Source organism: Hamadaea sp. NPDC051192, from assembly GCF_040682475.1.
Lineage (GTDB): Bacteria > Actinomycetota > Actinomycetes > Mycobacteriales > Micromonosporaceae > Hamadaea > Hamadaea flava.
In genome coordinates this window covers 1-108,693 of sequence record NZ_JBFBAZ010000008.1, presented here as the reverse complement: position 1 = coordinate 108,693, position 108,693 = coordinate 1, and the positions used below count along the sequence as shown (strand labels likewise).

Annotated in this window: 120 protein-coding genes and 1 tRNA gene (1 of these 121 only partly in view); 72 read left to right on the top strand and 49 right to left on the bottom strand. The window is 70.7% G+C overall.

Features of this window, described 5'->3' with window-relative positions; genetic code table 11:
* On the bottom strand, positions 1-815 hold the 5' portion of the coding sequence (locus AB0M47_RS05805; protein WP_363408999.1) for a glycoside hydrolase family 3 N-terminal domain-containing protein. It extends 355 nt beyond the left edge of the window; only the first 815 of its 1,170 coding nucleotides appear in the window; the start codon lies at positions 813-815; its stop codon lies beyond the left edge, outside the window.
* Between the two features lie 325 nt (positions 816-1,140).
* Between AB0M47_RS05805 and AB0M47_RS05800 the strand changes: the two genes are divergently transcribed.
* The 3 genes from AB0M47_RS05800 to AB0M47_RS05790 all read left to right on the top strand — a co-directional run bounded on the left by AB0M47_RS05800 (position 1,141) and on the right by AB0M47_RS05790 (position 3,518).
* Positions 1,141-1,389: a hypothetical protein gene (locus AB0M47_RS05800; RefSeq protein ID WP_363408996.1), complete on the top strand. Its 249-nt coding sequence runs from the start codon at positions 1,141-1,143 to the stop codon at positions 1,387-1,389.
* Between the two features lie 191 nt (positions 1,390-1,580).
* Positions 1,581-3,029 carry a methionine--tRNA ligase gene (gene metG, locus AB0M47_RS05795; RefSeq protein WP_363408993.1) on the top strand — a complete coding sequence of 483 codons (1,449 nt, stop codon included), beginning with the start codon at positions 1,581-1,583 and terminating at the stop codon, positions 3,027-3,029.
* Between the two features lie 9 nt (positions 3,030-3,038).
* On the top strand, positions 3,039-3,518 hold the full coding sequence (locus tag AB0M47_RS05790; RefSeq protein ID WP_363408990.1) for a hypothetical protein: 480 nt from the start codon (positions 3,039-3,041) through the stop codon (positions 3,516-3,518).
* A gap of 3 nt (positions 3,519-3,521) precedes the next feature.
* On the opposite strand, the gene AB0M47_RS05785 is transcribed toward AB0M47_RS05790, so the two are convergent.
* Entirely contained in the window at positions 3,522-3,770 is a 249-nt protein-coding gene (locus AB0M47_RS05785; protein ID WP_363408988.1) for a hypothetical protein, read from the bottom strand.
* Complete coding sequence (locus tag AB0M47_RS05780) at positions 3,767-5,671, bottom strand: chorismate-binding protein (protein ID WP_363408985.1); 1,905 nt, start codon at positions 5,669-5,671, stop codon at positions 3,767-3,769. The genes AB0M47_RS05785 and AB0M47_RS05780 overlap by 4 nt, the downstream gene beginning before the upstream one ends.
* A gap of 136 nt (positions 5,672-5,807) precedes the next feature.
* Here AB0M47_RS05780 and AB0M47_RS05775 point away from each other — a divergent pair, with 136 nt between their 5' ends.
* Genes AB0M47_RS05775 through AB0M47_RS05740 form a run of 8 tightly spaced genes read left to right on the top strand, consistent with a single transcriptional unit; the run spans position 5,808 to position 13,601 of the window.
* Complete coding sequence (locus tag AB0M47_RS05775) at positions 5,808-7,040, top strand: aspartate kinase (protein WP_363408982.1); 1,233 nt, start codon at positions 5,808-5,810, stop codon at positions 7,038-7,040.
* Positions 7,037-7,810 carry a 2-amino-3,7-dideoxy-D-threo-hept-6-ulosonate synthase gene (locus tag AB0M47_RS05770; protein WP_363408980.1) on the top strand — a complete coding sequence of 258 codons (774 nt, stop codon included), beginning with the start codon at positions 7,037-7,039 and terminating at the stop codon, positions 7,808-7,810. The genes AB0M47_RS05775 and AB0M47_RS05770 overlap by 4 nt, the downstream gene beginning before the upstream one ends.
* A complete protein-coding gene (locus AB0M47_RS05765) occupies positions 7,807-8,967 on the top strand; it encodes a 3-dehydroquinate synthase II (RefSeq protein WP_363408977.1) in 1,161 nt (386 codons plus the stop codon). Before AB0M47_RS05770 ends, AB0M47_RS05765 begins: the two co-directional genes overlap by 4 nt.
* Positions 8,968-8,969: 2 nt before the next feature.
* Positions 8,970-9,725, top strand: a complete 756-nt coding sequence (locus tag AB0M47_RS05760) for an amidohydrolase family protein (RefSeq protein WP_363408974.1) — start codon at positions 8,970-8,972, stop codon at positions 9,723-9,725.
* Entirely contained in the window at positions 9,718-11,004 is a 1,287-nt protein-coding gene (locus tag AB0M47_RS05755) for an AMP-binding protein (protein ID WP_363408972.1), read from the top strand. The genes AB0M47_RS05760 and AB0M47_RS05755 overlap by 8 nt, the downstream gene beginning before the upstream one ends.
* Positions 10,997-12,223 carry an FAD-dependent monooxygenase gene (locus AB0M47_RS05750; protein ID WP_363408969.1) on the top strand — a complete coding sequence of 409 codons (1,227 nt, stop codon included), beginning with the start codon at positions 10,997-10,999 and terminating at the stop codon, positions 12,221-12,223. The genes AB0M47_RS05755 and AB0M47_RS05750 overlap by 8 nt, the downstream gene beginning before the upstream one ends.
* 2 nt (positions 12,224-12,225) lie before the next feature.
* On the top strand, positions 12,226-12,996 hold the full coding sequence (locus AB0M47_RS05745) for a 2,3-dihydro-2,3-dihydroxybenzoate dehydrogenase (protein ID WP_363408966.1): 771 nt from the start codon (positions 12,226-12,228) through the stop codon (positions 12,994-12,996).
* On the top strand, positions 12,996-13,601 hold the full coding sequence (locus AB0M47_RS05740) for an isochorismatase family protein (RefSeq protein WP_363408963.1): 606 nt from the start codon (positions 12,996-12,998) through the stop codon (positions 13,599-13,601). Before AB0M47_RS05745 ends, AB0M47_RS05740 begins: the two co-directional genes overlap by 1 nt.
* A gap of 88 nt (positions 13,602-13,689) precedes the next feature.
* On the opposite strand, the gene AB0M47_RS05735 is transcribed toward AB0M47_RS05740, so the two are convergent.
* The 3 genes from AB0M47_RS05735 to AB0M47_RS05725 are packed head-to-tail and all read right to left on the bottom strand — an operon-like array spanning position 13,690 to position 16,158.
* Positions 13,690-14,157 carry a helix-turn-helix transcriptional regulator gene (locus AB0M47_RS05735; RefSeq protein ID WP_363408960.1) on the bottom strand — a complete coding sequence of 156 codons (468 nt, stop codon included), beginning with the start codon at positions 14,155-14,157 and terminating at the stop codon, positions 13,690-13,692.
* A gap of 22 nt (positions 14,158-14,179) precedes the next feature.
* Positions 14,180-15,754, bottom strand: a complete 1,575-nt coding sequence (locus AB0M47_RS05730) for an FAD-dependent monooxygenase (protein WP_363408957.1) — start codon at positions 15,752-15,754, stop codon at positions 14,180-14,182.
* Positions 15,751-16,158 (bottom strand): AtaL-like protein, encoded by a 408-nt coding sequence (locus tag AB0M47_RS05725; RefSeq protein ID WP_363408954.1) that lies wholly within the window; start codon positions 16,156-16,158, stop codon positions 15,751-15,753. Before AB0M47_RS05725 ends, AB0M47_RS05730 begins: the two co-directional genes overlap by 4 nt.
* Positions 16,159-16,284: 126 nt before the next feature.
* Between AB0M47_RS05725 and AB0M47_RS05720 the strand changes: the two genes are divergently transcribed.
* From AB0M47_RS05720 to AB0M47_RS05705, 4 genes are all read left to right on the top strand, one after another.
* Positions 16,285-19,059 carry an AAA family ATPase gene (locus tag AB0M47_RS05720; RefSeq protein WP_363408951.1) on the top strand — a complete coding sequence of 925 codons (2,775 nt, stop codon included), beginning with the start codon at positions 16,285-16,287 and terminating at the stop codon, positions 19,057-19,059.
* 181 nt (positions 19,060-19,240) lie between these two features.
* The gene (locus tag AB0M47_RS05715; RefSeq protein WP_363408947.1) at positions 19,241-19,999 is read left to right on the top strand and encodes a DUF1963 domain-containing protein; all 759 of its coding nucleotides are present in this window, start codon (positions 19,241-19,243) and stop codon (positions 19,997-19,999) included.
* A gap of 112 nt (positions 20,000-20,111) precedes the next feature.
* Positions 20,112-20,834, top strand: a complete 723-nt coding sequence (locus AB0M47_RS05710) for a 3-oxoacyl-ACP reductase family protein (protein ID WP_363408944.1) — start codon at positions 20,112-20,114, stop codon at positions 20,832-20,834.
* A gap of 69 nt (positions 20,835-20,903) precedes the next feature.
* Positions 20,904-22,520 (top strand): FAD-binding protein, encoded by a 1,617-nt coding sequence (locus AB0M47_RS05705; RefSeq protein WP_363408941.1) that lies wholly within the window; start codon positions 20,904-20,906, stop codon positions 22,518-22,520.
* Between the two features lie 77 nt (positions 22,521-22,597).
* Here the strand turns inward: AB0M47_RS05705 and AB0M47_RS05700 are convergent, their stop codons facing one another.
* Positions 22,598-23,188, bottom strand: a complete 591-nt coding sequence (locus tag AB0M47_RS05700; RefSeq protein ID WP_363408938.1) for a TetR family transcriptional regulator — start codon at positions 23,186-23,188, stop codon at positions 22,598-22,600.
* Positions 23,189-23,266: 78 nt separating this feature from the next.
* On the opposite strand from AB0M47_RS05700, the gene AB0M47_RS05695 reads away from it, so the two are divergent.
* The gene (locus tag AB0M47_RS05695) at positions 23,267-23,764 is read left to right on the top strand and encodes a DUF2218 domain-containing protein (protein ID WP_363408935.1); all 498 of its coding nucleotides are present in this window, start codon (positions 23,267-23,269) and stop codon (positions 23,762-23,764) included.
* Between the two features lies 1 nt (position 23,765).
* Here the strand turns inward: AB0M47_RS05695 and AB0M47_RS05690 are convergent, their stop codons facing one another.
* Positions 23,766-24,656 (bottom strand): LysR family transcriptional regulator ArgP, encoded by an 891-nt coding sequence (locus AB0M47_RS05690; RefSeq protein WP_363409034.1) that lies wholly within the window; start codon positions 24,654-24,656, stop codon positions 23,766-23,768.
* A gap of 76 nt (positions 24,657-24,732) precedes the next feature.
* Here AB0M47_RS05690 and AB0M47_RS05685 point away from each other — a divergent pair, with 76 nt between their 5' ends.
* Positions 24,733-25,329: a LysE/ArgO family amino acid transporter gene (locus AB0M47_RS05685; RefSeq protein ID WP_253751300.1), complete on the top strand. Its 597-nt coding sequence runs from the start codon at positions 24,733-24,735 to the stop codon at positions 25,327-25,329.
* 22 nt (positions 25,330-25,351) lie between these two features.
* Here the strand turns inward: AB0M47_RS05685 and AB0M47_RS05680 are convergent, their stop codons facing one another.
* Positions 25,352-26,431, bottom strand: a complete 1,080-nt coding sequence (locus AB0M47_RS05680) for a DUF2382 domain-containing protein (protein WP_363408932.1) — start codon at positions 26,429-26,431, stop codon at positions 25,352-25,354.
* A gap of 170 nt (positions 26,432-26,601) precedes the next feature.
* Between AB0M47_RS05680 and AB0M47_RS05675 the strand changes: the two genes are divergently transcribed.
* Positions 26,602-26,868 (top strand): DUF2871 family protein, encoded by a 267-nt coding sequence (locus AB0M47_RS05675; RefSeq protein ID WP_363408929.1) that lies wholly within the window; start codon positions 26,602-26,604, stop codon positions 26,866-26,868.
* A 63-nt stretch (positions 26,869-26,931) separates the two neighbouring features.
* Here the strand turns inward: AB0M47_RS05675 and AB0M47_RS05670 are convergent, their stop codons facing one another.
* Both AB0M47_RS05670 and AB0M47_RS05665 read right to left on the bottom strand, forming a co-directional pair.
* A complete protein-coding gene (locus AB0M47_RS05670) occupies positions 26,932-27,129 on the bottom strand; it encodes a hypothetical protein (protein ID WP_363408926.1) in 198 nt (65 codons plus the stop codon).
* Between the two features lie 210 nt (positions 27,130-27,339).
* Positions 27,340-28,791, bottom strand: a complete 1,452-nt coding sequence (locus AB0M47_RS05665) for an MFS transporter (RefSeq protein ID WP_363408923.1) — start codon at positions 28,789-28,791, stop codon at positions 27,340-27,342.
* A gap of 138 nt (positions 28,792-28,929) precedes the next feature.
* Here AB0M47_RS05665 and AB0M47_RS05660 point away from each other — a divergent pair, with 138 nt between their 5' ends.
* Together AB0M47_RS05660 and AB0M47_RS05655 are read left to right on the top strand one after the other, a co-directional pair.
* Entirely contained in the window at positions 28,930-29,385 is a 456-nt protein-coding gene (locus tag AB0M47_RS05660) for an AtaL-like protein (protein ID WP_363408920.1), read from the top strand.
* Positions 29,386-29,437: 52 nt separating this feature from the next.
* Positions 29,438-29,815 (top strand): VOC family protein, encoded by a 378-nt coding sequence (locus tag AB0M47_RS05655; RefSeq protein WP_363408918.1) that lies wholly within the window; start codon positions 29,438-29,440, stop codon positions 29,813-29,815.
* 121 nt (positions 29,816-29,936) lie between these two features.
* Here AB0M47_RS05655 and AB0M47_RS05650 read toward each other — a convergent pair whose 3' ends face one another.
* Positions 29,937-31,493: an FAD-binding oxidoreductase gene (locus AB0M47_RS05650; protein WP_363408915.1), complete on the bottom strand. Its 1,557-nt coding sequence runs from the start codon at positions 31,491-31,493 to the stop codon at positions 29,937-29,939.
* Positions 31,494-31,612: 119 nt separating this feature from the next.
* Between AB0M47_RS05650 and AB0M47_RS05645 the strand changes: the two genes are divergently transcribed.
* Both AB0M47_RS05645 and AB0M47_RS05640 read left to right on the top strand, forming a co-directional pair.
* Positions 31,613-32,266 carry an HAD family hydrolase gene (locus AB0M47_RS05645; protein ID WP_363408912.1) on the top strand — a complete coding sequence of 218 codons (654 nt, stop codon included), beginning with the start codon at positions 31,613-31,615 and terminating at the stop codon, positions 32,264-32,266.
* 189 nt (positions 32,267-32,455) lie between these two features.
* On the top strand, positions 32,456-32,779 hold the full coding sequence (locus tag AB0M47_RS05640; protein WP_363408909.1) for a plasmid stabilization protein: 324 nt from the start codon (positions 32,456-32,458) through the stop codon (positions 32,777-32,779).
* 35 nt (positions 32,780-32,814) lie between these two features.
* Here AB0M47_RS05640 and AB0M47_RS05635 read toward each other — a convergent pair whose 3' ends face one another.
* Both AB0M47_RS05635 and AB0M47_RS05630 read right to left on the bottom strand, forming a co-directional pair.
* A complete protein-coding gene (locus AB0M47_RS05635) occupies positions 32,815-33,810 on the bottom strand; it encodes a phosphotransferase (RefSeq protein WP_363408906.1) in 996 nt (331 codons plus the stop codon).
* 54 nt (positions 33,811-33,864) lie between these two features.
* On the bottom strand, positions 33,865-34,632 hold the full coding sequence (locus AB0M47_RS05630; RefSeq protein WP_363408903.1) for a hypothetical protein: 768 nt from the start codon (positions 34,630-34,632) through the stop codon (positions 33,865-33,867).
* A 37-nt stretch (positions 34,633-34,669) separates the two neighbouring features.
* On the opposite strand from AB0M47_RS05630, the gene leuS reads away from it, so the two are divergent.
* Genes leuS through AB0M47_RS05610 form a run of 4 tightly spaced genes read left to right on the top strand, consistent with a single transcriptional unit; the run spans position 34,670 to position 39,171 of the window.
* Positions 34,670-37,093, top strand: a complete 2,424-nt coding sequence (gene leuS / locus AB0M47_RS05625) for a leucine--tRNA ligase (RefSeq protein WP_363408900.1) — start codon at positions 34,670-34,672, stop codon at positions 37,091-37,093.
* 33 nt (positions 37,094-37,126) lie between these two features.
* On the top strand, positions 37,127-37,729 hold the full coding sequence (locus tag AB0M47_RS05620) for a TetR family transcriptional regulator (RefSeq protein WP_363408897.1): 603 nt from the start codon (positions 37,127-37,129) through the stop codon (positions 37,727-37,729).
* Complete coding sequence (locus tag AB0M47_RS05615) at positions 37,726-38,310, top strand: DinB family protein (RefSeq protein WP_363408894.1); 585 nt, start codon at positions 37,726-37,728, stop codon at positions 38,308-38,310. Before AB0M47_RS05620 ends, AB0M47_RS05615 begins: the two co-directional genes overlap by 4 nt.
* Positions 38,311-38,349: 39 nt before the next feature.
* Positions 38,350-39,171 carry a hypothetical protein gene (locus AB0M47_RS05610; protein WP_363408891.1) on the top strand — a complete coding sequence of 274 codons (822 nt, stop codon included), beginning with the start codon at positions 38,350-38,352 and terminating at the stop codon, positions 39,169-39,171.
* Positions 39,172-39,230: 59 nt separating this feature from the next.
* Here the strand turns inward: AB0M47_RS05610 and AB0M47_RS05605 are convergent.
* The 6 genes from AB0M47_RS05605 to AB0M47_RS05580 all read right to left on the bottom strand — a co-directional run bounded on the left by AB0M47_RS05605 (position 39,231) and on the right by AB0M47_RS05580 (position 43,468).
* Positions 39,231-39,302, bottom strand: a tRNA-Lys gene (locus AB0M47_RS05605).
* A 336-nt stretch (positions 39,303-39,638) separates the two neighbouring features.
* Positions 39,639-40,370: a hypothetical protein gene (locus AB0M47_RS05600; RefSeq protein WP_363408888.1), complete on the bottom strand. Its 732-nt coding sequence runs from the start codon at positions 40,368-40,370 to the stop codon at positions 39,639-39,641.
* Between the two features lie 81 nt (positions 40,371-40,451).
* Positions 40,452-40,985 (bottom strand): ATP-binding protein, encoded by a 534-nt coding sequence (locus tag AB0M47_RS05595; RefSeq protein ID WP_363408885.1) that lies wholly within the window; start codon positions 40,983-40,985, stop codon positions 40,452-40,454.
* Positions 40,986-40,992: 7 nt separating this feature from the next.
* Complete coding sequence (locus AB0M47_RS05590) at positions 40,993-41,556, bottom strand: hypothetical protein (protein ID WP_363408882.1); 564 nt, start codon at positions 41,554-41,556, stop codon at positions 40,993-40,995.
* 43 nt (positions 41,557-41,599) lie between these two features.
* Positions 41,600-42,904, bottom strand: a complete 1,305-nt coding sequence (locus tag AB0M47_RS05585; RefSeq protein WP_363408880.1) for a serine hydrolase — start codon at positions 42,902-42,904, stop codon at positions 41,600-41,602.
* 69 nt (positions 42,905-42,973) lie between these two features.
* Entirely contained in the window at positions 42,974-43,468 is a 495-nt protein-coding gene (locus AB0M47_RS05580; protein ID WP_363408877.1) for an HAD domain-containing protein, read from the bottom strand.
* A gap of 110 nt (positions 43,469-43,578) precedes the next feature.
* Here AB0M47_RS05580 and AB0M47_RS05575 point away from each other — a divergent pair, with 110 nt between their 5' ends.
* The 6 genes from AB0M47_RS05575 (at position 43,579) to AB0M47_RS05550 (ending at position 47,128) form a co-directional block, all read left to right on the top strand.
* Positions 43,579-44,058: a hypothetical protein gene (locus AB0M47_RS05575; RefSeq protein ID WP_363408874.1), complete on the top strand. Its 480-nt coding sequence runs from the start codon at positions 43,579-43,581 to the stop codon at positions 44,056-44,058.
* Position 44,059: 1 nt separating this feature from the next.
* Positions 44,060-44,671, top strand: coding sequence for a histidine phosphatase family protein (locus tag AB0M47_RS05570; protein ID WP_363408871.1), 612 nt, complete (start codon positions 44,060-44,062; stop codon positions 44,669-44,671).
* Between the two features lie 163 nt (positions 44,672-44,834).
* The gene (locus AB0M47_RS05565) at positions 44,835-45,104 is read left to right on the top strand and encodes a hypothetical protein (RefSeq protein ID WP_363408868.1); all 270 of its coding nucleotides are present in this window, start codon (positions 44,835-44,837) and stop codon (positions 45,102-45,104) included.
* 474 nt (positions 45,105-45,578) lie between these two features.
* On the top strand, positions 45,579-46,133 hold the full coding sequence (locus tag AB0M47_RS05560; RefSeq protein WP_363408865.1) for a YciI family protein: 555 nt from the start codon (positions 45,579-45,581) through the stop codon (positions 46,131-46,133).
* 43 nt (positions 46,134-46,176) lie between these two features.
* On the top strand, positions 46,177-46,611 hold the full coding sequence (locus AB0M47_RS05555; protein ID WP_363408862.1) for a GNAT family N-acetyltransferase: 435 nt from the start codon (positions 46,177-46,179) through the stop codon (positions 46,609-46,611).
* A 49-nt stretch (positions 46,612-46,660) separates the two neighbouring features.
* On the top strand, positions 46,661-47,128 hold the full coding sequence (locus tag AB0M47_RS05550; RefSeq protein ID WP_363408860.1) for a hypothetical protein: 468 nt from the start codon (positions 46,661-46,663) through the stop codon (positions 47,126-47,128).
* A 239-nt stretch (positions 47,129-47,367) separates the two neighbouring features.
* On the opposite strand, the gene AB0M47_RS05545 is transcribed toward AB0M47_RS05550, so the two are convergent.
* Both AB0M47_RS05545 and AB0M47_RS05540 read right to left on the bottom strand, forming a co-directional pair.
* Positions 47,368-47,787 carry a hypothetical protein gene (locus tag AB0M47_RS05545; RefSeq protein WP_363408857.1) on the bottom strand — a complete coding sequence of 140 codons (420 nt, stop codon included), beginning with the start codon at positions 47,785-47,787 and terminating at the stop codon, positions 47,368-47,370.
* Positions 47,788-47,825: 38 nt separating this feature from the next.
* Positions 47,826-48,191: a MerR family transcriptional regulator gene (locus AB0M47_RS05540; protein WP_363408854.1), complete on the bottom strand. Its 366-nt coding sequence runs from the start codon at positions 48,189-48,191 to the stop codon at positions 47,826-47,828.
* Between the two features lie 52 nt (positions 48,192-48,243).
* Here AB0M47_RS05540 and AB0M47_RS05535 point away from each other — a divergent pair, with 52 nt between their 5' ends.
* From AB0M47_RS05535 to AB0M47_RS05525, 3 genes are read left to right on the top strand one after another with little or no spacing between them, the layout of a single operon-like run.
* Entirely contained in the window at positions 48,244-48,672 is a 429-nt protein-coding gene (locus AB0M47_RS05535; protein ID WP_363408851.1) for a hypothetical protein, read from the top strand.
* Positions 48,639-49,154, top strand: coding sequence for a GrpB family protein (locus tag AB0M47_RS05530; protein ID WP_363408848.1), 516 nt, complete (start codon positions 48,639-48,641; stop codon positions 49,152-49,154). The genes AB0M47_RS05535 and AB0M47_RS05530 overlap by 34 nt, the downstream gene beginning before the upstream one ends.
* A 42-nt stretch (positions 49,155-49,196) precedes the next feature.
* Positions 49,197-50,135, top strand: coding sequence for a DUF1152 domain-containing protein (locus AB0M47_RS05525; protein WP_363408845.1), 939 nt, complete (start codon positions 49,197-49,199; stop codon positions 50,133-50,135).
* Between the two features lie 29 nt (positions 50,136-50,164).
* Here the strand turns inward: AB0M47_RS05525 and AB0M47_RS05520 are convergent, their stop codons facing one another.
* The 8 genes from AB0M47_RS05520 to AB0M47_RS05485 are packed head-to-tail and all read right to left on the bottom strand — an operon-like array spanning position 50,165 to position 56,944.
* The gene (locus tag AB0M47_RS05520) at positions 50,165-50,818 is read right to left on the bottom strand and encodes a hypothetical protein (protein ID WP_363408842.1); all 654 of its coding nucleotides are present in this window, start codon (positions 50,816-50,818) and stop codon (positions 50,165-50,167) included.
* Positions 50,819-50,853: 35 nt separating this feature from the next.
* The gene (locus tag AB0M47_RS05515; RefSeq protein ID WP_363408840.1) at positions 50,854-51,894 is read right to left on the bottom strand and encodes a GNAT family N-acetyltransferase; all 1,041 of its coding nucleotides are present in this window, start codon (positions 51,892-51,894) and stop codon (positions 50,854-50,856) included.
* Positions 51,891-52,979 (bottom strand): DUF3419 family protein, encoded by a 1,089-nt coding sequence (locus AB0M47_RS05510; protein WP_363408837.1) that lies wholly within the window; start codon positions 52,977-52,979, stop codon positions 51,891-51,893. Before AB0M47_RS05510 ends, AB0M47_RS05515 begins: the two co-directional genes overlap by 4 nt.
* Positions 52,963-54,018, bottom strand: coding sequence for an SDR family oxidoreductase (locus tag AB0M47_RS05505; RefSeq protein WP_363408834.1), 1,056 nt, complete (start codon positions 54,016-54,018; stop codon positions 52,963-52,965). Before AB0M47_RS05505 ends, AB0M47_RS05510 begins: the two co-directional genes overlap by 17 nt.
* Positions 54,015-54,893, bottom strand: a complete 879-nt coding sequence (locus AB0M47_RS05500; protein WP_363408831.1) for a hypothetical protein — start codon at positions 54,891-54,893, stop codon at positions 54,015-54,017. Before AB0M47_RS05500 ends, AB0M47_RS05505 begins: the two co-directional genes overlap by 4 nt.
* Positions 54,890-55,132 (bottom strand): hypothetical protein, encoded by a 243-nt coding sequence (locus tag AB0M47_RS05495; protein WP_363408828.1) that lies wholly within the window; start codon positions 55,130-55,132, stop codon positions 54,890-54,892. The genes AB0M47_RS05500 and AB0M47_RS05495 overlap by 4 nt, the downstream gene beginning before the upstream one ends.
* On the bottom strand, positions 55,122-56,009 hold the full coding sequence (locus tag AB0M47_RS05490; RefSeq protein WP_363408825.1) for a diiron oxygenase: 888 nt from the start codon (positions 56,007-56,009) through the stop codon (positions 55,122-55,124). The genes AB0M47_RS05495 and AB0M47_RS05490 overlap by 11 nt, the downstream gene beginning before the upstream one ends.
* Complete coding sequence (locus tag AB0M47_RS05485) at positions 56,006-56,944, bottom strand: 3-oxoacyl-[acyl-carrier-protein] synthase III C-terminal domain-containing protein (protein WP_363408822.1); 939 nt, start codon at positions 56,942-56,944, stop codon at positions 56,006-56,008. The genes AB0M47_RS05490 and AB0M47_RS05485 overlap by 4 nt, the downstream gene beginning before the upstream one ends.
* A gap of 210 nt (positions 56,945-57,154) precedes the next feature.
* Here AB0M47_RS05485 and AB0M47_RS05480 point away from each other — a divergent pair, with 210 nt between their 5' ends.
* From AB0M47_RS05480 to AB0M47_RS05460, 5 genes are all read left to right on the top strand, one after another.
* Positions 57,155-58,018, top strand: a complete 864-nt coding sequence (locus tag AB0M47_RS05480) for a glycosyltransferase family A protein (protein ID WP_363408819.1) — start codon at positions 57,155-57,157, stop codon at positions 58,016-58,018.
* Positions 58,015-58,767: a polysaccharide deacetylase family protein gene (locus AB0M47_RS05475; RefSeq protein WP_363408816.1), complete on the top strand. Its 753-nt coding sequence runs from the start codon at positions 58,015-58,017 to the stop codon at positions 58,765-58,767. The genes AB0M47_RS05480 and AB0M47_RS05475 overlap by 4 nt, the downstream gene beginning before the upstream one ends.
* A gap of 50 nt (positions 58,768-58,817) precedes the next feature.
* Positions 58,818-59,960, top strand: a complete 1,143-nt coding sequence (locus AB0M47_RS05470) for an N-acetylmuramoyl-L-alanine amidase (protein ID WP_363408811.1) — start codon at positions 58,818-58,820, stop codon at positions 59,958-59,960.
* A gap of 143 nt (positions 59,961-60,103) precedes the next feature.
* Positions 60,104-60,556, top strand: coding sequence for a RidA family protein (locus tag AB0M47_RS05465; protein WP_363408808.1), 453 nt, complete (start codon positions 60,104-60,106; stop codon positions 60,554-60,556).
* A complete protein-coding gene (locus tag AB0M47_RS05460) occupies positions 60,553-60,936 on the top strand; it encodes a Rid family detoxifying hydrolase (protein WP_253751183.1) in 384 nt (127 codons plus the stop codon). Before AB0M47_RS05465 ends, AB0M47_RS05460 begins: the two co-directional genes overlap by 4 nt.
* Before the next feature lie 49 nt (positions 60,937-60,985).
* Here AB0M47_RS05460 and AB0M47_RS05455 read toward each other — a convergent pair whose 3' ends face one another.
* Positions 60,986-63,013: an AAA family ATPase gene (locus AB0M47_RS05455; protein ID WP_363408803.1), complete on the bottom strand. Its 2,028-nt coding sequence runs from the start codon at positions 63,011-63,013 to the stop codon at positions 60,986-60,988.
* A 163-nt stretch (positions 63,014-63,176) separates the two neighbouring features.
* On the opposite strand from AB0M47_RS05455, the gene AB0M47_RS05450 reads away from it, so the two are divergent.
* Positions 63,177-63,761 (top strand): DUF4291 domain-containing protein, encoded by a 585-nt coding sequence (locus tag AB0M47_RS05450; RefSeq protein WP_363408800.1) that lies wholly within the window; start codon positions 63,177-63,179, stop codon positions 63,759-63,761.
* Here AB0M47_RS05450 and AB0M47_RS05445 read toward each other — a convergent pair.
* Positions 63,748-64,347 (bottom strand): hypothetical protein, encoded by a 600-nt coding sequence (locus AB0M47_RS05445; RefSeq protein ID WP_363408797.1) that lies wholly within the window; start codon positions 64,345-64,347, stop codon positions 63,748-63,750. The two genes, AB0M47_RS05450 and AB0M47_RS05445, sit on opposite strands and share 14 nt — an antisense overlap.
* Positions 64,348-64,457: 110 nt before the next feature.
* Between AB0M47_RS05445 and AB0M47_RS05440 the strand changes: the two genes are divergently transcribed.
* The 5 genes from AB0M47_RS05440 (at position 64,458) to AB0M47_RS05420 (ending at position 71,288) form a co-directional block, all read left to right on the top strand.
* Positions 64,458-66,650: an MMPL family transporter gene (locus tag AB0M47_RS05440; protein ID WP_363408794.1), complete on the top strand. Its 2,193-nt coding sequence runs from the start codon at positions 64,458-64,460 to the stop codon at positions 66,648-66,650.
* 12 nt (positions 66,651-66,662) lie between these two features.
* Entirely contained in the window at positions 66,663-67,112 is a 450-nt protein-coding gene (locus AB0M47_RS05435; protein ID WP_363408791.1) for a MarR family transcriptional regulator, read from the top strand.
* Complete coding sequence (locus tag AB0M47_RS05430; RefSeq protein WP_363408788.1) at positions 67,109-68,854, top strand: MFS transporter; 1,746 nt, start codon at positions 67,109-67,111, stop codon at positions 68,852-68,854. Before AB0M47_RS05435 ends, AB0M47_RS05430 begins: the two co-directional genes overlap by 4 nt.
* A gap of 261 nt (positions 68,855-69,115) precedes the next feature.
* Positions 69,116-69,496: a hydroxyphenylacetyl-CoA thioesterase PaaI gene (gene paaI, locus AB0M47_RS05425; protein WP_363409031.1), complete on the top strand. Its 381-nt coding sequence runs from the start codon at positions 69,116-69,118 to the stop codon at positions 69,494-69,496.
* A gap of 139 nt (positions 69,497-69,635) precedes the next feature.
* Positions 69,636-71,288 carry a cellulose-binding domain-containing protein gene (locus tag AB0M47_RS05420; protein WP_363408785.1) on the top strand — a complete coding sequence of 551 codons (1,653 nt, stop codon included), beginning with the start codon at positions 69,636-69,638 and terminating at the stop codon, positions 71,286-71,288.
* 7 nt (positions 71,289-71,295) lie between these two features.
* Here the strand turns inward: AB0M47_RS05420 and AB0M47_RS05415 are convergent, their stop codons facing one another.
* Positions 71,296-72,396: an FAD-dependent monooxygenase gene (locus AB0M47_RS05415; protein WP_363408782.1), complete on the bottom strand. Its 1,101-nt coding sequence runs from the start codon at positions 72,394-72,396 to the stop codon at positions 71,296-71,298.
* A 62-nt stretch (positions 72,397-72,458) separates the two neighbouring features.
* Between AB0M47_RS05415 and AB0M47_RS05410 the strand changes: the two genes are divergently transcribed.
* From AB0M47_RS05410 to AB0M47_RS05390, 5 genes are all read left to right on the top strand, one after another.
* On the top strand, positions 72,459-73,010 hold the full coding sequence (locus AB0M47_RS05410; protein WP_363408779.1) for a TetR/AcrR family transcriptional regulator: 552 nt from the start codon (positions 72,459-72,461) through the stop codon (positions 73,008-73,010).
* A 10-nt stretch (positions 73,011-73,020) separates the two neighbouring features.
* Entirely contained in the window at positions 73,021-74,037 is a 1,017-nt protein-coding gene (locus tag AB0M47_RS05405) for a methyltransferase (protein WP_363408776.1), read from the top strand.
* 27 nt (positions 74,038-74,064) lie between these two features.
* Complete coding sequence (locus AB0M47_RS05400; RefSeq protein WP_363408773.1) at positions 74,065-74,289, top strand: hypothetical protein; 225 nt, start codon at positions 74,065-74,067, stop codon at positions 74,287-74,289.
* 160 nt (positions 74,290-74,449) lie between these two features.
* Entirely contained in the window at positions 74,450-74,893 is a 444-nt protein-coding gene (locus AB0M47_RS05395; protein ID WP_363408770.1) for a DoxX family protein, read from the top strand.
* A gap of 63 nt (positions 74,894-74,956) precedes the next feature.
* Complete coding sequence (locus tag AB0M47_RS05390) at positions 74,957-75,331, top strand: hypothetical protein (RefSeq protein WP_363408767.1); 375 nt, start codon at positions 74,957-74,959, stop codon at positions 75,329-75,331.
* A 23-nt stretch (positions 75,332-75,354) separates the two neighbouring features.
* On the opposite strand, the gene AB0M47_RS05385 is transcribed toward AB0M47_RS05390, so the two are convergent.
* Positions 75,355-75,879 carry a MauE/DoxX family redox-associated membrane protein gene (locus AB0M47_RS05385; RefSeq protein WP_363408764.1) on the bottom strand — a complete coding sequence of 175 codons (525 nt, stop codon included), beginning with the start codon at positions 75,877-75,879 and terminating at the stop codon, positions 75,355-75,357.
* A gap of 123 nt (positions 75,880-76,002) precedes the next feature.
* On the opposite strand from AB0M47_RS05385, the gene AB0M47_RS05380 reads away from it, so the two are divergent.
* The 6 genes from AB0M47_RS05380 (at position 76,003) to AB0M47_RS05355 (ending at position 82,172) form a co-directional block, all read left to right on the top strand.
* Positions 76,003-76,191 carry a hypothetical protein gene (locus AB0M47_RS05380; RefSeq protein WP_253751156.1) on the top strand — a complete coding sequence of 63 codons (189 nt, stop codon included), beginning with the start codon at positions 76,003-76,005 and terminating at the stop codon, positions 76,189-76,191.
* Positions 76,192-76,260: 69 nt separating this feature from the next.
* Complete coding sequence (locus tag AB0M47_RS05375; protein ID WP_363408761.1) at positions 76,261-76,803, top strand: redoxin domain-containing protein; 543 nt, start codon at positions 76,261-76,263, stop codon at positions 76,801-76,803.
* Positions 76,796-78,592, top strand: coding sequence for an ABC transporter ATP-binding protein (locus tag AB0M47_RS05370; protein ID WP_363408758.1), 1,797 nt, complete (start codon positions 76,796-76,798; stop codon positions 78,590-78,592). The genes AB0M47_RS05375 and AB0M47_RS05370 overlap by 8 nt, the downstream gene beginning before the upstream one ends.
* Positions 78,589-79,059 carry a S26 family signal peptidase gene (locus AB0M47_RS05365; RefSeq protein WP_363408755.1) on the top strand — a complete coding sequence of 157 codons (471 nt, stop codon included), beginning with the start codon at positions 78,589-78,591 and terminating at the stop codon, positions 79,057-79,059. The genes AB0M47_RS05370 and AB0M47_RS05365 overlap by 4 nt, the downstream gene beginning before the upstream one ends.
* A 71-nt stretch (positions 79,060-79,130) precedes the next feature.
* Complete coding sequence (locus AB0M47_RS05360; RefSeq protein ID WP_363408752.1) at positions 79,131-81,863, top strand: BTAD domain-containing putative transcriptional regulator; 2,733 nt, start codon at positions 79,131-79,133, stop codon at positions 81,861-81,863.
* Positions 81,864-81,920: 57 nt separating this feature from the next.
* Entirely contained in the window at positions 81,921-82,172 is a 252-nt protein-coding gene (locus AB0M47_RS05355; protein WP_363408749.1) for a glutaredoxin domain-containing protein, read from the top strand.
* Positions 82,173-82,175: 3 nt separating this feature from the next.
* Here the strand turns inward: AB0M47_RS05355 and AB0M47_RS05350 are convergent, their stop codons facing one another.
* The 4 genes from AB0M47_RS05350 to AB0M47_RS05335 all read right to left on the bottom strand — a co-directional run bounded on the left by AB0M47_RS05350 (position 82,176) and on the right by AB0M47_RS05335 (position 84,848).
* Entirely contained in the window at positions 82,176-82,658 is a 483-nt protein-coding gene (locus AB0M47_RS05350) for a DinB family protein (RefSeq protein ID WP_363408746.1), read from the bottom strand.
* Positions 82,659-82,840: 182 nt separating this feature from the next.
* Positions 82,841-83,596, bottom strand: coding sequence for an FkbM family methyltransferase (locus AB0M47_RS05345; protein WP_363408743.1), 756 nt, complete (start codon positions 83,594-83,596; stop codon positions 82,841-82,843).
* A gap of 5 nt (positions 83,597-83,601) precedes the next feature.
* Positions 83,602-84,090 carry an NUDIX domain-containing protein gene (locus AB0M47_RS05340; protein ID WP_363408740.1) on the bottom strand — a complete coding sequence of 163 codons (489 nt, stop codon included), beginning with the start codon at positions 84,088-84,090 and terminating at the stop codon, positions 83,602-83,604.
* Positions 84,087-84,848 carry a CDP-alcohol phosphatidyltransferase family protein gene (locus AB0M47_RS05335; RefSeq protein WP_363408737.1) on the bottom strand — a complete coding sequence of 254 codons (762 nt, stop codon included), beginning with the start codon at positions 84,846-84,848 and terminating at the stop codon, positions 84,087-84,089. The genes AB0M47_RS05340 and AB0M47_RS05335 overlap by 4 nt, the downstream gene beginning before the upstream one ends.
* Before the next feature lie 17 nt (positions 84,849-84,865).
* On the opposite strand from AB0M47_RS05335, the gene AB0M47_RS05330 reads away from it, so the two are divergent.
* From AB0M47_RS05330 to AB0M47_RS05320, 3 genes are read left to right on the top strand one after another with little or no spacing between them, the layout of a single operon-like run.
* Positions 84,866-85,840 carry a zinc-binding alcohol dehydrogenase gene (locus AB0M47_RS05330; RefSeq protein ID WP_363408734.1) on the top strand — a complete coding sequence of 325 codons (975 nt, stop codon included), beginning with the start codon at positions 84,866-84,868 and terminating at the stop codon, positions 85,838-85,840.
* 49 nt (positions 85,841-85,889) lie between these two features.
* Positions 85,890-86,288 (top strand): 6-carboxytetrahydropterin synthase, encoded by a 399-nt coding sequence (locus AB0M47_RS05325; RefSeq protein WP_363408731.1) that lies wholly within the window; start codon positions 85,890-85,892, stop codon positions 86,286-86,288.
* Complete coding sequence (locus AB0M47_RS05320) at positions 86,285-87,268, top strand: glycosyltransferase family 4 protein (protein ID WP_363408729.1); 984 nt, start codon at positions 86,285-86,287, stop codon at positions 87,266-87,268. Before AB0M47_RS05325 ends, AB0M47_RS05320 begins: the two co-directional genes overlap by 4 nt.
* Positions 87,269-87,338: 70 nt before the next feature.
* Here the strand turns inward: AB0M47_RS05320 and AB0M47_RS05315 are convergent, their stop codons facing one another.
* From AB0M47_RS05315 to AB0M47_RS05300, 4 genes are all read right to left on the bottom strand, one after another.
* Positions 87,339-87,953, bottom strand: a complete 615-nt coding sequence (locus tag AB0M47_RS05315) for a hypothetical protein (RefSeq protein ID WP_363408726.1) — start codon at positions 87,951-87,953, stop codon at positions 87,339-87,341.
* A gap of 2 nt (positions 87,954-87,955) precedes the next feature.
* Complete coding sequence (locus AB0M47_RS05310; protein ID WP_363408723.1) at positions 87,956-88,933, bottom strand: aldo/keto reductase; 978 nt, start codon at positions 88,931-88,933, stop codon at positions 87,956-87,958.
* A 29-nt stretch (positions 88,934-88,962) separates the two neighbouring features.
* The gene (locus AB0M47_RS05305; RefSeq protein WP_363408720.1) at positions 88,963-90,546 is read right to left on the bottom strand and encodes a Na+/H+ antiporter; all 1,584 of its coding nucleotides are present in this window, start codon (positions 90,544-90,546) and stop codon (positions 88,963-88,965) included.
* A gap of 99 nt (positions 90,547-90,645) precedes the next feature.
* Complete coding sequence (locus AB0M47_RS05300; RefSeq protein ID WP_363408717.1) at positions 90,646-91,095, bottom strand: YdeI/OmpD-associated family protein; 450 nt, start codon at positions 91,093-91,095, stop codon at positions 90,646-90,648.
* A gap of 197 nt (positions 91,096-91,292) precedes the next feature.
* On the opposite strand from AB0M47_RS05300, the gene AB0M47_RS05295 reads away from it, so the two are divergent.
* From AB0M47_RS05295 to AB0M47_RS05270, 6 genes are all read left to right on the top strand, one after another.
* Positions 91,293-92,180, top strand: coding sequence for a lysylphosphatidylglycerol synthase transmembrane domain-containing protein (locus AB0M47_RS05295; RefSeq protein ID WP_363408714.1), 888 nt, complete (start codon positions 91,293-91,295; stop codon positions 92,178-92,180).
* Positions 92,173-92,877, top strand: a complete 705-nt coding sequence (locus AB0M47_RS05290; protein WP_363408711.1) for a dihydrofolate reductase family protein — start codon at positions 92,173-92,175, stop codon at positions 92,875-92,877. Before AB0M47_RS05295 ends, AB0M47_RS05290 begins: the two co-directional genes overlap by 8 nt.
* On the top strand, positions 92,874-93,494 hold the full coding sequence (ribA, locus tag AB0M47_RS05285; RefSeq protein ID WP_363408708.1) for a GTP cyclohydrolase II: 621 nt from the start codon (positions 92,874-92,876) through the stop codon (positions 93,492-93,494). Before AB0M47_RS05290 ends, ribA begins: the two co-directional genes overlap by 4 nt.
* Positions 93,495-93,565: 71 nt before the next feature.
* Positions 93,566-95,167, top strand: coding sequence for a sulfatase (locus tag AB0M47_RS05280; RefSeq protein WP_363408705.1), 1,602 nt, complete (start codon positions 93,566-93,568; stop codon positions 95,165-95,167).
* A gap of 49 nt (positions 95,168-95,216) precedes the next feature.
* Positions 95,217-96,200, top strand: coding sequence for a proline racemase family protein (locus AB0M47_RS05275; protein WP_363408703.1), 984 nt, complete (start codon positions 95,217-95,219; stop codon positions 96,198-96,200).
* Complete coding sequence (locus AB0M47_RS05270) at positions 96,197-97,057, top strand: ornithine cyclodeaminase family protein (protein ID WP_363408700.1); 861 nt, start codon at positions 96,197-96,199, stop codon at positions 97,055-97,057. The genes AB0M47_RS05275 and AB0M47_RS05270 overlap by 4 nt, the downstream gene beginning before the upstream one ends.
* 159 nt (positions 97,058-97,216) lie before the next feature.
* Here the strand turns inward: AB0M47_RS05270 and AB0M47_RS05265 are convergent, their stop codons facing one another.
* On the bottom strand, positions 97,217-98,347 hold the full coding sequence (locus tag AB0M47_RS05265) for a winged helix DNA-binding domain-containing protein (protein WP_363408697.1): 1,131 nt from the start codon (positions 98,345-98,347) through the stop codon (positions 97,217-97,219).
* 23 nt (positions 98,348-98,370) lie between these two features.
* Between AB0M47_RS05265 and AB0M47_RS05260 the strand changes: the two genes are divergently transcribed.
* Together AB0M47_RS05260 and AB0M47_RS05255 are read left to right on the top strand one after the other, a co-directional pair.
* Positions 98,371-99,135 carry an aminoglycoside phosphotransferase family protein gene (locus AB0M47_RS05260; RefSeq protein ID WP_363408694.1) on the top strand — a complete coding sequence of 255 codons (765 nt, stop codon included), beginning with the start codon at positions 98,371-98,373 and terminating at the stop codon, positions 99,133-99,135.
* Positions 99,132-99,719 (top strand): hypothetical protein, encoded by a 588-nt coding sequence (locus AB0M47_RS05255; protein ID WP_363408691.1) that lies wholly within the window; start codon positions 99,132-99,134, stop codon positions 99,717-99,719. Before AB0M47_RS05260 ends, AB0M47_RS05255 begins: the two co-directional genes overlap by 4 nt.
* A gap of 114 nt (positions 99,720-99,833) precedes the next feature.
* Here the strand turns inward: AB0M47_RS05255 and AB0M47_RS05250 are convergent, their stop codons facing one another.
* The 6 genes from AB0M47_RS05250 to AB0M47_RS05225 are packed head-to-tail and all read right to left on the bottom strand — an operon-like array spanning position 99,834 to position 105,760.
* On the bottom strand, positions 99,834-101,039 hold the full coding sequence (locus AB0M47_RS05250; protein WP_363408688.1) for an MFS transporter: 1,206 nt from the start codon (positions 101,037-101,039) through the stop codon (positions 99,834-99,836).
* Positions 101,036-101,350, bottom strand: a complete 315-nt coding sequence (locus tag AB0M47_RS05245; RefSeq protein ID WP_363408685.1) for a hypothetical protein — start codon at positions 101,348-101,350, stop codon at positions 101,036-101,038. The genes AB0M47_RS05250 and AB0M47_RS05245 overlap by 4 nt, the downstream gene beginning before the upstream one ends.
* Positions 101,347-101,874: a Rieske (2Fe-2S) protein gene (locus AB0M47_RS05240; RefSeq protein WP_363408682.1), complete on the bottom strand. Its 528-nt coding sequence runs from the start codon at positions 101,872-101,874 to the stop codon at positions 101,347-101,349. Before AB0M47_RS05240 ends, AB0M47_RS05245 begins: the two co-directional genes overlap by 4 nt.
* Positions 101,871-102,458 carry a 4Fe-4S dicluster domain-containing protein gene (locus tag AB0M47_RS05235; protein ID WP_363408679.1) on the bottom strand — a complete coding sequence of 196 codons (588 nt, stop codon included), beginning with the start codon at positions 102,456-102,458 and terminating at the stop codon, positions 101,871-101,873. The genes AB0M47_RS05240 and AB0M47_RS05235 overlap by 4 nt, the downstream gene beginning before the upstream one ends.
* A 9-nt stretch (positions 102,459-102,467) precedes the next feature.
* Positions 102,468-104,738 carry a molybdopterin oxidoreductase family protein gene (locus tag AB0M47_RS05230; RefSeq protein ID WP_363408676.1) on the bottom strand — a complete coding sequence of 757 codons (2,271 nt, stop codon included), beginning with the start codon at positions 104,736-104,738 and terminating at the stop codon, positions 102,468-102,470.
* A 5-nt stretch (positions 104,739-104,743) separates the two neighbouring features.
* Positions 104,744-105,760: a hypothetical protein gene (locus AB0M47_RS05225; RefSeq protein WP_363408673.1), complete on the bottom strand. Its 1,017-nt coding sequence runs from the start codon at positions 105,758-105,760 to the stop codon at positions 104,744-104,746.
* Positions 105,761-105,867: 107 nt separating this feature from the next.
* On the opposite strand from AB0M47_RS05225, the gene AB0M47_RS05220 reads away from it, so the two are divergent.
* The 4 genes from AB0M47_RS05220 to AB0M47_RS05205 all read left to right on the top strand — a co-directional run.
* Positions 105,868-106,020: a hypothetical protein gene (locus tag AB0M47_RS05220; protein ID WP_363408670.1), complete on the top strand. Its 153-nt coding sequence runs from the start codon at positions 105,868-105,870 to the stop codon at positions 106,018-106,020.
* Between the two features lie 11 nt (positions 106,021-106,031).
* On the top strand, positions 106,032-106,874 hold the full coding sequence (locus AB0M47_RS05215; protein WP_363408667.1) for a phosphotransferase: 843 nt from the start codon (positions 106,032-106,034) through the stop codon (positions 106,872-106,874).
* A gap of 13 nt (positions 106,875-106,887) precedes the next feature.
* Positions 106,888-107,763, top strand: coding sequence for an ATP-grasp domain-containing protein (locus tag AB0M47_RS05210; RefSeq protein ID WP_363408665.1), 876 nt, complete (start codon positions 106,888-106,890; stop codon positions 107,761-107,763).
* Positions 107,764-107,929: 166 nt separating this feature from the next.
* Positions 107,930-108,693: DUF222 domain-containing protein (locus AB0M47_RS05205; protein WP_363408662.1), on the top strand; the 764-nt coding region annotated here is incomplete at its 3' end.

The window sequence follows — 108,693 nt, the reverse complement described above, 5'->3', positions numbered from 1 at the left end:
GCGGTGCCGGCGGCGATGAGCCGCTGGAACGGGACCAGGTCGCTGCGTTTCCACGTGCCGGTGACGTCGACGACGTCGAAGTCGGTGTTGCCGGTCGCGCTGCCGAACCCGGGGAAGTGCTTGATCGAGGTCTTGATCTTGCTCGCCCGGTGGACCTTGATCTCCTCGGTGGCGTTGGCGACCACCACGTCGGGGTCGGCGGAGAAACTGCGGCCGAGCTTGGCGATCGCCGGATTGTTCGGGTTCGTGGCCAGGTCGACGACGGGTGCGTAGTTCATCGTCACGCCGACCGACGTCAGGCTGCGTACCATTCCCTGGGCCCAGGCCGTGGTGTGCGCGGCCTGGTTGATCGCGCCGACCTGGGCCTGCGACTGGCTGGCGGGAAAGCCGTTGCCGGGATTGAGGCGGGAGATCCGCCCACCCTCCTGGTCGATCGAGACGATGAGTGGTCCCGGCGCGGCCTCCCGCAGGGTGGTCACGAGCTTCGTGACCTGGTCGGGTGAGGTGATGTTGCGCGGCTGGCCGGTCAGCTGGTCGGTGTCGAACAGGATGACGCCGCCGATGTGCTGCTCCCGGATCGCCTTGACGATCCAGTCGTCGGGGCTGACGCTCTGGCCGCGAAAGCCGACCACCAGCAGGCTGGCGACCTTACGCCGGAGCGCGGCCTCGTCAAGCCCGGTGGCGGTCGGCGTGGGGCTGGCCGGACCGGGTGTGGTGGCCGTGGGGGAGCCCGCGGGCGCGCCGTTCGAGCCGCAGGCGGCGGCGGACAGGCTCAGGCCCGCCGCGGTCAGCAGGTGACGGCGGCTCAGTCCCATCACGCCAAGGTAGCCCAGCCGCGCACCAGGCGTGGCTCGTTCGCGCGGGCTTGGTCGCCTTGCCGTCGAGTCACAGCTTCTCGCCTTCGCCGGCGTCGCGCTCGGCCAGGCCTTCCTCCACGGGTACGCCGTTTCCGGCTGATCGCCGGGTGGCCGCGACGGTACGCGAGCCGCCACCGGCCGTTCAGCCCTTCCCGGCGTACGGTTCCCGCGCCCGCCGAAGGATCTGGCCGTCCAGATCTGCGCCTTCACCGATCCCACCATCTTCAATCTTCGCGACGGCCTGGCGGTCGCCGACACCGAGCAGTTCGCGCCGGGCATGGGCATGGCAGACTCGGACCGCGGCAGCGGCCGCCTCAACCTCGTCGACGTCCGCAACAACTACTTCGTGGACACCCGCATCCAGCCGTACTCGGCCGACCTCGGGCAGATCTACATCTCCACCATCGCCGCGCGGCGGGAAGCGCCAGGTGCGACCGGGGACGTGTATCTGACGGTGTTCGTCGACCAAGATCGGGACAAGGTCGTCGACTTCGGCGAGTACGAGTATCTCGTGCTCGACTATCCGGCCTGAGCGCCTTGGCGCCGAAAACCGGATGACGGCTCTCCGGGCGGCGTGCCACGATGCGGCCATGCAGCCAGCGCCGACCGTACGCATGATGGGCCCCTTCCCGGGGCCATCGGTCGTGCGCTGACACATCCGACGACAGACCCCGCGGCGGCGGGGTAGCTCGGCGTACGCGGGTCAGGGTGAAAGGACCCGCCATGGGACGCCGTTATGTCACCACCGCCATTCCCTACGTCAACGCCGAACCGCATCTCGGGTACGCCCTCGAACTGGTGCAGGCCGACGTCCTGGCCCGGCACGCGCGCCGAGCCGGGCACGAGGCGCGACTGCTGACCGGCACCGACGACAACGCCCTGAAGAACGTGGTCGCCGCCCGCGCAGCCGGGGTGGACACGCGTACGTTCGTCGATGGCAACGCCGCCAGATTCGCCGCGCTCGCCGAACCGTTGCAGGTCGCGTACGACGATTTCGTGCGGACCAGCGCCGACGCACGGCACATCGACGGCGTAGCCCGGTTGTGGGCGGCGTGCGCCGCCCGGGGCGACTTCTACCGCCGTTCGTACTCCGGCCTCTACTGTGGGGGCTGCGAGCAGTTCTACGCCCAGGTGGACCTGGTGGACGGCGTCTGCCCCGAGCATGGAGTCGCGCCGGAGCCGGTGACCGAGTCGAACTGGTTCTTCCGCCTGTCCCGCTATCAGGACGAGGTGCTCGCGGCCATCGAGTCCGGCCGTGTCCGGGTCGAACCAGCGGCCCGGCGCAACGAGGTGCTCGCCTTCCTGCGTGGCGGCCTGTCCGACATCAGCGTCTCGCGACCGGCGGCCCGCTCCGGCGGCTGGGGCATCCCGGTGCCCGGCGATCCCAGCCAGACCGTCTACGTCTGGTGGGACGCGCTCGGCAACTACGTCACCGCGCTCGGCTACGAATCCGAGCGGTACCGGCGTTGGTGGACGGAGTCCGACGAGCGCATCCATGTCATCGGCAAGGGCATCGTGCGGTTCCACGCCGTCTACTGGCTGGCTCTGCTGCTGTCGGCCGGTCAGCCGCTGCCCACCACCATCCTGGTCCACGACTATCTCACTCTGAACGGGGCGAAGATCAGCAAGAGCGCGGGCGCCACTGTGGACCCGCTGCGGCTGATCGGCCGCTACGGCTCCGACGCCGTGCGGTGGTGGCTGCTGCGCGACGTCGCCCGGCTGGGCGACACCGACTTCACGACCACGCGGCTGATCGACCGGGCCGACCGCGACCTCGCCAACGGCCTGGGAAACCTCGTCCATCGCACCACCACACTGGTACGCAAGCACTTCGGCGCGACGCCACCGGGCGGGGCCGGTGGACCGTTGACCGCAGCGCTCGGCGTACTGCCGGACCAGGTGAGCCGGGCGCTCGGTGTCGGCGACTTCCGGTCGGCCACCGGCACCCTCTGCTCGGCCGTCGAGCAGGCCAACCGGCACATCGACGCGACCCGGCCGTGGCAGCTCGGCGACCGGGACTCCGCGGCCAAGAGCGCCGTGCTGGCCGACCTGCTGTCCGCCTGCCGCCTGATCGCCGCGGAACTCACGCCGTTCCTTCCCGACGGGGCTGCCCGCCTGCTCGCCCAGTGCGCGGGAGAGACGGCGGTACCGGCGTTCCCCCGGATCGGATAGGTTCAGCCCATGCCTCTCGCCGCTACCCCTCTCGAGGCCGTGGACCTCGGGTTCTACACCACCTTCGCGAAGATCGACGACGCCGCGCTGCTGGTGCTGGCGTTCCTCGGAGCGGTCGCGGTGCTCCTCCGCGTCCGCAAGAACGGTCTGCTCTCGACGCTCGCGGCGGTCGCCGGCCTCGCCTTCATCGGCCTGGCCGACCTGTACTGGCTGCTGCAGGACTTCGAAGTGATCACCGGGTCGAACGAGTTCGTCTGGGCGGCCAGCCGGATCGTGTTCGACCTCGGCATCGTGCTGCTGATCGCCGCGCTGGTGCTGCCCCGGGTCGGGGCGACCGGGCCGAAGCCGCCGGCTGTGCCGCCGGTCGGCGCCTGGCCGGGCCAGCCCGTCCCGCCGCAGGCTCAGCCACCGGCCTTCGGGGCGTACGCCCCGCCGCCCGCGCCGACGTCGCCGCCGGCCGGTTGGCCGCAGACCCCGCCGCAGCAGTAGGCCTCAGCGCGACCGCCGCAACAGGATCGCGGCCAGCTCGGCTCCGTGCGGGCCGAGCTGGCTGAACCGGCGGGCCACGGCCAGCTCCTCCTCGTGGGCGTACCCGGTCTCGCCTGCGTCCAGCCGTGCCTGGCGTACCTCGTGCGCGATCAGGATCCGCTGCCGCACCAGGGCGATGATCTCCAGATCGATCCGGTCGAGCCGGCCCTGCAACCCTGGCAGCGCCGGTTCGGCCACCGCCTGCGGCGTCATCGGCGTACCAGCAGATCATCGCGGTGCTCGCCGAGCAGCCCGTCGAGCTGTTGCCCCAGGACGCGTACGCCGTCGGCGGACAAGATGGACTCCGGGTGGAACTGCAGCGACCGGAATCGTGGACCACGCATCGCGAAGACCTCCCCGGTCGCCGGATCGCGGCTGACCGTGACAGGGCCGAGCCGATCGGCGTCGGCGCGGGCGACGAAGGTGTTGTAGAAGCCGGCGACAACGGGCACGCCGAACAGGTCGATCGCGCGCTGGCGGCCCTGGTTGGGCTCGGGCAGCCGGGTCAGCGGCAGGCCGAGGTGCCGGCTGAGGATCTGGTGACCCAGGCATACCGCCAGCAGCGGGCGCTCCTGGGCGACGAGCCGGGCAGCGAGCGTACGCAGGTGGGCGATCTTCGGGTCGCCGTCGTCGCGCGGATCACCCGGCCCGGGACCGAGCACCACGAGATCCCAGTCGTCCAGATCGGACACCGTGACGGCGGAGAACCGGCGGACGTCCACGTCGTGCCCGAGGTGACGCAGCTGGACGGCGAGCATCGCGGTGAAGGTGTCCTCGGCGTCGACGACGAGTGTGCGCCACTGCGGCACCCGCAGCCCGGGCCGGTCCCCGAACCAGAAGCGGGCCAGCCCGGCGTTGCGGCGCCGCAGCTCGGCGTCGAGCTCGGGCGGGGGAGTCCACCGGGCCGTCGGGCGTACCGGATCGGTGATGGACCGCAGGGCGGTGAGGAATCCGGCGGCTTTCGCGTGCGTCTCGGCGACCTCGCCGTCCGGATCGGAGTGCCGGACCAGCGTCGCGCCGACGCTGAACGTCAGGTCGCCGTCCGGTCCGAGGTCGGCGGTGCGGATGACGATCGCCGAGTCGAGCCGCCGGCCCGGTTCGGCCAGGGCCAGCACCCCGCTGTAGTAGCCGCGGCCGGTGGCTTCGCGACGCTGGATGACCCGGCAGGCGTTCTCGACGGGGCTGCCGGTGACCGTGGGGGCGAGCAGCGTCTCGCGCAGGATCTGCGGCAGCGGCAGCGAACTGGACCCGGCGATGTGGTACTCGGTGTGGGCCAGCCGGGCCATCGGCTTGAGCCGGGGCCCGAGCACCGTCCCACCGTCCGGGCAGATCCGGGCCATCATCTTCAGTTCCTCGTCGAGCACCATGTACAGCTCGTCGGTCTCCTTGCGATCGGCGAGGAAGCGGCGCAGCCCGGCCGGGTCGGGCCGCTCGCCGGGATAGCGGTAGGTGCCGCTGATCGGGTTCATCGTGACCTGGTCGCCGTCTATCCGGACGTGGCTCTCCGGGCTCGCGCCGACGAGCGTACGCCCGCCGACACAGACCAGGAACGTCCAGTAGACCCCGTTCTCCTGACGCAGCAGCCGCCGGAACAGGCTCAGCGCCGACTCGGCTGAATGGTCTTTCACTTGAGCCCGGTATGAACGCCGGATGACGAAATTCGAGCCTTCTCCCGAACCGATTTCGGTGGCTATTGTGGACCGCACTGAATCGGCGTACGCGCTGTCCGCGACATCGAATTCGCCATCGGTGACTGTCAGTGGCTGATTCGGCAGGGCGGCCAGCATCTCCGGCAGCGGCACCCGCCGGCGGTAGGTCACCCGCACGGCGATCGCCGGGGCGCCGTCATCGTGGCAGGCGTACCCGCGCTCGGCGATCTGCCGGTAGGGCAGCAGCACCAAGCGTGTCTCATCGTCCCTGGTCAAGGCGTCTTCAACGGTGTCCACGACACCGGGTACGCCGACCAGCAGTTCGACGGCGGACGGATCGGTCTCGGGCCGGTAGAGCAACGCGACGGCGTCGTGGTCGCCGGCCAGGACGGTCTCGCCGAGCGCCGCGAGGAACGCCCGCGCCGACAGCCCGGCGGGCGGATCAGCGGGCAGGTGAGTGAGCATTGGCGATCAGCTCCTGTCGAGGAAACACCCTCGACGATGCACTGTCGCAAGTGGAGCAGCAACTACTCGTTCGACGGGATCGGCTACTCGCACGAGTAGTGTCGTACGCATCGCGCCGCTGTTAGCGTCCATTGGCGTGACCATTCTGGTGCAGAAGTTCGGGGGCACCTCGCTCGGCGGCGTCGACGAGGTGAGCCGGGCCGCGCGGACCGTCGAAGCGGCGTACCGGCGGGGGGATCGCGTCGCTGTCGTCGTGTCCGCCCGGGGAGCAGCCACCGACGAACTGCTGAGGCTGGCCGCCCAGATGTCCGCCGAGCGCCCCGCGCGGGAGATCGATCAGCTGCTCGCGACGGGCGAGGTCGCCTCGGCGGCCCTCATGGCGATGGCGTTGGCTGCTCTCGGCGTACCAGCTGTGTCCCTGACCGGAGCCCAGGCCGGCATCTCGGCCGCCGGTCCCCACGGAGCCGGGGTGATCGCCGAGGTGGACCCGCAGCCGGTGACGAGCCTGCTGGACCGCGGCGTCGTGGCGGTGGTCGCGGGCTTCCAGGGAGTGGACGGCCTGGGCAATGTGCTGACGCTGGGCCGCGGCGGCTCGGACACCACCGCGGTCGCCCTGGCCGCGGCCCTGCACGCGCGCTGCGAGATCTACACCGACGTCGACGGCATCTACACCGGCGACCCGCGACTGGTGCCCGAGGCCCGGCTGCTGCCCGTGATCACCGCGCCCGTGATGGCCGAGATGGCCTTCGCCGGAGCGCGGGTGATGCATTCGCGGGCGGTCGAGCTGGCCGCGCTGACCAACGTCGAGCTGCACGTCCGCAACAGCGGCACGGGCGGGCCGGGCACCACCGTCACCAGCGGGCCGCCGGAGCTGATGGAGATCCGCGGCGCGGTCGTCGCCATCACGCACGACGCCAAGGTGGCCCGGGTGCTGGTACGCGCCGACCACGACCTGGCCGCCGAGGTCTTCGACGTGCTCGCGGCGGCCGGGGTCCCGGCCGACCTCGTGGCGCGCTCCGGCAGCGGCGAGGCCGAGTTCCGGATGGGATTCACCGTTCCCGCCGACCGCGTCGAGTTGGTCCACGCAGGACTGGCCGCCGCGGCGAGCCGCCACGGCGGCCAGGTCGACGTCAACGCCGACGTCGGCAAGGTGTCGCTGGTCGGCACCGGCCTGCTCAACCGGCCGGAGCTGGCGGCCCGGATGCTCGGCGCGCTCACCGGCGCCGACATCCCCACCAGCTGGGTCTCCGCGACCCAGCTGCGCACGTCCGTGACCGTGCCGCGGCAGCGGCTGACCGAGGCGGTGATCCTCTTGCACCAGGAGTTCGCGCTCGACCGGGACGACTATTCGCTGGAGCTGCTGCCGTGAGCGGCCGGGAGCTCCGGCTGCGGCGGCTGTTCCGGCACGGCCCCCGGCTGCTCGCCGTGCCGCTCGACCACGCCGTCACCGACGGCCCGATCGTGCCGCGCGGCGACCTCAACGCGCTCGTCGGCGAGCTGACCGGCAACGGCGCCGACGCTATCGTCGTGCACCGGGGCGGTGCCGCGCGTCTCGCGCCCGGCGTCCTGGGCGACGCCGCGCTGATCGTCCACTTGAGCGCCAGCACCCGGCACGCGCCCGACCCCGACGCCAAGTACCTGGTCGCGGGGGTGGACAGTGCGGTGCGGCTGGGCGCGGACGCGGTCAGCGTCCACGTCAACCTCGGCGCCCGCGAAGAACGCCAGCAAGTCGCCGACCTCGCCCGCGTGGCCGACGAGTGCGACCGCTGGCAGCTCCCGCTGCTCGCAATGATCTACCCACGGGGACCGGAGATCGCCAACCCGCGCGACCCGGCTCTGATCGCCCACGCCGCGACGCTCGCGGCCGACCTCGGCGCCGACATCGTCAAGACGCCGTACGCCGGCGAGGTCGACGCCATGGCCGACGTCGTGGCCAGCTGCCCCATCCCGCTGATCGTCGCGGGTGGCGCCCGGCTCAACGCCACCGGCGAGATCCTCGCCTTCGTCGACGACGCCCTGGCCGCCGGCACCGCCGGGCTGGCCATGGGCCGCAACATCTTCCAGGCCCCCGACGCCGGGCACCTCACCCGGCTCATCGCACAGCACGTCCACGGCGTACGAGAGGAAGCTCTGACATGAAGGTTTGCTGGCTGGACATCCGCCAGGTCCCCGAGCCACTGCGGGAGGCGATCGTCGAGGAGGCGATTCACCAGCGGATCGACGCGATCGTCGCGGCCGATCCCGGCCACCTGTCCGCGATTCCCCCGACGGTACGCCGAGTGCTTGCGCCGGCGCCCGCTCGATCCGGCGGTAGCAGGGAGGACGGTGCGCCGGCCCAGACGGCTCAGCCCTTTGACGGTGAGGTGCCGGAGCAGCTGGACGGCGTCGACCTCGTGCTGCTGGACACCACCCACGGCGTACCCGCGCACTACGGCACCCGCGCGGGCGTGCAGTACGGCCAGTTCGTCGAGGTCTCCGACGCGGCGACGCTCGAACGAGCCTGCGTGGCCGCCCGGGAGTCGCAGTGGTCGCTGATCCGGTTCACCGATCCGACCAAGATCCCGCTGGAGATCGTGCTGGCCGCCGCGCACAAGTCGGACGGCGTCATCGTCACCGAGGTCGCCGACCTGCCCGAGGCCGAGATCGTCTACGGCGTCCTCGAACGCGGCTCCGACGGTGTGCTGCTGGCGCCGCAGCGCGTCGGCGACGCCACCAAGCTGCGCTCGGTGGCCGTCGGCGGCGGCGGCGAGCTGAGCCTGGTCGAGCTGCAGGTCGTGGCGACCGAGCACATCGGCATGGGCGAGCGGGCCTGCGTCGACACCTGCTCGCACTTCCGGGAGGACGAGGGCATCCTCGTCGGCTCGCACTCCAAGGGCATGATCCTGTGCTGCAGCGAGACCCATCCGCTGCCCTACATGCCGACCCGGCCGTTCCGGGTCAACGCCGGGGCGATCCACTCCTACACGCTGTCCGGTGCCGGGCGTACGCACTATCTCAGCGAGCTGAAGGCCGGCAGCAAGGTGCGGGCGGTCGACTCGAAGGGGCAGACCCGGCTCGTCACGGTCGGCCGCGTGAAGATCGAGACCCGGCCGCTGCTCGCGATCGACGCGGTGGCCCCGGACGGCCGCCAGGTGAACCTGATCGTGCAGGACGACTGGCACGTGCGCGTGCTGGGGCCGGGCGGAACCGTCCTCAACACCACCGAGCTGAAGCCGGGCGACAAGGTCCTGGGCTATCTGCCGACGGAAGACCGGCACGTGGGCTACCCGATCGACGAGTTCTGCCTGGAGAATTAGGCATGCGTCTATGTGACTTCCATGCCCGGCTCGCTCCAGGGCCGCAGGCGCTCGACCGGCTGACGGCGGCGATGGACCGGCACGGCATCGCCGTGGCCGCCGTCGCCGCCGGCGGCATCCTCCCGCCCGAAGTCCTGTCCCGCCAGCTGATCGACGGCACGTTCGTCACCGCGGACCCCGACAACGACGCGGTCCTCGCGGCCTGCGAAGGGTCGGCGGGACGGCTGGTCCCGATCTACTTCGGCAACCCGCATCAGGGCGCGGAGGAATACCGACGCCGCTCGGCCGAGTTCAGCGGACTCGAACTGTCCCCGGCGGTCCACGGCACGCCGCTCGGCGACGCCGTGATCGACCGGTACGCCGAAGCCGCGGCCGAAGCCCGCCACTCGGTGTACATCGTGTGCATCGTGCGCCCCGGCTGCGGTGTCGCCGACCTGGCCGAGCTGGCCAAACGCCATCCGGACGTCGCCTTCGTGCTCGGGCACGGCGGCGCGACCGCGATCGACTTCCACGGCATCCAGCTCATCGAGCCGCACGCCAACATCCACTTCGAGACGTCCGGCGGCTACTCCAGCGTGCTGGCGTACGCCGTCCGCACGCTCGGGTCGCGCCGGATCCTGTTCGGCTCCGAGCATCCACTGCAGAACCCCGGGCTGGAGCTGGCCAAGTTCGCCGCGCTGGACCTGCCCGACCGGGACTGGCAGCAGATCGCCTGGGACAACGCGGCCGTCCTGCTGGGAGGTGCCCACCGTGAGTGATCTTCCGCAACTGGGTCAGTGGCGCGACTTCGACGAAGTGCGCGCGATCCAGGACAAGCAATTGCCGGCCGTGTTCGCGTGGGCCCGCCGGTCGCCGTTCTACCGAGATCGGCTGCCCGACTCCGAGCGGCTGGCCGATCTGCCGCCCACCACCAAGCAGGACCTGCGGGACGCGTACCCGTTCGGGCTGCTGGCCGTCGATCGCCGGGAGCTGGCGACCTACCACGAGTCCAGTGGCACCGCCGGGGCGGCGACAGCGTCCTACTACACCGAACAGGACTGGGTCGACCTCGCTGAGCGGTACGCCCGCAAGTACATCCCGATCGGCCCCGATGACATGTTCTTCGTGCGTACGCCGTATGCGCTGATGATCACCGGGCACCTGGCACACCGGGCGGCCCGGTCGCACGGCGCGACGGTGGTCCCCGGCGACAACCGGTCGCTGGCCATGCCCTATTCGCGGGTGGTCCGCGTGCTGCACGACCTGGGGGTGACGCTGACCTGGTCGTTGCCGACGGAGACGCTGATCTGGGCGGCCGCCGCCAGACTGGCCGGGTATCGACCGGATCAGGACTTCCCGAACCTACGTGCCTTCTACGTCGGCGGCGAACCCCTGACCGCCGTACGCCGCAAGCGCATCAGCGAAATCTGGGGCGTGCCGGTGGTGGAGGAGTACGGCTCGACCGAGACCGGCAGCCTGGCCGGCGAATGCCCGGAAGGCCACCTGCACTTCTGGGCGGACCGGGCGATCCCGGAGGTCCTCGACCCGGCGAGCGGGCGGATCGGGCCGGACGGCGCGGGCCAGCTCGTCGTCACCCCGTTGTTCCGCGAAGCCATGCCGTTGCTGCGCTACAACCTGGAGGACAACGTCGAACTGTCCTACCGCGACTGTGCCTGCGGCTGGGCACTGCCGACGATCCGGGTCCTCGGCCGCTCCGCGTTCGGCTATCCGGTCGGCAGCGCCCGGGTGAGCCAGCACGATCTGGAAGAGGTGGTGTTCTCGCTGCCCGTCGAGTTCGGCGTGATCTTCTGGCGGGCGCGGGCGTTCCCCGACCGCCTGCACGTCGAGATCGAGGTCGCCCCGGCGGAGCGACCGGCCGCCTGCGCCGCGCTGACCCAGGCGATCCGCGAGCGCTTCGGCGTGGAGCCGCAGGTGGACGGGGTGGCACCGGGGACATTGGTGCCGCATCGGCTGCTGAGCGCACCGCAGGACGTCCTCAAGCCGCGCAGCCTGTTCGGTCCGGACGAGGACTGGGACAAGGCGATCCTCTATGGCTGAGTCATCACTTCCCGCGCCGTCGTCGGCCGGGCTTTCACCGGGCCGGCTGGTCGCGGGCGGGCGGTTCGCGGACGTAGCGGCGGCGCGGACCAGGGCGGTGGGCATCGTCGGCGCGGGCGTCGCCGGTCTCGCACTGGCCGCCGCGCTGCGTCGCCGGGGCATCGGCCATCGGGTGTACGAACAGGCGCCCGCGTTCGGCGAGGTCGGCGCGGGCATCCAGCTCGCCCCCAACGCCACCCGGTTGCTGGACCGGCTCGGGCTCGGCCCCGCCCTCGCGGCGGTGGCCGTACGCCCGGCCGCGATCGAGATGCGGGCCTGGGACAGCGGCGAGGTGCTGGGCCGGACCGAGCTGGGGGAGTCGTGCGTCGCCCAGTACGGTGCGCCGTACCTGACGATGCACCGGGCTGACCTGCATCGGGTGCTGGCGGCGCTGGTGGACCCCCGGTCGATCGTGCTCGGCGCGCGGATCGACAAGATCGCCGAGGACGCCGACGGAGTCGGTCTGGCGTACGCCGACGGCCGGCAGGATCGCGTCGCCGTGCTGGTCGGGGCGGACGGCGTACGCTCGGCCGTCCGCGCCGGGCTGCATCCGGACCAGCCGCGCTACAGCGGTCACACCATCTATCGCGGGCTCGTCCCAGCCGACGCCGCGCCCTGGCTCGCCGAGGCGCCCCGCGTCGTGCTGTGGCTCGGACCGGGCAAGCACGCGGTCGCGTACCCGGTGTCCGGGGGACGGCAGATCAGCTTCGGCGCCACGTTCCCCACCCCGACCCACGACGGTGGCGAATCGTGGTCCGCCCCGGCCGACCCGGCCGCGGTGCTCGCGGCGTACGAGGGCTGGCACCCGGACCTGCGCGACCTGCTCGCCCAGGCCGACCGGGTCAGCCGCTGGGCGCTGCACGACCGCGATCCGATCCCGACCTGGAGCACCGCCCGGATCACGCTGGCCGGCGATGCGGCGCATCCGATGCTGCCGTTCGTGGCCCAGGGCGCGAACCAGGCGATCGAGGACGCGTTCACCCTGGCCAGACAGCTCGCCCACGTACGCGTGAGCACGGCGCTGGCCCGCTACGAGCACGCCCGCAAGACCCGGACCGAACGCGTGCAGAGCATCTCGCGGGGCAACGCGACCGCGTTGCACGACGGCAGCCGGCCCGATCCGGAGCAGCAACGAGCCCAGCAGCAGTGGCTGTACGGCTTCGACGCGGAGGAGGGGTAGACGTGCACGGGAAGGTGGCCCTGGTGACCGGGGCGGCGTCCGGCATCGGCGCGGCGGTGGCGGGGGAGCTGGCGGCGCGGGGAGCCACCGTCGCCGTCGCCGACGTCGACCCGGCCGCCCTGGCCGAGCAGGTCGAGAAACTGGTACGCAACGGGCATCGGGCGACCGGGTACGCCGTCGACGTCCGGGACCGGAGCGCCGTCGCCGAGACGGTCGCGTCGATCGAGGACGCCCTCGGCCCGGTCGACGTGCTCGTCAACGTGGCCGGGATTCTGCGTACCGGGCCGATCCTGGAGCTGTCCGACGAGGACTGGCAGGACGTGTTCGCCGTCAACACCTTCGGCGTGCTGCACGTCTCCCGGGCCGTCGCCACCCGCATGGCGGTACGCCGTCGCGGCGCGATCGTCACGGTCGGCTCGAACGCGGCCGGGGTCCCGCGGATGCACATGGCGGCGTACTGCTCGGCGAAGGCGGCGGCGACGCTGTTCACCAAATGCCTCGGGCTGGAGCTGGCCGCGTACGGGGTTCGCTGCAACGTCGTCGCGCCGGGGTCCACCGACACCCCGATGCTGCGGTCGATGTGGCACGACGACTACGGCCGGCAGTCCGTGCTCGACGGGGACGCCGGGCGCTACCGCATCGGCATCCCGCTGACCAAGCTGGCCGAACCGCAGGACGTCGCGTACGCCGTCGCGTTCCTGGCCTCCGACCGCGCCGGCCACATCACGATGCACGAGCTGTGCGTCGACGGTGGCGCCACCCTGGGAGTCTGATGATCACCGAGAGCTATCCGATGCCCGCCGCGATGCCGGACAACGTTCCCGGCTGGCAGCCCGATCCCCGCCGGGCCGCGCTGCTCGTCCATGATCTGCAGAACTACTTCGTCGGCCTGCTGCCCGATCCCGGCGGCCTGCTGGCGAACGCGGCGACGCTGGTGACGGCCGCCCGGCGGGCGGGGCTGCCCGTCTTCTACACCGCGCAGCCGGGCCGGATGACGCCGGCCGATCGCGGTCTGCTGCTGGACTTCTGGGGCCCCGGTATGCCGCCCGACCCGGCCGCCCGCGCCATCGCCGACGCAGTCGCCCCGTCGGCCGGGGACACCGTGCTCACCAAATGGCGGTACAGCGCGTACCACCGGTCGGACTTCCACGCGCAGCTCGCCGGCCGGGACCAGCTGATCCTCTGCGGCGTGTACGCCCACGTCGGCATCCAGATGACGGCGGCCGACGCGTACTGCCGCGACGTAGAGGTGTTCGTGGCCGGGGACGCCGTCGCCGACTTCACCGAGCGCCACCATCGCCAGGCCCTGGAGTGGATGGCGGCCACCTGCGCCGTCGTGTCCACCACCGCCGACCTCTCGGCCGCCCTCGCGCCCTAGCGACTCCTTGCAGATCACGGTTACGCAGGCCGAAACCCACCGGGATGGCCTGCGTAACCGTGATCCGCAGCAGAAAGCCAGGAAGAAGTCAGGAGGGTAGGCGGCGGGCCAGCTCCACCCGGGACCGGATGTTGAGCTTCCGGAAGATCTGCCGCAAGTGGTAGTTGACGGTGTGGTGCGACAGGAAGACCTTCGTCGACACCTGTTGATTGGTCATGCCCTCGGCGACCAACTGTGCGATGTTCTGCTCGATCGCGCTGAGCCCGTCCCAGCCGTCCGGCTGCGGCGCCGGCCGGGTCACCCGCAGGCTGTGCAGCACCGGTTGCGGGATGCCGGCCAGGATCTCCCGCCAGACGCCGTCGTCGCGGAAGGCGAAGTCGTTGCCGTGCGCGGTGATCGCGCCCCGGTCGAGTGCCTCGTCGATGACCGGCAGCAGCGCCGCCACCGGTTGCTGGAGCAGGTCGGCCACGTCGTGCAGGGCGAACGTCCGGCCGATGGCGGCCGCCACCCGCAGCACATGATGGCAGTCCGTCGAGTATTCGGTTTCCGTGCTCATGAGACCCCTCCCCCGATGGTCGTCAGATGCCGCAGACGATGTCGAGCAGCGCCTCCTCGCCGATGTCGCGCAGGTCCGCGGGTTCGCCGTGCCAGGCCACGTGCTGGTCGGGCCGGATCAGCGTCAAGGACGAGCCGATGATCTTCCGGCAGCCGTCGTCGTCGACGGTCACGTGCCGGATCGGCACGCCGCGCCGCCGGCCCGCCTCGGCCAGGGTCGCGCCGGCCGCACCGGGATCCTGGTCCAGCACCGCGAACCCGGTTCCGAGGTGATCGAACAGCTGCGTGCCGTCGGCGAGGAACAGGGCGGGCAGACGCATCCCGGGCCACAGCGCCGCGGTGATCGAGCGCCAGCGCCACGGCGGTTCCGGTCCGTCGCCCGCCACGACGATCGGGGAGGCGTACCGGGCGCCGAAGTGGATGCCCAGGTTGTCGATCTGGTAGGCGTCCTGCTCCAGATACCCGGCGAGCTGCGCCGGGCTCGCGCCCACCGCCGCCAGCGCCGGGAAACGCCGCCACACCTCCAGCAGATTGAACGACATCTCGCGATTGATCAGGGCAACCGGCCGTCTTTCCAGCTCGTACGCCGAGAGCAGCCCTGCGCCACCCCATCCCTGGATCACTCCGGCGAGCTTCCAGCCGAGGTCGGCGGCGTCGCCGAGCCCGGTGTTCGCCCCGTGCCCGCCGGTCGGGTAGAACTGGTGTGCCGCGTCCCCGGCGAGCAGGACGCGCCCGGCGCGGTAGCGGCGGGCGACACCGAGCCGGCCCTCCCAGTGCGCCACCGCGATGACCTCGTCGAACCGGATCGGCGTACCGAGCCGCAGTCGCACCACCGCGAGCGGATCGGCGGGCGGGTCGCCCTCGTAGGGGAAGGTCGCCGTCCAGGTGACGTCCTCGTCCCGGGAGACGAGCATGACACCGCCCGCGTGAATGCCGAGGAAGTACCGGCCGTGCGGTCGCAACGCCGGGTCGGAGCTGCGGAAGTAGACGTCGCAATGCCGGGAGGTCGGCCCGATCAGGTCCACGTCGATCCCGGCGGCGGCGCGGACCGCGCTGCCCGCGCCGTCACAGCCGACGGCGTACGCCGCGCGCAGGTCGTGCGGCGAACCGTCGGGATCGGACAGCTCGACGGTGACGCCGTCGTCGTCCTGGGTCAGCGACCGGAACGTCCAGCCCTCGCGCAGCTCGACGAGGGGGTGCGCCCGGACGGCGTCACGCAGGATCTCCTCCAGGATCGACCCGGTGAGCCGCTGATACGGCTGGGCGGGCATGGTCCCGTCGTTGGTACGCCGGATGGCGTCGCGCTGGCCGTCGACGGAGGGGTAGTTCCACACCGCCACGGGCGGTTCGGTCGCGTTCGCGTACCAGTGGAAGGTGAAGTCGTAGCCCGGCGGAACCCCGCGCGTGCGCACGGGCTCGCCGACCCCGAGCCGGTGCAGCAGTTCCATGCTGCGGGCGTTGACGAAGTCCATCTTGGGGTAGGGGGTGGCCGCGGTGGCGCGGTCGACGACGATCGACGGCACGCCGAGCTGTGCGAGCTGGAGCGCCAGGGTGGCGCCGACCGGGCCGCAGCCGACGACCAGGATCCGCGCGGTCACGTCGGCGCCCCGGCGCCCGCGTGCAGCGCGGTGACGATCTCCTCCAGGGTGTGCGCGAAGTAGTCGTGCATCTCGGCGAGCCGACCCGGCGTGCCCGTGATCGTCAGGCGCAGATACAGCACGCCGTCCTCCTCCTCGATGGTGTTGACGATCGTGTCCAGTGAGGAGTCCGTTAACTGGTGGAAAACAATGCGATCCGGCGCGTGGAACACGGCGCGTTCGCGGTGGCGGATCGAGCCGTTGACGACGATCTCGCGGACGAGCGCGCCGGGTTCGCGCTCCAGCACGGTGCAGCCGGTGATGGCGGAGATGTAACTGGTCGGGTCGGCCGCCTTGTGCAGCAGCCCGGCCCACACCCGGTCGCGGTCCAGGTGTACGGGCCGCCGGAAACTGATGGAGGACATGCTTGATCCACTCCCGTCCGAAGGTCGTGACAAGCGTCGCCTTCATCGATGCGTAATTGCATCACGTGTTTCCGTGAGGTTGAATGGACGCAGCGTCAAGGGGGGTACGCACGGGGATGATCGTTCGTGGCTGAGCAGGGTCTTGTCGGCCGATCGGAGGAGCTCGCCGAGGTACGGGAGATCGTCCGGCGGACTCGGCAGGGCATCGGCGCATGCTTGACTATCGATGGCCCGGCGGGGATCGGGAAGAGCCGCCTGCTCCGGGAGGGGATCGCCGAGGCCACCGCGTCCGGCGTCACGGTGATCACCGGCCGGGTGACCGAACTGGACGCCGCCGCACCGCTGTCGCCGCTGCTGGCGGCGTTGCGCGGGCACGTCGACCTCGGCGAGCTGAATCCCGTCGCCGACAACCGGTACTGGCTGATCAACCGGCTCACCGAGCTGATCGAGGCGGCCGCCCGCGTACGGCCCGTCCTGATCGTGCTCGACGATCTGCATTGGGCTGACGAGCTGACCGTCCTGGCCTTGCGGGACATGGTGCCCGCGCTGCGGACCAGCCCGGTCGGCTGGCTGCTCGCCCTGCGGCCGCTGCCGCGCCGGTCCGCCGTCCGCGACGCGCTGCGCTGGATCGCCACCGAACACGGCCGCCAGCTGCACCTCGGCCCGCTGAACCGGCGGGAGATGGCCGAGGTCTGCCAGAACCTGCTCGGCGCCGTGCCCAGCCCCGAACTGCTGACCCTGGCCGAACGCAGCGGCGGCAACCCGTTCCTGCTCGAGGAGCTGATCACGAGCCTGCGTATCGGCGACCGGATCCGGGTCGCCGGCGGGCTGGCCACCATCGGCGACGGCAGCCTGCCGCCCGGCTTCGTCGTCGCCGCCCACCGCCGCCTGCTCGAACTCGCCTCCCCCGTACGCCAGCTGCTCGACGCGGCGGCGGTGCTGGGCCGGCCGTTCTCCCTGCATGAGGCGGCTGCCCTGGTCGGCAAGCCGGCCGGGGACATGGTCGAACCGGCCGCCGAGGCGGTGACCGCCGGCATCCTGGTCGAGACCGGCGACGAGCTGATGTTCCGGCACGATCTACTGCGCGAGGCGACCTACCGCTCCCTGGCCGCCCCCGTACGCCAAGCGCTGCACCGCGAGGCGGTCAGCGTCGTGCGGGCGGAAGGCCGCCCGGCGGTGGAAGCCGCTCAGCACCTCATCCGGGTCGCCCGCAAGGGCGACGCCCACGCCGCCGAGGTGCTCCACGAGGCGGCCAGCGACCTGAAGACGTCCGCCCCGAGCGCCGCCGCCGACCTGCTGCTGCACCTGCTGGAGCTGCTCGACGACGCCGACGCCAGCCGCCCGGCGCGCATCGCCGAGGCGGTCGACGCGCTGGCCACCGCCGGCCGGCTCACCGAGGCCCGGCAGGTGGGGGAGAAGGCGCTCGGCGCCTCGCTCGCCCCCACCGTCGAGGCGGGCATCCTGGCCGGGCTGGCCGAGATGTTCAAACACGCCGGTCAGGACCGCCTCGTCGTCGACTACGCCAACCGCGGCCTGGTGCGCGCCGGCGTACCGGACGATCTGCGGGCGCGGCTGCTGGCGGTCAAGTCGCACGCACTGCTCTATCTGGACGACGACGGGTCGCTGGAGGAGGCGGACGAGGTCGCCCGTGAGGCGATCACGGTCGGGGAGCGGACGGGGGAGTCCGCGGCGGTCGTGGTGGCCGCGGTGGCCCGCAGCGTCACCGCCCGCTATCGGGGCGACCTGGGTCAGGCGACCGCCCTGGCCGCACAGGCCGTCGGGGTCGCCGAACAGGCCGGCGGCCAGGCCCGCATCCGGCTGCCCCGGCTGTGGCTCGGCCGGGCCCTGATCAGCGTCGACCAGCTCGACGAGGCGGACACGATGCTCGAACACGGCCAGCGCGAAGCCGAACGGCTCGGCGCGGTCTGGTCGATGCCGCTGTGGCACCACGGGCGTACGCAGTTGCACATCGCGGCCGGCCGGCTGGACGACGCCGTCGCCGAGGCCGAAGCCGGGCTCGCCACCTCCGACCGGATGTCGGCCGGCGCCCTCGACGGCAGTCTGCTGTCCACCCTGGCCTGGCTGGCCATCCGCCGCGGCAAGACCGCGGAAGCGGCCGGCTACTTGCGCCGGATCCCGCGCCGCCGCGACGCCGACAGCCCGCCCAAGGCCAGCGCCCTGCTCTACGACGTACGCGGTCGCGGCGCGGATGCCGTCCAGCTGCTCGCCCCGATCTACCAGCGGCTGGAGGCGTACCCGGGGATTCTGACCTTCGACCCGTGGACCGCGCCCTACCTCGTCCGGCTGGCCAAGTGCACCGGCGCGACGCAGCAGGCGCAGCGGGCGATGCGAGCCGCCCGGCAGCTGGCCGACCTGAACCCGGGCGTCACCTACCTGGCCGGCATGGCCCTGCGCGCCGAGTCGCTGCTGTCCGGTGACACCGACGCCCTCGACGAAGCGATCCTGCTGCTCCGCAAGGGCCCCCGGCGGCTGTCGCTGGCGTCGGCGTTGGAAGACCGCGGCTACCTCGACCAGCTCGCTGGCCGCCGGACCGACGCCGTCGCGATCCTGGACGAGGCCGCCACGCTCTACACCCAGATCCTGGCCGAAGGCGACGCCGCCCGGGCTCATCGCCGGCTGCGCGAACTCGGCGTACGCCGACGGCTGCGCCCGGCAGGCGGCCGCGCCCGGACCGGCTGGGGCAGCCTCACCGAATCGGAGCTGAAGGTCGTCCGCCTCGTCGCCGAGGGCAAGACGAACCGGGCGGTCGCCACCGAGCTGTTCCTGTCGCCGCACACCGTCGACTCGCATCTGCGGCACGCTTTCGTCAAACTCGGCGTGGCCAGCCGGGTCGAGCTGACCCGGGCCTTCCTCGAACGCGAGCCCGGCTCGGCCGGCTGACCCCTCGGTTCGGCCGCTGACTCCTCGCTTCGGCGGGCTGACGCTTCGGTTCGGCCGCTGACCCCTCGGTTCGGCGGGCTGAACACGAGCTGGTTCGGCCGGCTCAACACGGGGCGGCTCGGCCGAATGCGCGCGATGCATTGACGGCGCTGTTGTCGGGGGTTCGTGGTGGAATGCCCGGATGGATCTTCGAGCGAAGCGTGCCGAGCTCTCCCGACTCTGCGCCGAGGTGGTCGGCGAGTCGGTCGGCGCCCAGCTGGCGGCCCTGGCTCGCCCGGCGTTCCAGTTGCGGCCGGCCGCGGCCGGACAGCCGGCGACCGGGCGTAGCGCCCTCGGTGGCCCGGCGCTGCTGGACCCCGGCACCCCCTGGCCGCACCACCGCGACGTCCCGCTCAGCCTCGCCGCCGTCCTGGACACCGATACGCTCGCCGATGTGCTCGGCGAGCCGGTGCCCTGGCAGACCGGTCTGCTGAACTTCTTCGTCTACGACCCGGTCCCCGACCACGAGTGGGACGCCGACCTCACCTCGCCCGGCTGGGCTCGGGTGATCGCGGCGCACTCGGATCGAGCTGTCGAGCGGACCGCGCCCGAACCCGCCGATTCCTACGAGCGGATCGCGATCGACGCCGCCCCGGTGCTCACCCTGCCGGACCAGTGGGACGACGCGGTCAACCGGCTCGATCGCGGTCCGCATCGGCAGAACATCCTCGGCCTGGAGCTGCACCCCCTGTACGAGCAGTGGGGCGAGGTCGACGGCCACGCCGCGTTCGGCTGGCCGGCCTGGGAGCTGGGACCGTCGCCGTCCTGGGCCGACGACCACCTGCACCTGCTCAAGCTCCGCGCCTTCCCGTTCGACGGCACGCTGTACGTCTCCGTCCCGGCGGCGGCGCTGCAGTCAGGCGACCTGAGCGCGGCGGTGGCGACGCTGGAGACCTACTGAGCCAACGAAGCCGACTAAGCGAACTAAGCCAAAAGATGGCGTGATCACGTGAGGTCGGGCGGCCGGCCACCGGGCGACTCTGGGGCTGACCGCGATCTAGAAGGGATCACGCATGAGTCTCAGCGGACGGACCGCGATCGTCACGGGGGCATCCCGGGGCATCGGCCGGGCCATCGCCGAACGCCTCGGCCAGGACGGCGCGAACGTCGTCGTGCACTACCACGTCAACAAGGAGCTGGCCGCCGAGGTCGCCCAGTCGATCGGCACCGCGATCACCGTCGGCGGCGACGTCAGCGACGCCGCCGACGTCCGGCTGCTCTACGAGGCGGCCAGGGCCGAGTTCGGCGGGGTCGACATCGTCGTGAACAACGCCGGCATCGGCATCGGCGGGCCGATCCCGGCGATCCCCGAGGAGGCCTTCGACCGCGTGATCGCGGTCAACCTGCGCGGCGTCTTCCTGTCCTCGCAGGAAGCGGCCAAGCACATCACCGACAACGGCCGGGTGATCAACGTCGCCGCCGGGCTGCCGCGCGACGCCATCGAATTCCTCGGTGCGTACGGGGCGGCGAAGGCGGGCGTGCAGGTGCTGACCCGGTCGCTGGCGCATCACCTCGGCCCGCGCGGCATCACCGTCAACGCCGTCGCGCCCGGCCCGACCGACACCGACATGCTCCCGCCGGACGCCCGGGAGAACCGGGACGCCATCGCAGCGGGCGCTCCGTTGCGCCGGATCGGCGAACCGGCCGACGTCGCCGCGGTGGTGGCGTTCCTCGCCGGCGACGACGGCCGGTTCGTCACCGGGCAGACCATCGCCGTGGACGGGGGCCTCGTCTGACCCTGCCCGGATAACTCCATATCTCGTGCGTTCTGTGGGCGTACTCGCGCCCAAGGGGAGGAACAGCGCATGTCCATGTCACGTCGCGGCGTCCTCGGGGCGGCGGCTCTCACTGCCGCCGCCCCGTTCACTGCCGGCACCGCCGCTCACGCAGCATCCACTACCGCCGCCGTTGATCCTGGAGCGGCCGATTCGGGCCTGGTCACGCGGCCGCCCATCACGGTAGGCCCCGGCGACGTCCAGTACGGCGACCTCGTCCGCGGGGTCAACCTCCGGTTCACCGGAACCCCATCCCAGGTACGCCTGGTGACCAGCCCGGACCAGGTGATCGCCGCCGTCCGGGAAGCCGTCGCGCAGAACAAGCGGATCGCCGTACGTAGCGGCGGCCACTGCTACGAGGACTTCGTGGCCAACCCGGCGATCCAGGTCGTGCTCGACCTCAGCGAGCTGTCCGCCGTCACCTACGACCCGGTACGCCGCGCGTACGTGGTCGAGCCGGGGGCCACGTTGGAGAAGGTCTACAAGACCCTCTACAAAGGATGGGGAGTGACCGTGCCGGGCGGCTCGTGCCCGTCAGTCGGCGCGGGCGGGCATTTCGCCGGCGGCGGCTACGGCCCGCTCTCTCGGTCGCTCGGCCTGACCGTGGATCACCTCTACGGCGTCGAAGTCGTGGTGGTCGGCGCGGACCGGTCCGTCCGTGCGGTCGTGGCGACCCGGGACGACACCGGTCCACTGCGGGACCTGTGGTGGGCGCATACCGGCGGTGGGGGAGGGAACTTCGGGATCGTCACGAAGTACTTCTTCCGTACGCCCGGCGTCACGAGCGCGGACCCGCGGCAGGTGCTGCCGACCGCACCTCGCGAGGTGATCGTCTCCGATCTGGCGATCCCGTGGGACGGACTCACCGAGACCGGCTTCGCGGCGCTGCTGCGCAACTTCGGGGCGTACTTCGCCGCCGGCGGCGAGCGCAGACTGTTCAGCCAGCTCAAGCCGCAGCACCGGATCGCGGGCACCTTCGGCCTGACGACCCAGATCGACGCCGCCGTGCCCGATGCCGACCGAGTGCTCGACGAGTTCCAGGCGTACGTCGCCGCCGGGTCGGGGGTGACGCCGATTCCGCTGGACCGCCGGCGGCTGCCGTGGCTGCGCGCGGTCGAGTGGCCCGGGTTCACCGGCGGCCGCAACCCCACCTACCGCTTCAAAATCAAGTCGGCGTACCTGCGGCAGGGCTTCACCGACGCGCAGATCCAGGCGATCCACCATCACCTGACCCGCACGGACTACCAGCACTACGGAGCGCTGCTGCTGATCACCTCGTACGGCGGGAAGATCAACGAAGTGGCGCCGGACGCCACCGTCGTGCCGCAACGCGACTCGATCCTCAAGCCGCAGTTCCTGGCGTTCTGGACCGATCCCGCCGACGACGCCAAACATCTGAGCTGGGTACGCGAGCTGTACCGGGACGTCTTCGCGGCGACCGGCGGAGTGCCCGTGACCGGTGGCCAGACCGACGGCTGTTACGTGAACTACGCCGACGCCGACCTCGGCGACCCGGCCTGGAACACGTCCGGCTTGACCTGGTCCGACCTGTACTACAAGCAGAACTATCCGCGACTGCGGCAGGTCAAGGCGCGGTGGGATCCGCTGGACACCTTCCGCCACGCCCAGTCCGTCCGGCTCCCCTGAACCGGAGTCGATCAGTCCGGCCGGGGAACGATCAGGGTCCCCGGTACGCGACATGCCGGTAGATCACGACCACGAGTTCATGATCGCGCGGAAAGGTCGGGTGCGAGCCCAGCCGCCGTCACCAGGACGAGACGGTCGACGGCGGCGCGGCTGGGCAGGGCGACGGCGGCGTTGAGCGCCGCGAGGCAGTACGCGGAGAGTTCGGCCGCGCTGACGTCCGTCCGCAGTACGCCCTCGCGTGCACCTTCGGCGATCAGGTCGCGGACGAACCCGCGCAGAGTCTGGTGTGCCTCGTCCACGTGTCGTCCCTCGTGCAGGAACAACGCCGCGTCGCTGTCGTGATGCGCCTGAGCCGAGTGCCGGAGCAGGGCGTACGCCCGAAGCACGGAGTGCAGGCGTGCCGAGATCGGCACGGCTGGGTCGGCTGCGGCCCGCACCTGCTCCAGGTGGCGAGTCACCTGCCGCTCGTGCCAGGCGGTGACGACTGCTTGAGCGTCCGGGAAGTACTTGTACAGCGTCGCCCGGCCGATCCCGGCGCGGTCGGCGATCTGCGACATGGTCAGCCCGACCAGCCCTTGTTCCGCGACCAGCGTCGCGGTGGCGTCGAGGACGGCGTCGCGCAACGCCGTCCGGTGAGCGTCGATCGTCTCCGTCCACAGCTTGGGCACCGGCCAAGAGTACAGCATGGCTACGAGTGAGACAGATCGCACTTGCCGTAGACATATTGTCTCGATAAAACTAGACCCATGCCGACCGACATCGCGCGAATCGAGACCGATCGCGCCGAACGTTTCCTCAAGCAGTTCTGCGACCACGCCCGTGCGATGGGAGTCACCGCCGAACGGGCGGAGTCCCGCGGCGTGGTCACCTTCCCTGACGGCCGCTGCACGCTGACCGCCGAGGCCACGGCGCTCGTCGTCGAGACCGAGGCCGCCGACGATCAGGCCCTGCGCCGCATCCGCGACATCGTCACGCGCGACTTCGAACGCTTCGGTGGGCGTACTCCGCTCGCGGTCGCGTGGTCCCACCGGCCGCGCTCCCGCTGGCTCGTCCCGGCGATGGCGGTCGCGGTCCTGCTCGCGCTCGCCGTCCACGCCGGCCTGATCGCCGCGGCGCTGCGTCGTGGGTGGACGGTGCCGGTGCTCGTCGTGTTCGCCGCCGTGGCGGTCAAGGTGGCCGCGATTCTGGTGGTACGCCGAAAGACCGGACGGTTCGGTCATCACCGTCCCACCGCGCACGGCTGACTCAGCGCAACGCGGTCGCTGCGGCGTCGCGTACGGCCGTCGTCAGGGTGGTCAGCGCCGCCGACTCCAGCTTCCAGTGCTGCCAGTACAACGGAACGTTCACCGGCCGGCCGGGCAACCGCAGCACCCGGCCGACCGCGATCTCGGCCGTCGCCAAGGGCTCCGGCATCAGCGCCCAGCCGAGCCCGAGCCCGATCGCGCGGTTGAACGCGTCCGCCGACGGGATGTAGTGGATCGGCGGATCCAGCGACCGCCGCGTCAGCGTACGCAGAAACCGGTGTTGCAGCTGATCCTTGCGATTCAGCAACAGCATCGGGGCGTACGCGAACTCCTCCGCGCTGCCGCCGCCGGGAAACCACCGCTCCCGTACGCCCGGCGCGACCACCGGCAGGTACCGCATCGTGCCCAGCCGCTGCACCCGGCAGCCCTGCACGGGCACGTTCTGCGTCGTCACCGCGGCCATCACGGTGCCGCTGCGCAGCAGCTCGGCGGTGTAGTCCTCGTCGTCCTGGTGCACGTCGAACAGCAACCGCGCGGACTCCGGAACCGCCGCCAGCGCGGGCAGGAACCAGGTGGCCAGCGAGTCGGCGTTGACCACGATCGGCAGCCGCGTCCACGTCTCGCCGGCCGGCTCCGGCACGCCGCCCCGGGCCGCGTCGAGCGCCTCCCGCTCCAGCAGCGCCACTTGCCCGGCCAGGCGCAGCAACGGCTCGCCTGCTGCCGTGGCCACACAGGGCTTGGCCCGCCGGACCAGCACCTGCCCGGCCGTCTGCTCCAACGCCTTGATCCGCTGGCTCACCGCCGACGCGGTGACGTTCAGCGCCCGCGCCGCCGCGTCGAAGCTGCCCTCACGGATCACCGCCGCGAAGGTCTGCAACTGGGCCGAGTCCAAGGTCACCTAAGCAATACTAATCAAGCCTAAGAAACATTAGTTGGACTGCACACAGCAGCGTTCCTACGGTTGCCGGGTGCTCACCTCACTGCTCGCCGGATTCGGCGCCTCGCTCGGCCTGATCGTCGCCATCGGCAGCCAGAACGCATTCGTCCTGCGGCAAGGGCTGCGCCGTGAGCACGTCCTGCCGGTGGTCCTGGTCTGCGCCGCGTCCGACGCGCTGCTCATCGCGGCCGGGGTGGCGGGTCTGGGCTCCGTGGTCGCCGACCGGCCCGTCGTGCTCGACGCCATCCGGTGGTCCGGCGCCGCGTTCCTGCTCGCCTATGCCGCCTTGGCGGTACGCCGAATGCTGCGACCCGGGCTCCTCGAAGCGGCGGCGGGCAGTGGCGCGGGACTGCGCGCCACCCTGCTGACGTGCCTGGCCTTCACCTATCTCAATCCGCACGTCTACCTGGACACCGTGCTCCTGCTCGGCGGGCTGGCCAGCCAGGAGAACCACCGGTGGTGGTTCGCCGCCGGGGCCGCGCTCGCCAGCGCGGTCTGGTTCGCCGGACTAGGCGGCGCCGCCCGGCGGCTCGCCCCGAAACTGGCTCGCCCGGCGACCTGGCGCGTACTGGACGGCCTGGTCGCCGGGACGATGACCATCGTCGGACTGCGGCTGATCCTCGGGTGAGCCTCAGCCGCAGCCCCGCCGGTTACCTCCGGCGGTCACGCTCGGAGCGGTCGTCCTCCACGTCGATCTGCTCCTTGCGTACGGTGTCCTTCACGTGCCGCTGCTCGGTGTGGGTCTCCGCCACGAGGCCGACCTGCTCCACCGGCACGGTCTCCTTGCTGACGGTCGGCCGCTCCTCGTGCAGGATCACCTCGGCGGTCTCCTCCGCGAACGGCTGCGCGCCCGGACGCTGCGACCCCGGCTGGTCGATCGGGTGCCGTTCGACCCGGACCTCCTCGTGGCTGACCGGGACCGTGATGTCCACGTTCTCGGTCACCACGTGCTTGCGCAGGCGCACCTTGCCGGTCTCGACGTCCTGCTTGCCGGTCCGCAGCTGCTCCTCGTAGCGGGTGATGTTGAGGTTCCTGGACCTCTCGCCCATCCCGGCGCGATCGTCGATTCCGGCACGGTTGTCCATCCCGGCCCGGTTGTCCATCTCGGCGCGATCGTCGATTCCGGCACGGTTGTCCATCCCGGCTCGGTTGTCCATCCCGGCCCGGTCCATCCCGGTGCGGTTGTCCATCGCGGTGCTGCCTGCCATGCCGGTCCGGTCGTCCATGCCGGTCTTGTCGGCCGTCCGGGTCTGGTCGCCCGTCCGCATGTCGCTGCCCAGCCGGGCCTGATCATCGGTCCGCGGCTGGTCCGGCGCCCGATGCTGGCCAGCCGCTCTGGCGTGGTCGGCCGCGCCGGACGCGTCGGCGCGCTCGGTCGTCGCGGCCCCGCCGCGATCGGCGAACTTGCCGGCCGGCAGGTTGTAGTAGTACCGGTCCAACTCGGCCGCCGAGCGTTCGCTCAGGTTCCCGGAGTCGCGCTCCACCTGTGGCGCGTGCTTCACCTCGTCCTTCATCGCCGACACATGGAGCTTGTGACCCTCGATGTGACTCCGGTCGTCCAGCGGCACGAAGTTCTCGTTCGTGCCGAACCATCCGGTACGCACGGCGACCCAAGCCGGGTGCCCGTCGTCACCGTCGAGAAAGACCTGGCCGACCGACCCGATCTTCTCGCCGGCTCCGTCATACACCTTGGCCCCGGCCAAAAGGTTCAGCTCTTGTGTGCTGATCATCAGAAGACCCCCCGTCTTCTGGCCTTGCCATATGGCCTTGCGAAGATCGCGTACCCAGCGGATCAAGGTGGAAACACGAAGATCCGGTTGCTCCCGTTCCAGGAGCAACCGGATCGGGTCGCTCAGGAGGCGTACACCTCGAATTCATCGACCCGCACGTAGCCCTGCTGATGTGTGGGGCCCGAGTAGCCGAGGACCCGGATCAGCCGGGTCGAGCGCTGTTCGCCACCTTCTTCTGGGTCTACAACGCCAGCCTAGCCGTGACGATCGCGACCATGGTGGTCCACGGGACCCTCACGGTCTACGGCAAGGAGAGCAACGAGGCCATCGCGGGCATCGCCGGGCTCGGCCACATCGGGCTGACCGTCGGCCTGGTCCTGCTGTTCATCAACCTCGGCAAGCGCGTGCCGAAGAACCGCGCCGCCGACACCGAATAGCACCCCTCGCCCGTACGCACAGCGCCCGCCCCAGCTCGGGGACGGGCGCTGCGCCGCTTCCACTCAGAAGACCGGCATCGGCTTCTCCCACGGCTTGTCCATCGCCTCCAGTCGCTTGACGCTGTCGCGATGGAACTTCGCCCGCCAGGTCGCGCCCTGCGCCTCGGCCCTCTCGGCCAACCGCGTGGCTTCGGCCACGTCGTCCTCCCAGCTGATCCGCATGAGGTCGCGCAGAGCCTGGATGTGTTCCTCGGCGGTCATCGTGCGCCCTCCAGTCGTTCGTCCAGCATGCCGAGATTAGTCGGGTCGACTACCCCACAATCAAATGCGGTAATGATGCGAGCAAATAGCCGGGGAGCTTGCTACATAACGTATTCGGGCCCCCAAAGAATAGTCACTCGTTCGGCATTAGGTGGACAGCGGACAGCCCCGGCCGGGGGGTGGGCCGGGGCTGTCGTTCGACCGGTCGGGTCAGGCGGCGGACGGCTGCGGCCGGCCGAAGATGAACCGGGTCAGCAGCGCGGCCGCCAGGGCCAGGCCGACGGCCGACCAGATGGCGGCGGCGTACCCGTCGACCAGCGCCTGCATGTCGTCCACTCCAGACGCCAGCTGACGATGGGTGAGCGCGTCGGCCACCACCGCGAGCACCGCGACGCCGATCGCGCCGCCCGCCTGGTAGGTCGTGGTGGCCAGGCCCGCCGCGGCCCCGGCGATCTGCCCGGTCAGACCCATCGTGCAGACGACGAAGGACGAGACGATGCACATCCCCAGCCCGAACGACCAGACCGCAGCCGGGATGTCGAACGCGAGGACGACCGGGCCGTCGACGCTGATCCCCAGCGCCCAGCCGATCAGCGCCACCGCCTGCACGAGCAACCCGATGAGGAGCACGTTCGGCGGGCCGAACCGCATCAGGCGCGGGGCGACCTGCGTACCGGCGAGCATGGCCAGCGGCACCGGCAGGTAGATCAGCGCCGCCTCCAGCGACGACAATCCCCGGACCTGCTGCAGGTAGAGCGTGATGATGAAGAACATCGCGATCAGGATCGCCCCGACGAGGGCGAACGCCACGTTGCCGACCGCCACGTTGCGGATCTTCAGCAAAGCGGTCGGGATCAGGGGATTGGCCGCGGTCAGCTGGCGGAGGACGAAGATGCCGAGCAGGACCGCTGCGGCGGCGTACTCGCTGATCGTGAGGGCGGAGGTCCAGCCTTGATCATGCCCGCGGACCGTGGCCGCGATGAGCAGGATCAGACCCCCGGTGGCCGTGACCGAGCCGATCAGATCGAGCCCGCCGGCGGCCGTGGGGCTGGTGCGGGGCAGCAGGCGCAGGCTGAACGCGAGCACCAACAGCCCGATCGGCAGGTTGATGAGGAAGATCCACTGCCAGGACGCGGTGGTCAGCAGACCGCCGAGGACGAGGCCGACCGGCGCGGCGACGCCCGCCATGCCGGTGAAGATCCCCAGCGCCTTGTTTCGGTCGGGTCCCTCGGGGAAGATGTCGGTGATCAGCGCGAGCGCGGCCGGGGTGACCAGCGCTGCGCCGATGCCCTGGAAGAACCGGCTGCCGCCGAGCTGCCACGGTTCCTGCGACAGCGCGCAGGCCAGCGAGAAGATCGTGAAGACCGCCACGCCCGCGACGTAGAGACGGCGTCGCCCGACGACGTCCGCCGCCCGCCCGGCGAGCAGCATGAAACCCACGAAACCGATGAGGTACGCGTCGACGACCCACGCCAGCGACGTCGGCGTGAATCCCAGCCCTTCCCGAATCGACGGCAGCGCGATGTTGACCGCCGACGCGTCCATCACCGCCATGAACTCGATCAGGGCGAGCAACCAGAACACCCGCCAGGGCGCACCGCTCCCGGGGCCGGGCCCGGCGCTTGCAGCCGGCGCCGTGACTTCGTCGATGTGACTGTCCATGCCGCCATTGTCGGCAGCACCCGGGGCCGCCCGGATCACGTGAACACGTGATCCAGCCGGGGTGACCTCGGCATCGTCGCCGGAGATCACGTGAACACGGGATGTGACCGCTGCGGCCCGGGCGGCAGGGTGAGCGGCATGGTGCTGTTCACGTACACGTTTCAGGTCAACGAAGACGGCTCCGAACGTCCCCCGGTCGACGAGGCCCGGTTGTGGGACCTGCTGACCCACAAGGCCGCGCACCCGGTCGCGTTCGTCCCGTCCATCACCGGGGCCGAGGTCGTGGAGAAGTTCGACGACGGCTTCGTCCGCGAGATCGTCCTGCGGGACGAGGTGACCGTCCGGGAACGGGTCCGGCTCGAGCCACACCGGCGCATCGTGTTCGAGCAGCTCGACAACCCCGATCTCGTCGCCATCACCAACGAGATCGGCCGGGACGAGTCCGACCGGCTGACGTTCACGTTCACCGCCACCCTGTCGGCTCACGGCCTGGCGCGCAGCCGGGTCGAAGCCGGCTTCGTGGCGGAGAACGACCTGCTCTTCTACGACACGGCACGGGCCACGATCAACACCATCCGTCTGCTGACCCGCTGACCCGCTGACCCGCTGACCCGCTAACCCGCTTGCCGCGGACTCTGGAGGTTTCATGTCTGCCCAGGTCTCCCACTTCGAGCTGCCGGTCGACGACCTGGCCCGTGCCTCGGAGTTCTACTCGAAGGTGTTCGGCTGGAACGTCTTCACCATCCCGACCGGCTCGACGCTGGTCGGCACCACACCGTCCGACGCCGACGGCCGGCCCACCGTCCCCGGCGGCATCAACGGCGGCCTCGCCGTTCGCGGCGGCGCGATCACGACCCCGGTCGTCACCGTCACGGTCGAGGACATCGACGCGTCGCTCCAGGCGGTCGAGGAGCACGGCGGCAAGCGCGTACAGGAGAAGGTCTCGGTCGGCGACTTCGGCTTCGTGGCGTACGTGACCGACAGCGAGGGCAGCGTCCTCGGGCTGTGGCAGAACGCGGGCTGACCCTCTTTTATCTGCTCTTTGTTCATGGGTGATGGGGAAAAGGGGCGGGCGGTCGCCGGGGCCGCCCGCCCTCCTTGGTCAGGGTTTCGAAGGTCACGGCTCGACGGTCACGGCTCGACGGTCACGGCTCGACGGACTGGCGATGCCGGAAGACGTTCAACGGGTCGTACGCCGCTTTGACCTGCCGCAGCCGCGCGTAGTTGTCCTTGTAGTACAGCGTCGACCAGGGCACGCCCGAGCGGTTCCACCGCGGGTCGGACAGATCCGTGTCCGGATAGTTCACGTACGCCCCGTCGGCCTGCTGGTTCGGCACCGGCACCCCGCCCGTCGCGGCGAAGACCTCGCCGTAGACGTCGCGTACCCAGCCGACGTGGGTGTCGTCCTCCGCCGGATCCAGCCAGAACGCCTGGAACAGCAGCTTCAGTACGCTGTCGCGCTGCGCCACGGCGGTGGCGGCCGGGTCGACGGCGTTGATCTGCCCGCCGAAGCCGAAGATCACCACCATCGCGTCCCGGTTGGCGTACGCATCTGACGACAGGTGAGCGAACATCGCGTCGACCTGCTCGGCGCGCAACCGCCGCCGCAGGTACGCCGACTTGTGCTCGGCCCGCTGCACCGGGCTGGTCAGCACCGGAGTGTTCGTCGCCAGCAGCTGCGCGGCCGACAGCCACGGCAGGCGCGCCGGCGGCGGGGGAGCGGTGGTGGTGACGCCGTCGAGCACCTCCCGCCAGAACGATCGCAGCACCGGTTCGGCGGCCAGATCCGCTTGGGCCAGCACGAACACCGCGCCCGAACTGCGGTGCCCAAGCGACAGCAGGGCCGACAGCCGGCTCGCCGGTGCGCCTGGCGTGCTGTTGTTCTCGTGCCACCGGCCGAAGTTGTCGACCAGCCGCCGGAAACGGTCGGCGTCCAGAGCGGACCAGTCGATCCCGAGCCCGCCGACGAGCACCTCCCGGGGCGGCCGGGGGAGCACGTCCGCGCCGCTCGGACTGCGCAGCCAGTACTTCGTGATGATGCCGAAATTGCCGCCACCGCCGCCGGTGTGCGCCCACCACAGGTCGCGACGTGGGTCGCCCGGCTCGCGGGTCGCGACCACGCGTCGCGTCCGCCCCTCGCCGTCGACGGTCACCACTTCGACGGCGTACAAATGGTCGACGGTCAGACCGTGCTGCCGCGACAGGAACCCGTACCCACCGCCCACGATGTGCCCGCCCGCGCCCACCGAATAACACGAGCCGCCGGGCAGCGTCACGCCCCAGGTCCGGAAAATCGACTCGTACGCGTGCAGCAGCGTCGCGCCCGGTTGCACGGTGATCGCCCGCATCGCCGGGTCATAGCCGACCCGGTCGAGCACTGAGAGGTCCACGATGGTCTGCGCTTCGGCGTGGAACACGAAGTCCTCGTAGCAGTGCCCGCCACTGCGGACGGACAACCGCCGGCCGCGATCGACCGACTGCTGGACGGCGGTCACCACCTGCTCGGCATCGGTGACGAGAACGACCTGCTCCGGCTGCGCCCGCCAGCGGGCGTTGTTTCCGACTGTCAGTGCGGCGTACCGGGGATCGGCGGGACGGATGCTCTGCGCTGCGGGCGTCCCGGCGGCCTGCGCGGCAGTCGGCAGCAGTACGCCGGCAGCCGCCAACGAGCTGCCGGTGAGAACGGTGCGACGGCGAATCATGAGCTGAAACTAGGGTCGCCGAGTACGCCGCCGCACTACTTGATCAGGTAGTGCGGACTGCTCGGTCAAGCGGTTCTATGATCCGTTGGACGGGTCGGGCGACGCTGGACGGGGTACGGATGATCAAGGCGGTTTTCTTCGACGTCGGCGGCACGATCCTCGACGAATCCCGGGAGTTCGCGACCTGGGCGGACTGGCTCGGCGTACCCCGGCACACGCTGTCGGCGGTCCTCGGCGCGGTGATCGCCCGGGGCCAGGACTTCCAGCAGACGTTCGAGATCATCCGGCCCGGATTCGACCTCGAAGCCGAGCGCGAACGCCGGGCCGCCGCCGGAGACACCGAGACGTTCGGTGAAGAGGATCTCTACCCGGACGCCCGAGCCTGCCTGAGCGCGCTGAAGGACCAAGGCCTGCTCGTAGGCCTGGCCGGCAACCAGCCCACGTTCGCCGAGACGATCCTGCGCTCGCTCGACCTCGCGGTGGACGTGATCGGCACCTCCGAAGGCTGGGGCGCGACGAAACCGTCACCGGCCTTCTTCGACCACGTCATCCGCGAAGGCGGCGGCGACCCGTCCGCGATCCTCTACGTCGGCGACCGCCCCGACAACGACGTACGCCCAGCGCACGCCCTCGGTCTGAAGACCTGCCTGATCCGGCGCGGACCCTGGGGCCACATCCTCGACCTGCCCGATGTGGCCGAGCAGGCGCTGTTCCGCATCGACTCCCTCGACGAACTCCCCGTCCTGGTCGCGCAGCACAACGCAGCGTCCTGACACGTCCATATAGGACAAGCTGCGATCGCGATCCCGAAATGTGTCGCGTACGGGCCGGATCCGGATACAAGACGGGATGTAGATCATCAACGGAACTCGCCGCTACCCGAGCGCTCCCCGCTCTTCGGGCATCCGCGTTTGAGCTGTGCGGACGAAGGGGACGAACAGGGCGGACGAAGGGAGGGCGTCATGCCCGCTGGATCGAGTCCGAAGCGCGAGCGTCAGTACGAGCACATCAAGTCCAGCGCGAAGAAGCGCGGCGTGTCCACCGACCGGGCGGAGGAGATCGCCGCGCGGACGGTCAACAAGGAACGCGCCCGCCACGGTGAGTCGAAGACGGCCAGCAGACTTTCGCTGACCGACATGTCGTCAGGGGAGCGCGGCGGCAAACGGTCGCACAGTGGGCCGAAGGGGCGGACGAAGGCCCAGCTGTACAACGAGGCCAAGGACCGTGACATCGAGGGCCGATCCTCGATGACGAAAACGCAGCTGGAACGCGCGTTGTCGCGGTAGCGAAGACGAACCCCCGGCGGCTGGACCGGACTGGCTCAACCGGATGCGCCGGCGGTGGCCACGACGTCGCCGAGTCGGCCGCCTTCGGCGCTTCGCCAGCCCAGCGTCTCGGCGAGCACGTCCAGCCGGTCGGCGACCTCGGCCAGGCTCGACTGCCCGAGCTGCCACCGCTTCGCCCGCCAGACGGTCGAGGCGACCGCGCGGACGAGCATCAGGTCAGGCAAGGCGGCCAGCTCGGCGGACGTCAGCCGCGTACCCCATGCTCCGCCCCTGGCCAGTGCGGCTGCCCGGCGCTGCCAGCCGGGTCCGTCCGCGGCTCCGGACAGCGCCAGGGCCACCGTCAGCTCGATCGCCCGGATCCAGTAGCCCGTCAGCTCGAAGTCCAGTATGCCGGTCACCGCCCCGGTGTCCGGATCGACCAGCACGTTGGAGCGCGCCAGGTCGGCATGCACCACCTGGTTCGGCAGCCGCCCGGCGATCTCCGACCACGCGCCCAGGGCGCGGTCGGCGCCGTTGCGCAGGACCCCGACCTGGTCGATGTCCAGCCCGGCCGTGACCAGCTCCCGCGCCAAGATCGACAGGTCGGGGAGCGCCTCCAGCGGCCCGCCCTGCCAGTCGTGCGGAGTGTCCTGGGGAGCGACTCCGGCCAGCGCTTCGCTCAGGTCCGCCGCAGCGCGGCCGAACCGCTCCAGGGCAGGTTCCTGGCCGAGGTCCGGCGGCACACCCGGGATCGATTCACACAGAACAGCTGGGCCGAGGTCAGTCTCGACGACCGTGCCGCCGTCCGGCAGCGCAACCGGCGTGGGAACGGCGAACGGCAGCCCTGCCTTCGCGAGCCTGGCCAGCAGGCGATGTTCGGCCCGCACCTGGTCCGCGCTGCGATGCGGGCTGACGCGTAGATACCAGCGCCGGCTCCCGCTGACGATCCGGCGCGTGTGATTGTTCGTGCCGTGCTCGGTGCGGGTCACGGCGGCGTCCGCCGGGACGCCCCATCGGGCCAGCAGCTCACGTACCAGGTCCGGGTCGGCCATACCGGTGATCATGACTGCGGCAGTCGCCGCTGTACATCGGATTACCCGGGCGGGCTAGGCCGGGGCGGGAGCTGCCCCGAGCGCCGTGCGGAGCCGGTCGTGCTCGGCCTGCGTACCGATGGCCGGGCGGTCCTCAGGGTGGTCGGCGTACCAGTGGATCGCGTCGGCCAGGAACGCCGGCTGGACCTCCATCGTGAGCGAGAGGAACGGCCGCTCAGCCGTTCCGCTGCCCAGCCGAGGCCCGCGCTGGGTGACCAGCTCCGGCCGGGTCACGATCAACGGCAGCCTGGAGTCGGACGGACGCGGCCGGCCCGGGCCGCCCGGAGCCAGGGCCTCCCACGGGATGTGCCGACGGAAGATGCGCGCGTTCCAGTAGACGCCGGTCGGGCGCAGTTCGAGGACGGGGCCCGGTCCGACGGCAAGGATCAGCGCGATCAGGATCGCCATGCAGGTCACGAAGGCGATCGCGATGCCCCGTGAGTCGGGCGAGCGCCACATCATCCCGCCCAGCGGTCCGGTGATCAGGATGCCGAGGACGACGTTGAGCCGCAGGTCGGTCCGTGGCGGGATGCGGAACGCTCGGCCCGTCACGATGAAGCCCGCCCTGCGCCGGGACCCGCTCAGCCCGAGCATGATCGCTTCCGCGATCGTGGCGGTCAGACCAGCCAGCACGGCGACCGAGTTGACGGTGATGAGGACAGCGACGAACGTGGTGCGCTCCGGGGCGGCGCCGCTCAGGCGGGCGAGGACCACCCCGCTAACGACCGAGAGCACCATCGCGCCGACGAGCGTCCAGGTGACTGCGCGCGTACGCGAATTCATGTGCATGGTGTATCAGGTCGATGCCAGACTGGGCGGGATGGGCATCGACAGCAGCGAAGACGCGTACGACCCGAACTCCGTCGTCGACAAGTGGACGGCGATCTGGGACGAGCTCGGCGTCTATCAGGCGAGCGACGGCGACGCCGCCCGGTCTTACGTCGTCAGCATGTTCCCGTACCCGTCGGGCGACCTGCACATGGGGCATGCCGAGGTCTACTCGATCAGCGACGCGATCGCCCGCTATCTGCGTATGCGCGGCCAGAACGTGCTCAACGGCATCGGCTGGGACTCGTTCGGGCTGCCGGCCGAGAACGCGGCCCGCAAACGCGGCCTCGATCCCCGCGAGTGGACGTACGCCAACATCGAGACGCAGGCGCGCTCGTTCCGGCGCCTCGGCGTTTCCTTCGACTGGCGTACGCGGCTGCACACCTCGGATCCCGAGTACTACCGGTGGAACCAGTGGCTGTTCCTGCGGCTGTTCGCGGCCGGGTTGGCGTACCGGAAAGAGGCGGCGGTCAACTGGTGCCCGAACGACCAGACCGTGCTGGCCAACGAGCAGGTCATCGGCGGTCGATGCGAGCGATGCGGCGCGGTGGTCGTCCAGCGTCCGTTGACGCAGTGGTTCTTCCACACCACCGGGTACGCCCAGCGGATGCTCGACGACATGGCGCAGTTGGCCGGGCACTGGCCGAACGAGATCCTGGCGATGCAACGCAACTGGATCGGCCGCTCCGTTGGTGCGTACATCTCCTTCGACCTGGACGGCGGTGACGCGGTCCGGGTGTTCACGACGCGACCGGACACCCTGTTCGGCGCGACCTTTCTGGTCGTGGCGGTGGACGCGGCGCCGGCGGCGGAGCTGGTGAGCGACGGGCAGCGCGCGGCGTTCGAGGCCTACCGGGAGCAGGCCGCGACCGCGACGGAGCTGGAGCGGCTGGCGGCGGACCGGCCCAAGACCGGCGTGTTCCTGGGGCGGTACGCGATCCACCCGGCGACCGGCGAGCGCGTGCCGGTGTACGCGGCCGACTACGTCCTGGCGCACTACGGCACGGGCGCGATCATGGCGGTGCCCGCCCACGATCAGCGGGACCTGGACTTCGCGCTGGTCCATGCGTTGCCGGTACGCCCGGTCATCGACACTGGTGATCCTGATCCACGGGAGACCGACGTCGCGACCGAGGGGGAGGGGCGGCTGATCGACTCGGGCGAGTTCACCGGCATGCCGTCCACCGAAGCCGGACGGGCGATCGTCGAGCGGATCGGCGCGGAGCAGGCGGTCACGTACCGCTGGCGGGACTGGCTGATCTCTCGGCAACGGTACTGGGGCACGCCGATCCCGATCATCCACTGTGACCGGTGCGGCCTCGTCCCGGTGCCCGACGACGAGCTGCCGGTCCGGCTGCCGGACAGCGGCTACGAACTGCGGCCCACCGACGGCAAGTCCCCTTTGGCCAGCGCGACCGACTGGGTGAACGTGGACTGTCCTCAGTGCGGCGGCCCAGCGCAGCGCGACACGGACACGATGGACACCTTCGTGGATTCCTCGTGGTACTTCCTGCGCTACCCGAATCCATCCTACGAGGAGGGGCCGTTCGATCCGGCCGGGCTGGCCCGCTGGCTGCCGGTCGACGAATACATCGGCGGGCGTGAGCACGCGACCGGCCACCTCATGTACGCCCGCTGGCTCACCAAGGCCCTGCACGACCTCGGTCTGCTGCCGTTCACCGAGCCGTTCACCCGGCTGACCAACCAGGGCCAGGTCATCATGAACGGCAAGGCGATGAGCAAGACGCTGGGCAACCTCGTCAATCTCCAGGAGCAGATCGCGAGCTACGGCCCGGACGCCGTCCGCGTGACCATGGTGTTCGCCGGGCCGCCCGAGGACGACATCGACTGGGCGGACGTCTCGCCCGCCGGCGCCGTCAAGTGGCTCTCGCGCGTCTGGCGGCTCTCCGGATCGCTCCTGCCGTCCACAGGGGAGTCCGATGGCGACCTTCGGCGTGCGGCGCACCGCCTGATCGCGGAGACGACGTCCGCTATGGACGGCCGCCGGTTCAATGTGGCCGTCGCCCGGCTCATGGAGCTGACGACGGTGCTGCGCAAGGCTTCACCGAGCGATCCGGCCACTCGCGAGGGCGTCGAGGCGCTCGCTGCGATGCTGTCCTGCTTCGCGCCGTTCACCGCGGAGGAGATGTGGGAACGGCTCGGCCACCAGCCGTCCGTCTGCCGGCGACCTTGGCCGGTCGCCGACCCCGCGCTCCTGGTCACCGACTCCGCCACCTGCGTGATCCAGATCAACGGCAAGGTCCGCGACAAGCTCACGGTGCCGGCCGACGTCAGCGAGTCGCGCCTGCGCGAACTCGCTCTCTCCTCCGAGCGGGTACGCACAACGCTCGGCTCGTCCGAGGTGACCCGGGTGGTCGTGCGCCCACCGTCGTTGGTGAACATCGTGGCAGCTTGACGCTTAGTACACCGACCGGTATATGTAATAGGCGTGACTCCGCGAGGGACCGCCCGTAGTTCGCTGATCGCCAGCGCGATCGACCTCATCGCCGTGCGGGGGGTGAACGCCGTCGGCGTGGACGCCATCGCCGACCAGGCCGGCACCACCAAACGCACCCTCTACCTGCACTTTCCGGGCAAGGACGCACTCGTCGCCGAGGCGTTGACCGTCCGCAGCGCCGGCTGGCACGACCAGCTGACCGCGGCCGTCTCCGCCCGCGCCGCGGACCCGGAGGGTCAGCTGCTCGCCGTGTTCGACCTGCTCAGCGAGTCGGCGTCCACGCCGGACTATCGGGGATGCATGTTCGTCAACGCCGCCGCCGACCTGCCCGACCCCGGCCACCCCGCCCGCCCGATCGCCAGCCTCCACAAGCGACGGCTGCTGGACTTCATCACCATGCGGACCGCTGCGCTGGGCGTACGCGATCCCGGCGCGCTCGCCCGGCAGCTGAAGGTCCTCATGGAAGGCGCGGTCGCCACCGCACTGGTCGACCCGGGCCCCCAGCCGGCGCTGGACGCCCGCGCCGCCGCCGTCGTGCTCCTCGCCGCCGCTCGCGAGAACTCCTCCGCTCCCGTCACGAAGGAAACGTCATGACCGACGAGACCGGCCGGGGTTCGGCCGCCGCCGCACCCGACACCGTCGTCGCCCTCTTCGCCATCTGGCTCGACGAGCTGGCCGGGGCCGTGCGCTACCGCTTCAAGGACCTGCCCGACGACGCTGTGGCGTACCGGCCCGACCCGGGCGGCAACAGCGTCGGCGTCACCCTCTGGCATTTCACCCGATGGCTCGACCTGCTCACACATCAGGCGTGGCGAGCCGAACCGGTCAGCGGCGAAGTCTGGCACCGCAACGGCTGGGCCGCCCGCACCGGCTATGACCCGACCGGACTCGGCTTCCAGGGCTACGGCGTGGTCACCGGATTCACCGTCGAGGAGGTCGACGCCGTGCCGTTCCTGACCTCGGCGCAGCTGCTGGCGTACTTCTCCGAGGTGACGGACAGTCTGCGTACGGAGCTGGCCGGGCTGACCACCGAACGGCTGAACGAACCGGCCCCCGGCCTCGGCGGCCTGCGCAGCCGATACAGCTGGCTGGCCCCCGTCATGCAGGGCAGCTTCGGGCACGTCGGCGAGATCGACGCGCTTCTCGCGATGCGTACGCGTCGCATGGTTGACTGACGGTAGCCGCGCGCCGACCTAACATCCGCCTCTGTGGACATGCCTGGACAGCGTGCGCGCACCCGACCGGCCGTACGCCGCAAACGCGCATGGATCGGCGTGCTCGCCACCATCGTCGCGGAGATCCTGGGCAACGCGGGCGGCATCGCGATCACCGTCCTCACCTCGGACAAGCTGGACCCGGTGCCGCTCGTGCTGGCCGTCACCGGCGTCAGCACACTGGTCGGCCTGCTCGTCACGGTGCTGCCCAAGGACGAGCCGGAACCGCTGCCGGTCGCGTACCCGGGACGGCCGGCTCCGCCCGTCAAGCGGTTCCGCTACGTCTCCGTCGCCTGGGTCGTGGTCGTCATGCTCCTCGTCGGCGTGGGGGGCGTCGGCCTCACGTACGCCGTCCAGCGAGGCTTCCCGGTGGTGTGCGAGTCCGTGCTGACCAACGTCTGCGGACGGAACGACCCCATCACCGTCGCCGCCGCCGGCCCGGCGCCCTGGTCCGTCGAAGGCTACGGAGTGCACTTCGAAGTCTTGTCCACCCGGCGTACGTCCAGCACCTGGATGGGGCAGACGAAACCGTCGATCACCGTCACCGCGTACGTGACGCGGACGACGAAGTCCAACCCGGGGCTGATGAGCTACACGATCAAGGACCAAGCCAGTTCCGAGGTCTTGACCGACGTGCCCTTCGGCGGCACCACCGGCGACAGCGGCCTGCCCTACGGTCAGCGGATCAAGCTGGTCTTCGTCGTGTGGGACGCGCCGGTGAAAGCCACCCGGCTCACCTTCATCCTGCACGGCTTCTTCTGGCGAGACGGCCGCAACCTCGTGCTCAGCGACATCCGGGTGCCGTCCTCGTCCGCGCCGTAGAAGTAATGCCGCAGCGAGGAATTAGGCGGGGGCCACGCCTACCCTGGCGTGGCCCCCTATTACGTGAGCCGGATTCGCACCGGCGTCCGTCGGATTAAGAGTCCGATGCGCTACTGCTGCGCTATCACGTGGACGTCCGGCGCTCGTCGCCACATTTAAAGCTCCAGGTCATTCCTATCGGCTGCCGAGTTGCCGCTACTCCACGAGACCACGAAGAGGTCCCGCCCAGATTCGAACTGGGGTCTGCGATTCCACTGCCTGGCGCTGGTCGATGCGAACTGGCCGAACTGCGCTTGATCTTGGAGCAAGAGTCTGGGTGCCACCGGTCGCCTCTGCCAGTTGGGCTACCGGGACATGAGTGCCCCGGGCAGGACTCGAACCTGCACTCTCCCGGCCCGCGTAAGCCTGAACTCGAGCCTCAATCTCAACTTGTGCTCACCCGGCCGAAGCCGGGAGTCGGTGCGGACTCATCGGAAGATGTAGTCCAGAATCTTCTTGCCCATCTTGGCGTCCACCACCTCGGCCAGGTTCGCCTGCTCGCGCGCGGTCTTGACGGCCTCGGTCACCGTGGTGACCTGAGCCAGCCAGGTGTCGCGCTGCGACGGCGAGACCGCGCCGGACAGCTTCGTGGTCGACCAGGTGCCCTCGGGGACGTCCTTGGTCACCTTCTCCACGTGGGCGGGGTGCTTGTCGGTCGGCGGGACGACGACGATGAAGTCCTCGGACTTGCGCGACCGCATCGTCTTCACCGTGGCCGACCGGAACACCTGGTTGTCGCCGTCCCAGGTCCAGTCGTCGGCGACGTCGGTGACCGGCAGCTTCGAGATGAACGTCCGCAGGTTCGTCAGCTGCTTCTCCAGCCACAGCAGCGTCGTCACCGGCACGTCGGCGGCCAGGACGGTGTCGCCCACCTTCACGTCGGCCTTCGCGCCCGCGTTCGCCGTGTCCTTGGTCAGCGTCAGGTCGATCAGCCGCTCCACCGCGGCCTCGATCTCCGACACGAGCGCCGGCACCTTCGCGGTGACCTTCTTCGACTCGGACGGCAGGACGTAACCGTCCTCCTCGAGCGGCTCGTAGGTCCGGATGAGACCGGCGAACAGGTCCGGCTTCTGCGCCTCGTGGTACGCCTTCGTCAAAGTCGTCTCGGCGGTCGCCTTGACGCCCTTCTCCAGCGCGATGATCTGGTTGAGCTTGGTCATCGTGATCCTCCCCGGCCCGGCCTCGATCACCGGACGACTGACGGTAGACCGGATCATCCGCCACGGCAACGGGTTTGGCGCTCAGTCTCGGTCCAGGGCCGCCGTCCACCCGGTCAACCCGAGCACCTCCGTGGCGATCTCCGCGACGGTCCGGCCGTCCGTCGACATTCGCGCGACGGTCGCCGGAACCGTCTCGTCCAGCCGCCGGGCCATCAGGTCGCTGCGCTCCACGTGGTACGCGAGTCCACTGCCGATCTCCCGGCGGGCCAGGCGCTCCCGGGCGGCCGAGTCGCCGGCCGTCAACAGCACGGCGATCACCTTTGGCTCGTCACCCATCGCAGCGGTCAACTCGGCGATGTACTGCACGCTGACGGTATTGGTGTAGACCAGCCGGCGATAGCCGAGCTCCCGATAGTTGCGCCACATCGCCGCGAGGTTGCGCTCCGCCAGCTGGTGCTCCCACGGCGCCGGGTACGCCAGATCGAGGTTGTCGCCCTCGATGACGCAATGGCGCACCCGCAGCCCGGAGAGCTGAGCGTGGATCTCGTTCGCGACCGTCGTCTTGCCCACCCCGGCCCGGCCGCCGATCAGCAGCACCTCGGATCGCCCGGTCATCGGCGGCTCACTTGACCAGCGAGGGCACGATCAACTCCGCCATGCGGACCAGGGTCGCCTCGTCGGCGTACCCGTCGTTCTGGAAGACCGCGATGCTCGCGTACGCGCTGGGATCGCCGGGGTCCCACGCGATCGTGAGCCGCGCGGTGGGCGCGATCAGGTGCTCCTGCTCGTAGATCGCGGGACGCCCGAGCACCGTGAGCTTGTGCCCGCCGGTGGCCGCCTCGGTCATCGCGGCGACGTCGACGCCGCGCCCGACGTCGAGCCGGACGGCCCGCGTGGGCAGCTTGATGTCGCAGCTGAGATAGGACATGCCGTCCGGGTCGTACGACGTGCCCTGCCCGTGCACCTCGGGCGGGGTCTCCACGAGCACCAGCACCTCGGGCCGGTTGATCAGCGGGCAGACCTCGTGGAAGGCGCGCTTGTGCCCGGCCTCCGACGGCTCGGCGAAGGTCGGCGCGACGTACGGCCGCGGACCCTGCTCCCGCGGCCAGTTGGCGTAGAGGGCATAGACCAGCAGGCCGGACATGCCCACCACGCCGAGCCATCCCAGAAACTTCTGTCCCCGCATGGCCGGAGATCTTAAGGCACCCACGAGCGCCGTGAAGTGCCCCTCAGGGTCTCGGCCGGCGCATCCGGCGGACCAGGCCGAAGACGAGGCCCAGCCCGCTCGTGGCGAGGACGCCGACGGCGACCACGGTCGAGGTCTTCCATCCATGCCCAGCCGCGGGTGCGTCGATCTCAGCCACGAGGCCCGCCGAGGACGCGGACGGCTTCGGCACCGGCGTCGCGGGTGCTTCGCCCGGGTTCACGAGGTGGCCGACGGACGCCTTCGTCGGCAGCCCGAACGCCCAGTCGAGCAGGGCGGCGCCCTGTTGCCAGCCGGCCTGCGGCCAGGACTCCGCCCCCAGCAGCGTGACGACGAGCCGCCGTCCGCCACGCTGGGCGGCGCCGACATAGGTGTGGCGAGCAAGGTCGGTGAAGCCGGTCTTACCGCCCAACGCCCCGGGATAGTCGTAGAGGAGCTGGTTCTGGTTCTGGATCTCGAAACGCTTGTGCTTCGGCGGCTGAGCGGGCATGAACGCACTCCGCGTCGCCGCGTACCGGCGGAACGCCTCATCGGCGAAGCACGCCCGGGCGATGAGCGCCAGGTCGTACGCGCTCGTGAACTGACCCGCGCCGTCGTATCCGGAGGGCGTGACAGCGTGGGTCTGATAGGCGCCGAGCCAGGCCGCCTCGCTGTTCATCGCCCGTACGCCGTCGGCCACGCTGCCGCCGCCCAACCGGGCGAGCACGTTGGCGGCGTCGTTGCCGGACTGCAACAGCAGCCCGAGCCACAGCGTCTCGATCCGATAGCGCCCGCCGGGGACCAGCCCGACCATCGAACTGTCGGCCGGGATGTCGAGGTCGCCCGGCGTCACGGTGACGACCCGATGCGGATCGAGTTTGGCCAGGTAGGTGGCGGCCAGCAAGAGCTTCTGGACACTCGCGGGCGGGGAGTACTCGTGTGGGCCGCAGCCGGCCAGCACCTCGCCCGTGGACAAGTCGGCGACGAGCCAGGACGTGGCGGTGATCGCGGGTGGGCGCGCGACGCCGGCCGGCAGGACGAGCCCGGCCGTGTCGAGGCGGCTTCCCCCGATGGCCCGCTGATAGTGATTGGCATGCGGCGGTGACGGCTTCGGCGGATGCGGCACCGTCGCCCCGGTCATCCGGGGGCACGAGATTACGGCGGCCCGGGCTTCTCCGGCTTCTCCGGCGGTCCCGGCGGCTTCGGCCACTTCGGCGGTCGCGGCGGCTGTGGTGGCAGCGGCGGCCGCGGTTCCGGTGGCCGCGGACATGGCGAGGAGCGGCGTCGCCACGGCGGCGGTCACCACCGCCAGGGCGGCTCTTCGTCCTCGGTTCATCCGCGTACTGGCCATCGGCTGCACAATATCGACATATCGCCTGATAGCGGGTCGATATCCTCAGATCTCGTCCGGCCCGCTCAGTCAGCCCGACGACACCCGGTCCAGCCACCGCGCGACGGCGTCGAGATCCGCGCGGGTCAGCCCCACCGCCGATGCCACCTTGTACGCGAGCGCGGGTCGCGTATGCCGAGCCTCGATCCAGTCGCGATCGACGTCGGTGAACTCGTCGTCGAGCCAGGCGAACGGACGATCCCCGGCCCAGGCGACCAGCGCCCGCGTCTTCCAATGCAGATGCGACCCGGGATCGTCGTCCTCGAGGAAGTCCACCACCGGAAGCGGCGGCAGCCCGAGCCGAGGGGCGAGGAGATCGTTCGCGTCCGCCATCCACGTCGTCGCCCAGACCAGGTCGGCGTCGAGCCCGAGCAGGAGCGGCCCAAGACTCCGATCGAGCCGGTGCAGCAGCGGATGGTCGTGCTCGGCCGGGTCGAGGATCGGCGCGGCCGGGCGCGTACCGCCGAAGGGGAGCAGCACGCCGTCGACGTCGAGGAACACCACTGGTCGAACGCGGCTAGGCACGGATGGATCGTAACTCCGGGCGGCCCCGTGGTTCCCTGGCCGACCTGAGGTGATCAAGGGCTGCTACCGTCGGCGGCGCCCACTCTTCTTGACCTCCACAAGGGACGGACATGCAGCCTGCGCCCACGCCGCCATCGCTCCAGCCGCAGCCGCCGGTCAAGACCGGGTTCCAGCTGAAGTGGTACTACTTCGTGATCGCGGGCGTGCTCGCGCTGTGCCTGCTGTGCTCCTGCGGCGGCGCCGTCTACTGGAAGTTCGGGCGGGACGGCGGCGACGCCGCCGCCTGCGAACTGGCGCTGAACGGTGACGGCCGGGGTGCGGCGACCTCCGGCGACGCCGCTTCGTTCCGCCGCCTGGCGTCGGACACACGCGACGCCGCCGACAAGGCCGACAGCTCCGACCTACGCGCGGCCCTACTCACCGCGGCCGCGGCGGAGGAGCGCTTCGCGGACGCGGCCGAGGCGTACGACTCGAAGTCGGGCGCCGCCGCGTTGGCCGCGTTGCAGGCTCGGGTGGCGGCCCTCCAAGACAGCAGCCAAGCGCTGCAACGGGTGATGACGCTCTGCGAGCAGGCTGGATGGGAGTCTTGAGATGGGTGAGCTGATTCTGGTCCGGCACGGCGAGACCGAGTGGAGCCGCACCGGCCAGTACGCCGGACGCACCGACATCCCGATGACGGAGGCAGGCCGGGCCGCCGTACGCCGGCTCGCCCCGGTTTTCGCCGCACGCCCGGTGACAGCGGCGTACGCCAGCCCAGCGGATCGGGCCGTGCAGAGCGCGGCGCTGATCGGACTGCCGGATGTGCGTACCGATGAGGACCTGTGGGAGTGGGACTACGGCGGCTACGAAGGGCTTACCGAACAGCAGATCGAGGCGACGCGGCCGGGCTGGGACCTCTGGCGCGACGGCGTGATCCCCGGCGATTCCGCCTACCACGGTGAGTCGGTCGAGCAGGTCGCGGCGCGAATCGACGCCGTTCTCGGTCGGGTGGAGCCGTTGCTGTCGGGCGGCGACGTCGTACTGGTCCTGCACGGTCACCTGCAACGCGTCCTCGCCGCGCGCTGGCTCGGCCTGCCGCCCGAGGCCGGACGGCTCTTCGCGCATCCGCACACCGCGACGATCAGCATCCTCACCAGGGAACACGACCGGCCGGTGCTCGGTTGCTGGAATGCCCGGGCCGATTCTGTCGTAGGTGGACAGTAATCTCGTTCTCGGGATGAGCCGGATCGGCAGACTCGAACCTCGAGCGCGCCGGCTTGGGCGGCGGGGCGTGGAGTCCGACTCGCATTGACACGCGACGACTGGATGTGTCGCGTAAACCGCCGCCCTCCACCCCCTTTGCCGGCGTCGTCTACCCTCGCGGCGGGTGAACGTCGCGGAACAGGAGGTGGCTGAGCCGATGCAACCGAGGGAGGAGGCCACGCCAGCCGGGGCCATCGCCGGCGGGATCATCTTCATGCTCGTCGGCTTGTTCGTGATCTGGATGTCGTTCGTCCTCGATCCGCGCCAACCTCACGTACGGCAGCTTCGGATCTGGGCCGAGCATCCGAAGTTGCACCGGGCGTTCGGAATCTTCTTCGTTCTCGTCGGCGTGGCGATCTCGATCGCCGGGCTCATCGGCCAGCTCACGTCATGACGCTCATCCGGGCCCACTAGTGCCGATTCTGTCGTAGCCGGGCGTTAGCCTTCGTCTCGGTCACTGGGCCGGATCAGCTGACTCGAACCTCGAGCGCGCGGCCGGGCGGCGGAATGTTTGACCCCGGACACGTCCGGCACGCGATGCTCGTCTGTATCGCATATCCGCCGCCCACCATTGCCCTTCTTCGTACAAACGTGCTAATGTCGTGGCGTTCTTAGCGGGCCGGACGGATGACCCCATCGTGGGCACGCGGCCAAAGGGCGGCGGGAGAGACCCGGCTTGGAAGATGGAGTTGGCCATGACCCCGCCGCCCTCCACCTTCTTCGCCACTGAAAGATCCACATCCCATTGTGTGTCGCATCCGCCCCCGATCCAGACACGAAACGGGATGTGGATCAGAAGCCGCCCGGCCAATGAGGGAAAGCAGCCCCGCCGGACGCCGCCCGCAGTCCGGTGGCAGGGTGCTGCAAGATGATCGGCATGGAGTTCTTCTGCTACCACCGCGACCGGCCTGGTTCGCAGCCATTGCGGGATGCGCTGATCGAGCCGCATTGGGCGTACATGGACGGGTTCGAGGCGGAGCTGATCGCGCGCGGGCCGGTGTTCTCGGTGGACGGCGAGTCGCTGTTGGGCAGCGTGCACATCGTCGATCTGCCGGATGCGCCGGCCGCTCGGCGGTTCGCTTTCGAGGAGCCGAATTACCAGGCGGGGGCGTACCGGGATGTGCTGCTGCGGCGGTGGCGCAATCTGCTGGGGCGGACGATGTGGGAGTTCCCTGGGCTGCGCGAGGAGGCCAACCGCTACCTCGTGCTGGGGCTCGGCGAGGGGGAGCCGGCGGACACCGAGGTCCCCGATCATGACGGGCTGATCGCGTACGGGCCGTTGTTGTCGGACGACGGGACGGCTTGGCTGGGAACTGCGGCGCTCCTGCGTGCGCCGGACGAGCATGCGGCGCGCGACATCCTCACCGCCGACCGGTACGCCGACGTCGAGGTGTACGGCTGGGAGCCCGGCGGCCGACGGTAAGCGCGTAACACGGACGTAATCCGTTCGTCCTACGGTGACCGGCATGTACGTGGAGCAGCGAGAACTCGACGATCCGGAGTTGGACGACCTGCTTGGTGCGGCCTTCGCCGAACTCGTCACCAGATACGGTGCCGAAGGGCGCTCACAGGTCCAGCCGGGCGCGACGTATCTCGTCGCCGTCGTCGAGGGGCAGGCGGTGGGCTGCGCGGCACTGCAGGCGGCGACCGAGGACTCCGGCGAGGTCAAGCGGATGTACGTGCGTCCGGCGTACCGGGGTCGCGGGCTGGCCCGGGCGCTGTTGAAGGCGTTGGAGCAGACCGGGCGGGACCGCGGCTACCGGTCGATCCGGCTCACCACCGGCAACCGGCAGCCCGAGGCGATCGCTCTCTACGAGAGCAGCGGGTACGCCGAGACTCCGCGGTACGGCAAGTACGTCGACCAGCTCTGGACCCACTGTTACTCGAAGGCTCTCTCGTAGGAGCGTAAGAGTCTTCGTGAATCGCGCTCACGCCGGGACCATGAAACGGGTGAGCGACATCCCCGAATTGCGCGGCGCGTGGTGGGAGGTCGGCCTCCAGGCGCGCGTCGACGCCGGTATCGCGGGGGTCGCCAAAGCCTTGCCGCGCCAGATCGCGACCGCGTTCCGGCGCGCGATGGCGGCCGACCGCGCGGGCACGATCGCCACCATCGCCATCACGGTCACCGCCGGGGTCATGGCGACGCTGGGCCTGCTGACCACCCAACGGGTCCTCATCGCCGTGCTCTCCCAAGGGCCGACGGTCGAACGCGTCGAGGCCGCCCTGCCCGCGCTGCTGATGCTGGTCGTCCTCACCGCCGTCCGGGGTGCGCTCGGCATCGCCTCCGGGTGGACTCAGACGCGCCTCGAACCCCGGTTGCGTCAGCAGGCCGAGCGCTCCCTCTTCGAGGCGACGACCGCGGCCAGTGGCAGCGGCTCGCTGCCGCCCGCGGCTTCTTCCGGGACGCCGACCTGCTGATCATGGACGAGCCGTCGTCGGCGCTGGCCGCCCGCGCCGAAGCCGCCCTGGTCGCCTCGGTACGCGCCCGCCACGGCGCGAAGACCACCGTGCTGATCACGCACCGGCTCGCCAACGTACGCCACGCCGACGTGATCTTCGTGCTCCATGAGGGCCGCCTGGTCGACCAGGGTACGCACGCCGAGCTGATCGCCGGGGGGCGGGCTCTACAAAACCTGGTACGACCTGCAGAAGATCGGCTACACCGACGCCTGAACGGTGTCGCGACGCGGAAGGGGCTCGCCGAGCTGATCCTCGACACGCTGTCGCAGCAGCTCGTATTCGTCGTTGCGCCGCTTCAACTGGCCGGGCGGCCGCTGGACGACCCTGGCACCGGAGACGACCTCGCCCGCCTGAAACTGCTCCCGGGTCAGGTCGATCTCCATCCCGCTGCCCAGGCGGTTCCACCAGTGGTACCCCTGCGGCGACCCGCCGGCCGTGTGCACGTCGCCCAGGATCAGGTCGCCGCCGAAGAGGTCGTGCAGGATCAAGGCGGTCACATCGCAGTGGCCGAGGGCCGGATTGGCGTCGTCCCAGCCTGACCGCTCCAGGTCGTCGGGGGAGCACGTGTCGGCGGCCCAGCTGGCGCGCAGCGCGTTCTCCACGGCGGTCAAGGTCATCGGAGGCATGCCAGCGAGACTGCCACAAGCCTCCGACATCATGCGCGGGTGGCCGCGACCTGCAGCGGGCAGGCAGTGTCGACGCGATCGGCCAGCTCGGACCGCAATTGCGCGAGTTCGGCCATCCGCGCATCGATCACGTCGATCTTCGCGGCGAACAGCGCGGACAACGCCGCGGCGCTGTCGGGCGAGTCCTTCAGCTGCTCGCCCGTGCGGACGATCTCGGCCAGCGAGAACCCCAGCCGCTGAGCCGTGCGGACGTAATCCAGCCAGGGCAGCGTCTCCGGCGGGAAGTCGCGGTATCCGTTGCTCAGCCGCCGGCTCGCCACCAGGCCGACCTTCTCGTAGAACCGCACGGTGTCGGTGCTCAGCCCGGCCCGCTCGGCGATTTCCCCGATGCGCATGCTCCTCCTCTACTTGACCTTGGAGCGTACTCCAGGGTTTAGCGTCCCGATCATGACGAAGAACTACCTGCGGACCGTCCGGATCAGCGCCTGGTACGACCTGATCGTGACGGCCGGGTTCGCCACCCCGTGGACGTACGCGCTGCTGCACGCCGCGTTGTCGGACGTGGGAACGGCGGCCGGGCTCGGCGGCTTCCCACCCCTCGACCCCCTCCAATCCCTGTACGCCACCCTGATGGGCTCGGTCGTGCTGATCTGGGCGCTGCTGCGGATCACGCGTACGCTGCCGATCCACGGGCTGTTCGACGGCATCGCCCGGCTGCTGTTCTCCACCTGGTTCGCGTACGCCCTGGGGCACGGGGTCAGCCGAATCCTGTGGGGCTTCCTCGCCGTCGAGGTGACCTTCGGCGTACTCCAGCTCGCACCGTGGGCTCGTAGAGTCACGGCATGTCCCAGCTCGGCCTGCCCTACGGAATCGTGACGGTCGTCGACCACGACCCGTCGTGGCTGCTCACCGGCTCCGCGTACGCGGCCGACGTGGCGGCATTGCTCGGCGAGCTGACTGACGGCGTCGAGCACATCGGATCGACCTCGGTGTCGGGGCTCGCCGCGAAGCCGGTCATCGACCTGGCCATTCGCCAGGGTCCCGCAGTGCCGTTCGATCCAGTGCGGGACGCGCTCACGGGAGCCGGGTACATCTACCGCGGCGACGCCGGCCAGGACGGCGGGCAGGTCTTCGTGGCCGAGCCGGAGCCGTGGGTGCGGACCGTCCACCTGCACGTGGTGGCCGCCGGCGATCCGCAGTGGCCGCGCTACCTCGCCGTACGCGATCGCCTCCGCGCCGATCCGGAGGCGGTCGCCCGCTACGGCGCCCTCAAGCGCGACCTCGCCGTCCAGTACGCCGACGACCGTCGGGCCTACACCCGAGCGAAGACTGACTTCCTGCGGGACCTGCTCCGCTGAAATGCGTCGCGCCCAGCTCGGGAGGCTCGATACCGTGGCCGCGTGACACTGCTGTCCCTGCCCGTCGCCGACCGTCTCCGATCGGCCGGTCATGTGCTGATCGCCGGGGCCGGCGGTGGCTTCGACGTGTACGCCGGACTGCCGCTGGCGTTGGCGCTGCGCGCGGCGGGCGTACGCGTGTCGCTGGCGAGCTTCTCGATCAGCGAGCTGGGCATGCTCAAGCCGGACGCGTGGCTGCGTACCGGGCTGGCCGTGATCCGGCCGGACTCGCCCGGCAACGACCGGTACTTTCCCGAACGTGCGCTTGCCCGCTGGCTGCACACCAAGGGCCACGATCCCGTCGTGTACGCCTTCGAACGTACCGGCGTCCGCCCGCTGCGGGCGGCGTACCGGAAGCTGGTGGAGCTGCTGGCCGTCGACGCGATCGTCCTGGCCGACGGCGGCACCGACATCCTGATGCGCGGCGACGAGGCCGGTATCGGCACGCCGGAGGAGGACATGACCAGTCTGGCGGCGGTCGCGGGCCTCGACGTGCCGCTGAAGCTGGTCGTCAGCCTCGGCTTCGGCATCGACTCACATCACGGCGTCTGCCATGCGCACGTGCTGGAGAACCTGGCCGCGCTGCAACGGACGGGCGGCTATCACGGCGCCTGCACCGTGTCGCCGGAGGGCTATCTGGAGGCGGTCGCGCACGCTGCCCGCGAACACCCGGCGCATGCCAGCATCGTGCATGGGCAGGTCGCGGCCGCGTTGCGGGGCCAGTTCGGCAATGCGCCGGTGACCGTGCGGACTCGTGGCACCGAGCTGTTCGTGAACCCGTTGATGGCGCTGTACTTCGTCGTCGGCCTGGACGCGCTGGCCGCCGAGCTGCGCTACCGCGACCTGATCGAGCACTCCCGTACGCCTCTGGAGGTCGGGCTGGCGATCGAGGCGTACCGGGAGCAGACCGAGATCCGGCCGCGCCGCCCGATCCCGCACTGACACCGGGCGGCCGGGTAACCCGGGTCGGGTCAGGTGAGGTCGGCGACGGGGCCGAGTTGGCGGACGTAGTCGCGTACCGGCGGCGACAGCTCGTCCTCGGCTCGCTTCTGGCCGACCACCTCGTACCAGGCGAGGTTCTCGATCCAGAAGCGGGCGATGAACTCGTCGAAGTCGTCGGCCACCAACATCAGGTCCTCGGCCGCCTCATGCGGCTCGGCTTCTTCGCAGTCGTACGCGATGCCGCCGCAGACCACCTCGTGCGTGCCGGAGGGGAGCAGGTGCAGGTACCAGAAGAGGCAGCCCTGCTGGTCGTTGAGGAAGCGGACGAGGGTGGCGCCTTCGGTGACCGGGCTGGGCGCGGCCGGCAGGGCGCTTTCCCAGTAGCACGACGTGCAGGTGGGAACGGAGTCGCGCAGCGCCGTGTCGGTCACGAAGGCGATGAACGACTCGGGCAGCGCGGCCCGGTGCCCGGCGACGCTGACCGGCCCGCCCAGCGTGGCCATCCCGTAGCGACCCGTGGCGAGCTCGTTCAGCGGGACCAGGTCGGCCATCCAGGCGTGGAGCCCGCCTGGGTAGTCCAGCGGTAGCGCGGGGAGGTCCGTGGCGGGATCGAAGCCGTAGGTCCCGCTCACCGGACGATGGGGTCCCAATCCGGCGGAGACCCAGCCGCGACTCAAAGTCATGCGCGGCACTCTAGCGACGGCCACCGACAGCGCCGTCAGACCGTGGCGATTTCGAAGTGGACGGACGCGTCCCGGTCGCGGGGACCGTTCAGCACGAGCAGGTCGACGTCGGTCGGCTGGGCGCGCAACCCGGTCAGCGCCCTGGCCAGCGGATCGCGGGTGTCCAGGCCGACGGTGAGGAACGAGTACTGCCCGTGGAGCCGGTCGCAGCCGTGGCGCAGCAGCGTACGCAGCGTCTCCGGGGTGTCGGCGCACACGTTGACCGCCGTGCGGTAGCCGAGCGCTCCGCCTGGCTTCGGCAGCCTGGGTGCGCCGAACAGTGGGGCGGCCAGGTTGAACGCGACGCGGACGGCGGCCAGCCGGGGGGAGTAGCCCATCACCCGCATCTGCTTGATGTCGTGCTGGTCCCACAGCCCGACGAACCCGGCCAGCTCGCCATCCGGTCGTCGAGCCAGCAGATACTCCAGACCGGGCTGGCCGAACGGCAAGTCGGCGAGGACGGGCGCGAACTGCCGTCGCGTTGCGAGCCGATGCCAGAGCTTGACCATCTCCGGTTCGTCGGACGGTTCGGCGAGGCGTACGCCGAGATCCGACGGGCGGGGCCGATGCCGAGTCAGCAGGTCGACGCTGGCGGAGCGGATGGTCGCCCAGCGGGTCACGCCCGGGAGGAAGCCCAGGGCCAGCGTCGCGGCGGCGTCGTTGCCCGCCAGCACCGTCGAGATCATCGGCGCGTGCGGACCCACCAGATCTTGTGCGGCGGCGTATGCCCACTGCCCGAGCGCCCGGGCGACGCCGCGCCGCCGGAAGTCCGGATGGACCTTCAGATCGCCGACGTACGCGATCTCGCCCGGTTCGCCGTCCAGGAACGCGGTTCGGCGGGCGACCGCGATGCACCCGAGCGGCCCGGCGTCGCCGTCGACCACGCCGACCCGCCAGGTGTCCCCAGCGAGGCGGTTCAGCGCGAAGTAGTCCGGTGCACGATCGAACCGCAGTGCGAGGTCGCCGTCCATCGTGGACTGCGTGGCCAGGCTCACCAAGGCGTCGTTGTCGGTGGGGCGAGCGTCGCGGACTCTCATGCGGCCACCTCGCAGACGGCGACGCGACGCTGGCACAGGCTGCGGTCGGCGCGGATCATCCGTTCGCCGAGCGGGCGGTCCTCGCGTACGGCGTCGCGCCAGCGCTCGGGCACCTCGGTCCAGCCGACGAAGTTGCGGAACACGAGCCGGGCACCGGGCCGGGCGGTGCGGACGATCTCGGCGAACAGGTCGTCGATCTGTTCGGCGGTCAGCCATTCGCAGATGTTCGACAAGGCGAACCCGGCCATGCTGTGGTCCGGGCGCGTACGCAGATAGTCGGTGAACGCGGCGTCGACGAGGTGGAGCCGGCCGACCGGGACGGCGCCGGCCAGGTAGGGCGGCCGGCTCGTCACCGGATAGCTCCCCGTGAGCAGGTAGTGCAGGAAGTAGTTGTCGGACACCGAGAGGTCGCTCAGCGTGTGCTGGGCGACGGCGTGGAAGTGCGCCGCGTAGGTTCCGTCCTCGACGTGGGCGAAGAACCGCTCGTCGTACGCCCGCCGCAGCACCAGCCGGTTGCACAGCACCCGGAACAGCGCCCGCCAGGCCGGCGAGTCCCACTCGTCGCGATAGAACCGTCGTTGATCGTCGATGGTGGACAGCCGGAGCAGGTCCGGCACCCGGCGGCGGTGCGTCGTGCGTACCACCCGGGCGATCAGGCGCATCAGCCGCTCGGTGACGCCGGACTGGAGCACACCCCGGCCGACGGCGGCGGGACGGCCGTCCCAGTAGCGGCTCGCCGCCGGGCTCAGCACTCCGCGGATGCCCCGGTACGCGTACCGCCGGTCGTCGGCGCTCATCGGGACCGCCCCGAGCAGCCCCAGCGCCGTACGCCGATCCAGCCGGTCGACCGCCGCCGCCTTGAACTCGACCAGATGGTTCTGCGTACGGTTGACGTCTACCCCGGTGACGTCCGGCGCACCTGCGGCGACCAGGGACAACGCGGTGCATCCGGCCGAGCTGACCACCGCGATCGGGCCGTCCCAGCGCCCGGCGAAGGCGTCGATCTCGACCTGCGGGTCCTCCCGGACCTGGGCGAAGAACAGCCGATCGTCCACTGCTCCGGGCAGTTCAACGCGCTGCAGCATGGCGTCTCCTCTCGACCGGCGCCGCGAGCAGGGCACCGGTGGCCGCCGCGATGACGGCGACGGGGTCGGGCTCGCGATATCCGGGCCAGGCGGCGCGCAGCCGGTCGGTCCGGAACGTCTTGGGCAGGTAGAGCTGTTCGGCGAAGGGGAGCATCGAGGTCAGCGCCGGTTGCAGCGGTCCGCCGCGCAGCCGCCGGGCCGCGTCGGCCAGGTCGAGGAACGCGGCCCGGTCGCACGGCAGCGGCCGGGGCAGCATCCGCCGCTGGAACGCCGGATCCCGCTCGAACACGGTGAACGCCGTGTCGATCACCGTGCCGAGCGGCAGCGCCCCGCCGCAGACGTGGTAGATCCCCGGGTCGGCGGCGAGCATCGCCAGCACGGCGTCCACGGTGAACTCGGCGGTGGCCAGGCTCAGCGGCGTCGCCGGGTCGCCGGGCAGCAATGTCAGCAGCCCCTGATGGAACAGCCGCAACGTGTGGTGGAAGACGTTGAACTGGCCGATCGCGCCGCTGTCGTCCTCGGCGATCACCGTCGGCAGGCGTAGCACGGTCAGGGGCAGATCCGAGGCGAGCAGGACCTCCTCGGCCGCCCACTTCGACCACTCGTAATGGTTGGCGAACCCGGCGTCGGTCAGCCGTGTCTCGCGCACTTCGCCGTGGCGTCGGCCGGCGGCGTACAGGGTGGACAGGAACACGAGCCGGTCGAGGTCGCCGCAGCGCTCGGCGAACTCGCGTACGCGGGCCGTGCCGGTCACGTTGACCTGCTCGGCGCGGTCGCGCTCAAGGTCGAACCGGATCAGCGCCGCCGCGTGGACGATCCGGGTGATCCGCCGGGGATCCACGTACGCGAACGGGTCGCCGTCGCGCAGATCGGCTGGGACGACCTCGGCCCCGGGCAGGTGGGCGAGCTTGGCGCGCTTCCGGTTCAGCTCGGCGTCGTCCGCCGCGCGCACGGCCAGCACGAGGTCGTCGTCGGCGGCCAGGGCGGTGGCGATGCGGCGGCCCAGATAGCCGTCCGCGCCGGTGATCAGAGTCGTCATCGGGCCACCGCCTTCTCCGCCGCCGTCACCAGGTCCGGCCAGCCACCCGGGTCGGTGCCGTGCCGGTCGACCAGGGCGTACAGCCAGCGTTCGAGACCGAAGGCGACACACGCCGTCGACGCCGGCACCCCGTCCCGCGAGATGCCGAAGGTGGAGCCGAAGTGCTCGTGGTGCCGGTTGGCCGAGGCGAGCGCCAACGCGCCATAGGCCGCCTCGTGCTTGACCGGCTGTACGCGCTGCAGCAGGAATCCGGGCTGGCGGTGCGGACGGAAGAATGGATCGGTCGCGGGCGACCAGTCCAGGGGCAGATCGATGAACCGGCTGAAGTCGTCGGCCAGCGCCCGGGTCTCGGTGAGGAACGACGCCGCCTCGGCCGGGGTGCCGAGGCAGACGACCTCCCGCATCGCGAAACTCCACTGCCGCTGAAGCGGCTCGTAGTGTTCCTCGCGGCGAAAGCACGTGGACCGCGTCGTCACGTACGCCGCCTCGGCCAGCTGCGCACTCCGGCGTTGTGCGTACACGTGGAAGCAAGCAGCCGGGGTGAGGACGGTCGTGACCGGGCCGGTGCGCGTGAGCACGACGGATCCGGCCGGGTCGACCACCGGGCCGTCGGCGAACTCGCCGAGATTGACGTCGGTGGGTTCGAGCCCGATCGCGAAGGTTGCCTGGTGTGGGAAGGCGCGCAGGTGGCTGGTGACGGCCGCGGCGGGCAGTGTCGCGGGCGGTTGTTCCTCGACGGCGTCCCAGCGCGCGGCCAGCCGGCGCAGCGCCAGATCGAGGTCGTCGGCGAGGCGCAGCAACGGACCGGACAGCCCGGACTGGCCGTACGCGTCCCAGCGCAGCCCGAGGTCGGTGAGGTCGGTGAGCGTGGTCATGCGGGTCCTCCGAAGCGGGTGAGCATCGCGTCGATGCTGTCGAAGTCGCCGATCCGCAGCTGCTCGACGTCGATCGGCGCACCGCGCAGCCGTTCGAGCAGCATGATCAGCTCGGGCAGGTGGATCGACCGCAGTACGCGCACCGAGAACAGCGCGGTCTGGTCGGTGATCGCGACGTCTCCGGCGTGCCTGGCGACGAACGTTCGCAAGGCCTGCCGGATCTCAGTCTCAGAACGCATCGGACGGTTCCTCGGTCAGTACGCCGGCCGCCGTCAGCACGCGCAGGCACTTGGCCGAAACCCGCCGTCGATGCTCCCGTTGCGCGGGCGCGCACCAGGCCAGGTCGGCCAGCTCCCAGGGTTCGGCGAAGCCGGCGTCGGCGTAGACGTCGGGGTGGTAGTAGTCGCGCCAGCTGGCGGCAAGGAATCGATGGAGGTCGGCGCGGATCTCGTCGATCACCGCCGGCTCCCAGCCCGGGGCCGCCGCCGCCCACAGCGCTGCGGTCAGCTGCCGCCCGAATGCCAGATGCCGGGCCTCGTCCCGGTGATGGCTGTCGTTGATGAACCGCGCCAGCGGATGCAACCGCCGATCCCGGGCCTGGACGCGATTGCAGTGGTCCACGATCTCCTCGAAGATCATCGTCTTGGCGAAGAACAGGAAGTCGTCGACGTCGCGCGGGCGCTCGGTGGCGAATGGTAGCTGCCGCGTCCGGTGCACCCGGGCGTACCGGGTGCAGAAGCCTCCGAAGTAGACGCTGTGCTTGTTCTCCTCGTCGAGGAAATGGTGCAGATAGCCGGTGAAGGCGGCCAGGTCACTGCGATACAGCCGGGCGGCGAGGCCCTGCATCAGCGACTTCTCGCCATGGATGTTGAGGCTGTAGAAGCCGGCCGCCTCGTGGAAGGCGAGCCGTTTGCGAGCCTTCTCGTCGAGGCTCGGCCACACGTCGGTGCCGTAGAGGCTGACGTATTCGGGACTCGTGAACCAGTCCGCTTCCGGTTCCACAGTGGAAGGCCAGTCGACTGTCGTGTAGGGATTCTGGAAGGCCCGCTCGGACAACCGGCTCAGCCGCTCGGCCGTCGGCGCCACCTCCGCCAACGCGGTGGCCAACGCGCTCACTTCGTCACCTCCAGCGCCGCGCATTGCCAGTTCAGCCCGAACCCGGCCATCGCCAGCGCGATCCGCTGACCGGGCCGCGCCTGGCCCGAGGCCAGCAACGCGGTCAGGTTCACCACCACGTCGGCGGAGATCACGTGGCCGACATCCGGCAGCGACGGATGCCAGACCCGCCCGTGGTCCACGGCCAGCAGCCGGGCGACGATCCGCCACGCCTGCTCGTGGGTGTTCTGCGGGACGATCCAGTCCAGCTCGGACGGAAAGACGCCGATCCGCGCCGCCGTCTCCCGCACGATCCGGTGCGTGTACGCGAAATAGGTGCCGACGGTCTCGTCATCGCCTGCCCGGCCGAGCCCGCCGTTGGTGATCTGGTGAACGGCGAGCAAGCGGCACACGTCCGGCTCCCGGCCCACGACGCACGCGGCGGCCCCGTCCGAGATCACGTTGTACGCCTGCTCGTACCAGGCGCCGTCGGGAAAGCGGTCGGCGGTCACACACAACACGCGCCGGAACTCCGGCTCGGCAGCCAGCAGCGCTTTCGCGATCCGCAGCGCGCCGAGCATCCCGGTGCACGCCTGCTGATGCAGCCCGATCACGATCGCGTCGCGTAGCCCGAACTCGGCCTGCAACCGGCTCGCCGGGAAGTCCATCAGCACTTTGACGTCGCGGATCGGACCGTCCTGCGGCTCGGGCAGGCAGGTCGCGTAGACGATCGCGTCGATGTCGTGCAGGCCGCCGGTTCCTTCGAGCTCCGCCACCGCCCGGCGTGCCAAGTCGTACGCCGTCTCGTCCGGCGCGCATACGTGATGCCACCGGAAACCGGCCGCCTCCAGGTCGCTCGCGGCCGACCGCAGCAGCCCCGCTTCGGCGGACTCGCGGACGTGCCGCTTCTGGGTTCCCAGCGCGTACGTCAGTGATCCGAGATATACCCCGTCCATGGCCTCCATCGTCGGCAGGACGGGCCGCCCGGTCATGAGCGCCGGTACTCAGGTCGCCCTGAGTCGTTCACCCCACCGGCCGGGTTCTCTCGCCTGGGTAGCGGGGTTGATCTGGGGCTGAGCGCAGCTCCTTACGGGGGATAACCCCACGTCCAACTCGGGGGAGCTCCTGATGGTTCAGGCAGGCCCCGACGCCGAAGACTGAACCGCATGGCAGAGAAGATCAGGTTCAGCGTCGTCATCCCGTGCTTCAACGAGGCCGGCTACGTCGCCGACGCGCTGCTGTCGCTGCAGAAGCAGGACTTCGACGGCGGCTTCGAGGTCATCGTGGTCGATAACAACTGCACGGACGACACCGCGCAGATCGCCCGCGACCTCGGTGCGCGGGTGGTGACCGAGCCCATGCCCGGCGTCTGCAACGCCCGGCAGCGTGGCACGCTCGAAGCGCGGGGCGAGATCGTCGTCTCGGCCGACGCCGACACCGTGTACGGTCGCGACTGGCTCAGCCGCATCGACGCCCAGTTCCGCACCGGGGACGATGTCGTGGCCGTCGTCGGCCCGTGCGAGTACGCCGACGGCCCGCGCTGGGGCCGGGTGTACGGCCGGACGCTGTTCGGCGCGGTCAACGGCGTCTACAAGCTGACCGGCCGGGCCATGTACGCCAGCGCGACCAACATCGCGTTCCGCCGCGACGCCTGGACCGGCTACGACACCAATCTGACCCAGGGCGGCGACGAGCTGGACCAGCTGCGCAGGCTGCGCAAGCAGGGCCGGGTCCTGTACGCCCACGCCAACCCGACGTTCACCTCGGGCCGGCGGTTCACCCGGGGCCTGGCCTACAACGTGTTCGTCAGCCTTCCCGTGCACTACCTGCTCACCTACGGCGTGAACCGGATCGCCGGGCGGCGGGTGCTCGGCTCGGCTCCCGCGTTCCGGCACGAGCACGGCTCCTTCCAGGCGGCACTGCCCGCCCAGCCCGCCGCTCCGGCTGCGCTGCGGCCCGCAGCTCCCGCTGCCGCGATGGCTCCCGTCGTCGCGGCGACGCCGGTGCTGGCCGGGCGGGAGACCCGGTGATCGTCCTCGCCACCGTGCTGTTGGTCGTCGCGTTCGGGGGCGCGGCGTACTGGCTGCTGATGGCACCGTTCGGGCCGACGGCGCGGACCTACCCGCACCGCGCCCCGGCCGGGGACAAGGTGGTCGCGCTGACCTTCGACGACGGGCCGAACGAGCCGTACACCTCGGAGATCCTGGACATCCTCGAAGATCGGGGAGTCAAGGCCACCTTCTTCCATGTTGGACAGTGCGTCGAGCGGCATCCGGACGTCGTCCGGCGGGTGATCGCCGCCGGGCACGTCGTCGGCAACCATTCGCTGAGCCACCGGTTCGGCACCTATCTGCGGCCGGGTGCGTACGAGCGGGAGGTCGAGCGGACCCAGCAGATCCTCACCAACGTCACCGGCCACACTCCGGCGTTGGCGCGTACGCCGTGGCTCTGGCGGCATCCGGGGCTGCTGCGGATGCTGCGCCGGCGCGATCTGCACCCGGTGGCGGGGGAGTTCGGGCACGCGCTGGAGGTGTTCCAGCCCTCCGGCGTACGCATGGGCCGCCGGGCGGTGGCGAAGACGCGTCCGGGATCGATCCTCATCTTCCACGACGGATTCGACGGCCACGGCGGGAACCGCGGCGAGACCGTGCGCGCCGTACGCGAGACCGTCGACGGTCTTCTCCGGCGAGGTTACAAGTTTGTCACCGTCGACAAGCTGCTGGGGGTGTCCGCCTACCAGGGTCTTGCGGGGAGTGCGGAGCGCAAATATTCTTCGTGAGCCTGTGGCAAGAAGAAGAAATCTGCCACCCTCGCCCCCAAGAGGTCCTCATGGCACACGACATCTCCGACGCGATCTCCGAAGTGGATCGGCGTACGCTCCTGCGCGCCAGCCTGGGCCTGGCCGCGGTGGCGGTCGTCGGCACCGAGCTGGCCACGGGTACGCCCGCCGCGGCCGCCCCGAGCAGCGAGTTCCCCTGGATCATCGACTGTGACTCGTGGGGCGCCCGGCCGCCGTCGAGCACGATCCAGCTGACCAACAACACGACCAACAAGATCATCCTGCACCACATGGCGTTCCCGAACGTCACGGACTACTCGCGGGAGCAGGCCGTCAAGCTCGCCCGGGACTGCCAGGACCTGCACATGGACGGCAACGGCTGGGCCGACACCGGTCAGCACTTCACCGTCAGCCGGGGCGGCTACGTCCTCGAAGGCCGCCACCGCAGCCTCGAGCGGCTCGAGGCCGGCGACCACCAGGTCGTCGCCGCGCACTGCCCGGGTGAGAACGGCAACGCGATCGGCATCGAGAACGAGGGCACCTACATCACCGAGGTGCCGCCGGACGCGTTGCTGAACTCGCTGGTGCGGCTCTGCGTAGCCATTTCGCAGCGGTTCGGGCTGCACGCCTGGGACATCTTCGGGCACTGGGACTTCCGGTTCACCGACTGCCCCGGCATCGAGTTCTACAAGCTGTTCCCCTCGGTACGCTCCCGGGTCGCCGAAGCGATGGGCTCCGCCCACGCCGACATCCCGGACCGGCGCTGGCCCGACATCTGGCGGTTCGTCAACAGCCCGATCGTGCAGGTCGGTCAGTATCTGCTCAACCACCACGGGTACGCCGTGCCCACCGACGGCGCGTTCGGCTCCGCCACGGTCGCGGCCGTCGGGGCGTTCCAGGCGGCCAACGGCATCCCGGTCGACGCCGACGCCACCTTCACCTTGGCGACCTGGGAGGCGCTGGTCGTCGAGCTGGAGAAGGACGCCACCGGCCTGCCGGTCAGCGCGGTGCAGTACATGCTCAACCGCAAGGGCTGGCCGGAGGTCCTCGTCACCGGCGAGTACGACCACGTCACGATGAAGGCCGTCCAGGACATGCAGCGCCTGCACGGGCTGCACCCCAACGGCAAGGTCGACCTCTCCACCTGGTGCGCCGTCGTCGGCGGCGCCGTCCGCGAGGCATTCCAGTACTGACATGTGTTGCCGGGCGGTGATCGCGCCGCCCGGCAACCTCGTCACAAGATCCGCAGGACACGCCGCGCTACCTCGCATCCGCGCTGCACAGCGTGGTTCAATGCGTCGGCAGAGCGAAGATTCACCGTACCTAGGGGATGACTGTGTCCTACGAAGAGACGCTGAAGGGCATGGGCTTGATCATCGAGCCCATCGAACTCGACAACGGCAAGTTCGCGCTCGCGACCAGGGTCGGTGATCTGATCTTCACCTCGGGTCAGATCTCCTCGTGGGACGGCAAGGACATCAAAGGCAAGGTCGGCGCCGACGTCTCCGTCGAGGAGGCGTACGAGGCCGCGCGAATGTGCGCGCTGAACAATCTGCGGGCCATCCGCTCGCTCGTCGGCTCGCTCGACGACATCGAGCAGTTCGTGAAGGTTCTCGGCATGGTGAACGTCGCCCCGGACTTCGACAACACGCCCGCGGTCGTCAACGGGTGCAGCGACCTCCTCCGGGAGGTCTTCGGCCCGGCCGGGCAGCACAGCCGCAGCGCGGTCGGGATGACCATCCCGTTCAACTGGGCCGTCGAGGTCGAGATGGTGGTGAAGGTCCGATGAGCCAGGACAAGGTGGCGTACTCCACCGACCAGGCCCCCAGCCCGGCGGCGAGCTACTCGCAGGCCGTCCGCAAGGGCAACACGGTCGCCGTCGCCGGACAGGTCGGCCTGGACCCGGCCACCCGCCAACTGGTCGAAGGCGGCGTCGCCGAACAGACCCGCCAGACGCTCACCAATGTGGTCGCGGTGCTCGCCGCCGCGGGCGCCACGATGGACGACGTCATCATGATGCGGGTCTACCTCACCAGCCACGAGCACTTCGCGGCGATGAACGAGGTCTACCAGGAGTTCGTCCAAGCCCCGTTCCCCAGCCGGACCACGGTCTTCGTCGGGCTCGCCCCGGGCATGCTCGTCGAGATCGACGCACTGGCCGTCCTGTAGCCCAGCCGGCGGCTGAGACACCACCCGGCGCCTCAGCCGCCGCTTCCGCTCACAACCCGGCGGGCAACGGTTCGGCGTGCAGCACCTGAAGCGAGCTGACCGCGCGGGTCAACGCGACGTAGAGCCGCTGCAGCCCGCGCTCCTCGGCCGCGACGATCCGGGCCGGCTCGACGACGATCACCGAGTCGAACTCCAGCCCCTTGGCCAACCCCGCCGGTACGCACACCAGCCGGGCCGACTCCAAGGCGTCCTCGTCGACGCCGACGAGCGCGGTGTCGAGCCCGGCCGCCGTCACCGCCGCGTGCAGGGCGGCGATGTCCGAGTCGGCGGCGATGACGCCGACCGAGCCTTCGGTGGCCAGCCGTGCCTTACCGGCGTCCACGACAGCCGAGGTCAGCTCGCCGGCGGGCACCGGAAGCACCTCCAACGCGCCGGAGGTACGCCGGACCGAGGTCGGCACGCCGAGCCCGGGAGCGATGGCGGGCAGCAGCCGGGCGGCGTACTCGATGATCGCGGCGGGCACCCGGAAGCCGCGGTCGAGCACCGCGACCTCCGCGTCCGGCTTGCCGAGATGGGCCAGCAGCGACGGCCAGTCACCGGCCGCCCACGGGCTCGTGCCCTGCGCGATGTCGCCCAGCACGGTCAGCGATCCGTTGCCGCAGCGGCGGCCGAGCGCCCGGCACTGCATCGGGCTGAGGTCCTGCGCCTCGTCCACCATCAGATAGCTCAGCGACGGCACCCGGTCGATCAGCCCGGCCAGCTCGTCGAGGAGCACCGTGTCGGCCGCCGACCACCGGGCCGATTTCACCGAGCGAGCGGGCTTGGCCCACCGCACGGCCGCCTGCTCCTGCTCGTCGAGCAGATCCGCCGCACACGCGGCGAGGAACTCCGCGTCGGACAGGAGCCGGAAGAGTACCTGCTCGGGAGTCAGCTTCGGCCAGACCGCATCGAGGACCCCCTTCACCGGCTTGGACCGGGCGACCGCCGCCACCTCCCGGTCGTCCGGCGTCGCGCCCCGCCGCTCCATCTGCATCACGACCAGGCCCGCGATCCGCTGCGCCGCGCCGTCCCGCCCGGCGGCATAGCGTACGGACTGCATCTCGCTCACGATCTGCGCCATCCGGCCCTGGCCGACGCGGTACCGAGTCGAGCCGTGCACGTACACCAGATCCTCGCCGGGCAGCGACACATGGCTCCACAACGCCCGCCGCAGCACCTCGGCCATCCGCGCGTCGCCCTTCACGAGCAGGGCGTCCGGGGTGTCCACACCAGACACGGTCCGCTCGATCAGCTCGTCGATCGTCTTCTGGCCCACCGACACCTCGCCCAGCGCCGGCAGGACGTGCCGGATGTAGGACAAGAACGACCGGTTCGGCCCCACCACCAGCACGCCCGCGCCGAGCCGCTGCGGCTCCGCGTACAACAAGTAAGCCAGCCGGTGCAGACCCACCGCGGTCTTGCCGGTCCCCGGCGCGCCCTGCACGCAGATGCTCGGCTGGAGCGGCGCACGGACCAACTCGTCCTGCTCGGGCTGAATGGTCGCGACGATGTCGCGCATGGGCCCAGACCGTGGCCGCTCGATCTCCGCGGCCAGCAACGCGCCCGGTCCGCTGGCCCCGCTCCCCAGAATCTCATCTTCATACGCCGTGAGCAGCGCACCTTCAGCGAAACCATAGCGCCGGCGCCGGACCACGCTCAGCCGGTCCTTCGGCGTCGCCCGATAGAACGGCATCGACACCGGTGCCCGCCAGTCCACCACCAGCGGAGTGCCGTCGTTGTCCCGGACGTGCCGCCGCCCGACATAGACGCGGTCCTCGCCGCCGGCCGAATCCTCGAAGACCGTGCCCGGGTCGTAATCGAGCCGGCCGAAGAACAGCGGGACGTCCGGCAGATCGACGAGATCCCGGCCCCGCTGGGCGCGGGCGATCCGGTACATCGTGTTGAACCACACCTCGTCGGTGCCGGACACGAACTCCGGGGTCTCCGTGTCCAGCACGTCCTGCCGCATCCGGTCCAACGCGCCCCGCGCGTGCGCCAGATACGCCTGCTCCGCCGTGATCTCCGTGCTCTCGTCCATGCTGAAGTCCATCCCTAGTCGTGATGATTCAGCCGGCAGTCACGCCCGTCCTCAGTTCAGCGTGCGTACGCTGCGAGGGGTTCGCCTCGATTGCGGCGGAGGAGCCTATCCCGGCGAAACTCGGAGGCTCAACCGATTTTCCGATCGATACCTTGCCCTCGTTATGAACGAGACTCCCGCCCGGCAGATCCGGGCGCTGCACGACGACGACACGATCACCGTCTACCAGGCGTACAGCCCGGCGATCGCCGAGCCCGCCGCCCTCTCCGGGCGCTTCGGACCGGGCTTCAAGCGAGACCGGATGACCTGGATCAAGCCATCCTTCCTATGGATGATGTACCGCTGCGGCTGGGCCGGCAAGGCCGGTCAGGAACGGGTGCTCGCCATCCGCATCCGCCGCGACGGGTTCGACTGGGCGCTCGCGAACAGCGCGCTGAGCAGCTACGAGCCCGGCATTCATCGCGACCGCGATGAATGGAAGCAGTCGCTGCGCGCGCCGGTCCGCATCCAGTGGGACCCCGAGCGCGACCTGCACCTGCGCCCGCTGCCGCACCGCGCGATCCAGGTCGGCCTCTCCGGCGAAGCCGTACGCCGCTTCACCGACGACTGGATCCTCGGCATCGACGACATCACGACGCAGTGCCAGGCGATCCGGGCGATGATCCGCGGCGGCGGCCTCGACGAGGCCCGCGACATGCTCCCCGCCGAGCGCCCGTACGTCCCGGCCGAGGCGGTCAGAAGCCGCTGATGCGGTCCGGGAGCTGTGCCTCGGCCTCGTCGAGGTCGGCCCACAGGTCGAACCAGACGCGGCTGCGGCCGGCCGGCTCGTCGAGGCCGACGACGGCGACGCTTAACACGCCCCACAGGATCTCGTAGCTGTCGCCGGAGTCGACGCCCAGGCCGAACGACAGCGCGAGCGCCGCCCGGGTGACGATCAGTTTGTCTGGATCGTCGGGCGCGGGCCGGCCCGCCGTGAGGAAGCGCGGCTCGGCGACGATCTTCATCCAGCGCAGCGACGCGTCCGGCACCTGATCCTGCAACACTTCCAGGACCGACTCGCGGATGGCGGCAGCGGGGTCTTCGCCCATCCAGTCGAGCCAGTGATCCGCCTCGGTCAGGTGGCTGAAGTCGTCCTGGGGCGGCCCGTGCTCCTCGTTCGGCTCGTACTCGCCGGTCAGTACGCCGTCCGGCCCGACCTCCCAGGCGCCCAGGATCGCCTCCGGCGGAATGTATCCGTCGGGATCGCCGATCATCTCCCCGTCGATCTCGTAGACGTAGCCGCCCGGATTCTGGGCGGCCTCGGCGATCAGTTCGTCCGGCGGCGTGCGCTGCATCCCTCCAATCTAGACGGCCTGCCGGTCGCGCCCAGGGCGGGGTTTCCGGGATGAGGCCGCGTGGGTACCGGCCGCGCACATCGGAACGGGGCGAGCGGCAGGGGAGCGGAATGAAGGTCTACGCCTGGGTCTTGGTCGCCCTGCGCTGGCTGGTCGTGGCGTTCTGGGTGGTCGCGGCGATCGCGGCGGTGCGGTTGCTGCCGGCGGTCGGGCAGGGCGGGGAGGATCTCAGCCAGCTCGTCTCGGTCGGCAACCCGGCGGTCCAGACCGAGGTGCGGTCCTACGACAAGTTCGGCTTTCCGCTGCTGAGCCGAGTCGCCGTGGTGCAACGGGATCCGCGTGGGCTGCCGCTCGACGTGCAGGCCAAGGCGGTGTCCCGCGCCCGGGCGGTCACGGAGGGCCAGTACGCCGATGTGCAGCCGATTCTCGCGGCGGTGCCGATCACCAACGAGAAGAAGCTGCTGCCCGGATCGCGGGAGGACGGCACGACCATCATCACGTACCTGTTCACCAGGCCCGATGTGAGTCTGGCCGAGCAGGTCGACGCGGCCGACCAGTTCGTGGCGAAGTATTACGGGCCGCAGGATCACGTCGTCGGGGTCACCGGTTCGGTGCCCGCCCGGGTCGAGCAGGGGCGGATCGTGTTGTCCTCGCTGACCTGGCTGGAGGTCGCGACGGTCGCGGCGGTGTTCGTCATCGTGGCGTTCGCCTTCCGTTCCGTGGTCGCGCCGGTGCTAGCACTGGCCGTGGCGGGCCTGGCCATCGTGATCACGCTGCGGGTGGGCGGCGCGCTCGCGGAGCGCTTCGACGTCGCGGTTCCCCAGGAGACACAGCCGTTGCTGGTCGCGTTGCTGCTCGGGGTAGTCACCGACTATGTGGTGTTCTACGTTTCGGCGTTGCGCGTACACCTTGATGACGGCATGGACCGGCTGTCCGCCGCGCGGCTGGCGACGGCGCGGTTCTCGCCGATCATCATGACCGCGGGAGCGACGGCCGCGGCCGGGACGGGCGCGTTGATCGTGGCCGGTACGCCGACCTTCCGAGCGTTCGGGCCGGGCCTGGCGGTCGCGGTGACCATCGGCATGGTGGTGGCGGTGACGCTCGTGCCCGCGCTGCTGGCGATCCTCGGGCGCGCGGTGCTGTGGGCGCCGGGGCGGTCGCGGCGGCGGCCGAAAGCGGTACGCGAGCCGCGCGGCTGGTGGGCCCGCACCCTGACCTGGCCCGGCTTCTCGGTGGTGGTGCTCGTCGCCTGTGTGGGCGGGCTGCTGTGGGCGGCGTTGCCGGTGCGGCACATGACGCTCAGCGTGTCTTTTGTGGACGCTTTGCCCGCGACGCATCCGGCCCGCCAAGCCGCTCAGCAGGCCGAGGCGGGATTCGCCGAGGGCATCCTGTCACCGACCGAAGTGCTGGTGGAGGGCGCGGGCGTCACCGGGAAGACGGCCGAACTGGCCCGGCTGCGCGACGCGCTCGCGCACGAGCCGGGCGTCGCGGCGGTCGTCGGACCGGACGACCGCCTGATCGAGCAGGTACGCCCCTTGTTCGAGGCGAAGGATGGCAGCGCGGCCCGCTATCTGGTGGTGTTGTCCGACGAGCCGCTCGGCGCGCACGCGATCCAGACGGTGACCCAACTGCAGGCAGACCTACCCGCGTTGGCCGACCGTGCCGGACTCGGCGATGCGCGCCTCAGCCTGGGCGGCGACACGGCGGTCGCGGACGTCATCGTGGATCAGACCGTGGCCGACCTCGGCCGCATCGCGCTCGCGGCGCTGGTGGCGAACCTGCTGTTCCTCGCGTTGTATCTGCGGGCGTTGGCGGCTCCGCTGGCGCTGCTGGCGTGCAGCGTGCTGGCCATCCTCGCGACGCTCGGTCTGACGACGCGGGTGTTCGAGGACTGGCTCGGCAACGACGGGATCACCTTCTACGTCCCGTTCGCGGCGGCGGTGCTGCTGGTCGCGCTCGGCTCCGACTACAACATCTTCGGCATCGGGCCCGCCTGGCGTGAGGCCCGCCGCCGCCCGCTACGCGACGCGCTCGCGGTGACGCTGCCGGAGTCCGCGCGGGCGATCCGCGCCGCCGCACTGACCCTCGCGGTCAGCTTCGGCCTGCTCGCGCTCGTGCCGCTGCGGCCCTTCCGCGAGCTGGCCTTCGCGCTGTCCACGGGCATTCTGATCGATGCCTTCGTCGTACGCTCCCTGCTCGCCCCGGCGCTGCTGGCCGTCATCGGGTCGGCCGCCCAGTGGCCCGGACGCTACCTGGAGCGGCGGCGTACGCGCGGTGCATTAGGTACTTCTATAAGATCGTGATAGAAATTCCGTATGCGGTCCACCTCGGTCTCTTCTGACACGGACCTGAGCACCACCATCTCGCGGGTGTTCACCGCGTTGCGGCGGCTCAACCCGCCAGGACTCAGCCTGACCGCGGCGTCGACGCTCGCCACCCTCGAACGGGACGGTCCCCGGCGGCTCACCGAGCTGGCCGGGATCGAGGGCGTCACGCAGCCCGCGATGACGCAGGTCGTGTCCCGGCTCGAACGTGATTCGCTCGCCGCGCGTACCGCTGATCCCGGCGACCGCCGGGTGGTGCTCGTCGAGATCACCACGGCCGGCCTCGACCTGCTGCGTCATCGCCGGTCCGTCCGCAGCGGCAAAGTCGCCGCGCTTCTGGCCCATCTCGCGCCGCCGGAGGCGGCCGCGATCGAGGCCGCTCTCCCTGCTTTGAACGCCCTCGCCGACCTCGTCACCTCTCCGGAGAACGTCGCTCAATGACTGATCGCTATAAGTGGGTCGCGCTGTCGAACACGACCCTCGGCATGCTCATCGCCACGATCAACTCCTCGATCGTGCTCATCTCGCTGCCCGCCATCTTCAACGGCGTCGACCTCGACCCGCTGCTGCCCGGCAACGTCAGCTACCTGCTCTGGATGCTGATGGGCTACATGCTCGTCACCGCCGTGCTCGTGGTGACCCTGGGCCGGCTCGGCGACATCTACGGCCGCGTACGCATCTACAACCTGGGCTTCGCCATCTTCGCCGTGACCTCGGTGATCCTGTCGCTGGACCCGTTCACCGGCGGCAAAGGCGCCCTGTGGCTGATCGGCTGGCGAGTCGTGCAGGCGATCGGCGGCGCGATGCTCATGGCGAACTCCGCCGCGATCATCACCGACGCGTTCCCCGCCGCGCAGCGGGGCATGGCGCTGGGCATCAACATCGTCGCCGCCATCGCCGGATCCTTCATCGGGCTCGTGCTCGGCGGGGTGCTCGCCGAGTGGAACTGGCGCTCGATCTTCTGGGTCAACGTCCCGATCGGCGTCATCGGCACCATCTGGGCCTACAAGTCGTTGCGGGACAACGGCGTACGCCGGCCGGGGAAGATCGACTGGTGGGGCAACCTCACTTTCGCCGCCGGGCTGACCGCGCTGCTGGCCGCGATCACCTACGGCATCCAGCCGTACGGGGGCCACTCGATGGGCTGGACGAACCCGTGGATCATCGCCGGGCTGGCCGGGGGAGTCGTGCTGCTGGCCGCGTTCGCCGTCATCGAGGCCAAGGTGGCCGAGCCGATGTTCCCACTGCGGCTGTTCCGCATCCCGGCGTTCACCGGTGGCAACGCCGCCAGCCTGCTCGGCTCGATCGCGCGAGGCGGCCTGCAGTTCATGCTGATCATCTGGCTGCAGGGCATCTGGCTGCCGCTGCACGGCTACGACTACGAGCAGACCCCGTTGTGGGCCGGCATCTACCTGCTGCCGCTGACCATCGGGTTCCTCGCCGCCGGACCGCTCTCCGGGTACCTGTCCGACCGGTTCGGCCCGCGCCCGTTCGCGGCCGGCGGGCTGCTGCTCATGTCGGCGTCGTTCGCCGCGTTGCTGCTGGTGCCGACCAACTTCCACTACGGCGTCTTCGCCGTGCTGGTGTTCCTCAACGGCTTCGGCGGCGGCCTGTTCTCCGCCCCGAACACGGCGCTGATCATGTCCAGCGTCCCGGCACACCTCCGTGGTGTCGCCTCCGGCATGCGGGCGACCTTCCAGAACGCGGGCATGGTGCTGTCGATCGGCGTGTTCTTCTCGCTGATGGTCGCCGGACTGGCCGGCTCGCTGCCGTCCACCCTGGACTCCGGGCTCACCGCTCAAGGCGTACCGCCGGAGGCGGCGCACACGATCTCCGCGCTCCCGCCCGTCGGTACGCTGTTCGCGGCGTTCCTCGGCTACAACCCGATCCAGGAACTGCTCGGGCCGCAGATCCTCGGCCAGCTCCCGGCGGCGAACGCGGCGACCCTGACCGACCGCCAGTTCTTCCCGACCCTGATCGCCGGGCCGTTCCACGACGGACTGGTCGTCGTCTTCTGGCTGGCCATCGTCATGGGCATCCTCGGCGCGGCCGCCTCCCTGGTCTCCCCGCGTACGCAGGTGGCCACCGACCTGGTGACCCGGGAGAGCGAGCTGATCGACGAGCTGGGCGTGCAGCCGCTCACGCCGATCCCGGCGTCGGCCGAACCGTCCCGGGGCGACTGAGACCTCCGGGGCGGCCATCGGCTGCGGGGCGGCTGGCGTGCACGGGGCGCCGGCCGCTCCGCTCTGCCGTGGGGGGATGACCGACCACTGGAACGCTATGCACCTATCCGGTGGCGGGTTAGGTGCATAGCGTTCCAGTGACCGCCGTTCCCGCCGGCGAGACGGCGCGCGGCGAGACGGCGCGCGGCGACGGTGCCGCCGGGCGGTAGCGTGGCGAGTGTGGACGAAGCACACGAGCTGGCCCGGCGCTCGGCCGACGCCATGTACGCCGATGATCTCGCGTCGCAGCGCGCCGGGGCGACCATCGAGGACGTCGAGCCGGGCCGGGCCGTCGCGCACATGTCGGTGACCCGCGACATGATCAACGGTCATGACATCTGCCACGGCGGGTATGTCTTCTTGTTGGCCGACACCGCGTTCGCGTTCGCCTGCAACACCTACGGCACGCCGACGGTGGCGGAGTCGTGCGACATCGTCTTCGTCCGGGCGGCGAGGCTGGGCGACGAGCTGACCGCGGTCGCGACCGAGCGCACCCGGTACGGGCGCAGCGGCATCTACGACGTGACCGTCACCTGCGGCGACGAGGTCATCGCGGAGTTCCGCGGCAAGTCTCGCGAGCTTCGGAAGTCTTCCGAGGGCTGATCGCGGTATTTACCTGCATCACCGGGTGGATTAGTCGTGCCAACGACCGAAAGTTTCCGGAAAAGTCTTGACGTGAACGGCCTCGCCGATCGACCCTGGTTCTGCCCGACCATTTGTGATCATCTATCGGGGAGGCCTAGTGATCAACATCCCGGGCCGTTCCAGCGTGCGGCCGACCGTCCTCGCCCTGGCGGTCGTCGCGCTCGTCGTCGCTGGAGCGGCCACCGTCGTCGCTCACACCGTGCCCACCGCCTTCGCTCTCGCTGCCTCGGTCGAGGACGAGGGCGCGGGGTGTGCGGTGTCTCTGCCCGGCTCCACGCCGTCCACCAGCAAGTTGCCCGATCCGTTCAAGAAGATCGACGGCACGCGCATCACGTCGAAGTCCGACTGGCGCTGCCGCCGGGAGGAGATCAAGAAGCAGGCCGAGGCCACCGTCTACGGCACGAAACCGGCGAAGCCGGCGAGCGTCAGCGGCACCGTGTCGCGTACGGGGATCACGGTGAACGTCAGCGACAACGGTCGCAGCTCGAGTTTCTCGGCGAGCGTCAGCGTGCCGAGCACCGGCTCCGCACCCTATCCGGCGGTCATCGTCGTCGGCGGGCTCGGCGCCGACACCGCCACCATCACCGGTAGCGGCGTCGCGATCATCAACTACGACCCGCTCGCCGTCGGCAAGGAGGGAACCGCCCGGAACAACAAGCAGGGCGCGTTCTACAGCGTCTACGGCGCGACCAGCGGCACCGGTCTGCTGGCCGCCTGGGCCTGGGGAGTCAGCCGGATCATCGACGTCATCGAGCAGTCCGGCGGCAGCGTGCTGCGGGCCGACGCGCTCGGCGTCACCGGCTGCTCCCGCTACGGCAAGGGCGCGTTCGTCATCGGCGCGTTCGACCAGCGGATCGCGCTCACCATGCCGATCGAGTCCGGCAGCGGGGGAGCGCCCATCCTCCGCGGCATCCCGGGCGAGTCCGGCTCGCAGCCGCTGAGCAGCGCGTACTCCGAGCAGCCGTGGCTCGGCGACGCGTTCGGCTCCTACACCGGCAACCCCGCCGCGCTGCCGGTCGACACCCACGAGATGGTGGCGATGGTCGCGCCCCGGGGGCTGTTCATCATGGAGAACCCCCGCATCGACTGGCTCGCCGCCCGCTCGGGCAGCGTCGCCGCGCTCGCGGGCGCCGAGGTCTACAAGGCCCTCGGCGCGGGCGAGAACATCACCTACTGGTCCGACATCCAGGACGGTACGCACTGTGCCGTGCGGTCGGAGTGGCGTACGCCGTTGCAGCAGAACCTGCAGAAGTATCTGCTGAAGACCGGCAACGCCGCCGGAACGTTCCGGATCTCCAGCCTGAAGGCGGGGAATCTGGCGGACTGGCGAGATTGGACGACTCCGGTGCTGAGCGACAGCCCGTCGTCACCGCCGCCGTCGTCACCCCCGCCGTCCTCACCGCCGCCCTCGTCACCGCCGCCGTCGTCGCCTCCGCCGTCCTCACCGCCACCGGCCGGGGTCTGCGCTGCGGCGTACAAGACGGTGAATTCCTGGCAGGGTGGCTTCCAGGGCGAGGTGACGGTGACCGCCGGAGGCTCGGCGATCAACGGCTGGACCGCCGGCTGGACGCTGGCCTCCGGCCAGACGATCACTCAACTGTGGAGCGGCACCCTGACGGTCAGCGGCTCGGCCGTGACCGTGAAGAACGTGTCCTACAACGGGTCGCTCGCGGCCGGGGCCTCGACGACGTTCGGGTTCCTCGCCAACGGCAGCCCGTCCGCGCCCACGCTTACCTGCGCCAGTCCCTAGTTCCGGCCTAGTTCCGGCCGGACCGGAGGCGGGCGGCGAAATCGCGTACGCGTCGCCCGCCCTCGGTCCGGGGCACCATGACCCGCACGTTCACCCCGATCCGCTGCTTCTTCGCGACCAGTCCTCGAAGCGCCGAGTGATACCGGGCGAAGGCGATCCGGTGGTCGCCCTCGGCGGCGGCCAGCTCCTCGGCCAGCCGGTACGCCCCGACCAGGGCCAGCTCGGCACCGGCGCCCGACGCGGGGGAGGCGCACCAGGCGGCGTCCCCGGTCAGCGCGACGCGACCGGTGGACCACGCCGGCATCCTCACCTGGCTGAGCGCGTCGAAGTAGAACTCGGGATCGGCGAGCGCGGCGTCGAGCAGCTGCGGAATCCGCCACGATCGGTCGCCGCCGAACGCGTCGCGGACCAGGCGCTTGTGCTCGCCGACGTCGCGGTGGTCGAACGCGATCGGCTTCGACCGGAAGATGAAGTACGCCTTGGCCTGCGTGTGGTTGCCGGATCGGTAGAGCCCGGTCATCTTGCCCGGCGTGTTGAACATGGTGACCCAGCGGTCCTCGCCGAGCGAGGAGTCGGCGTCGGCGAAGGCGAAGTAGTGGTCCTTGAAGGTGAGGTAGTCCGCTTCCGGGCCGAACGCCAGCCGCCGGGTCGCCGAGTGGAGCCCGTCGGCCCCGACGAGCAGGTCGAATCGCCGTGTGCCGCCGCTCGCGAGGTCGACGGTCACGCCGTCGCCGTCCTGGCGAATCGCGGTGATCCAGTCGCCGAACAGGTATTCGACGTCGGTCACGCCGTGCAGCAGCGCCACCAGGTCGCCCCGCATGATCTCCAGGCTGGCCGGGTCGCGGATGTCGATCCGGGCCACCGCCCGATCGGCGGCGTCGACGAACTTCATGCCGTGCACGTCGGTGGCGGCCGCCCGGATCTGCGGCAGCAGGCCCATCTCGGCGACGACGTCGGTGGCCTGGTCGCGTACGTCGACGCCGTTGCCGCCCGCGCGCAACCGCTCGGCGCGTTCGACCACCGTGACCTGGAAGTCGTGCCTGGTCAGCCGGTACGCCAAGGTCAGCCCGGCGATGCTCGCGCCGGAGACCAGGATGCGCTTGTTCATGGCCACTCCTCGAGTACGATAACTGAAATGCTCATTCCAATTATGTGGAAGGGACGTTCCAGATGTCAACTCCGAGCCGGGCCGACGCCGTACGCAACCGGCAGCTGGCCCTCGACGCCGCCACGGCGCTGCTCGCCGAGCCGGACGCCACGCTCACCGTCGAGGTCATCGCGAAGCGGGCCGGGCTGGGCGCGGGCACGGTCGTGCGCGCGTTCGGCGGCAAGGACGCGCTGCTGGACGCGGCCGTCGCGGGACTGCTGCGCCCCGTGGTCGCCCGCGCGCACGAGTTGTCCAGCTCGGATCGCCCGGAGCAGGCGCTGCGTACCTTCCTCGCGGAGTTGATGGCGTTCCAAGGGGCGCACCACGCGGCGGGCGACAACCTGCGTGGCCTGTCCGCGCCGGAGACCACGGCACTTCGCGGCGAACTGGTGACCGCGGTCGAGAAGATGCTCACCGCCGCGCAACGGGACGGCCGAGTACGCGACGACGTCCCGCTCGGCGTCCTCACGGCGGTCATCGGCGAGTCCGCGTACGCCGTCGCCAGGTCGGGCTCGCCCGAACACATCGACGCATTTCTCACTGTGCTGCTGGACGGGCTGCGACCGTCTACATGAGAATGGCGGGATGATCACTCCCACTCCGCTGATGCGGCTCGTGACCGGCTTCTGGAGCTTCAAGACTCTGGCGGTCGCCGTCGAGCTGGACCTGTTCACCCGGATCGCGGGCGGCCGGGTCGTCACCGTCGCCGACCTCCGCGACGAACTCGGGCTGGCCGACCGGCCTGCCGACATGCTGCTGGCCGCGTGCGCCTCGCTCGGTCTGCTGGAGCGCGACGGCGAGGGCTACCGCAACTCGCCGCTGGCCGAGGAGTTCCTCGTCGCCGGCCGCCCCTACTACTTCGGCGGCCAGGTCCGGTACTGCGATGTGAAGACCTACCTGCCCTGGCACCGCATCGGCGAAGCGCTGCGTACCGACCGTCCGCTGACCTGGGATCCCGACACCGACCGGTCGGCCTTCGAGACCGGCGACCCGGCGATGCTGGCGGAGTTCTGGGAGGCGATGTTCTCCACCTCCATCTTCACCGCGCGCACGCTCGCCTCGGCGTACGACTTCGGGCAGCATGCGCGCCTGCTCGACGTCGGTGGCGGCGGTGGCGCGTACCCGATCGAACTGTGCCGGAACTTCAGCCACCTCAAAGCCGCGGTCTACGACCTGCCGCACGTGTGCGAGATCGCGGACCGGAAGATCGCGGCGGCCGGGCTGGCCGACCGGATCGAGACCGTGCCGGGCGACTTCCGCGTGGAGCCGGTGCTGCCTGACGGCTATGACGTGATCCTGTTGAGCATGATCCTGCACGACTGGGACGAGGCCACGAACCGCGAACTGCTGGCCAAGTGCTACGCCGCGCTGCCGCCCGACGGCGTCCTGATCGTCTCGGAGTGGCTGCTCAACGGCGAGCGGACCGGTCCGGCCGAGGCGGCGTTGATGGGGATGAACATGGTCGTCGAGACCGAAGGCGGCCGGAACTACTCCGATGTGGAGTACGCCGCCTGGATGTCCGACACCGGTTTCGGCGACGTCCGGGTCGTGCCGCTGGACGCGCCTGGAGCGAACGGGGTGGTCGTCGGCCGCAAACGCTGACGCTCCCGCCTGTGTGATGATCATGGCATGCGAAAGGTGCTGTTGGTCATCGCGTTCGTGTTCGGTGCGTACTTCATCGTCCGGGGGATCGCGGAACTGTTCGTCATCGACTGGTCCGATTCGGCCAGCTACGCCAAGGATTGGGGCGGCCCGAGCCTGGCCGGCGTACTGCTGGTGCACTGCGGGCCCGCGATCGTCTCGGCCGCGCTGATGGTGTGGTGGTTCCGCCGCCGCTCCCGCGCGCGGGGTTAGGCGCTCTCCTGGTCCGGTGCCCGTGGTCTGCTGCGAACGCAGACCACGGGCACATGGTCTTTCCGGCGCGGTGAACAAGTGGGGCGCGTCACCAATCTTGCCGTTGACAAGTTCGCGTCGGGAGAGCAATCTTGTCAACGACAAGATTGGAGACGGGAAGATGGCTCCCCTCATCGCTCTCATCGGCGGATTCGCCGTCCTGCGTCTGCTCGGCCTCGTCGGCGTGGACGCCCTCGACACCTGGCAGCCCGCCCTGCGCGGCGGGCTCGCGCTCATGTTCGTCACCACCGGCGTCGTGCACTTCCTGCCCAGTTGGCGGCGCGACATGATCGCCATGATCCCGCCGCGGCTGCCCCGGCCGGACCTGCTCGTCACGCTGACCGGCGTCCTCGAACTCGCCGGCGCGGTGGGACTGCTGATCAAGCCGCTCGCCCCGCTCGCCGCGAGCTGCCTCGCGCTGCTGATGCTCGCGATGTTCCCCGCGAACGTCCTGGCCGCGCGGCGAGGACTGACCCTCGGTGGCAAGCCCGCCACCCCGCTGCCGCTGCGTACCGTGCTTCAGGTCGTCTTCGTCGGCGCCGCGATCACTGCCGCGCTCGGTTAGTCCGTTACGTCCAGGTCCGCCCCGCGTTTGCCCCAGCAGATGTGGTACGCGGAAAGGTGCGCCATGGAACTGCCGGTGGAGTCGCCGACCGACACGATCGCGACGGAGAACGTGGACGACCCGACGCTGGCGTACGCCTGGATCGGGGCGCTCGCCGCGATCATGTCGCTCGGCGGCGCCTGGGCCACCGGGGTCGGCCTGCGTGCCTGGATTCCCGACTACCACCTGCCGCCGCATCCCGGGCGGGATCTGCTCGTCCGGTTCGCGTTGGTCGGGATGGCGATGGCGCCCAGCGTCGTGGCGATCGTCTGCGGCTGGCGCGCCCGCCGCCGGGGCCTCGTCCGGGCGCTCGCCCCGGCCGCGATCGGCCTCCTGATCGGACTCTTCTGGCTCACCACGTACGCCGTAGCCGCCGCGTCCGAACTGCTCGCCCGCTGAGCACGACGGCGTACCGCCGCTTGTCAGGGAGTGCGGAACAGCGCGAGCAGATCGTCGAGCCGGGTGACGAGCAAGCCCACGACGACGCCGGTGGCGGCCGCGACGACCGCCGGAGCGATGTCGATCGGACCGCCGCGGAGCGCCGCGGTCAGGCCCAGCGCGGCCAGCACCATCAAGCCTGAGTTACGCAGGACGTGACTCCAGCCCAGCGGCGTGACCGAGGCGCCGAAGCACCGGCAGGGCGCGTTCTTGCCGCGGCGGATCGCGCTCGCGATGGCGGCGGTGAACGAGCCGAGCAGTCCGATCGCGATCACGAAGCCGGCGACCGCGAAGAGGCGGCCGGGCACAACCAGGAGCAGGGAGATCGCGATCTCGGCGGCCAGTGACGCCCACGCGGCCGGGTGGAGCAGGCGAGCCGGGACGGCGTCCATGCGGTCGAGCGAGTCGACGAATGCGGTCCAGGCCGCGCGGCTGGAGATCTTCCCCGCCACCGCGGTCGCGAACACGGTCACCAGCACCAGGCGGCAGGCCAGCTCAAGGTAGGGCACGAGCGGACGGTATCCATCGTGGCCACCGGGATGCAAGAGGTCCGGGCCCCAGTAGTCGGCGGTTAGCCGGATCGTAGCGACGCGTGACAGCGTGCTGCCGAACCCACGAGAAAGGAGATTTCCATGGGTAAGTTGGCCGATCGCCTGCTGGGGCTCGTCGTCCCCAAGGCCCGCGTCGCCGCCGGATGCTCGGTGACGTCGTGGTGCCAGGACTGTCCGGCGCCGCGTAGCTACCTGGGCCAGAAGGTGACCCGGGTGTGCTGCCTCAACGAAGGCTGCTCCACCAGCTACGCCAGCTGCGGCGGCTGCTGACGCAGCCCCGTTCGGCGGGGTCCGGCACCGGGCCCCGCCGTCTTCCTCTCGACGGCATGGAGGCCGGAAATGGCGACTCTCACCGCGGCGGTCATCATCCTCGCCGTGCTCACCCTGCTCAACTTGTTCCTGCTGTTCGGCGTACTGCGGCGGCTCCGCGAGCAGACCGCCCAGCAGAGCCAGGACAACGCCTTCGCGCTGCCCGAGAATCCGGTGCTCCAGCCGGGCAGCCGGGTCGGCGCGTTCACCACGACCACACTGGACGGTGACACCGTCGAGGCCGCCGAACTGACCGGGGACGCGCTCGTCGGCTTCTTCAGCCCCACTTGCAAGCCCTGCCGCGCCGCCGTCCCGCGCTTCGCCGACTACGCGGCGCGGTTCCCGCGCGAGAAGGTCCTGGCCGTCGTGGTCACCGACGGGCAGGATTTCAGCGAGTACGCCGATCAGCTGGCCGGCACCGCCCGGGTCGTCGTCGAACCCCACTCCGGTCCGCTGTCCGAGGCGTTCGCCGTCGCCGGGTTCCCCGGTCTGTGCGTACTGTCCGACGGCGTCGTGACCGCCAACGGCATGCGCGTGGAGGAACTGCCGGACCGCGTACCCGCCCATGCGTGATCAGTCCCGGTCCGGGGCGGTACGCCAGTTCGCCGGACTGGTCGGCGCGGCCGCCCCGGGCGTGGCGGCCGCGTACGTCGCCGTGACGGTCGCCGAGGCGGTCGTCCCGGTGCTGCTCGCCTGGCTGACCAAGCTGCTGCTGGATCGGCTGGCCGGGACCGGACCGATCACGGCCTACGTCGTCGGGCTCGCCGCGCTCGGCGTGATCGCCGCGTCGCTGCCCCGGATCAGCCTGTTCCTGAGCAACGAGGCGAGCCGCCGGCTGAGCGCGGTCGCCACCGACCGCCTCTTCGCCGCGACCGGCCGTCTGGTCGGGTTACGCCGGTTCGAGGATCCGGCGTACCTCGACCGGCTCCGAGTCGCCCGACGCGGTTGCGACAACGCCGGGCAGCTGCTCGACGGCGTCCTCGGGCTCGGCCGGGGTGTGCTGCTCCTGGTGGGCTTCATCGGCTCGCTGCTCCTCCTCAGCCCGGCGATGACGGTGGTGCTGGTGTGCGCCGCCGTCCCGATGCTGGTCGCCGAGCTGTACCTCGCCCGGCGAAGGGCCGCCGCCCACATCGGAGTCGAGCCCAACCATCGCCGGGAGTACTTCTACAGCCAGCTGCTCACCGGTACGCAAGCCGCCAAGGAGATCCGCCTGTTCGGCACGGGCGGGTTCCTGCGTACGCTGATGATGCGCGAACGGTCCACAGCGGACACCGCGATCCGCAAGATGGAACGGCGGGAGGTCGGCGGGCACACCGGACTGGCCGCGCTCACCGCCGTCGTGGCCGGAGCCGGGCTGATCTGGGCCGCCCTGGCCGCCCGGCGCGGCGAACTCTCCCTCGGCGACGTGTCGATCTTCCTGGCCGCCGTCGCCAGTACGCAGTCCGGCCTGGCCATGGTGGTCGCCACGACGGCAAACCTCCACGCGCAGGGCATGTTCTTCGCCGGGTACGCCGAGATCCTGCGTACGCCGCCGGACCTGCCGGTGCCGCCCGTCCCCGTGCCGGTGCCGCCGCTGCGGCAGGGGATACGCCTGCGCGACGTGTGGTTCCGGTACGACGAGAGCCATCCGTGGGTGCTGCGCGGGGTCGACCTGCTGCTGCCGGCCGGCTCGACGGTGGCGCTCGTCGGCCTGAACGGCTCGGGCAAGAGCACCCTGGTCAAGCTGCTATGCCGGCTCTACGACCCGAGCCGGGGCACGATCGGCTGGGACGGCGTGGACCTGCGCGACGCGGACCCGGCCCAGCTGCGTACGCGGATCGGGGCGGTGTTCCAGGACTTCATGACCTACGACGTCAGCGCCGCCGACAACATCGCGCTCGGCGATCTGACCGCCCGGGACGATCCGGGCCGGGTCGAGGCCGCCGCCGCCAGTGCCGGAGTCCACTCCGTCCTGCGCGAGCTGCCGCGCGGCTACCAGACCATGCTGACCCGGGCGTTCTTCGACGGCGACGACGAAGCGGGGACGGTGCTGTCGGGCGGCCAGTGGCAGCGGGTCGCCGTCGCCCGGGGGCTGCTGCGGGAAGGCTGCGACCTGATGATCCTCGACGAGCCCAGTTCGGGCCTGGACCCGCAAGCCGAGCACGAGCTGCACCGGTCGTTGCGGACCGCGCGGCTCGGCCGGACGAATCTGCTGATCTCGCATCGCCTGTCGGCCGTCCGCGACGCCGACCTCATCTACGTCCTGCGGGACGGCCGCGTCGCCGAGACCGGCGACCACTCCTCGCTCTTGGCCCTGGACGGCGAGTACGCGCGGCTGTTCCGGTTGCAGGCGGCCGGATACGTGCAGGAGGTCGGGTCGTGATCTGGGATCTGCTGCGACGCCGGTTGCTGATCGTCACCGTGGACGGCCACAGCATGCTGCCCGCGTACGCGCCAGGGGACCGGCTGCTGGTCCGGCGTACGCCCGCCGATCGGGTGCGGCCGGGGATGCCGGTGGTGTTCCGCAGCCCGGCCGGCACCCCCGAGCTGTCCACGATCGCCGATGTCGCCGATTCGTCCCGCGTACGCCGCATGCTGCCGGATGATCGGCTGCTCGTGAAACGGGTCGTGGCGGTCGCCGGTGATCCCGTCCCGGCACGACTGTCCATCGCGGACGAGCACGCACGCGTTCCGCCTGGAAGTCTCGTCGTGCTCGGCGACAATCCGGCCGTGAGCTACGACTCGCGGGAGTTCGGCTTCCTCGACGCCGCCCTGGTCGTAGGGGTGGCGGTCCGGCGACTGGCTGGCGCTCCATTATCGACAGATCAAGATGCGCCCATGATCGGTTAGGCTGCCAATCGGTGCGCCCACCACCCCCGGGCGCGCGCGACTGGAGGGCGACGATGCCGACGTTCGGGCTCTTGGGACCTCTAGAAGTCAGCCTCTGCGGCGGGGCGGCCGCCGCTGTCCGGCCCCAGCATCGAGGCGTGCTGGCGTACCTGCTGCTCCATGCCAACCGGGTCGTCACGTTCGACCGGCTGATCCCGGCGATCTGGGGCGAGGCGGCGCCCGCGTCGGCGCGTACGCAGGTCCACGGGGCGGTATCGGCGTTGCGGCGCACCGTCGCCGCCGGGGCACGGGCGGCGGTGATCCGATCCCTGGACGGCGGCTATCTGCTGGAGGCGGGAGACGAGGACATCGACCTGACGACCTTCCGGGCGACCGTGCACCGCGCCGCGGCGGTGGCCGCCACCGACCCGGCGAACGCCGCCGGCCTGCTCCATCAGGCGCTGCACCTGTGGCGGGGCGAGGCGCTGGCCGACGTGACCTCCGAATACGCCGGAATCGAGCGCCAGCGGCTGGCCGAGGAACGGCGGCGCGCGTACGAGCAACTCGCCGAGGCGGAGCTGGCTCTGGGCCGCTACGACACGCTCATCCCGCGCCTGGAGCGCATGATCGACGAGGATCCGCTGCGCGAGCCGCTGACCCGGACGCTCATGCTCGCCCTCTACCGCAGCGGTCGGCAGGCCGAGGCGCTGGAGGCGTACGAGCACCTGCGGGCCAGTCTCACCGAGCAGCTCGGGATCCAGCCCGGTCCCGGCGTACGCGACCTGCACCTGGCGATCCTGCGGCAGGACGCCCAGCTGGCCGGTCCGCCCCCGCCGGGCGTCATCGACCTGGTGCCCGCCGCGCTGCCACAACCGTGCGCGGGCTTCGTCGGCCGGGCCGCCGAGCTGGCCGCGCTCGACGCCGTCCCGGGCCGGCACAGCATCGCCGTCGTCTGGGGCACCGCCGGGGTCGGCAAGACCTCGCTCGCGCTGACCTGGGCACATGCGGCCGCCGACCGGTTTCCCGACGGCCAGTTGTACGCCGACCTGCGGGGATTCTCCCCGGATACGACGCCTGCCGACGCCGCGGGTGTGCTGCGCGGGTTCCTCGACACGCTCGGAGTGCCCGCCCACCGCGTACCGTCCGGGGTGGACGCTCAGGCGACGCTGTTTCGGAGTCTGCTGCACGGCCGGCGGATGCTGGTGGTCCTCGACGACGCCCGGCACCCCGACCAGGTACGCCCGCTGCTGCCGGCCGCGCCCGGCTGCTTCACCCTGATCACCAGCCGCAAGCAGCTGACCGGGCTGGTCGTCTCGCACGGCGCGCAGCCGGTGCCGGTCGAGCCGCTGGCCGATGGGGAAGCACGCGACCTGCTGCGTACGCGGATAGGCGCGGACCGCATGCGCGGCGAACCCGCCGCCGCCGACGAGATCCTGCGCCGCTGCGGCGGTCTGCCGCTCGCGCTCGCCGTCGTCGGCGCGCACGTCGCGTTGCGGCCGCACGCGTCGCTGGCCGAGCTGAGCCGCCGGTTCGAGCAGAGCAGCGGCCTGGGCGCGGTCGTCGACGACGACCTCATGAGCGACCTGCGCACCGCGTTCGAGCAGTCCTACCAGGACCTGAGCCCGGCGGCGGCCAGACTGTTCCGGCTGCTCAGCCTGCATCCAGGCGGGACGGTCACGGTCGCCGCCGCGGCCAGTCTCGCCGGAGTGCCCGCCGCCGACGCCGGGCGGGCGCTCACCGAGCTGATGCGGGCCAACCTGCTGGCCGAACGCCGCCACCTGCGCTACGCACTGCACGACCTGCTCCGCCAGTACGCCAACGACCTCGCGGCGAGCGACGCCGATCCGGCGGCCGAACTGCGGCTCACCGAGCACTACCTGCACACCGCTTACCGGGCGAACACGGAGTTCAGCCCGCATCGGGTGCGGCCCGCCCCGGCCGGTCCCCAGCCCGGCGTCACGATCACGGAGATCTCCGGGCGGGCCGAGGCAGTCGCCTGGTTCGCCGCCGAGGAGCATCCGCTGACCGTCGTCGTGGACCGCTGCGCGGCTGCCGGGCGCTGGGCGTACGCCTGCGAGATCGCCTGGGCCGTCGCCGGCTACCAGCAGCAGTACGCCCACTGGCCGGCGCTCCTGCGCTGCCAGACGACGGCGCTGAACGCCGCCGAGGCGGCGGGGGACATCCTCGACCAGGCCCGGTCGCACCTCGTCCTGGCCCGGGTACACGCCTTCACCGAGGGAGCCGACGAGGCCGTGCGGCACCTGACCGCCGCCCTGGAGCTGTCCGCCTCGGCCGGTAACCTGGCCGGTCAGGGCCACGCCCGGCTCGGGCTGAGCTGGGTGAACACCGACTATCTCAGCCGGCCTGGCGACGCGGTGACCCACGCCGAGGCGGCCCGCGACGTATTCCGCGTCCTCGGCGACCCGATCGGCGAAGGCCGGGCGCTCAACTGCCTCGGCTGGGCGGCGTCCCACCTCGGCGCGTACGAGCAGGGGCTCGCCGACTGCGGTGCGGCCCAGGCGTTGCTCGCTCAGCACGACTGCCCCGGTGGCGAGGCGCTCGCCTGGGACAGCATGGGTTTCGCGTACGCCGGGCTCGGCCGGCTCGACGACGCGATCGCCTGCTATCACCGGGCCCTGCCGTTGCTGCGCGACGCGGAGCAGCCGATCGACGAGGCCGCCACCCTCGACCGCCTCGGCGACGCGTACGCCGCGATCGGCCGGACCGGCGACGCCCAGGAGTCCTGGCGGCAGGCACTGTCCGTTCTCGACGGTCTCGACGACGCCAAGGCGGCCCGCGTACGCGCCAAAGCCGGCCTCACGTAGACAGGCGGTCGCTCTGGCGGTGGGAATAGGCGGCGGCGAGCCGGACTTGATCGAGGCATGACTGACACCCTCACGGTGTACGGCGCGACCTGGTGCGGCGACTGCGTACGCACCAAGCGGTTCCTCGACCGCAACGGCGTCGAGTACGCCTGGATCGACACCGACGCCGACGACGCCGCGCGCGACTACGTCCAGCAGGTGCAGGACGGGCGCATGTCGATCCCGGTCGTCGCCCTCCCGGACGGCCGCCACCTGGTCGAGCCGGCCGACAAGGAACTCGCCGAGGCGCTCGGCCTCACCTGGCCGTGACGTTCAGGCGGCCCGCGCCGATTCGGTGATCTTGCGGAACTGCCGCAGGTGCGCCCGTTCGTGGGTGGCCAGCCGCTTCGCGTAGTCGAGGACCGTCTTGCGAAGCGGCGCCCCCGCACCGGTGATCGTGGCGGTGTGCGCCCAGGCCGCCTCCGGCAGCTCGGCCAACATCGTGAGCAACTGCGCGCGCTGTTCCCGGTAGGCCCGCCAGGCGGGGCCGTACTTCTGCCGCGGGTAGTCCGTCTGCTCGATCCAGGCCGCCGGGTTGACCACCCGGAACGTCGTGCCGTCGGTGGCCGCGATCGTCGCCATGTACTCGCCCCAGAGCGTCGCGCAGGAACGCAGGTGGGCCAACAATTCGGCGGCAGACCATTCCGCCGGCTCGGGACGCGTCTGCAACTGCGCGGGCGTCAAGCCGGCGGTCAGCTCGGCGATCCGCTCCGGATTCGTCCGGAGCAGTTCCAAAATCTGCGATCGGTCGGGCATGACGGCGATTCTGCCTCGCATTCCCGACACCCTGTGTCGGGAATGCCGATTCGCCAGACGATCTCCGGAGGGTGGCGCGCCTGATCGCGCCAAGATCAGGTGTGCCGCGCTCCGGAGATCACGATCCGGGCCGCTCGGGGCGCCGTGCCACTGGGGGCGCCGCGTCGCGCAGGGGAGTCGCGTCAGCGGGCGGGTGGCAGACGGCGCGCGTACACGTCGCCCGACCGGCCGAGCGGGCGGAACCGGTCCAGCAACGCGGTGAGGCCGGCCGCGTCGAGCCAGTCCGCCGAGGCCAGGCGCATCGTCTCTACCGGCGAGTAGTTGTATTCATAACCGCCCAGCTTCTCGACCAGGTCCAGGCACGCCAGCGCGGCCTCGTGCGCGGGCGGCAGGTATTCGAACGACAGCGCGCGTACGGGGTGGGACAGGCCGCGGAGCGCCTCCAGTTCGAAGCCCTCCACGTCGATCTTCACGAACGCTGGTACGCCGTAGGCCGCGACGAGCTGGTCAAGGGTGACCACGTCGACTGAGACGGTGCGATCCCAGTGGATGCTGGCGAATCGGTCGTCCCGGGTGACCGAGGTGATCCACTCCGGGGACATCGAGGAGACCGTCGGCGTCGCCGACGACAACGCCATCGTGGTGCGGCCGGAAGTGGCGCCGACCGCCGACGGCACCAGGACGACGGCGCGCGACCGGCCGAACATGATCCGCAGGAGCCGGATGAAATCGGGCTGCGGTTCGACCGCGATCACCCGGGCGCCCAGCGCCCGCCAGGCGCGTACGCGGTTGCCGACGTGCGCGCCGATGTCGAAGCCGACATCGCCGGGGCCGAGGAACTGGCCGTAGAACCGGCGCATCCGCCGCTGCCGGCCGGGGATCCCGTGGTACATCGCCATCGACCGGGTGATGCCCCACGCGCGCGCGAACACGTCCATGCCGTTCAGCCTAGAAGAGCTTCACCCATCAGCTTGCCCAAGCCGAGCGGCACGAATGTCTCGTGGGGTTCGCGGGCGAGCACCTGGGCGTGCGTGAACCACTCGTAGCCGAGGATCGCAGAGGCCTCCAGCGGCTCGTGCCCGTCGAAGCTCACCGGTACGCCCGACGGCACCCGGCCGACGAACACCTGCTGCTTCACGTGCTGCAATTCGCCGTACGGGTTCTCGACGACCTTCTCCTGCCGCAGGATGCACGGGCCGAGGACGAGGTCGGTGATGCCGGTCTCCTCGAAGACCTCCCGCCGGGCGGCCTCCTCGTAGCTCTCCTCCGGGTTCAGCCCGCCCCCGACGAGCAGCCAGAAATCCATGCTCGGCAGCCGACCCGGGCCGCGGACCGCGGACGGGTCGTGGATCTTCAACATGAGCACCCGGTCGTCGGCGTCCAGCAGCAGCACTCGCGCGGCGCGCCGGATCTTTATCTCCCCGTCGGTCATGCGGAGGAGCGTACAAGTGGACGGCCGTCCCAGGCGCGGGCATTTGCGGCCGTCGGGAAGACGAGCGGCCCCAGCCGCCGCAACGCGGGGAAGCGCTGCGCGGCCAGCCAGACGACGTCGCGCCCGAACGATTCGAGCAGTAGCGCGAGTGCCACCGCCAACGTCGTGAGGACGAGCCAGTGCGGGAACAGCCCCGAGGCCGCGCAGACGAGGACGATGCCCTGGACGGCGGCGACGACCTTGCGCCAGTACCGGTAGGGCACCTGGCCACGCAGCCAGGGGAGGAGCCAGCCGGCGACGGCGTACAGGTAGCGCATGAGCCCGATGAGCGCCACCCACAGCCCGGCCGACCGCCCGACGTAGATCGCGAGTACGAGCAGCAGGAACGCGTCGACCTCCATGTCGAACCGGGCGCCCAGCGGCGAGTCCGTCCCGGTACGCCGCGCGATCCAGCCGTCGATCGCGTCGAGGACCAGCGCCAGCGTCGACGTCCAGACGATCACCCACACCGGGCCTGGCACGCCGACGGTCATCGCCAAGATCCCGCCGACGAGCGTGGCGCGGGCGAGTGTGATCCGGTCGGCGGGCCCCAGACCTCGCCCAGCCGTCCACAAGGCCCAGGTCAGCAGCCCGGCGACGGCCAGCCCGTAGGCCACACCCAGGATCCAGCCGAGCCCGGTCAGCCCCACCGAGACGGAAAGTCCGGCAAGGAGACCGACCTGCACGGCGAGCCCTGTCACCGGTCCGGTACGCATCATCGGCACAATCATCAATTATGGGGACTTCCACTGCCCGCGCCTTCTGGGTGCGTACGCCCGGCGTCGGGGAGATCCGCGACGAGCCGTTGCCGGAACGGGGCTCCGACGACGTCGAAGTCCGTACGCTCTACTCCGGCGTCAGCCGGGGCACGGAGACCCTCGTCTTCCGAGGCGAGGTGCCCCCCGGCCAGTACGCCCGGATGCGCGCCCCGTTCCAGGCGGGCGAGTTCCCGGCGCCGGTCAAGTACGGCTACCTCAGCGTCGGCGTGATCGAGGCCGGACCGGACGTGGGGACGGTCGTGTTCGCCCTGCATCCGCATCAGACCCGGTACGTCGTGCCGAGAAGCGCCGTGGTGGAGGTTCCCCCGGGCGTGGATCCGAAACGTGCCGTGCTCGCGGGCACGGTGGAGACCGCGGTCAACGCCCTGTGGGACACCCCGCCGCTGGTCGGCGACCGGATCACGGTCATCGGCGCGGGCATGGTCGGCTGCGGGGTCGCCGCCGTGCTCGCCAAGATCCCCGGCGCGGACGTCGAACTCGTCGACGTCGACGAGGCCAAACGGGAGGTCGCCCGGAAGATCGGCGTACGCTTCGCGACCCCGGACGACGCCCGGACCGGCCGCGACCTGGTCTACCATGCCAGCGCGTCCGAGGCGGGCCTGCGTACGGCGCTCGACGTGGTGCGCGACGAAGGCACGATCACCGAACTGAGCTGGTACGGCGACCGGGAGGTCAGCCTCGGGCTCGGCGGCGTCTTCCACTCCGGACGGATCACCATCCGCAGCAGCCAGGTGGGCCGGGTCGCGCCGGCCCGCCGGGACAGCCGGACCTATGGCGACCGCCTGCGTACCGCACTCGACCTGCTCAAAGATCCCGTCTTCGACGCGCTGCTCGACGGGGAGTCGCCGTTCGGGGAGCTGCCCGCCGTCCTGCCCCGCATCGCGGCCGGCGACCTGCCGATGTGCCACGTCATCACCTACGCCGACCAGTAATCCGACCAGTAATCCGACCAGCAGTCCAAGCAGAGCCGGGGAGAGTCCATTGTTCAGCGTCACCGTCCGGGACCACATGATGATCGCGCACAGCTTCCACGGCGAGACCTTCGGGCCCGCCCAGCGACTGCACGGCGCGACCTTCGTCGTCGACGCCACGTTCAAACGGTCCGATCTGGACACCGACGGGGTCGTGGTCGACATCGCGCTCGCGGCGGACACGCTCAAGCAGATCGTCGGCGCGTACCACCTGCGCAATCTCGACGAGCTGCCCGAGTTCACCGGGCTCAACACCACCACCGAGGTGCTCGCGCGGGCGATCGCCGACCGGCTCGCCGACGGCGTCCACTCCGGGCAGCTCGGCGAGACCGCGCGGGGGCTCAGCGGCCTCGCCGTGACGCTCCACGAATCGCACATCGCCTGGGCCACCTACGAACGAGCCCTATGACACCGGCCGATCAGACCGTCCACTTCGTCGTCCCGAGCGACATCGACGCCACCCCCAGCGGCGGCAACGTCTACGACCGTCATGTCATCGACCGGCTAGGCGTCGTGGGCCGGGTTCCGGCCGAGCATCCGGTCGCGGGGGCCTGGCCCCATCCGTCGCCGGCCGACCTCGACCGGCTCGACCAGGCGCTCGCGGCGCTGCCCGACCGGGCGACGGTGGTCGTCGACGGGCTCATCGGCTCCGCCGCGCCCGCGGTGCTCGCCCGGCATCAGCGGCTGCGACTGATCCTGCTGATGCACATGCCACTGTCCACCCCAGAGGAGGCGGAGGCGCTGCGGTCGGTCAGCGCCGTCGTCACCACCAGCCAGTGGACCCGCCGGCTCGTCAGCAGCTGGTACGCGTACCGGGGCGACCGGGTGCACGTCGCCGAACCCGGGGTGGACGCCCGGCCGATCCATCCCGGTACCGCCGCCGGAACGCAGCTGATCTGCGTCGCGGCCGTAACTCCGGTCAAGGGCCAGGACATCCTCGTCGACGCGCTCGCCACCCTGACGGATCTGGAGTGGACGCTCGACTGCGCCGGCCCGCTCGACCGCGATCCGGCCTATGTGGACGCATTGCGGAAGCAGATCGACGCCGCCGGCCTGACCGACCGGATCGTGCTCGGCGGTGTGCGTACTCATTGGAATGGCGATTTGCTGTGTCTCGCGAGCCGGGGGGAGACCTACGGCATGGTGATCGGGGAGGCGTTGGCCCAAGGCATGCCGGTGGTGGCGGCGGACGTCGGTGGCGTGCCGGAGGCGCTGGGCCGGGGCGGGCTGCTCGTGCCGCCCGACGACCCGGCGTCCTTCGCACGGGCCGTGCGTTCCTGGCTCACCGACCCGCACGTACGCGCTGACCTGCGGACCGCCGCGCTGACCCGCCGGTCGAGCCTGACCGGTTGGGACGAGACGGTCCGCAGGTTCGCGGCGGCCCTGTAACTCCTGCAGCTACGTAGTTCTCACGGCTACGTAGTTCTTACAGCTACGTCGTTCTACAGCGACGTAGTTCTCACAGCGACGCGAGCACGGCCGTCGCGCCGGGCCAGGTCGCGGTCAGCGTCGCGCCCGCGACGGGCGTGCCGACCACCCGGACCACGTGCAGCTTCGCGCCGTCCGTCACGACGACGGCCGGATCGCCGTCGGCCACCTCGCGGACGACGCTGATCCGCGCCGCGACGGCACCCGGTACGCCGCTGCCGCGCACCGTCATCGCGGGCTCGCGACGCTGCTGGCGGCCGTCCTCATCCTCGAGGTACTCCTCGGCCTCGCCGCCGCCGGAGACGATGGCGGCGGCCAGCACAGCGGCATAGACCGGATCGCCGACCGCGTCGTAGATCCACCGCGTCCCGAGTATCGAATGCTCCGACGTGCCCAGCAGGAAGGCCTCCGCCCCGGCCAGCGGCGCGCCCCGATACGTCAGCGGAGTGTGGTAGATCGGCCCATCCCCGGCGCGCACGAGTATCGTCTCGACGCCCACCTCACCAGAGGGGTCGTCGAATCGGCAAGCCGCCACCCGGTCCACCGGTACGCCGACCGGCCCGGCGAACCACGGGCGACCGGGCAGCCAGGCGTTGATCAGATCGAGCTTCGACGGGTGCAGCTCGGCTTTGTACAGCACCGCCATGTCTAGTACCGGCTTCCTTCCGGAGCGGGCAGCGCGTCCAGCTCGGCGAGATCCTCGGCGCTGAGCCGGACGTCGGCCGCGCCCGCGTTGTCGATCAGGTACTTCGGGGTCTTCGTACCCGGGATCGGGACGACCCACTCGCCCTGCGCGAGGACCCAGGCCAGCGCGACCTGTGCGGGCGTGGCCCCGATCCGGTCGGCGACCGCCTGGACCCGGCCGACCAGGGCCAGGTTGGCCCGCAGCGCGTCCTGCTGGAAACGCGGCAGTCGCCGCCGGAAGTCGTCGGCGGGCAGTTCGTCGAAGGACGAGACCCGGCCCGCGAGGAAGCCGCGGCCCAGCGGCGAGAACGGCAGGAACGCGATGCCTTCGCCTACGCAGTAGGGCAGCACCTCGGCCAGCGGATCGCGTGTCCACAACGACAGCTCGGACTGCACCGACGCGACCGGGTGCACCGTCTGTGCCCGCCGGATCTCGTCGGCGGTCACCTCCGACAGGCCGATCTGCCGGGTCTTGCCCGCCGCGACGGTCTCCGCCATCGCGCCCCAGGTCTCCTCGATCGGGACGGTGGGATCGACGCGGTGCAGCTGATAGAGGTCGACGTGGTCGGTGCCGAGCCGGCGCAGGCTCGCGTCGATCGCCCGGCGGATGTACTCCGGGCTTCCGTTGCGGCCGTAATTGGGCGAGGTGTTGTTCGCGCTACCGCTGTTGTCGGGAACGAGGCCGACCTTGGTGGCCAGCACCGCCCGGTCCCGGCACGCCCCGGTCAGCGCCCGGCCGACGAGCTCCTCGTTCGTGTACGGGCCGTAGACGTCGGCGGTGTCGATGAGGGTGACACCGAGGTCGAGGGCTTGCCGGATCACGCCGATCGAGACGTCGTCGTCGCGGTTGGCCGGATCGTCGTAGGCGTGGCTCATGCCCATGCAGCCGAGGCCGACGACGCCGACCTCCGGACCTTGGGTTCCCAACGTGGTGGTGCGCATGTGATCACCCTAAGGCAGCTGCTCGGCGGCTACTCGAGGGCCTCGTGGCGGGTCAGCCGCACCTCTTCGAGATCCAGCCGGGTCTGCACGTTGCGCAGCACGATGTCGTCGATGCTGCCGTCGTCGCGCAGCCGCACCACGGTGGCCCGCTTGTACGCCAGCACGGCCAGCTTGAGCTCGGTGTACTGCTGGTCGTAGGTCAGCGCGGGCTGGTCGTCGACATCGGGCTCGGATGCCCGCAGCACCCGCAGGTGCTTCTCGTACTCGTGGCGCAGCCGGTCCACCACCTTCGGCTCGACCCCGAGATCTCCGGCGATCCGGGGCATCGCCGCGAGCGCCTCCTCGGTCGCGGTCGTCTCCGCGAGGTGCCGTTCCTGGGCCGGCGAGTTGTCCGGCGGGAGGTGCGCCCAGCGTACGACCCGGGGCAGGAGCAGCGCCTGTGCCAAGGTCACCACGATGACGCCGGTCGTCACGAAGATGATCATGTCCCGGTTCGGGAACGGCTCCCCGGACGCCATCAGCCGGGGCACGGCGAGCGCGGCGGCCAACGAGACCGCGCCCCGGAAGCCGGACAGCCCGCTGAGCACGCGCGGCCGTGGCCCCATCCGGCGCAGCCGCTGCTGCGGCCGCCGATCCAGTGCCCGGATCAGGTAGGGCGTGGTGAACAACCAGACGAACCGGGTGCCGATGACGACCGCTGAGATGATCGCGACCGCAATCAGCCCGTCGGTGAACGCCTTGCCGTCCTGACCGCGTACGGCGTCTTGCACCTGGAGCCCGATGAGCACGAACAACGTTCCGTTGAGCAGGTAGGTCGCCATCGACCAGAACGCCTCGGCCTGCTGACGGGCCTCCGCCCGGATGACCCGTGGCCCGGCCTGGCTCAGCCACAGGCCCGCCACGACGACCGCCAGCACCCCGGACGCGTCGATCAACTCGGCGAGCAGGAACGCCGAGAACGGGGTCAGGATCGTCACGACGTTGCCCAGCACCCGGTCGTCGATCCAGCGGCGGGACTGCACCGACAGCCAGCCCACGAGGGCTCCGGCCAGCGCCCCTCCGGCGTACGCGACCAGGAACAGCCAGCTCACGTGCAGGGTGCTCAGATGCTCCTCGCCGACGGTGACCCCGACCGCCAGCCCGTAGATGACCAGGGCGGTGCCGTCGTTGATGAGGCTCTCGGCTCGTAACACGGTGACCTGCCGGCGCGGCAGCGCCCGCGCCAGCACCCCGACCGCCGTCGCGTCGGTCGGCGCGACCGCCGCCCCGAGCACCCAGGCGGGACCCCACGGCATCCCGAGCGCGTGCGCCGCCCAGGCGACCGCGGCCGCCGTCCCGATCACCAGCACGGTGCTGACCAGCACGATCACCCGCAGGTTGTTGCGGATCTCGCGAAGCGAGGTGGTGATGCTCTCCCAGTACAGGAGGGCGGGCAGGAACAACAGCAGCACCATCTCGGGCGGCAGGTGCACCTCCCGAAGCACCGGGATGAACCCGAGCAGCACGCCGCAGATCAGCAGCAGCACCGGCGGGGCGACCCCGGTACGCCGGGCCAGCAGACCGCAGACCAGCAGCGCGAGGCCGAGCAGCACGACGAGTTCCAGACCGAGCACGTCTCCTATCTTCCCGGTCCGGCGATCTTCGAGTGCCGGCGGGCGCGGCCCTCGGTTCTAGCGGACGCGCCCCCGGCTCCAGTGGACCTGCCCCCGGTTCTAGCGGGCGCGGCCCTCGGCGAGAGTGGCGACCGACTTCTCGATCCGCCGCTGCCGGGTCTCGTCGGTCTTCGCCCCGGTCACCTGTGTCACGTGGTACTTGCGCAGGCTCACCGAGAGTCCGTCGAAGGTCTTGCGGGCGGCGGGCACCGCGTCCAACGCCGCCGCCAGGTCGTCCGGCACCTCGACCTGCCGAGGCGAGGCGTCGACCTCGACCGTCACCTCGACCTCGTCGCCGGCGGCGACGCCGGCCGCGGCGCGTACGTCGGAGCTGACCGGCATCAGGAACCGGCCGCCCATCGGCGCGATGGTCGTCTCGTAGGTGTGCTCGCGGATGGTCGCCCGCACCGCCGGGCGCTTGCCCGCCGCGAGCGCCTCGACCACCTCGTCCGGGACGACGATGCCGGTCGCGGTCTTGCCATGGAGTTCGATGACGGCCTGGAACTTCACGATGATCACCCTTGTTCGTCCGCTGTATCGAGTCGCTGTATTGATCCGTACGTCCTCTCAGACTGTCGCATCCGGCCGAACTCATCGCTTCCCGACGGGATTTCGGACGGCCGGGCGGAAACCTCCGCCGCGCCGGTCGCACCGGCGGTCCGACGATGTTTAGTCCCAGCGGAACCGGCGGTAGTTAGGGTGGGTGGATGACCGCGTCCAGATCGAACCGCCCGTTCTGGGGGTGGGCCCGGGCGATCGGCGGCTTCGCCCTGCTCGCCGTTCTCTTGTGGCGGGTCGGTGCCGGCCCGTTCCTGGCGGGCGTACGCCGGATCGACGCGGTCGCGATCGCGGTCGCGCTCGCGGCGGGCGCCCTGACGACGGTGTGCTCGGCGTGGCGCTGGCGGCTGGTGGCGGCCCGGTTGGGGGTGAGCCTGCCGTTCCCGCGTGCGGTCGCGGCGTACTACCGGGCACAGTTCCTCAACACGACGCTGCCCGGCGGGATCGTGGGCGACGTGCATCGCGCCGTCCGGCATGGACGGTCGATCGGCGACGTCCGGCTCGGGGTGCGCTCGGTCGCGGTCGAGCGGATCGCCGGTCAGGCGGTGGTCGTCGCGTTGGGCGTGGTGCTGCTGGCCCTCCTGCCGTCGCCGGTACGCGGCTACGCCCGCTACGCCCTGATCCCGCTGGCGTTGCTGGCCGGAGTCCTCGCGTGGCGGCAACGGCGGAGGATCGCTGAGATGCCGTGGCTCGGGGTCGCCGGGCTGTCGGCGGTCATCCTCGCCGGGCACCTGACCACGTTCGTCGTGGCGGCCCGGACGGCGGGCGCGACGGCGTCGCTGACCCGGCTGCTGCCGCTGACCCTGTGCGCGTTGCTGGCCATGATGCTGCCGCTGAACCTCGCCGGATGGGGGCCACGCGAAGGCGTCGCCGCCTGGGCGTTCGGCGCTGCCGGGCTGACTGCCGAGCAGGGCGTCGCCACCGCGGTGACGTACGGCGTACTGGGACTGGCGGCCTGCCTGCCGGGCGCGCTCGTGCTGCTCGCCCGGGTGCTCAAACCGTCCACCCTGGATGAGGGGGTGGCCGTCCATGGCTGACCGCCCGTACATCCTGCTCAGTTGCAGCATGTCGATCGACGGCTACCTGAGCGGCCCGACCGAGGACCGGCTGCTGCTGTCCAACGAAGCCGACTTCGACCGCGTGGACGCCGTACGCGCGGCGCACGACGCGATCCTCGTCGGCGCGACCACCATCCGGCACGACAATCCCCGCCTGCTGATCCGTTCGGACGACCGGCGGGACGAACGCGTACGCCTGGGCCTGCCGTCGAGCCCGATGAAGGTGACCGTCACGGGGTCGGCGCTGCTCGACCCGGAGGCGGCGTTCTTCGCGGCGGGCGACGCGGAGAAGCTCGTCTACTGCCAGAGCGACTCGGTCAGCGAAGCCAAGTCCCGCCTGGGCGGCTGCGCCTCGATCGTCGACGGCGGGCAGCCGGTCGATCTGCGGGCGCTGACCGAAGACCTTTACGCGCGAGGCGTACGCCGTCTGATGGTCGAAGGCGGCGGCACCGTGCACACCCAGTTCCTCACGGCCGACCTGGCCGACGAGTTGCACCTGGTGGTGGCCCCGTTCTTCGTGGGCGACTCCCGGGGGCGGCGGTTCGTCGGCGACGGCCGGTTCCCCTTCCACCCCGGACGCCGGGCGGCCCTCGCCGAGGTACGCCAGATCGGCGACGTCGTGCTGATGCGGTACGCACTCTCGCCGCGCTGCGACGCGTCCGGGGGCGCCGGATGACGCCCGAGCCGATCCCGCCGGCCGAGATCCGGACCGAGGTCACCGTCCCGCTGCGCTTCGCCGACGGGTACGCGACCATGGCCCGCGTCGTCTCGTTCACCGGCCTGGTCGACGACCGTGAACACGTCGCGTTGCGGCTCGGCACGATCCCGGCGGGTCGCCCGCCGCTGGTGCGCCCGCACAGCGAATGCCTGACCGGCGACGTCTTCGGCAGCCAGCGCTGCGACTGCGGCCCGCAGCTGCGCGAATCGGCCGAGCGGATCACCGTCGCCGGGGGATACCTGCTCTACCTGCGGCAGGAAGGCCGGGGGATCGGCCTGTACGCCAAACTGGAGGCGTACACGCTGCAGGACGCCGGGCTCGACACCTATCAGGCGAACCTCGCGCTCGGGCACGCCGAGGACGAGCGGGATTACACCGTCGCCGCCCAGATGCTCCACGCGCTCGGCGCGGACCGCATCGCACTGCTCAGCAACAACCCCGACAAGGCCGAGCAGCTTGACCGGCTCGGCATCGCCGTGACCGAGCACGTGGCGACCGGGGTGCACCTGTCGCCGGCCAACGCCGGATACCTCGCGGCCAAGGCCAGACTCGGCGGGCACACGATCTTCGGCTGACGGGGCCAAGCGGGTGCCGAGCGTCTGCCCCGGAATCGCAGCCGGGCCGTGCCAGCTGCGATGATGGCGGGGTGCGCATCCGGCGTCCGCTGGCGATCGGGGCGGCGATCTTCGCCGTCCTCGTGCTCGTCCTACTCATGATCGCCCCGGACGAGTCCGTCCGGCTGACCCCGGCGGCCTTCGTCCGTCTCCCGATCGACCTGATCGTCGGCCTGGGCCTGATCCTGGTGCTGCCGCCGAAGGCCCGTCGCGTCGCCGTCCCCGTCATCGGCGTCCTGCTGGGCGTACTCGCCGTGTTGAAGATCCTCAGCCTGGGCTTCTCCACCGTTCTCGACCGGCCGTTCGATCCGGTCGCCGACTGGAGCTTCCTCGGCTCCGGCGCGACCTACCTCCGTCTGTCGAGCGGCCGCCCGGTCGAGATCGCCGCGATCGTCGGCGCGATCCTGCTGGGACTGCTGGTGCTGGTGCTGGCCGTGGTCGCCTTCCGCAACCTCGCGAGAGTGTCGGTCGAGCACCGTACGCCGGCCGCCGCCACGCTCGGCGTCCTCGCCGTCGGCTGGGTGATCCTCGCGATCACCGGCGCGCAACTGGTCACCGCCGTTCCGGTCGCCGGCCGCGACGGCTACGACCGCGTACGCCAGGTGACCTCCGGGATCGAGGATCAGCGGCAGTTCATCGCCGCGCTGAGGCAGGACCAGTTCCGCGACGTCCCGCCGGATCAGCTGCTGACCGGGCTCCGCGGCAAGGACGTCGTCTTCGCCATCGTCGAGAGCTATGGGCGTACCGCGTTGGAGCACCCCGAGATCGCGCCGCAGATCGATCAGGTGCTGGCCGACGGGACGGCCCGGCTCGCCCGCGCGGGGTACGCCGCCCGCAGCGGTTACCTGACCTCGCCGGTCGTGGGCGGCGGCAGCTGGCTGGCCGATTCGACGCTGCTGTCCGGCCTGTGGGTCGACAATCAGCAGCGCTACGACACCCTGACCGCCAGCGACCGGCTCACGCTGACCTCCGCCTTCGCCAAGACGGGCGGGCGTTCGGTCGCCGTCATGCCCGCGACCGTCGCCGGTTTCCCGGAGGGGGAGTTCTTCGGCTACGACCAGGTGTACGCGTCCAAGGACCTCGCCTACAAAGGCCCCCTGTACGCCTTCGCGATGATGCCGGACCAGTACACGCTGTCGCAGTTCCAGCAGCGGGAACGCAGTAAGGCCGACCGGCCGCCGGTGATGGCCGTGATCCCGCTGATCTCCAGCCACGCCCCGTGGGAGCCGGTGCCGACCCTGCGTCCATGGGACCAGGTCGGCGACGGCTCGACGTTCGAGGAGAAGCCGGGCGCGGGCGACTCCGCCGACCTCGTGATCCATCGCGATCCGGCCCGGCTGCGCAAGGACTACCGGACGGCGATCACGTACTCGCTGGAAACGATCATCTCCTATGTGGAGACCTACGGCGACGACAACCTCGTGCTGGTCTTCCTCGGCGATCACCAGCCCGCGCCCGCCGTGACCGGGCCCGGCGCCGGTCACGACGTGCCGATCACCATCGTGGCCCGCGATCGAGCCCTGCTCGACCGGACCGCGTCGTGGGGCTGGACGGACGGGCTGCGACCCGCTCCCACCGCGCCCGTCTGGCCGATGGACCAGTTCCGCGACCGCTTCCTGACCGCCTTCTCCTGACGGCCCGCCGCACCGACGGTCGGCGGCTCGGTCACATACGCTGACCGGCATGGATCACGGCGTTGTGCGTACCGTCGACTATCACACGGGCGGTGAGCCCTTCCGGATCGTGACCGACCCCGGGCCGATCGCGGGCGAGACCGTCGCGGCCCGGCGGGTGAGCGCGATGGCCGATCCGCGTGTGGACGGGTTGCGGCGGCTGCTGTGTTTCGAGCCGCGCGGGCACGCGGACATGTACGGCGGTTTCCTCGTGCCGCCGGACGACGACGGCGCGCACCTGGGCGTGCTGTTCTGGCACAAGGACGGCTTCTCGACGGCCTGCGGGCACGGCACCATCGCGCTCGGCGCGTGGGCCGTCCGCAGTGGACTCGTGCCGGTCGCGGGTGAGCAGACCGATGTGGTCATCGACGTGCCGTCCGGCCGCGTGACCGCCCGGGTTCACGTGAACGACGGCCGCGTGTCGAAGGTGGACTTCGTCAACGTGCCCAGTTACCTCATCGCGCGCGACGTCGAAGTGGGGGAGTATCGCGTCGACGTGAGCTTCGGTGGCGCGATCTACGCCCAGGTGGATGCCGCTTCGCTGGGCCTGAAGGTGACGCCGGAGTCGCATCAGGACCTCATCGCGATCGGCCGCGAGCTCAAGTGGGCGCTGAACGACAGCCCGTGGGCGAAACACCCCAGCGACGACCGGCTCAGCGGCGTCTACGGCACGATCATCTACGAGGAACTCGGCCCGCTGCACCAGCGCAACGTCACGATCTTCGCCGACGGCGAGCTGGACCGGTCGCCGTGCGGTTCCGGCACCGCCGCCCGGGTCGCCACGCTTGCCGCGACCGGTCGGCTCCACGCCGGACAGACATTCGTGCACGACTCGATCGTCGGCTCGCGGTTCACCGCCTCGATCGCTTCGGAGACCACTGTGGACGGCTTCGCCGCCGTCGTGCCCTGCGTCACCGGAACCGCGTACCTGACGGGGGAGCACACGTTCGTCGTCGATCCCGACGACGACCTGCCGGGATTCGTGCTGCGATGATCCCGTACCTCGACGCCGACGCGATCCGGCGCGCGCTCAGCCCGTCGGCCGCCGTCGACGCCATCACCGCCGCGTTGCGCTCAGGCCTGGACCCCGCCGCCTCTGTGGCGCGTACGTCGGTGCCGCTCAGCCACGGCGAACTGCTGCTGATGCCGGCCGAGGCCGGCGGCTACGCGGGGGTCAAGCTTGCGACCGTCGCGCCCGGCAACGCGGCCCGCGGCCTGCCCCGGATCAACGCGGTCTACACCCTGTTCGACGCGGAGACCCTCCAGCCGATCGCCCTCCTCGACGGCACCGCGCTCACGACCCTGCGCACGCCCGCCGTCACGGTCGCCGCGCTGCGCTCGGCCCTCGACCGGCTCGGCCCGCTCCGCGTGGTCGTGTTCGGCGCCGGGCCGCAGGGCCACGGGCACGCGGAAGCCCTCGCCGCACGCTACGACGTCGCCTCCCTGCAGATCGTGTCTTCCCAAGGGGTACGCCCACCGCTGCGCGACGCCAACGTGATCATCTGTGCCACCACCTCGGCGCAGCCGGTGTTCGACTCGTCGGAGCTGCGGGATGACGCAGTGGTCGCCGCTGTCGGCGCGCACACGCCGGACGCGCGGGAAGTTGACGCGGCCTACTGCGCTCGCGCGACCGTCATGGTCGAAGACCTTGCGACGGCCCTTCGAGAGTGCGGCGACGTGATCCTGGCGATCTCGGAGGGCACCCTGACCGCAGACCGTCTCGTGCCGATGGCTTCGGTCGTGCGCGGCGCTGTCGAGGTGCCCGCCGGCCCGGTCTTCTACAAGGGTTCCGGCATGTCCTGGCAAGACCTCGTCATCGCCTCCGCCGTCCTCTCCGCCCTATCCCGCTGACCCCCTCGCTCGCCCCCTCGCTCGCCCCCTCGCTCGCCCCCTCGCTCGCCCCCGCCGCTCGCCCCCGCGCCCGGGCTCTCCCCGTTGATCATGGAGTTAACTGTGGTGTCGCCGGTGTGTCGAGGGGGTAAATCCCATGATCAACGCGGAGGGGCGTGATCACGCGTGGGGGCCGACGGTCACCGTGTCGATCGTCAACGACGGCTTCAACCCTAGGATCGCACCGACCCGTTCGACCTGCGTGTCGAGCTGCCCGCGCTGCTGGGCGGTCAGCGTACGCAACGGATCAACGGTGATCGCGACGTTCTTGGCGGACTTCTTCTGATGCCACACTCCCGCGACGACGCCGTCCACGAGCAGCACCGGATGGTTGCCCGCCTGACTACCGGCCAGCGCCCGTTTCGCCGCCTCGCCGGGGAACAACAGTTCGCGCGGCTGCCCGCCGACGGCGTACGCGTCGAAGTGGGGTAGCAAGTGGACGCCGTCGGCGGCGGACGGGAACTCTGTGTCGCCGCGGTTCACCCACGCGGTCGCGCCTTCGACGGTGACCTCGTCGAGATCGGCGTCAGCGAAGACGGAGGCGGCCCAGCGGGGCGGCGCGGCGAGCCACCGCGCGAAGTGCGGCGCGGCCGACGGGCCATACGCGTACAAGTAGCTGTGCAGTAGCCAGGAGGTGGACGCGGCGGCCGGCGCCGGCGTGAAGCCGGGCAGCCAGCGAGCCGGGTTGGTGTAGGTGACGTTGCGCCCCTTGTTCGGACCGAAACACAGGACGCCGCGATGTGCCGCGAGATGGGTGATCTGCCGCCACCGGGGCCAGAACGTCTGAAACGCGGGCACGACCGGGTCGACCGCCCACGACCCGACCCGTACGCCGAGCGCGTCGGTGACCTCGTCGACGGTGAACTCGCCGTCGGCGAGGATCGTCCCGAGCGCAGCGACCAGTTCCTCGGTCTGCTCCGGCGTCACGCGTATGCCCGGCGGAGACGGATTGCCCGACGGGATGGCGCCCAACGCGCCGCACCACAGCGCCAGATCCTCAGCGGGCAGCAGATGGATGGTTCCCCGGGGGCCGAACGTCTTCACCAGGGTGCGCTCGGACCACAGCGCGTTCTGCACGTCCTGGCGAGTGCCGTCGGCCAGCCGTAGCCCGATCGACACCTCGGCGGCGGTGAGCACCTGGGCGTGCGTGCCGCACATCGCCCGCGCGGCGGCTGCCACGTCGGCGACCGGAGTGGTCAAACCGTGCCGGTCGAGCCGCCGGCCACTGACAAACCCCCATGACACGTCCATTCCGTGACTGTATCTTCGGCCGAGTGGATCAAGAAATCTTGCGCGGCGGCGTCAACGCGGTAGTCCGCCGGGGAACCCTGCTGCACCGCCCGGCCGGTCCGTGGTCGCCGACGGTGCAGGCGCTGCTGCGGCACCTCGCCGACGCCGGGTTCACCGGTGCGCCACGGGCCCACGGGTTCGACGACGAAGGCCGCGAGGTCGTCGACTTCCTCGACGGCGAAGTTCCCGGCTATCCGATGCCGGAGTACGTCTGGTCCGACGAGACGCTGATCGCGACCGCCCGGCTGCTGCGGGCGTACCACGACGCCACGGCCGCGTTCCCGGCGGACGGGCCGTGGTACCAACCGCCCCGCGAGCCCGTCGAGGTCGTCTGCCACGGCGACGTCGCGCCGTACAACACGGTGTTCCGGTCGGGTCAGCCGGTCGCGCTGATCGACTTCGACACGGCCCACCCGGGTCCGCGGGTCTGGGACGTCGCCTACACCGTCTATCGGTTCGTCCCGCTGGGTGGCCCGGCGAACTATGACCGCCGGGGCACCGTCGCCGAGCAGGCCGCGCGACTCCGGCTTTTCTCCGACGTGTACGCCCTATCGGCCGCCGACCGCGCGCGGCTGCCGACGGTGATCGAGGAACGCGTACGTTCAATGGCAGAGCTGATCCGCACCCGTGCGGCTGCCGGTGATGAGGCGTTCGCCCGGCACTTGGCCGAAGGCCACGCCGACCTCTACGACGCCGACGCGGCGTACGCCCGCGAGCGCGCCGACGACTGGGCAGCCGCCCTGCGATGAGCTTCGGTACGCATGCCCGCAAGGTCGCCGATCCCAGCCTGCCGTTCGGTCGGCGGCTCAAGGCATTGGGCAGTTGCGTGCAGCTCTACCGCCCGATCGGGTTCCACGCGACGTTCTCCTACCTGAAGCGGGTGGCGGGGCCGATCCGCCGGGACGAGGAGGCACTCCTGCGTGCGCTGGATGCGTTGTCGCGCAGCCGGTCGCTGTGGCTCGCCGACGTCGAGGCGTACGCCGCCCGACGGCGTCTGGCCAAACGTGGCGGCTGTCGGCGTCCGGGGCCGAACGAGCCGAATCCGTCGCGGCCCGGCAAATGGTACGGCGACGTCCGCGGTGGCGCGGTGGCGGCCATCGATCGCTGGCGCAAACGGGCGGCGTGCCAGACGGACGAGCACGGCCGGCAGGTGCTGACCATGGCGAAGGCGTTCGTCGCCGCTGACGGCTACCTGGACCCCGCCCAGGTCGCGGCACTGCGTGTACTCCAGCCGCAGCTGGAGGCGCGCCTGCCAGCACCGGCACGTGGGGAGTCCGACCTCATCCGGCGGGCGCTCTGGGGCGTCCACCACCTCCTGGCCACGGCCGACTGATCACGTGTCCATCGGCGTTGATCATGGGGTTTACCCCCTCGACACACCGGCGACACCACAGTTAACTCCATGATCAACGAGGAGAGCCCCAGGCGCGGGGGCGAGCGAGGGGGGTCAGCGGGATAGGGCGGGGGGCGGAGTGGGGGTGGACGTGCGGCGGACCAGGAACCATGAGTAGGCCAGGCCGGCGAACGCGACGATCGCGAGTAGGACGAGCCCTAGTGCGTACGAGCCGGTGATGCCGTGGATGGCGCCCATGACCAGGGGCGGGACGAAGCCGCCGAGTCCGCCGACCGCGCCGACGATGCCGGTGACCGAGCCGATCTGGTCTTTCGCGGTGACCTGCGAGACCAGCGCGAAGACCGCGCCTGCCCCGGCGCCGAGCGCGCCCGCCATCGTGAGGAAGGTGATGGTGGCCCACGGGTAGAGCGACGGCTGGAACGATTGCCAGAGTGCCATCACGGTGACCACGACGAGGCATCCGGTCAGGACGCGGGCCGGGCCGATCCGGTCGGACAGCGAGCCGCCGAACGGGCGCAGCACCACCGCGACCAGGGTGAATCCGGCGGCTTTGAGGCTGGCGTCGTTCGGTTCCAGCCCGTAACCGGTCTGAAGGTAGGTCACGAGGTAGACGGCGAACGCCACGTAGCCGCCGAAGGTGATCGCGTAGAGCCCGGCCAGCGGCCAGGTCATCGGCTGCTTGGCGGCGGTGCCGAAGCGCTGGGCGAACGATGTCGTCGGCGGCGTGCGCCCCGGTGGGTCGCGCAGTACGGCGAGCAGGACGAGGCCGAAGACTGCGAGCACGATCGCCACGAGCACGAACTGGGCGTTGCGTCCGAAGTGGTCGAGCATGGGCGTGGTGAGCAGCGCGGCGATCGCCGTTCCGCCCATGCCCATGCCGATCACGCCGAGCGCGAAGCCGCGCTGGGCGGGTGGAAACCAGCCGTTGCCGTGCGGGATGGCGGCGGCGAACGGCGTACCGCCGAGGCCGAGGAAGAAGCCGACGACGAGCAGCGCCGGATAGGAGTCGTACGCCGGGATCAGTGCCAGCACCGGAAGGACCGTCAGGAAGCTGATCGCGGGGAGCATGACCTTGGCGCCGAGCCGGTCGGTCAGCGCCCCGACCGGGATCCGCCCGAGCGACCCGACCAGCACCGGGACGGCGACCAGCAGCGACTGCTGGAAGGAGCTCAGGTGCAAAGCGGTGCCGAGGCGGCCGCCCAGCGGGCTGATCAGGCCCCACGCCCAGGAGCACAGCAGGAACGAGGTCGCCGCCAGGATCACGTTGGCGTACGCGGTGCGAGAGGGCGTCTCGCTCATCGGTCCCTCCGGTCTCCGGCCCGCCAGACGGCGTACGCCACGATGAACGACGCGACCTGGAACGCCGCCAGCCACCAGGCGGTGGCGATCGTCCCGCTCATCCAGGCGTCGACCGCGACGACCAGCGCCCACAACTGTCCGATCAGGATGGTGATGACGATGCCGGTCCGGGCGGACAGCATCGCCGACCGTTCGGGATCGGCGTCGACGCCCGCGCCCGGCCCGGGACCCGTCGCGCTGATGCGCGAATCGGCGTACCCGCTGGTCGGGCGGATCTGCGGATAGCGGTCATGGGTCGGTTGGTTGGTCATCGGCCACCCTCCGCGGCCGTGTCCGAACGCGCGGTGCCGGTCGCGTAGATGCCGTCGGCGCGCTCCTCGACGATCACGCGCGGCAGCGGCCGGGGCGGCGGCCCCGCGGTCACCCGTCCGGTCCGCGCGTCGAACACCCCCTCATGACAAGGGCAGTAGAGTTCGCCGTGCTCACCCCGATCGGCCCGCCACAGCACTCCGCAGGCCAGGTGAGTGCAGATCGACGAGTACGCGACCAGGGTGCCGTCGGCCAACCGGATCGCGACCGCCCGATCCTCGTCGCCCGGGTACGCGAACGCGACCGCCTGGCCGGGGTCGATGCGGTCGGCGATGCGCAGCGGTTCGGCCGTGCCGTCGCCGTGGCGGTGGAACAGGCCGGCCGCGGTCGCGATGCCGCCGGCGGCGAGTCCACCGGAGACGGTCACCGCGATCCGCAGGTAGTCCCGCCGCGACGTCAGATCGTCGGCCCGCAGCCGATCCAGATCCGCGTCCGACGCGTCCACTTCGGAGTCGCGGGTGGTCACAATGGCTCCCCGAGGACGCTGGGATAGAAGCCGCCAGGCACCGGCTTGTCCCGGTCGGCCGGCACGACCACGCCGACCCCGGTGCCGAGCGGGTATCCGCCGAAGTCGAACTGGTCGGAGACGCGTACGCCGGGGCGGTCGGCCTCGAGTTCGTCGAGCGAACCGTAGAAGAGCGCGCCCGTCGGGCAGACCGTGGCGCACATCGGGGCGAGCCCGTGCGCCGTGCGGTCGTAGCAGAGGTTGCACTTGTACTGGAGCTTGGCGGCGAGGTCGATCTTCGGCACACCCATCGGGCAGGCGTTGACGCAGTTCCCGCAGCCGATGCAGCGGGTCTTGTCCGCGTCGTGGACCACGCCGTCCTCGGTGATCAGGATGGCCTCGGCCGGGCAGACCTGCGCGCACGGGGCGACCGGGTCGGAGCAGTGCATGCAGACGGTCGGCATCGAGGCGACCGTGCTGCCCGGTTCCAGGAAGTCGAGGTGGATCATCGACTTGCCCCGGTGCGAGTCGCATTCGCGGCAGGCCGAGACACACGCCTCACAGCCGATGCAACGGCCCGGGTCGATGAACAGGGTGCGGCCCATCATGACGGTCTAGAACCCCCTTCCCTGGGACGACGTCGGCGGGTTCGGATCGGATCGGGCGGCCTGCGCCGCCGGGTACGCCTCCCGCCCGGGTGGCATCGGCGGGGCGGGAGCGTCGACCACGGCGGCGGCACGTTCGAGGCGGCAGGCGCACACCTTGTACTCCGGGATCTTCGATCGCGGGTCGAGCGCGTCGATGGTCAGCGCGTTCGCCGCCACCGGGAACGGCCAGTGGTACGGCACGAACACGGTGTCCGGCCGGATCGCCTCGGTCACCAGCGCCGGGAAGGTCGCCTCGCCGCGCCGGGTCACCACGGTCACCGCGTCGCCGTTGGCGTACCCGTGGCTCGGATGGATCTCGACCCACGGGCGAGGCGTCTGTTCGACGAGGCCGCCGAGTCGCCGGGTCTGGTTCCCCGACAGGAAGTGCGCCACCGTACGCCCGGTGGTCAGCCGCATCGGGAAGTCGTCGTCGTACGGGTCGGCCGGCGGATGCCACTCGACGGTCTGCAGATGGATCTTGCCGTCGGCGTGATAGCTGCGGCCGTCCTCGAACAGGCGGGGCGTACCTGGGTGATCGACCTCCGGGCAGGGCCAGGCGATGCCGCCGGTCTCGTCGATCCGCTCGTAGGTGATGCCGTAGTAGTCGTTGACCGTGCCCCGCGAGGCGATCCGCAGTTCGGAGAAGACGTCGACGGAGCTGGTGAACGCGAACTTGTCGCCCACGCCGAGCCGCCGGGCCAGTTCGCACAGCACCCACGTGTCGGTGCGTACGCCGCTCGGCGGCTCCTGCGCCTTGCGGTGCCGGACGACCCGGGCCTCGGCGTTGGCCATCACGCCGTCGTCCTCGGCCCAGGTGGTGACCGGGAAGACGACGTGGGCGTTGGCGGCCGTCTCGGACAGGAAGAAGTCGCACTGCGCGTGGAAGGCCAGGGAGTCGTAGCCCGCCTTGACGACGTCGTAGTTCGGCAGCGAGACGAACGGGTTGTTGCACATGCCGAACAGGCCGCGGATCTCCCCGCGGCTCATCTGGTGGACCATCTCCATCATCGAGGTCCCCGCCTGCGGCAGCTCGCTCTCCTCGATGCCCCAGATCTCGGCGATCTGCTGCCGATGCACGGGGTCGTTGATGGACCGCCCGCCCGGCAGCAGGTCGGACTTCTGCCCGTGCTCGCGTCCGCCCTGACCGTTGCCCTGCCCGGTGATCGTGCCGTAGCCGGCGCCCGGCTTGCCCAGATTGCCGGTCGCCACGCAGAGGTTGATCACGGTCAGGCAGTTCTCGACGCCCTGCGTGTGATGCTCGATGCCCCGCGCGTGCCAGGCCATCGCCCGGGGTGCGGTGGCGAACATCCGCGCCACCTGTTCGACCTGCTCGGCGGGGATGCCGCAGATCTCGGCCGCCCGCTCGGGCGGATACGCCTGAACCGTCTCGGCCAGTTCGGCCCACCCGGTCGTGTGCTCGTCCACGTACTCCTGGTCGCCCAGGCCTTCGCGGATCACCACGTGCAGCACGGCGTTGAAGAAGGCCGAGTCGGTGCCCGGCCGTAGCGCCACATGGATGTCGGCGGTCCGCGCGACGCTGGTCTCGCGCGGATCGACCACGATCAGCTTCGCGCCCCGATCCCGTGCGCCCCAAAGATACTGGGTCATCACCGGGAAACACTCGCCCACATTGGACCCCGCGATCAGCAGGCAGTCCGAGAGCAGGATGTCGGCGAACGGGTTGGCCGCCCGGTCGATGCCGAACGACAGCTTGTTCGCGCCGGCCGCGCTGACCATGCACAGCCGGCCGTTGTAGTCGACGTGCCGCGTCTTCAACGCGACCCGGGCGAACTTGCCGACCAGATAGGTCTTCTCGGTGAACAGGCTCGCGCCGCCGAGCATCCCGAACGCGTCCACCCCGTGCTCGGCCTGGATCGCCTGAATCTGGTCGACCGTGTAGTCCAGCGCGTCGTCCCAGCTCACCGCTCGCAGCTCCGCGTCACGCGAGGTCCGCAGCAACGGCACGGTCAGCCGGTCCGGATGATTGACCTGCTGGTACGCGTTGAGCCCCTTAGGGCACAGCCGCATGCGGTTGATGTCGTGATTGCGGGGTTCGACGCCGAACACCTTGCCGTCCCGGACCCGCAGATACATGCCGCACTGCACGCCGCAGAAGCAGCAATGGGTCGGCACCAGGGTCTCGTTCCCGTACAGGGCGCGCCAGGCGTCGGCCGGCAGCCCGCCCGCGTCGCGGAAGTTGCGGGTGCCCGGCGGGGTCACGGACGGGTCGACGCTCACAGCGCTCAGAAGCCCTTCTTCACCGAGGACAGGTACGCCTGACCCCGTAGCCGCCGCTTGCACTCAGGGCAGGTTCCGGCCCACTCGTCGAAGCTCAGCCCGAGGTCGCGCATGGTGCCGCGCAGGTTCTCCAGGTACGCCGCCGTGTCGATCTCCCGCCCGCACCGCACGCAGTGCGCGACCTTCCCCTGGGCGGTGTACTTGAACAGCTGCATGCCGACGGCGGCCGGCCGCTGGATGATGTGGAAGAACTTGCCGAACGGCAGATAGATCAGGGTCAGCACAACCGAGGCCATGTGCAGGACGGCCAGGAACTCGTAGCCGCCGCCGTGCAGGAACACGCTGGAGAAGGTCAGCAGCAGCCCGGTCACCGAGATCGTGATCAGCGCCAGCAGTGGCAGGAAGTCGTAGCCGAACCGCTGGCCGGTCGTGGCCTCCCGGTCGCGCATGCGGCGTACCAGGAAGTAGCCGGCGCCCGCGATGACGAGCACGGCCGCGATGTCCAGCCCGTGGAACATGATCCAGCCGAACACCGACAGGGCGTCGAACTTCAGGATCCCGAATCCCCAGAGGTTCATGGTGTACTGCGGCCCGCTCCCGCTGTTCGCGGTGAACGTGAACCAGCCCCAGGTCAGCGGGAAGGTGATGAGCGCGGCGAGGATGCAGCCCCAGAACAGCAGCTGATGAGCCACCCAGCGAGGCTTCGAGCGCGCTCCGAGGAACTTCTGGAAGCCCAGATAGGTGGCCGCCATCCGGGGCAGCGCGGTCGGCGTACGCCGGAAGTTGTCCCAGCTGAACAGCGCGCCGAAGCCTTTCCGGAACAGCCGCTGCGCCCCCGGCCGGGAGATCCACACGAGATAGCGGTAGGTCGCGCCGAACACCAGGAACACGGTCGCGACGGCGTACGGGGCGAGCGCGGAGTCGAAGGTACGCAGTCCCCGGCTGCCCAGGAAGATGGCGAGGGCCAGCACGACGGATGCGATCGTCGCACCGATCACGGGCCGCCAGGGATGCCGCAGCATGGCGCAAAGCGTACCAAGACGATCAAAAGGGACGCCGCATTTCGCGAGATCCGCGCCGAACCATCCGCTGAACTATCCTCGGTGGACCCGGCTCCCCTGGAGGTCCTGTGGCCGCGTGGCTCCTGTTCGCCATCGTGCTCCTGATCGTCGTCACCGTCGTGGGCGCGGTTGCCGCCGCCGTCATCGCCGTCGTCGTCTCCGCACAACGGAAGAACCGGGCGGCTCCGCCCGGCCAGCCGCCGCGCCCGCCGCTGCCGTAGCCTCGTGGATCATGGAAGCTGAACCGTCGCCGGCGGCGCTGGCCTGGGTCGCTGCCGCGACCGGCACCCCCGTACGCCACGCGCGCCGGTTGGCCGGCGGGACGCACGCCGCCACACACCTGCTGCGATTCGACGGTTCGATCGACGATCTGGTACTGCGACGATTCCCGCCCGGCGATCCGGCCGTCGCCCGGGAAGCGACCGTGCTGGCCGCCCTGGACGGGCTCGGCGGCTGGGCGCCCCGGCTCGTCGCGGCCGACCCCGCGGGCGCCGTGTTCGGCGAGCCCGCCGTGCTCACCACTCGCATTCCGGGCGACACCGACATCGCGACCCCGCATCCCGAGCCGCTGGGCCGGGCGCTGGCCCGGCTGCACGGCGTACCGGTCGGCGGGTTGGCCGGGTTCCGCGACGGGATGGCGGTCACCGCCGCGGGCGGCGCGTCCCGGGCGATGCCCGTGGCACGGGCGCGTCTGGCTGAGCAGGAACGCGTACTGACCCACTTCGACTACTGGACCGGCAACGTCCTCTGGACGGGCGACACCCTTACCGGCGTCATCGACTGGTCCGGCGCCAGCCTCGCCCCACGCGGATTCGACGTCAGCTGGTGCCGCCTCGACCTCGTCCTGCTCCACGGCCCCGCGTACGCCGACGCGTTCCTGGCCGCGTACCAGGCGGCGGCCGGGGTCACCGTCCCGGAACTGCGGCAATGGGACCTGTTCGCGCTGGCCAACGCCGATCGCGACGTCGAGACCTGGATCGACAACTATCACGATCTCGGCCGGACCGACCTCAGCGCGGCCGATCTGCGCAGCCGCCACACCGCCTGGACGGAGCGACGGCGCGGCGACGACTGACTACGGTGGTCGAGTGGCAGCGTTCACCGTCTTGTTCTGCGCCGACCCGCTGAGCCCCCACCGGGTCGACCCGTACTTCGCCGACCAGGCAACACTCGTCCGCGAGCTCGGCGGGGCGACCGCCCTGGTCGACCACGACGCCGTCCTGGCCGGAAACTCCGTCACCGCCGTACGCCGAGTGCCGGTCGACGCCGGTCCCGTCTGGTACCGCGGCTGGATGATCCCCGCCGACCGGTACGCCGAACTCGCGACCGTGCTCGCCGGCCGAGGCACGCCGCTGCGCGTACCGCCGGACGACTATCGGGCGGCGCACGAACTGCCCGGCTGGTACGCCACCTTCGCCGCCGTGACCCCGGAGAGCGTCTGGATGCCCCGCCAGCCGCTCGACCCACCGTCACCCGGCGAAATCGCCGACCTCGTCAGCTCCCTCGGCAGCGGACCCGCGATCGTCAAGGACTACGTCAAGTCCCGCAAACACGAGTGGGCCGAAGCCTGCTACCTGCCCGACCTCGCCGACCTCGACCACGCGACCCGGGTCATCACCCGCCTCATCGAGCTGCAGGACGACACGCTCCAAGGCGGGATCGTGGTACGTCGCTTCGAGGACTACGGCCGCGCCGCCGGGCGTACCGCCGAGGCCAGAGCCTGGTGGGTCGACGCCGAGCCCGTCCTCGTCAGCGCCCACCCCGACACCCCGGACCTGGCCCCGCACCCCGACCTGCGCGCGGTCGCGCCGCTGGTCGCGGCCCTCGGCGGCCGTTTCGTCACCACGGACCTGGCGCTGCGCGCGGACGGCGAATGGCGCGTCGTCGAGGTCGGCGACGGTCAGGTGAGCGACCTCCCGCCGACCGCCGACGCGGCGCTACTGTTCAGCGCGCTCGCCCGATGACCTCCTCCTCAGTCAACGGTGATCGTGGATGGTTGCTCAGGCGCGGTGGCATGTCCACGCGCCGGTTCAGCCGCAGCGCAAGATGTCCACTGTAGATAGATTCGTGGCACATTTTCGTGACCTTGACCCCCTGGAAGGTGTCCGACGGTTGTTCTAATGTTGATCCATGGGCGGGGTGTTGGCGCAGGTGGAGGCGGATGTCGCCGAGTTGGCGGCTGGTCCCCTGTGGACACTTTCGGACGCCGAGATCACCGACGAGGTCCGCCGGGTTCATACGGCGATCCAGCAGTTGTCCGGCCGGTTCCTGACGTTGATCGGCGCGGCCGACAGTCGCGAGATCCCGTACAACGCGGGTGCGACCGGGACGGCGAACTGGCTGACCTATCTGCTGTCCATGCGGCACCGGGACGCGGTGGAGTGGACCAAGCTGGCCAAGCTCCTGCCCGAGACACCGGTTGTCGAGGAAGCTCTCACAGCGGGGCGGGTCACCGTCGACCAGGCGCGGGTGATCGCCAAGACGGTGCATGATCTGCCGTCGGCGGTGGGTGAGGCGGGCAAGGCGAAGGCCGCCGACACACTGATCAAGCTAGCCGTCGACGACCGGCTGCGGCCGGAGACGCTGGAGAACCATCGGTCGCAGATCCTGGAGCTGGTCGCGCCGGAGATCGCCGAGGAGCGCCTGCGTCGCGACCTCGAACGCGCCGAGCGGTCGGCCTACGACCGGCGTGACTTCACCCTCATCCCATACGGCGAAGGCGAATACCGCGTCCGCGGCATCCTGGACTCGGAGATGGCTGCGATCGTGCGCACAGCTTTGGATCCGCTGTCCGGGCCACGCAAGCCCGCACCAACCGCCGCAGCTGGGCTCGATGGTGCTGCGGACGCAGCAGGCGGCTTGACCGTGGCAGGCTGCGCGGGCGGAGACGCGAC

Bases quoted from the DNA above. Each gene is read 5' to 3' on its own strand.
- AB0M47_RS05790 (WP_363408990.1), top strand. From the start codon at position 3,039: ATGCCTCTCGCCGCTACCCCTCTCGAGGCCGTGGACCTCGGGTTCTAC.
- AB0M47_RS05380 (WP_253751156.1), top strand. From the start codon at position 76,003: ATGGGTAAGTTGGCCGATCGCCTGCTGGGGCTCGTCGTCCCCAAGGCC.
- AB0M47_RS05780 (WP_363408985.1), bottom strand. From the start codon at position 5,671: ATGCTCACTCACCTGCCCGCTGATCCGCCCGCCGGGCTGTCGGCGCGG.
- leuS (WP_363408900.1), top strand. From the start codon at position 34,670: ATGGGCATCGACAGCAGCGAAGACGCGTACGACCCGAACTCCGTCGTC.
- AB0M47_RS05665 (WP_363408923.1), bottom strand. From the start codon at position 28,791: ATGGACAGTCACATCGACGAAGTCACGGCGCCGGCTGCAAGCGCCGGG.
- AB0M47_RS05460 (WP_253751183.1), top strand. From the start codon at position 60,553: ATGAGCCAGGACAAGGTGGCGTACTCCACCGACCAGGCCCCCAGCCCG.
- AB0M47_RS05660 (WP_363408920.1), top strand. From the start codon at position 28,930: ATGGTGCTGTTCACGTACACGTTTCAGGTCAACGAAGACGGCTCCGAA.
- AB0M47_RS05540 (WP_363408854.1), bottom strand. From the start codon at position 48,191: ATGCGCATCGGGGAAATCGCCGAGCGGGCCGGGCTGAGCACCGACACC.
- AB0M47_RS05435 (WP_363408791.1), top strand. From the start codon at position 66,663: ATGCGGTCCACCTCGGTCTCTTCTGACACGGACCTGAGCACCACCATC.
- AB0M47_RS05750 (WP_363408969.1), top strand. From the start codon at position 10,997: ATGGCTGAGTCATCACTTCCCGCGCCGTCGTCGGCCGGGCTTTCACCG.
- AB0M47_RS05370 (WP_363408758.1), top strand. From the start codon at position 76,796: ATGCGTGATCAGTCCCGGTCCGGGGCGGTACGCCAGTTCGCCGGACTG.
- AB0M47_RS05265 (WP_363408697.1), bottom strand. From the start codon at position 98,347: ATGGACGTGTCATGGGGGTTTGTCAGTGGCCGGCGGCTCGACCGGCAC.
- AB0M47_RS05250 (WP_363408688.1), bottom strand. From the start codon at position 101,039: ATGAGCGAGACGCCCTCTCGCACCGCGTACGCCAACGTGATCCTGGCG.
- AB0M47_RS05510 (WP_363408837.1), bottom strand. From the start codon at position 52,979: ATGCTGCAGCGCGTTGAACTGCCCGGAGCAGTGGACGATCGGCTGTTC.
- AB0M47_RS05415 (WP_363408782.1), bottom strand. From the start codon at position 72,396: ATGAACAAGCGCATCCTGGTCTCCGGCGCGAGCATCGCCGGGCTGACC.
- AB0M47_RS05345 (WP_363408743.1), bottom strand. From the start codon at position 83,596: ATGGACGTGTTCGCGCGCGCGTGGGGCATCACCCGGTCGATGGCGATG.
- AB0M47_RS05735 (WP_363408960.1), bottom strand. From the start codon at position 14,157: ATGAGCACGGAAACCGAATACTCGACGGACTGCCATCATGTGCTGCGG.
- AB0M47_RS05275 (WP_363408703.1), top strand. From the start codon at position 95,217: ATGGATCACGGCGTTGTGCGTACCGTCGACTATCACACGGGCGGTGAG.
- AB0M47_RS05600 (WP_363408888.1), bottom strand. From the start codon at position 40,370: ATGACCAAGCTCAACCAGATCATCGCGCTGGAGAAGGGCGTCAAGGCG.
- AB0M47_RS05470 (WP_363408811.1), top strand. From the start codon at position 58,818: ATGGCACACGACATCTCCGACGCGATCTCCGAAGTGGATCGGCGTACG.
- AB0M47_RS05570 (WP_363408871.1), top strand. From the start codon at position 44,060: ATGGGTGAGCTGATTCTGGTCCGGCACGGCGAGACCGAGTGGAGCCGC.
- AB0M47_RS05695 (WP_363408935.1), top strand. From the start codon at position 23,267: ATGCCGACCGACATCGCGCGAATCGAGACCGATCGCGCCGAACGTTTC.
- AB0M47_RS05215 (WP_363408667.1), top strand. From the start codon at position 106,032: ATGGAAGCTGAACCGTCGCCGGCGGCGCTGGCCTGGGTCGCTGCCGCG.
- AB0M47_RS05560 (WP_363408865.1), top strand. From the start codon at position 45,579: ATGATCGGCATGGAGTTCTTCTGCTACCACCGCGACCGGCCTGGTTCG.
- AB0M47_RS05405 (WP_363408776.1), top strand. From the start codon at position 73,021: ATGATCACTCCCACTCCGCTGATGCGGCTCGTGACCGGCTTCTGGAGC.
- AB0M47_RS05395 (WP_363408770.1), top strand. From the start codon at position 74,450: ATGGCTCCCCTCATCGCTCTCATCGGCGGATTCGCCGTCCTGCGTCTG.
- AB0M47_RS05595 (WP_363408885.1), bottom strand. From the start codon at position 40,985: ATGACCGGGCGATCCGAGGTGCTGCTGATCGGCGGCCGGGCCGGGGTG.
- AB0M47_RS05645 (WP_363408912.1), top strand. From the start codon at position 31,613: ATGATCAAGGCGGTTTTCTTCGACGTCGGCGGCACGATCCTCGACGAA.
- AB0M47_RS05530 (WP_363408848.1), top strand. From the start codon at position 48,639: ATGTCCCAGCTCGGCCTGCCCTACGGAATCGTGACGGTCGTCGACCAC.
- AB0M47_RS05630 (WP_363408903.1), bottom strand. From the start codon at position 34,632: ATGAATTCGCGTACGCGCGCAGTCACCTGGACGCTCGTCGGCGCGATG.
- AB0M47_RS05675 (WP_363408929.1), top strand. From the start codon at position 26,602: ATGTGTGGGGCCCGAGTAGCCGAGGACCCGGATCAGCCGGGTCGAGCG.
- AB0M47_RS05725 (WP_363408954.1), bottom strand. From the start codon at position 16,158: ATGTCCTCCATCAGTTTCCGGCGGCCCGTACACCTGGACCGCGACCGG.
- AB0M47_RS05290 (WP_363408711.1), top strand. From the start codon at position 92,173: ATGGCTGACCGCCCGTACATCCTGCTCAGTTGCAGCATGTCGATCGAC.
- AB0M47_RS05270 (WP_363408700.1), top strand. From the start codon at position 96,197: ATGATCCCGTACCTCGACGCCGACGCGATCCGGCGCGCGCTCAGCCCG.
- AB0M47_RS05455 (WP_363408803.1), bottom strand. From the start codon at position 63,013: ATGGACGAGAGCACGGAGATCACGGCGGAGCAGGCGTATCTGGCGCAC.
- AB0M47_RS05340 (WP_363408740.1), bottom strand. From the start codon at position 84,090: ATGACCGACGGGGAGATAAAGATCCGGCGCGCCGCGCGAGTGCTGCTG.
- AB0M47_RS05500 (WP_363408831.1), bottom strand. From the start codon at position 54,893: ATGACCACGCTCACCGACCTCACCGACCTCGGGCTGCGCTGGGACGCG.
- AB0M47_RS05635 (WP_363408906.1), bottom strand. From the start codon at position 33,810: ATGGCCGACCCGGACCTGGTACGTGAGCTGCTGGCCCGATGGGGCGTC.
- AB0M47_RS05545 (WP_363408857.1), bottom strand. From the start codon at position 47,787: ATGACCTTGACCGCCGTGGAGAACGCGCTGCGCGCCAGCTGGGCCGCC.
- AB0M47_RS05555 (WP_363408862.1), top strand. From the start codon at position 46,177: ATGTACGTGGAGCAGCGAGAACTCGACGATCCGGAGTTGGACGACCTG.
- AB0M47_RS05610 (WP_363408891.1), top strand. From the start codon at position 38,350: ATGCCTGGACAGCGTGCGCGCACCCGACCGGCCGTACGCCGCAAACGC.
- AB0M47_RS05310 (WP_363408723.1), bottom strand. From the start codon at position 88,933: ATGCGCACCACCACGTTGGGAACCCAAGGTCCGGAGGTCGGCGTCGTC.
- AB0M47_RS05785 (WP_363408988.1), bottom strand. From the start codon at position 3,770: ATGACGCCGCAGGCGGTGGCCGAACCGGCGCTGCCAGGGTTGCAGGGC.
- AB0M47_RS05535 (WP_363408851.1), top strand. From the start codon at position 48,244: ATGACGAAGAACTACCTGCGGACCGTCCGGATCAGCGCCTGGTACGAC.
- AB0M47_RS05295 (WP_363408714.1), top strand. From the start codon at position 91,293: ATGACCGCGTCCAGATCGAACCGCCCGTTCTGGGGGTGGGCCCGGGCG.
- AB0M47_RS05320 (WP_363408729.1), top strand. From the start codon at position 86,285: ATGACACCGGCCGATCAGACCGTCCACTTCGTCGTCCCGAGCGACATC.
- AB0M47_RS05350 (WP_363408746.1), bottom strand. From the start codon at position 82,658: ATGCCCGACCGATCGCAGATTTTGGAACTGCTCCGGACGAATCCGGAG.
- AB0M47_RS05590 (WP_363408882.1), bottom strand. From the start codon at position 41,556: ATGCGGGGACAGAAGTTTCTGGGATGGCTCGGCGTGGTGGGCATGTCC.
- ribA (WP_363408708.1), top strand. From the start codon at position 92,874: ATGACGCCCGAGCCGATCCCGCCGGCCGAGATCCGGACCGAGGTCACC.
- metG (WP_363408993.1), top strand. From the start codon at position 1,581: ATGGGACGCCGTTATGTCACCACCGCCATTCCCTACGTCAACGCCGAA.
- AB0M47_RS05715 (WP_363408947.1), top strand. From the start codon at position 19,241: ATGGATCTTCGAGCGAAGCGTGCCGAGCTCTCCCGACTCTGCGCCGAG.
- AB0M47_RS05495 (WP_363408828.1), bottom strand. From the start codon at position 55,132: ATGCGTTCTGAGACTGAGATCCGGCAGGCCTTGCGAACGTTCGTCGCC.
- AB0M47_RS05235 (WP_363408679.1), bottom strand. From the start codon at position 102,458: ATGGGCCGCACCCTGTTCATCGACCCGGGCCGTTGCATCGGCTGTGAG.
- paaI (WP_363409031.1), top strand. From the start codon at position 69,116: ATGTACGCCGATGATCTCGCGTCGCAGCGCGCCGGGGCGACCATCGAG.
- AB0M47_RS05485 (WP_363408822.1), bottom strand. From the start codon at position 56,944: ATGGACGGGGTATATCTCGGATCACTGACGTACGCGCTGGGAACCCAG.
- AB0M47_RS05710 (WP_363408944.1), top strand. From the start codon at position 20,112: ATGAGTCTCAGCGGACGGACCGCGATCGTCACGGGGGCATCCCGGGGC.
- AB0M47_RS05440 (WP_363408794.1), top strand. From the start codon at position 64,458: ATGAAGGTCTACGCCTGGGTCTTGGTCGCCCTGCGCTGGCTGGTCGTG.
- AB0M47_RS05430 (WP_363408788.1), top strand. From the start codon at position 67,109: ATGACTGATCGCTATAAGTGGGTCGCGCTGTCGAACACGACCCTCGGC.
- AB0M47_RS05575 (WP_363408874.1), top strand. From the start codon at position 43,579: ATGCAGCCTGCGCCCACGCCGCCATCGCTCCAGCCGCAGCCGCCGGTC.
- AB0M47_RS05515 (WP_363408840.1), bottom strand. From the start codon at position 51,894: ATGAGAGTCCGCGACGCTCGCCCCACCGACAACGACGCCTTGGTGAGC.
- AB0M47_RS05505 (WP_363408834.1), bottom strand. From the start codon at position 54,018: ATGACGACTCTGATCACCGGCGCGGACGGCTATCTGGGCCGCCGCATC.
- AB0M47_RS05650 (WP_363408915.1), bottom strand. From the start codon at position 31,493: ATGATTCGCCGTCGCACCGTTCTCACCGGCAGCTCGTTGGCGGCTGCC.
- AB0M47_RS05585 (WP_363408880.1), bottom strand. From the start codon at position 42,904: ATGGCCAGTACGCGGATGAACCGAGGACGAAGAGCCGCCCTGGCGGTG.
- AB0M47_RS05400 (WP_363408773.1), top strand. From the start codon at position 74,065: ATGCGAAAGGTGCTGTTGGTCATCGCGTTCGTGTTCGGTGCGTACTTC.
- AB0M47_RS05655 (WP_363408918.1), top strand. From the start codon at position 29,438: ATGTCTGCCCAGGTCTCCCACTTCGAGCTGCCGGTCGACGACCTGGCC.
- AB0M47_RS05520 (WP_363408842.1), bottom strand. From the start codon at position 50,818: ATGACTTTGAGTCGCGGCTGGGTCTCCGCCGGATTGGGACCCCATCGT.
- AB0M47_RS05800 (WP_363408996.1), top strand. From the start codon at position 1,141: ATGGCAGACTCGGACCGCGGCAGCGGCCGCCTCAACCTCGTCGACGTC.
- AB0M47_RS05245 (WP_363408685.1), bottom strand. From the start codon at position 101,350: ATGACCAACCAACCGACCCATGACCGCTATCCGCAGATCCGCCCGACC.
- AB0M47_RS05450 (WP_363408800.1), top strand. From the start codon at position 63,177: ATGAACGAGACTCCCGCCCGGCAGATCCGGGCGCTGCACGACGACGAC.
- AB0M47_RS05680 (WP_363408932.1), bottom strand. From the start codon at position 26,431: ATGATCAGCACACAAGAGCTGAACCTTTTGGCCGGGGCCAAGGTGTAT.
- AB0M47_RS05225 (WP_363408673.1), bottom strand. From the start codon at position 105,760: ATGCTGCGGCATCCCTGGCGGCCCGTGATCGGTGCGACGATCGCATCC.
- AB0M47_RS05445 (WP_363408797.1), bottom strand. From the start codon at position 64,347: ATGCAGCGCACGCCGCCGGACGAACTGATCGCCGAGGCCGCCCAGAAT.
- AB0M47_RS05670 (WP_363408926.1), bottom strand. From the start codon at position 27,129: ATGACCGCCGAGGAACACATCCAGGCTCTGCGCGACCTCATGCGGATC.
- AB0M47_RS05740 (WP_363408963.1), top strand. From the start codon at position 12,996: ATGATCACCGAGAGCTATCCGATGCCCGCCGCGATGCCGGACAACGTT.
- AB0M47_RS05375 (WP_363408761.1), top strand. From the start codon at position 76,261: ATGGCGACTCTCACCGCGGCGGTCATCATCCTCGCCGTGCTCACCCTG.
- AB0M47_RS05315 (WP_363408726.1), bottom strand. From the start codon at position 87,953: ATGGCGGTGCTGTACAAAGCCGAGCTGCACCCGTCGAAGCTCGATCTG.
- AB0M47_RS05615 (WP_363408894.1), top strand. From the start codon at position 37,726: ATGACCGACGAGACCGGCCGGGGTTCGGCCGCCGCCGCACCCGACACC.
- AB0M47_RS05480 (WP_363408819.1), top strand. From the start codon at position 57,155: ATGGCAGAGAAGATCAGGTTCAGCGTCGTCATCCCGTGCTTCAACGAG.
- AB0M47_RS05335 (WP_363408737.1), bottom strand. From the start codon at position 84,848: ATGATGCGTACCGGACCGGTGACAGGGCTCGCCGTGCAGGTCGGTCTC.
- AB0M47_RS05765 (WP_363408977.1), top strand. From the start codon at position 7,807: ATGAAGGTTTGCTGGCTGGACATCCGCCAGGTCCCCGAGCCACTGCGG.
- AB0M47_RS05330 (WP_363408734.1), top strand. From the start codon at position 84,866: ATGGGGACTTCCACTGCCCGCGCCTTCTGGGTGCGTACGCCCGGCGTC.
- AB0M47_RS05705 (WP_363408941.1), top strand. From the start codon at position 20,904: ATGTCCATGTCACGTCGCGGCGTCCTCGGGGCGGCGGCTCTCACTGCC.
- AB0M47_RS05760 (WP_363408974.1), top strand. From the start codon at position 8,970: ATGCGTCTATGTGACTTCCATGCCCGGCTCGCTCCAGGGCCGCAGGCG.
- AB0M47_RS05410 (WP_363408779.1), top strand. From the start codon at position 72,459: ATGTCAACTCCGAGCCGGGCCGACGCCGTACGCAACCGGCAGCTGGCC.
- AB0M47_RS05255 (WP_363408691.1), top strand. From the start codon at position 99,132: ATGAGCTTCGGTACGCATGCCCGCAAGGTCGCCGATCCCAGCCTGCCG.
- AB0M47_RS05355 (WP_363408749.1), top strand. From the start codon at position 81,921: ATGACTGACACCCTCACGGTGTACGGCGCGACCTGGTGCGGCGACTGC.
- AB0M47_RS05390 (WP_363408767.1), top strand. From the start codon at position 74,957: ATGGAACTGCCGGTGGAGTCGCCGACCGACACGATCGCGACGGAGAAC.
- AB0M47_RS05640 (WP_363408909.1), top strand. From the start codon at position 32,456: ATGCCCGCTGGATCGAGTCCGAAGCGCGAGCGTCAGTACGAGCACATC.